We start from the raw sequence: 100,081 nt of genomic DNA, 5'->3' as shown, positions 1-100,081 counted from the left end.
GCAGCATATGGCGCTGCTCATCGAGGCCGGACAGATGACAGCATCCGACTACGTGCCAACATACCCCGATTTAGCGCTTGCATCCGAAGGGGCGTCCACAGATGCCACCAGATGACGGAGCTTGTCGGGATTACGAACTATATAAATCGCCGCGATGCGCCCATCGCGCACGTCGGGCGCGGTGGTCTGTAGGACGTCGTCACGATCGATACTGATATAGCCGGGCAGATCGTTGATTGTCGCGGTGCGCAGTAGCGTCGGTGCTGACGTGTACTTCCGACGCAGCCCGGCGCACAAGTGAAGCGCTCGCTCGACCCCGCTCCGATACAATCGCCTGTATGCATGACGAGATGGTCGCCACCGGTGTGACATCGGACGACAGCGGGAGCGAAAAATCGGCGCCATGATGTCACACTGCACCGGCTTACCTCGTCACGTCAGCGAGCGCCGATTCACGGCGCGGGTGATGAGGAAAGCAGCATGACTGAGAAGCGTTTGAACTGGTCGGAAATTGCCCCTGAAGGCGCCAAGGCCCTGTTCGGAGTCCATCATTATGTGACCAAGAAGACAGATTTTCCCGAAGAGTTGGTCCATCTGGTCTTCCTGCGTGTGTCGCAAATCAACGGCTGCGCCCATTGCATCGATATGCACACCCGTGACCTGCTCAAAACCATGGCGATCGACAAGGTCGCGCTGGTCCCCGTCTGGGCGGAGGTGCCGCATCTGTTTTCTGACCAGTATCGAGCAGCGCTGGCCTGGGCGGAGGAAGTGACCAACATCAGCACGACCCATGCTTCGGACGAAGCGTATGCGGCCGCTGCCGCCGCCTTTACTGAAAAGGACTTGGTCGATCTCACGCTAATTATCGCGGCAATGAATGCGTTCAATCGTCTGGGCGCGCCATTCCGCCTGTCAGTCGCCGCGAAGCCATAGGCTCATGAAGGAGGGAGCACCCTTTGCTCACCTATTCGACGGCACGCGACCAAGTCAGGTCGCTCGCTACCGCACGTCAGCTTGATGAATGAAGGGCAGGTTTCAGGGAGCCATTTTGAACGGTCGAACGTCCGCTAAGTTGGCGGAAGCGGACAGACGTTGCCACAGTCGAATGGCAGCTTCGCTCGCCCCGGTGACAAAGATCGGACAGTCCGAAACCGGCCCAATCCCAGCCGACAAGCCTCGCAAAACCAAATCTCGAATCGCTACGGATGCGGCGACGAAAAGGCTGATTGGCGCGGGTTCGGGTCCCGGCACGGGGACGGAATCCGGGGGTGGACCACGCGTGGACCACGGAAATGGGATGGGGTCCTAAGCGCAGCTTTTCTGCGGCTTAGAGAGGCCGGTTCGAGTCCTGTAAGCTCGTGTTTGACGAAGACTTGATTGAGACGGTGATCGTCGTCTTGGTCCCGGCGTAGCGGCCTGTTGGCAAGAGGAGCCCTCTGCACGCGCGTCGCACAGAGGATAACGAGGTCGGTCCGGAAACACCGGATTGAGCGCACGGGCAGACACGCATATCGGCGATTTCAGAGAGTTTAGAACTCAGGACGCCACCGATCATCGGAAATTATGTGCCGGCCCCGGTTCTATTCAACGGCCCGAGACGATATTCGTCGAAGCGGAGGCGTCCCGAGGTCAAGCGGAGGCGTCCCGAGGTCAAGTTGCCACCGTCAGCACGTCGATCGCAATCGCGACGGTGCCACCGTGCCGCGTGACGCGCGCCACCGTGAGATCGGCGACCAGATGGCCGGGGATCACCAGATCCGCCTCGGACAGGGATTCGATCCACTCATCTGCCTCGTCGACGTCGGGCAGGGTGAGCGCGATCCGATGCCGCGCTCCATTGAAGGTAACGCTCGCCCATGGCGCCGATTCGCGTCGAACGACGATCACCCCGGGGCGCGATTGTTCGAGTGCGCGGGCGAGCCGGGTGCCGGCGTCGGGACCACGGCTCATTGCGCCTGCTCCTGGCTGGCGATGAAGGCTTCGACCCGCGCGACCGTGGCAGCCCGCAGCTGGCGGCCGTTGCGCAGGTCATCGACTAGTCGCGGATCATTGAGCGCCAGGCGCCCGAATCTGGTCGGCGCAATCTCGGTAGCACGCAGGAAACGCTCGATTTTCCAGATCAGTGACATGGCGACTCCCTTCATCACGACTCGTCTTGTTCTTGATTTGTTCCGGCATTTCCAACTTGTCTAGGAAAAATCCTACGGCTATCGATCGGGCATGGCACCAAGCGATCCCCGCGCTGCACTGGCCGCCCTGATCACACGATCGGGGACGAGCCGGGCCGCCTTGTCGCGATTGCTCGGACGCAATCCGGCCTATGTGCAGCAATTCATCGCGCGCGGCTCACCGCGTCGCCTGGAGGAACGCGACCGCAAACTGCTCGCCGCCTATTTCGGTGTCTCCGAGACCGAGCTGGGCGCCGAGGCCGATGCGTCCCCGGCCGCGATCCGGGTGCCACGGCTCGACATCGCCGCATCGGCCGGGCCGGGGGCGCTGGTCGATGCCGAACCGCGCCTCGCCACTTTGGGGCTCGATCCGGCGTTGCTCGGGCGGCTGTCGGCGCGCCCACGCGATCTCTCGCTGATCCGTGCGGCGGGCGATTCGATGGCGCCGACCATCCTCGACGGCGACGAATTGCTGGTCGACCGCGGTGATCGCCGTGTCGGCAGCAGCGGCGCGATCTTCGTGCTGCGGTACGACGGCACCTTGCTGGTCAAGCGCGTATCGCGCCACACCGGCGGCTATCGCATCGCCAGCGACAATCCCGCGCACGCTCCCTTCACCACCAATGCAATCGAGCTGATCGGCCGCGTCGTCTGGCTATCGCGTGCGTTCTGAAGCCTTTATTTCCGATCGATCAGCCAGATCGCGACTGCCGCGGCAACCCCGGCGGCAAGCCCGGCGAGGAAACCGACCGTCGGCTGGTGCGCCACGGCGCCGGCAGCGACGCCGACCAGCACGGCCAGCGCGATCAGGCAACCGCCGGCGGCGGGAGAACGGTCGGGATCGGCCATGCCGGCTGCCTTGCCACGTCGCGCGGCGCAGCACCAGCGCGATTGGCCATCGCTGTCGTTGGATTTCGGCGACGCTGAAATCGGTTCGCGGTCAGCCGCTTCCGCGCAGCCGGTTCAAAGGCTAAACGCCGGTTTACCACCCTCGTTTGCGGTCCGTAGCGAGCTCGGCGCTATCATCGTCCGCACATTCAATCCACGGGTCGCACCGATGCTCAATCCCTACGTCGCTAGCCGCGACGACGTTACCGACGCGCTTGCGCTAATGGCTGTATTCGGCATGGACGCCGGATTCGAGGCACAAGCGCGCGCCGCGCGCAGTCGCGATCTCGGCAACCACATCCATTTCTGCCGCTGGCGGCAGATCGAGCGGCTGATCCTGCTGCTTTCCGCCGAAAACGCTATCGGCGCGGTGCATTGACGCCACAGCACGCCGCGATGAGTCCCGGCTTGCGGTAAATCGCTGTCGTTCGGCGGAAGACGTCGCTAGACGAAAAGGCATGTACCGGGTTGCGCGGGGCGGCGCTGCGATGGCCGTGGCGATGATGGCGTTGGCCAGCGCTTCCGCGCGCGCGCAGCAGGGCGCACCGCCGACGCCCGCGCCGTCACCGTCGCCGTCGCCGTCGAGCGCGCTCGACCCCGGGTCGCCGCTGGCGCCGCTCCCGGATATCGGCGTCGACTGGCCCGATCTCGCCACCGCGCCGGGCGCCGAGCAGGCCGCGCAGGGCGAACGCGCGGAGATCGCAGCGGACATCCATTATTCCTATACGGTCAAGGGGCTGGAGGACGCGCGCAACGACCTGCTTCGCCAGCGGTTCGACGATCTCTCGACGCTGAAAGCGCATGAGCATGATCCCGCCAACGCCGCGCAGCTCGATCGCCGCGCGCGTGAGGACGCCGATCTGCTGACCGCGCTGCTCAAGGCGCAGGGCTATTACGATGCGCGGGTCGATACCGACGTTTCGGTGGCGGAAGGCAAGGCGCTGGTCACGCTGACCGCCGCACCGGGAGCGCTCTATCATTTCGAGCGCGTGACGCTGGCCGGCGTGGACCAGGCCGGCGCAAAATCGGCGGACGTGACGCGGGCATTCGGCGTCAAGCCGGGCGACGCGGTCAATTCGGATGCGATCGCCGGCGGCACCGCGGCGGTCAAGACGACGATCGGCGAGGAAGGCTTTCCCTTCGCCCATGTCGGCGACCCCCAGATCGTCATCGACCACGCGACGCACAGCGCAACGCTCGACATGGCGGTCAAGCCCAATGGCGCCAAGACGTTCGGCAAGATCATCGCCTCCACCGGCAAGGTGTTCGGCGCGCATCACATCCAGGAGATCGCGCGGTTCAAACCCGGCGATCCCTATGACGCGACCCAGCTCGCCGATCTCGATCGCGCGCTGATCCAGACCAGCCTGGTGTCCTCGGTCACCGCCAAACCGGTTCCCGGCGCCACGCCCGACACGGTCGATATCGACGTCGCACTGCAACCCGCCCCGCCGCGCACTATCGCCGGCGAGCTCGGCTATGGCACCGGCGAAGGCGTGCGGGCGGAGATCGACTGGACGCATCGCAACCTGTTCCCGCCCGAAGGCGGACTCACCTTGCGCGGCGTGCTCGGCACGCAGGAGCAGCTCGGCAGCATCATCTATCGCCGCAACAATTTCCACCAGCGCGACCATATCCTCACCGCGCAGGTCGCCGCCGCGCACACCAAGCGCACCGCCTATGAGGCCAAGACCTTTTCGCTGTCGGGCAGCCTGGAGCAGCAGACCAACATCTTCTTCCAGAAGACCTGGACCTGGTCGCTGGGCGCCGAACTGGTCGCCTCGGACGAGCGCGACGTGATCGCCTCGACCGGCGAGCCGCGCCGCCAGACCTATTTCATCGGCGCGCTGCCCACCGCGCTCACCTATGACGGGTCGGACGACCTGCTCAACCCGACCCGCGGCTTCCGCCTCGGCGCCCGCGTTTCGCCCGAGCTGTCGCTCGAGGGCAAGGCGTTCGGCTATGCCCGCGTCCAGCTCGACGCCAGCGCCTATCAGCCGGTCAAGCCCGGCCTGGTCGTCGCCGAGCGGGTGCGCTTCGGCTCGATCCCCGGGGCCCCGCGCGACGCGATCGCGCCGTCGCGGCGCTTCTATGCCGGCGGCGGCGGCTCAGTACGCGGCTATGGCTATCAGGAGATCGGCCCGCGCGATCCCAACAACGATCCGGTCGGCGGCCGCAGCCTCAACGAATTCTCGATCGAGGCGCGCGTTCACGCGTTCGGCAATTTCGGCGTGGTGCCGTTCTTCGATGCCGGCAACATCTACACCTCGGGACTGCCCAAGCTCACCGGGTTGCGCTACGGCACCGGTATCGGCGTGCGTTATTATTCCTCGTTCGGCCCGATCCGCCTCGACGTCGGCACGCCGATAAACCCGCAAAAGGGCGACAGCCGGATCGCCGTCTATGTCTCGCTAGGGCAAGCGTTTTGAACGACGCCCCCGACCTCGAGCATGACGAGCTCGCCGAGCTCGAGGCCGCGCGGCCGCCGAAACGCTGGTGGCTGCGCCTGCTCGGCGCGCTGATCGCGCTGGTGCTGCTGATCGCCGCGGCCGGCGCGCTACTCGATACCGGCATCGGCCACCGCTTCGTCGCCGATCGCATCGCCGCGCTCCGGCCCGCCAACGGGCTGCGCTTCTCGGTCGGCCGGATCGAGGGATCGCTCTACGACAAGGCGGTGCTGGTCGATGTCCGCATCAGCGATTCCCATGGCCTGATATTGGCCGCCCCGCGTGCCGAACTGGCCTGGCGGCCATTGGCATGGCTCGACAATCGCCTGTCGATCCAGAGCCTGCACCTGCCCCGGGCGCGCCTCGCCAAGCTGCCGCAGCTGACCCCGACCGGGCGCCACGGGCCGGTTCTGCCCGGCTTCGATATCCGTGTCGGGCGGCTCGACGTCGATCATCTGCGCGTGGCCAAGGCCGTGACTGGCGTCGCGCGGAACGGCAGTTTGCACGGCCGCGCCGACGTTCGGTCGGGCCGCGCGATCATCGATCTCGCCGCGATCGTCGAAGGCAGCGACCATCTCGCGATCCATCTCGACGCCGAACCCGATCGCGATCGCTTCGACGTCGATGTTCATGCCAGGGGTGCCGCCAAGGGCATCCTTACCAAGCTGACCGGGCTACCCGGACCGCTGACCTTCGATGTCACCGGCGACGGCCGCTGGACGGCGTGGCAGGGCCGCGCGCAAGCAACGGCCGGCGGCGCGCCGCTGATCGACCTCGCACTCGCCAACCGCAGCGGCCACTACACCCTGTCGGGCACGGTGACGCCGTCCTCGATCACGCACGGCAAGCTCTATCGGCTGACCACGCCGCGCGTGCTGGTCAATGGCGCCGCGACGCTTGCCCGACGCATGCTCGACGGCAGCCTGTCGCTGCGCTCGCCGGCGCTCGACGTCTCGGCGAACGGCAGGCTCGACCTCGCCGCGAATGCCTATCGCGACGTCCGCATCAAGGCGCGGCTGAACCGCCCGCCGGCGCTGTTCCCCAACATGACCGGCCACAATATCGAGCTCCGCGCGATCCTCGACGGCGCTTTCGCGACCGCGCGCTTCGACTACCGCCTCGCCGGCGATCGCGTCGCCTTCGACAATACCGGGTTCGAGCAGGTCCGCGCCGCGGGCCGCGGGCATTTCTCGAAGGCGCCGGTCGTCGTGCCCGTCACGCTGACCGCCGCGCGTGTGACCGGCGTCGGCGATGTCGCCGGCGGCATCCTGCGCAACCTGAAGGTCAATGGGCGGCTGCTGGTCACCGCCCGGCAGTTGACCGGCAAAGCGCTCGACCTCAGCTCGGACCAGTTGAGCGGCAAGCTCGACCTGATCGTCGATCTCAAGACCGGCCATTATCAGGTCGGCCTGTCGGGCGGGTTGCGGCGCTATCTGATCCCGGGGCTCGGCATCGTCGAGGTGGTGACGAAATTGCAGGCGGTGCCCGGCGCGAACGGCCATGGCACGCGCGTGATCGGCACCGGCACGGCGCGGATGATCCGGCTCGACAATGCGTTCTTCCGCAGCCTCGCGGGCGGCTTGCCGCAGATCGTCACCGGGCTCGAGCGCACGCCGGACGGGGTGCTGCACCTCAACCACCTTGTCCTCACCGCGCCCGATATCCGCATCACCGGCAACGGCATTCGCCGCCGCGACGGCAGCTTCCATTTCGAGGGCACAGGCGAGCAGCGCACCTATGGCCCGCTGACGCTCAAGCTCGATGGCAAGATCGATCACCCGACGCTCGATCTCGTCTTCACCCGGCCCAACGACACGCTCGGCCTGCGCGACGTGCGCGCGCATCTCGATCCGACGCCGCAAGGCTTCGACTTCCGCGCGGCCGGGCAATCCCGGCTGGGGCCGTTCACCGGCCACGGCGCGATCCTGCTGCCGCCGGGCGGACAGGGCCGCATCGCGATCGCCGGCCTAGAGGTCACCGGCACGCGCGCATCGGGCAGCCTGGCGATCGTTACCGGCGGCTTCGACGGCACACTGTCGGTCGCGAGCGGCGGCATTACCGGGCAAGTGCTGTTCCGGCCGGTCGGCGATGTCCAACGCATCGAAGCGCATCTCGATTTCGACCATGCGCATCTCGGCGATGCCACCACGCTGGCGCGCGGCCATCTCGATCTGGCGACGATGCTCGATCCCGCCGGGGCCACCGTCGAGGCCAGCGCGCGCGGCTTCGGCCTGCGGCGCGGCGCGCTGTCGCTGGCACGGTTCGACGGCAGCGCCGCGCTCAAGGGCGGCACCGGCGAGGTGAAAGCGGCGATCGCGGGATCGCGCGGCCGCGCATTCGATATCCAGACCGTGACCGAGATCACCGAGTCGACATACCGGGTTTCCGCCGAGGGCACGGTCGATCGCCGCGCCCTCAAGCTGGAAACCCCAGCGGTCCTCAGCCGCGACGGGGAAAGCTGGCGGCTGGCGCCGACGAGGCTCAATTTCGCCGGGGGCGAAGCGACGGTCGGCGGCCGCTTCGGCGCAAGCGGCAATGCGATCGACGCGACGGTGGCCAAGATGCCGCTGTCGATCCTCGACATCGGCTTCCCCGGCCTCGGCCTCGGCGGCACCGCTTATGGCAAGCTCAGCTACGCGTCGTCCGACAACGCCCCGCCGACGGGCCGGATCGACATGACGATCCGTGGCCTTACCCGATCCGGGCTGGTATTGTCGTCGCGGCCGGTCGACGTCGGGCTGGCAGGCGTGTTGCAACCCGGCAAGGCGGGGATCCGCGCGGTGGTGGCCAGCGGCGGCCAGACGATCGGCCGCGCGCAGGCCCTGCTGTCGCCGCTCCACGGCGGCGATTTGGCCACCCGATTGCAGCACGCCCCGATGATCGCCCAGATCCGCTATAATGGCCCCGCCGACACACTGTGGCGGCTGACCGGCATCGAGATGTTCGATCTTTCCGGGCCGGCGCGGATCGCCGCCGATGCGCGCGGCACGCTCGCCGATCCACGGATCAGCGGGACCGTCTCGACCAACGACGCGCGGCTCGAAAGTCCGGTCACAGGCACCGTTCTCACCAATGTCCGCGCCAGCGGATCGTTCAACGGATCGAAACTGGTGATCGGCGATTTCGCCGCCGACGCCGGCAAGGGCGGCACGGTGACCGGCCAGGGGTCGTTCGATTTCGCCACGCGGCGCGGGATCGGGATCGATCTCACGATGAAGGCCGACCATGCCGTCATGATCAACCGCGACGATATCGGCGCGACCGTCTCCGGCGCGCTGACCTTCGCGTCGAACGGCGACGGCGGGCTGATCTCCGGCGACGTCACGCTCGACAAGAGCCGCTATCGCCTCGGCCAGGCCACCGCCGCGACCGCGGTGCCGCAGCTCGACATCAAGGAGATCAACCTACCCGACGGCGGCGAGGAGGATGAGGCGCCGACGCGGCCCTGGCGGCTCAAGGTGCATGCGCATGCGCCCAATTCGCTGATGGTCTCGGGGCTGGGGCTCGACAGCGAATGGTCGGCCAATCTCGATATCGCCGGCCAGCCGGACAATCCCGCGATCACCGGCCAGGCGCGGCTGATCCGCGGCAATTACGAATTTGCCGGCCGCGAGTTCGAGCTCGATCGCGGCGTGATCCGCTTCGCCGGCGAGGTGCCGGCCAACCCCGCGCTCGACATTTCCGCCAATGCCGACGAGACTGGCCTGTCGGCGACGATCCACGTCACCGGCGCCGCACAGAAACCCGAGATCAGCTTCACCAGCACGCCCGCCTTGCCCGAGGACGAGCTGCTGTCGCGCCTGTTGTTCGGCACCTCGATCACCAACCTGTCGGCTCCCGAGGCACTGCAGCTCGCCGCCGCGGTCGCCGCGCTGCAGAACGGCGGCACGGGATTGAATCCGATCAACGCGGTGCGCCAGGCGGTCGGGCTCGATCGCCTGCGCATCGTGCCGGCCGATCCGCAAACCGGCCAGGGCACCTCGGTCGCCGCCGGCAAATATATCACGCGGCGCTTCTACGCCGAGATCATCACCGACGGCGCCGGCTATTCGGCGACGCAGGTCGAGTTCCAGGTGACACGCTGGCTGTCGCTCCTGTCGAGCATCTCGACGATCGGCCGCGAGAGCGTGAACGTGCGCGTGTCGAAGGATTATTGATCGCGCCGCGGCACGGTTTCGGCGCGCGATCGTTTCGCCTGCGATGTCTTCCAATCGCGAGGCTCCATGACATTACCCCAGATCCTGTCGGTTGCCACGCTCATCGGCATGATGGCGCTGTTCGTCTGGGGCAGGTTCCGGTACGACGTGGTGGCGATCATCGCATTGCTGGTCAGCCTCGCGCTCGGCATCGTCACCCCAGAAAAGGCGTTCACCGGCTTTTCGGACGATCTCGTCATCATCGTCGGTTCGGCATTGGTCATGTCGGCGGCGGTCCAGCGCTCCGGCGTCATCGAAACCGCGCTCGTCTTCGTCTCGCAACGCGTGAAGCGCGTACGCTCGCAGCTCGTCGTGCTCACCGCCTCGGTCGGCTTCGCCTCGGCGCTGGTCAAGAATGTCGGCGCGCTCGCGATGCTGATGCCCGCGGCGTTCCAGATGGCGAAGAAGAACGAGACGAGCCCGTCGGTCTTCCTGATGCCGATGTCGTTCGCCTCGCTGCTCGGCGGCCTGATGACCCTGGTCGGCACCTCGCCCAACATCATCGTCAGCCGCGTCCGCGCCGAAATGATCGGCGAGCCCTTCCACATGTTCGATTACACGCCCGTGGGCCTGGGGCTACTGCTGGTCGGGCTGGTGTTCCTGCGCTTCGGCTACCGCCTGCTGCCGCGGGACCGACGCGGCGCCGCCTCGCTCGGCGAGGCGATCGACACCAAGGGCTATATCACCGAAGCGACGATCACCGAGGAGTCGCCGGCGATCGACGAGACGGTCGCCGATTTCATCGAACGCCACGATCATGAAATCACCGTCACCTCGGTGCTCCGCGCCGGCATGCGCAGCTCGCCATACGACCATACGCTGCTGCGCGAACGCGACACGCTGATCCTCGGCGGCGAGCCCGACGTGCTCGATCAGGTGATCGCCGCCGACAAGCTCGAACTCGCCGGCCACGATCGCGAAATGCCCGAGAACGAGAAAGGCGAGGAAGTCGGCGTCATCGAGGCGGTGCTCAACAGCGACTCGCCGCTGGTCGGCCAAACCGCCGGCAGGCTGCGGCTGCAGGAACGCTATGGCGTCAATCTGATCGCGGTCTCGCGGCGCGGCGAACGGCTGATCAAGAGCCTCGGCAAGACCGTGCTTCAGGGCGGCGATGTCGTGGTGTTGCAGGGCGCGCTCAAGCAACTGCCCGATAAATTGCGCGATCTCGGCTGCCTGCCGCTCGCCCAGCGCCAGATCAAGCTCGGCGCGAGCCGCCGCACCTTGTTGCCGATCGCGATTCTCGCGGTGGCGATGGCGGCGACTGCTACCGGGCTGATCCCCGTGGCGGTGGCGTTTTTCGCGGCCGCGGGGCTGGTCGTCATCACCGGCGCGCTGCCGGTCCGCGAGGCCTATGACAATATCGAATGGCCGATCCTCGTGATGCTCGGCGCGCTGATCCCGGTCAGCGACACGCTGCGCACGACCGGGGCCTCGCAACTGATCGCCGACTGGCTGTCGCATACCGCCGCGACGCTGCCGCCGTGGGGCGCGGTCGCGCTGATCCTGGTCGCGGCGATGGCGGTGACGCCGTTCCTCAACAACGCCGCGACCGTGCTGGTGATGGCGCCGATCGCGGCGGTGTTCGCCAAGGATCTGGGCTATCGTCCCGATGCTTTCCTGATGGCGACCGCGGTTGGCGCCGGGTGCGATTTCCTCACCCCGATCGGGCATCAGTGCAACACGCTGGTATTCGGCCCCGGTGGCTACAAGTTCAGCGACTATGCCCGGCTCGGCGCCCCGCTCTCACTGCTGGTGGTATTGGTCGGCACGCCGCTGATCATGTTCTTCTGGCCGGTGCGATAAGCGTTCATCGCGCAAATCGGGCGCTCGGGCGCAGTGTCGCCGATTGCCCTGCTATCGGCCCGTTCAAGGCCGTACCGATCAGCAGATCTCGCGCCCGTCAAACACAAAGACTTAGCGAATACCAATTGTCGCTTTTGTCCAATGCTTCAAGATTGTATTCCGAAGAGGTAAGTATAATATACTATCTATTGTAAAGCATCCGAAACAAAAGATTCGCTTGATGGACGTTACTTAAAGTTTTATTTCTTTGCGTGGATGAGACGTGGTCCGCAGAAACACGCGTCGTCCGGCAAATCGACCATGGAGCTGTCGGCAAGTCCGCAGAATGCCGCATCGTGCTTTCGAGCATGGCCGATCATTCTCGACGGAAAGGATGGTCATCATGAAAATGTTGGTATCGGCGGCCGTCGCGGCTGCCTCGCTCTCCGTGCCCGCGGTGGCACAGCAGCAACAGGAACGCCCCCCGGTCGTCGTGACAGCGCCCGATGTAAGCAGCGTACCGCATTGGGTGGATCGCGTCTCCCGGCAGATCAGCGCGACCATAGATGTGCCGGCGGCCATACGGCCGGGCGATCTGGCCAGCGGACGCGCGGCGGTGGTGTTTCGCTGCGACGGCGATGGACGGCCTGTCGCAGTGACCCTGGCGCGCCGGAGCGGCTATCCGACGCTCGACCGCATCGCGATGCAGACGATCCGGCGCCTGCCGTCGCTGTCCCCGATGCCGCCAAGCTTTTCGCCGAATCAACGATTCCGCGCCAATATCGTGTTCGCCTATACGCAGGGCGAATATGACGGCCAGATGCGCGCGCTGCGGCGAGAAGCAGCGGCGACGCAGATGGCGGCTTCATCGGCGCCCTCCGATGGGGTGATCGCGCTCAACGCCAGCCCCCTGACGCAATCGACCGCTCACTGAACACGGTGGCGCGCGCCGCGCAGCCACCCGCTGTCTGCGGGCGGGTGGCTGCGTTGGTGCACGGATCAGGCGGCCGCCACGCCGCCGCGTTGAGGCATCGCCAGCGCGTCAGCGAAATCGAGCCCGGTCGGCTGCTGGAACAGCCGTAGCCCGAATTCGCGGAGCACCGCGAGCAGATGATCGAAGATGTCGGCCTGGATCGCTTCGTAATCCGCCCAAGCGGTGGTCGTCGTGAAGCAATAGACTTCGAGCGGCAGTCCGTCCGCGCCGGGATCGAGCTGCCGGACCAATTGCGTCATGCCCTCGGCAATTTTCGGATGCTGGGTGAGATAGGCAGCGACATAGGCGCGAAACACGCCGATATTGGTCATCCGCCGCCGGTCTGGCTCGGCGCGGTCCGCATTCCACGCGGCGATCTCGTCCGCGCGGGCATCGAGATAGGGGCGCAGGATCGAGAATCGCCGCGTGGCGTCGATCTCGTCATCGGACAGGAAGCGGATACTGTTCTGATCGATCATCAGCGCGCGCTTGATGCGGCGCCCGCCCGACTCGGCCATGCCCCGCCAGTTCTGGAAGGAATCGCTGATCAGCTTGTAGGTCGGCACCGTGGTGATCGTTTTGTCGAAATTCTGCACTTTCACCGTGTGCAGCGCGATGTCGACGACATTGCCATCGGCATTGGCGGCCGGCACGGTGATCCAATCGCCGACGCGGATCATGTCGTTCGAGCCGAGCTGAACCGAGGCGACCAGCGACAGGATCGTATCCTTGAACACCAGCAGCAGCACCGCGGCCATCGCGCCGAGCCCCGACAGCAGCAGCAGCGGCGACTGCCCGATCAGGATCGAGATGATCCATACCGCGGCGGCGCAATAGAGGACGATCTTGCCGACCTGAAGATAGCCCTTGATCGGCCGCTGCGCCGCGCCCGGGCGGCGGACATAGGCCTGATCGACGCAATCGAGCACCGCGCTCAGCGTCCGGGCGACGATCAGCACGACCAGCGCGTCGGCGATGGCCCCGATCGTCGCGCGCGCGGCGGCGGAGATATGGGGCACGATCCAGATGCCGTGGCCGATAATCACCGCCGGCACCGCATTGGCGCCGCGCCGCGCGACCTGGATGATCGCCGGCATGCCGTCATCGACGCTGAGATGATCGAGCACGCGATCGATCGAACGCAGCACGACATGCTTGGCGATCCAGTTGCCGAGCGCGGCCAGCGCCAGCAGGCCGGCGAGCCAGGCAAGCGATTCGAGAACGGGTCTGAAGTCGAGGGCGGTCGGGATCAGGTCGGTGATGATGGCCTCCGGGCGGTCTCCGGCGCGGTCGGGCGGCGGTTCACGCGCGCCCGACTAACGCCCCGGCGGCGGCGGGGGCAACCCCGCGATCAGCCGAGCGCGCCGATCACCGACTTGACCTCCATGAACTCGGCCAGACCGTATTTCCCGTACTCGCGGCCATTGCCCGATTGCTTGTAGCCGCCGAACGGCATGCCCGGATCGGGATTGCCGGCGTTGACATAGACCATCCCGGCGCGCAGCCGCGGCACGAACGCCTTCGCCTTCGCCGGATCGCCGGAGACGACGGCCGACAGCCCGTAATTGGTGTCGTTGGCGATGCGGATCGCGTCTTCGTCATCATCGTAGGGAATGATCGTTACGACCGGGCCGAAGATTTCCTCGCGCGCGATCGTCATGTCGTTCGACACGTTCGAAAACAGCGTCGGCCTGACGTAATAGCCCGTCTCCACCCCGTCCGGACGCCCCGGCCCGCCGGCTTCCAGCGACGCGCCTTCCTCCATACCTTTTCGTATGAGGCCTTGCACTTTGTCGAACTGCGCCTTGTTGACCAGCGGGCCGATATGGCGCCCCTCGGCCATCGGATCGCCGGTCTCGGTCGCCTGCATCACCTGTTTGGCGATCGCCACTGCCTGATCGTGCTGGCTCTTGTGCACCAGCATCCGGGTTGGCGCGATGCAGCTCTGCCCCGAATTGATCAGCACGCCCATCAGCCCGGCGGGCACGGCCTGCTCGAGCGGCGCGCCCTCGAGGATGATGTTGGGCGACTTGCCGCCGAGTTCCTGGTGCACGCGCTTGACCGTCGCGGCGGCATTCCTGGCGACCATGATTCCGGCGCGGGTCGAGCCGGTGAAGCTGATCATGTCGATGCCGGGATGCTCGGCGAGCGCGGTGCCGACCCCCGGACCATCACCCTGGACGAGATTGAACACGCCTGCCGGCACGCCCGCCTTGTCGATCACCTCGGCGAAAATCGCCGCCGATCCCGGCGCCTCCTCGGACGGTTTCAGGATCATGGTGTTGCCCGCAGCCAGCGCCGGCGCGACCTTGGCGACGATCTGGTTCATCGGCCAGTTCCACGGCGTGATCAGCGCGACGACACCGATCGGTTCGTGCATCACGCGGTTGGCGCCGATCTGCTCCTCGAATGCGAAATTCTTGAGCGCATCGATCGCCGCCGCCAGATGGCCGATCCCGGTGCCGACCTGCGCCGTCTTCGCCATCGAGATGGGGCAGCCCATTTCCATCGCGATCGCTTCGGCGATATCGCCGGCGCGGTTCTTGTATTCCGCCAGGATCGCTTCCAGCAGCGCGACACGCTGTTCGACCGTCGTGCGCGAGAAATCCTCGAACGCGCGCCGAGCGGCGGCAACCGCCTTGTCGACATCGGCGGCGGTGCCCAGCGTGATCTCGGTACAGGGCTGCTCGGTCGCCGGGTTGATCACCTCGTGGCGGATGCCGCCCTCGCTGGCCACCCACGCGCCGTCGATATAGTGCTTGAGATAGCTCTTCATCCTCGCCTCCGGACTCGTTTTTGAAATTGCGGTATGTACCCGTCGAAGATGGCGCGTGCGGTGATCGGTTGCAAGGCGAAACGCAAGTCGCGGGATCACCCGCCGCAGCGATGCGTTAACGCCGCGACTTCGCCGCAAAATTGACATCTGCCACCGCCACGCAAGGCCGTTTCCAGCAACGATCGAGACGATTCTGCCGATGATCGGACGCCCTTTCCTCTCCGTTTCGCTCGCCGCCATGGTCGCCGCGATGCCGGCCAGCGCCGCGCAAGCGCCGTTCGATCTGCAAGGCCCGGCGGTGCGCGTATCGGTGACGCACGACGGCACTACCTTGCCGATCAGCGAGGTGCCCAATCTCGCGACCGGCGACACGCTGTCGCTCGTGCCGGACCTGCCGAGCAAGCAGGGCGCGCGTTACGTGCTGATCGGGGCTTTCCTGCGCGGCGCGACCAATCCGCCACCGAAGGACTGGTTCTTCGAAGCCAAGACATGGAAGGACAAAAAGAAGGACAACAGCCTGTCGCTCACCGTGCCCGAAGGCGCGCGCCAGTTCGTGCTGTTGCTGATGCCCCAGGACAACGGCGATTTCGACGCCGTGGTATCGGCGGTGCGCAAGCAGCCGGGCACCTTCGTCCGCGCCTCGCAGGAGCTCAACCAGGCCTCGCTCGACCGTGCCCGGCTCGATGCCTTCCTCGGCCATATCCACGATCTCGAGCGCGACGCGCCCGATCGGATCGCCGATGTCTCGCCGGTGTTGACGCGCAGCCTGTCGATCAAGCTCAACGCGGACTGTCTGCAGAAGCCGGTCGAATCGCAGGCGGCGTGCCTGACGCAGGATCGCGAGTCGCTGCTGCTCGCCGACACGCACAGTTCCGAACTCGCCGAGACATTGTCCGGCGCGCCGACCGATCTCGCCTTCCAGATCAGCTCGACCGCCAAGGCCGGCTATGGCTATTACAGCCCCTATATCGGCGTCGTCCGCGATCTCGCGCGCATCTTCGGTGCGTTCCAGACCACCCAGTTGCAATATATCCCGGCGATCACCCGCGAGGCCGGCGACCGTATGAGCCTGTTGCTCAACGCCGCGCCTTCGTTCGGCAAACCGGCGTCGGTGATGGTGATCGGTATGCCGGCGATCGAGCCGGTGCAGCCGCCGCCATTGCGCCGCGCCGGCGATCAGACCGCGTTTTGCGCGCGCGGCGACGATCTGCTGCTGCCGGTCGAGGGGGCGCCGCTGGTCTATGCCACCGGCTATGCCCACGACATGGTGCTGCGCGTGCCCCGAAAGGGGGCGACGAGCGTCGACCTGCCGGCGACGGCCGATCCGGCGAGGGGCGGCTATGTCATTACCGGCAAGGCGATCGAAGCCGCCGGCATCGATGCCGACGCCGAAGCGCGGCTGCACGGCCGATGGGGCTTCGCGCCGTTCGACGGCCCTTCCTTCACGCTGCAAGTGCCGCCGGCGAACGGCTGGAAGCCTGCGGACGATCCCGCCAGCGTGGTGGTCGGCCGCGACAATCAGCTGGTGCTCGCGGGCGGCGCCCCCGCCTGCATCAGCGGCGTATCGCTTGACGATGGCAACGGTCCGCCACGGCAGGCCAAATGGCAAGCGGCGGGCGACGGGCGAATCAGCGTCGCGCTGCCGCTCGACAAGGCCGATCCCGGCCCGATGACGCTGCTGATCGATCAGCGCGGCGGCACGACCGATCGCATCGCGCTGACTGCGCTGGCCCAGGCCGGCCATTTCGACGCGCTGACGCTCCATGCCGGCGATGCCGATGCAATGCTGACCGGCACGCGGCTCGATACCGTCGCCTCGGTGTCGATCGGATCGGCCACGTTCAAGCCGGGCGCGCTCAAGCGCGTCGGCGACAAGGATACGCTCGATCTCGACGCGACGGATATGGCTACGGCGCAGGCGCTTGCCGCCGGCAGCCGCCAAACCGCGACGATCGCGCTGACCGACGGCCGCACTCGCCGCCTGTCGCTGACGGTTTTGCCGCCGCGCCCGCAAATCGAATTGATTCAACGCAGCGTCGCTCATGACGCCGCGGCTGCGGGCTTGCCGATCTCGGTCGGCGGCGACGTCGTCACACCCGGCGATCGGCTGACCTTCTCGCTGCGCGCGACCGGCAACGAGCGGCTCACCGGCGCCGAAAAGGTCGAGCTGGCAACCGCCGATGGTCGCGCCAGCGCGACTATCGATGCAAGCGATGGCTACACGCTGCAGAGCGACACGGTAGCCATCGTTACAATCGATCCGGCCAAGGCACTCGGCCCGGCGGCATTCGGCCCGATCCGGTTCCGCCTATGGATCGACGGTGTCGCAACCGGCTGGACCCCGCTCGCCAGCCTCGTCCGGCTGCCCGCGATCGACGCCGTGTCATGCACCGGCAGCGGACGATGCACGCTGGCCGGCAACCGCCTGTTTCTGATCGATCGCGTCGCCCCGGCCGCCGATATGGCCGGCGCCATGACGATTCCGGACGGCTTCACCGACACCACGCTCACCGTGCCACGGCCGCGCGACGGCAAGCTCTATCTCACCTTGCGCGACGATCCGGCGCTTAAGGCCAGCGTCGCGGTCCGACGATAATCATCGCGCCCGCGCGGCGATGCGGGCGATCGTCGTGAAGGCGTCGTCGGCGAGCACCTGGCCGGCGCTGTCGCTCGCCATCTGTCCGCGCTCGGCGCGGCGCGCGCGATCGATCGCATTGTCGAGCGCGGCCGCAGTCCACAGCCGCAACGCGCGCCTGGTCGACCCCTCTTCCTTGAAAAACACGCGGTGCCGCTTGACCGTCTCGTCGATCGAGCTGCCCGCCTCGACGTCGGCGCGCATCTCGGCGAGCGCCATCAGTCGGCGGACAAGGCCGCGCAGGATGGGAATCGACGATGTGCCCGCGCTTTCAAGCCGGGCAAGCTCGACGCCGAGATCAGCGACGCGGCCGTCGATCGCCGCATCGATCGCCGCGTTCATTCCGGCATCGCCGAGATCGGCGCCGACCGCATCGAGCGCGGCGTCGTCGAGTTCGGCGGGGCGATCGGGCGCGGAATCGAGATAGAGCGCGAGCTTCTCGATCTCTCGCGCCATGATCGCGCGATCGCCGCCGGACGCTTCGGCGATACGCCGGGCAACGCCGGCGGCCGGGCGCAACCCGTGCTCGCGCGCGATTCCCACCGCGATCCGCTCGGCATCGGCGCCGTCTGGAACATAGCAGGCAAGCGCCATCGCACGCGGCGATCCTTGCGCCAGCTTGACGATCTTCGCGCTCGTCTTGACCGACGGGGCGATCGCCACCACCGGATTGCCGGCGGTTTCGGTTTCAAGCAGCGTGGTCAGCGCCGCCAAACTCTCCTCGCCGACGCCGGCTATGCGGATATAACGCCTGCCGCCGAACAGTGAGATCGACGCGGCCTCGTCGGCAAGCCGAGCGGGATCGCCGCGCAAGGCCGCGCCGTCGAGATCGACACGTTCTGCGTCGGGGCCCATCGCACGAGCAAGACGCATCGCGAGATCGGCGGCGCCGGCCTCATCGGGGCCGTGGAGCAGATAGAGGCGGATGTCGGGATTGACGGCGTCGAGCGCGGCGCGGACCTGGTTGAGGTTCGCCTTCACGGCTGCGGCGCACGATGCGCGTAAAGCGCCAGCCTGGCGACGATCTGGTCGGCGACGATGCCCGACAGATTCTCGAGCGCGGTGTTTTCGGCCGCGATCGTGGCATATTCGGAGCCGACTACGTCGATGCCCGCATCCGAACCGGCGGTATCGTCCAGCAGCACGGTGCCTTTCGACAGGTCGACCAGCTGGAAGCGCGCGCGCAACGTCCGGCGTTCGCGCGTCGTCACGTCCTGGCGATTGACGCCGAGCCCGCTGATCTCGTCGTCAAGCTTGACGTCGAGGCGGTAGCGCGGCTGGACACTGCCCATCGCCGACAATTTGTCGCGCAGGGCATTGCCGACCAGCCAGCCGGCCTTGCCCTCGATCGGCGCGACCTCGACACCCGCGAGCGTCTGCGCGACCGGCCCCCTGGTCCCGCCGGCATACATCGGGTGCAGCCCGCAGCCGGCGAGCAGCAGCGCCAGCGGCGCGAGGGCCGCAAGCTGCCTCATGCGACGAGGTTGACCAGCCGGTCGGGCACGACGATCACCTTCTTCGGCGCCTTGCCGTCGAGCAGGCGGACGACCTTGTCGCTGGCCAGCGCGGCGGCCTCGGTCGCGGCGCGATCGGTGCCCTTGGGCAGCGTCAGCGTATCACGCAGCTTGCCGTTGACCTGGATCGCGATCGTCACCTCGTCCTCGACGAGCAACGCGGGATCGACCGCGGGCCAGGGCGCATTGGCGACGAGGCCGTCGTGGCCGGCGGCGGCCCAGGCTTCCTCGGCGACGTGCGGCACCATCGGGGAGACGAGGCGCATCAGCGCCCGCGTCGCGTTGGTGCGCGACGCGGACGGCGCCGCCTTCTCGATCGCCGCGACGAGTTCGTAAAGCTTGGCGACCGCCTTGTTGAACGACAGCGCCTCGATATCCTCGGCGACGCCGGCGATCGTCTGGTGGAGCTTGCGGTCGAGTGCCTTGTCCTCGCCCTCGGCGTCTTCGAGGCCGTCGAACAACCGCCACAACCGCTGGACGAAGCGCCACGATCCCTCGATCCCCGCCTCGCTCCACGGCAGGTCGCGCTCGGGCGGCGAGTCAGACAGCATGAACCAGCGCACCGCGTCGGCACCATATTGATCGACGATCGGTTCGGGATCGACGGTGTTCTTCTTCGATTTCGACATCTTCTCGACGCGGCCGATTTCGACCGGCTGACCCGTCGCGATCTCGACGCCGTTCTCGACCTCCGCCGGGCCGAGCCAACGGCCATCGGCGGCCTTGTACGTCTCGTGGGTCACCATGCCCTGGGTGAACAGGCCGGCAAACGGCTCGTCGATGTCGAGCATGCCGATGTGCTTGAGCGCTCTGGTCCAGAAGCGGGCGTAGAGCAGGTGCAGGATCGCATGTTCGACGCCGCCGATATACTGGCCGACCGGCAGCCATTTCTCGGCGGCTTCGCGATCGAACGGCTTGTCGTCGGGCTGGCTGGCGAAGCGTATGAAATACCAGGACGAATCGACGAAGGTGTCGAGCGTGTCGGTCTCGCGCCGGGCGGGCTTGCCGCAGCTCGGGCAATCGACATGCTTCCACGTCGGATGGCGATCGAGCGGGTTACCCGGAACATCGAAGGTAACATCGTGCGGCAGTTCGACCGGAAGCTCGCTTTTGGGCACCGGCACCGGCCCGCAGGCGTCGCAATGAACGATCGGGATCGGCGTGCCCCAGTAGCGCTGGCGGCTGACGCCCCAATCGCGCAGGCGATAGACGGTCGAGCCATGGCCCCAGCCTTCGGCCTCGGCGCGGGCGATCACCGCGCGCTTGGCTTCCTCGACCGGCATCCCGTCGAGGAACGCGGAATTCACCAGCGCGCCGGACCCGGTATAGGCCTCGTCGCCGTCGAACACCGGATCGGTCTTGTCGCCCTCGGCGACGACGCGGCGGACATCGAGGCCGTATTTGCGCGCGAAATCGAGATCGCGCTGGTCGTGCGCGGGGACGCCCATCACCGCCCCCGAGCCATAATCCATCAGCACGAAATTGGCGATGTAGACGGGCAGCTCGATCGAGGCATCGAGCGGGTGGATCGCCTTCAGCCCGGTGTCGTAGCCGAGCTTTTCCTGCGTCTCGATCTCGGCGGCCGTGGTGCCGCCCTGCTTGCAGCGCTCGATGAACGCCAGCGCCTCGACATTATCCGCCGCATGAGCCTGCGCGATCGGGTGATCGGCGGCGACCGCGACGAAGCTGGCGCCGAAGATCGTGTCGGGCCGTGTCGAGAACACCTCGATCTCGTCGCTGCCATTGGTCAGCGCGAACCGGAAAGTGAGGCCGGAGCTCTTGCCGATCCAGTTTTCCTGCATCAGCTTGACCTTGTCGGGCCAGTGATCGAGGCTCTTCAAGCCCTCCAGCAGCTCATCGGCGAACTGGGTGATCTTGAGGAACCATTGGCTGAGCTTGCGCTTCTCGACCAGCGCGCCCGAGCGCCAGCCGCGGCCGTCGATCACCTGCTCATTGGCCAGCACGGTCATGTCGACCGGGTCCCAATTGACCGCCGATTCCTTGCGATAGACCAGGCCCGCCGCGTAAAGATCGAGGAACAATGCCTGTTCGTGCCCGTAATAATCGGGTTCGCAGGTCGCCAGCTCGCGGGTCCAATCGAGCGCGAAGCCGAGGCGCTTCAATTGCGCCTTCATCGTCGCGATGTTGTCGCGGGTCCAGCCGCCCGGCGCGACGCCCTTTTCCATCGCCGCGTTCTCGGCGGGCATGCCGAACGCGTCCCAGCCCATCGGATGCAGCACCTCGTGCCCGGTCATCCTTTTGTAGCGCGCGAGCACGTCGCCCATCGTGTAGTTGCGGACATGCCCCATGTGGATGCGCCCCGAGGGGTAGGGGAACATCTCAAGCACATAGGCGCGGGGCAGGCTCGAATCGTTACGCGCGGCGAAGGTGCGGTTTTCCTCCCACACCTTCTGCCAGGCCGCGTCGGCTTTCAGCGCGTTGAAGCGCGACGCCATATGGCTACTCCGTTTCCGTTATTTGGCGGCGATCGACTGCCGCCGCAGATCGCGGGCGCGCGACAGGATGATGTCCTCGAGCTTCTGCACCGTCGCTGCCTGGACCGGGGCATCGACCCATTGGCCGTTCTGGCGAATCTGCCGCGAAGCGGCGACACGCAGCGCATCGGCGCGCAGATCCTGATCGAGGATCGTGACGGTGAGCTTCATCCGCTCGGCCGGCGCGTTCGGATTGACGTACCAATCGCTGACGATCACCCCGCCCGCGGAATCGGCCTGCACCAGCGGCATGAACGACAAGGTATCGAGGCTCGCCCGCCACAGGTAGGAATTGACGCCGATCTGGGTGATTTTCGACGCGGCCATATCCGCGCTGGGGCGGTGATGGCCGGCGCAGGCGGCGATCGGCAGAGCAAGCGAAACCATGATCGCGGTGCGCAACGGGCGGTTCATTGGCTATTCCCTGGAAGGTCAGCAAGAGTGCAAGGGCTTCTATAGATAGTCGGGGGGGGACCGCAAGCACGCTTCGGCTGTGGGTATCGCGCAACACCCGGTGTCAAATCGACTCTGACAGGTGGAAAAATGCGGCAGAATCATGATATCCGCAAAGCAAGGAGCGGAAAGCGAATCGATGAAGCGCTTTGGGGTCATAGCTGGTGGAGCAACGGGGGCGCTTGTCGCCGCCGCCATGGCCGTGTCTCCGGCACTCGGCTTTTCCGGCTTTCAGCATGATTCCAAAGCGCCGCGACCGGCCACGTTCGGGCTCGATGGCGGGATCGGGTCCTTCACGCCTGCCGCGGCCGATCCGCGGCTCGCCGCGGCGCTGGCGGCAAGCGGCCTCGATACGACGAGTGGTTTCCGCTTCACGCCATCCGAATCGCATGACGGGGATCGCCACGACGTCACCGTCGCGGTGCGCGCACGCTCGACCCAGACCGCGAGCAACGACACCCGGAACCTGACCGATAATGATCGGCAGCTCGGCATCCAGCCGATCGCCTATGATCTTGGCGTATCGGTGGGATGGAAGCGGTTCGCGGTATCGGGCGACATGACGCGGGTCGATCTCGGCGCGATGCCGGGCAGCCGCGAGACCAAGGGCGTCAGCTTGAGCTATACCGGCCGCCGCGCCTCGGCGCGCGTCAAGGTCGGCACCGACGAGCCGATCGGCAACGCGCCGGCGCTGGTGCAGGAAGCCCCCACCCAGATGATCGATGTCGGCGGCTCCTATTCGCTGACTCGCCGCCTCGATGTGACCGCCGGCGTCCGCTACAAGAGCGAGGAAGCGCGCGATCGGCTGCAGCGGCTCGACGACAACCGCCACGACAGCCAGGCGGTCTATATCGGCACCTCGTTCCGCTTCTGATCCCGCGCGGGCGGGATCGAAGTTCCGCGCCTATGGATGACCACCTTTAGCGCGTTTCGTGATTCATCGCGCTTCGTCACCGTCGGCTGCTGCGGCTGCGTTGCTCCATGGATGCTGAAACGAGTTCAGCATGACGGCGCTTTTCAGCCTAACGACAGATTCAGAAGTCGGGATCAGTCCGGCTGAATCGGTTCAACTCCAGGCGTCGATCGCCGCCCACCCCCAGAAACCGCAGCGCATCGCGATCCTGCCCCGCGCGGGCGTGACGCCACCGAGCACGATGGCGCGCACCGAAAGACCAGCGACGATCCGCCGCGCCGCAGCCAGCCCGAGCGGCGCCGCCCCGGGATGGGAGCGCGTTGCGTAAACCGGCGAGACGAACAGCAGGTCGGCGCCCGCCCGTGCGCCACGCACCGCTTCGCCGCGATCGTGCGCCGGCCATGTTACGAGCCCCCGCCCCCGGCACGCATGCGTGCCCGCTTCGCCGCCACCGAGTGGCACGGCCCCGGCGCGGACCAGCACCAGCCCGCGCTGCCGCGCGATCCGTGCGACCCGGCCGAACAATCGCCGGCGCTCGGCCGGCGGTGTCGCGTAGTGACGGAAGACGATCCCGCTACCGCGCGGCAGCCGCCGCAGCGCGTGCCACAGGCCGTCGCCCATCCGCTCATCGGTCATCAGCCAGGTTTTCGGCAGTCGGGCGGGGTGGCGGCGGGTCACGCGGCTCCCTATAGCAGCGCGCATGATCGCCGACGACAGTTCGACACGGCTCGCCGCCGTCCAGGATCGCATCGCCCGGGCCGCGCGCCTTGCCGGGCGGCAACCGGACACGGTGACGCTGATCGCCATATCCAAGACCCACCCCACCGCCGCAATCCGCCCGCTGATTGCCGCCGGGCAGCGCGCGTTCGGCGAGAATCGCGTGCAGGAGGCCGAAGCGAAATGGCCCGCGCTGCGCGAGGAAACGCCCGGCATCGCGCTTCACCTCGTCGGCCAGTTGCAATCGAACAAGGCCGAGGCCGCGGTCGGCCTGTTCGACGCGATCCACTCGGTCGACCGCCCGTCGCTGATCGCCGCGCTGGCCAAGGCGATCGACAAGACCGGACGGCGGCCCGATTGTTTCGTCCAGGTCAATATCGGCGACGAGCCGCAGAAGGGCGGCGTGGCGATCGGCGATCTGCCGGCGTTGCTCGCCGAAGCGCGCACGGCGGCGCTGCCGATCGTCGGACTGATGGCGGTGCCGCCCGCCGACATCGAGGCGGCGCCGTATTTCGCCCTGCTCGCCAAGCTGGCGCGCGAGGAAGGGATCGATCGCCTCAGCATGGGCATGTCGGCTGATTACGAGACCGCGGTGACGCTCGGCGCCACCCACGTCCGCGTCGGCTCCGCGCTGTTCGGAAGCCGGGCATGATGGCTGCGGCACTACGCTGCGATGCGCTGATCTTCGATTTCGACGGCGTGCTGCTGGAAAGCGAATATGCCGGCAACGCCCAGATCGCCGATTACCTGACCCGGATCGGCCATCCCACCAGCCCCGCCGACTCGATGGCGCGATTCATGGGGCTGGCCGGCGGCGACTTCATCGCCGCGCTGGAAAGCTATATCGGCCGCCCGCTGCCGCAGGATTTCCACGCGATTCGCGCAGAGGAAGACGCGCGCGTGCTCGCCGAGGGCCTTGATCCCGTCGCCGGGGCGATCGCCTTCGTCCAGAGCCTGCCGGAAACGCTGCCGCGCGCGATCGCCTCGTCGAGCTCGACGCACTGGATCACCACGCACCTGCGCCATCTGGGAATTGCCGACGCATTCGGCGACCGGATCTTTTCCGGCCGCGAACATGTCTCGCGCGGCAAGCCCGAGCCCGACGTCTATCTCCATGCCGCAGCGGCCCTGGGGATACCGATCGAGCGCTGCGCGATTCTCGAGGATTCGCCGGTCGGCGCGACCGGCGCGGTCGCGTCGGGCGGCTTCGTCATCGGCCTGGCGGCGGGGCGGCATTGCCCGCCGGATCACGAGCGAACGCTGCGCGAGATCGGCGTGAATGTGGTCGCGCACAATTTCGCCGACGTCGCTGCGATCCTTACCGAAACCAGTGGCGCTGCATGAAATAGATCGTGATCGCCGCCGCGAGCACCGCGCACACGCCCATCACGCCATCGAACGCCCAGGGCTGATCGGCATAGGGAATTCCCTTGACGTTCATGCCGAGCAGGCCGGTGATGAAGGTCAGCGGCAGGAACACCATCGCCACCACCGCGATCACCAGCGAACGCTGATCGATCTGTTCGGATCTGAGGTCGGTGAGCGCTTCGTGGGTCAACGCCGCGCGCTCGCGGATCGCTTCGAGCTCCTCGGCCATGCGTGCGGCGCGATCCGCGGCGCTGGCGAGATGGAGCCGGTCATCATCCTCGAGCCAATCGCACGGCAGCGCGGCGAGCTTTTCGAGCGCGGCGCGCTGCGGCGTCAGGAAGCGGCGATACTGGATCGCGATCACCCGGACGCGCGTGACCTTGCGACGCAGCTGGAAGACGCGATCGGCATCGAGATCGGCCTCGCAATCGTCGAGATCGTCGCCAAGATCGGCGACATCGGGATCGAGCTCCTCGGTGATCGCCGTGGCGAATTCGGTGATCAGGTCGCCCGGGTCGTCCGCCGCGGCGGATTCGACCGCGCCGATCACCTGTTCGAGCGCGGTGAGGCGCCGGCGCGTCACCGAGATCACTCGCCCCGCCGTCGCCCAGATGCGGACCGAGCCGAGCGCGTCGTCATCCTCGTCATCCTCGGCGATGCGGCCGCGCAGATTGAGGAAGGCGCCATCGCCCAGCGCATCGCAGCGCGGGCGCGTTTCGGTCGCTGTCAGCGCATCGACGAGATAATCGTCGAGGCCGGCTTCCTCGGCCAGCCATTTCTGCGCTTCGGCATTATTGGTGGCGAGGTGGATCCAGATCAGGCCACCGGACGTCTGCAACGCCCGTTCGGCGGGCAGGCGCTCCGCTTTGCCGCCGATGACATGGTAGGCGAAATGGCTCATCCCGGCATCTCCAGATCGATCGACAGCCCCGGCCCCGGATCGTCGGGCGGCGCGGCGCAGGGAAACCGCTCGGCATCGCCCCGCGCGCGGTCGAGGATTGCCGCCGGCACGGCGGGGCGATGGAAGACCCGGTCGGCGCGCCCGAGCAAGCGGGCCTCGCGCAAGGTGAGATCGTCGGGATCGGGCGTCCGCAAGCGGATAGCGACAAGTTCCGCGATGTCCGACGCGTGATCCTGCAACCAGATGTCGAGCGCCTCGGGCTGGGCGGTGAGCGGATCGAGCGGCCCGCCCGCCGCCAGCGCCGCCCCGAGCGCGCGGCGACGGGCGTCGCCATCGGGATAGCGCGCACGAATCGCCGCCCGTACCTGGCCGAGCCGGGCCGCCAGCGCGCCGAGGCCGGCGGGCAGAAGCGCCTCGAGCCGCTGGCGCAGCGCCGCCGCAAGCCCGGCCGAAGCGCCGCCGGTGCCGATCGCGACGATCACCGGGGCGCGGTCGACGATCGCGGGCAAAGTGAAATCGCACAACGCCGGGCGATCGACCGCATTGACGAGGATGCGCCGCGCCTTGAGCCGGGCGACCGCCGCGGCCGCCGGCGCTTCTTCTTCGATGGCGACGATCGCGAGCGCCGCATCGGCTTCTTCGCCCACGATCCGGGCACCGGCGCGTTCGAGCAGGCGCCGCTTGGCCGCCGCCGCGGCGCCATCGCCGAGCAGGATCACCGGCCGGCCCGCCACCGCAAAGAACAGCGGCAGGCTGGGCAATGTCACCGCGCCAGCCACTCGGGCACGCGCTCGGCGGCGAGGATCGTCGCCGGCTCGATACGATCGGCGACGACGGCATAGCGATCGCCGTCGACCAGCACTTCGGGAACGAGGCCGCGGCTGTTGTAGGTCGAGGCCATCGTCGCGCCATAGGCGCCGGCGGTGCGGAACACCGCGAGGTCGCCCGAGCGCACGGCATCGATTTCGCGATTCATCGCGAAGGTGTCGCCGGTTTCGCAGACGGGGCCGGCGATGTTCGCCATCATCGTCTCGCCGGTAGGACGGACCGCAGCGAAATCGTGCCACGCGTCGTAAAGCGCGGGCCGGGCGAGATCGTTCATCGCGGCATCGACGATGACATAGGGATTGAGCACGCCGGGCTTGACCCAGATCACGCGCGTCATCAGCACGCCGGCATTGCCGGCGATGACGCGGCCAGGCTCGAACATCAGTTCAACGTCCCAATCGGCGGTAACGCGCGCGACCATGGCGCCGTAATCGGCCGGGCTCGGCAACACGTCGCCGGCGCGATACGGCACGCCGAGCCCGCCGCCGAGATCGACGCGCGTGATGGCATGGCCGGCGGCGCGCAGTTCCTCGACCAGCGCGCCGATCCGGCGATAGGCAGCCTCGAGCGGAGCGAGATCGGCGAGCTGGCTGCCGATATGGATCGCCACGCCCTCGAGCGACAGGCCGGGCAGGCCGGCAAGCGCATCGAACATGCTGCGCGCCTCGCTGATCGGCACGCCGAACTTGTTTTCCTTGCGCCCGGTCGAGATCTTGGCGTGGGTGCCGGCGTCGACATCGGGATTGACGCGCAGCACGGCGTGCGCCGTCATGCCCTTGGACGCGGCGATCTCGGCGAGGACATGACCTTCCTCCTCGAGCTCCAAGTTGATCTGGCCGATCCCAGCATCGAGCGCGGCGGCGAGTTCCTCGCGCGTCTTGCCGACACCGGAAAAGACGATGTCTCCCGCCTTCATGCCAGCCGCCAGCGCGCGGCGCATCTCGCCGGCGGAAACGACATCGGCGCCATAGCCTTCGTCGGCCAGCACGCGCAGCACGGCGAGGTTCGGATTGGCCTTGATGGCATAAGCGATATGCTTGCGCGGCACGCCGGCCAGGCCCTCGCGGAATACGCGCGCATGGCGGCGCAGCGTCGCGGTGGAATAGACATAGACCGGCGTCCCCACCGCTTCGGCAATGACCGGAAGGGGCACTTGCTCGGCGTGCATCACGCCCTGGATGATCTGAAAATGGTCCATGTCAGCTCTGCGGCGGGAGATCGAAGGGGTCGGGCGTGCGCTTCTTCGATTCCTTCAGCAATTCCTCGTCGCGGGTCGGGCGCGCCTGGGTCGGCGGGGTGATCAGATCCTTGGCGGTCGGCGTCGCGGTGGCGCCATAAGGCGCGGGCGGCAGCGCCTTGCCTTCGGCGGGCTTGATCTGGTTCGCCGAACCGCAGGCCGTGAGTGGCAGCGCAAGAAGAACGCCGAGCCAGATCCTCATCGTCTCTCTCCCTCGCGCACGGCGCGCGCGGCGGCAATCGCCTCGCGGACGCGAGCCGGCGCGGTGCCGCCGAAGCTGGTGCGACTGGCGACCGACGCATCGACCGAGAGAACGCTGTAGACGCGCTCGTCGATCCGCGCGTCGATCTGCTTCAAGTCATCGAGCGGCAGCGCATCGAGGGCGATGCCGCGCTCCTCGGCAAGCTTGACCGCGCGGCCAGTGACGTGATGCGCCTCGCGGAACGGCACCCCCGCCTCGCGCACCAGCCAGTCGGCGAGATCGGTCGCGGTCGAGAATCCCGCTTCTGCCGCGGCGCGCATCCACGGCGCGCGGAACGTCGCGGTCTCGACCATGCCGGTCATCGCCGCGATCGACAGGCCGATCAGTCCATGCGCCTCGAACACCGGCGGCTTGTCGTCCTGCATGTCCTTCGAATAAGCGAGCGGCAGGCCCTTCATCGTCATCGTGAGCGCGGTCATGCAGCCGGCGATCCGCCCGGCATGGCCGCGGACCAGCTCGGCGGCGTCGGGGTTGCGCTTCTGCGGCATGATCGACGAGCCGGTCGACCATTGGTCGCTCAGGGCGACGAAGCCGAACGGCTGCGACGCCCAGATGATGAACTCCTCGGCCAATCGCGAGAGGTGCAGCGCGCATTGCGTCGCCGCCATCAAATAATCGAGCGCGAAATCGCGATCGGAAACCGCATCGAGCGAATTGCGCGTCGGCCGGTCGAAGCCGAGCGCCGCGGCGGTCGCCTCGCGATCGATCGGGAACCCCGTGCCGGCGAGCGCGGCCGAGCCGAGCGGGCATTCGTTGAGCCGCGCGCGGGCATCGGCGAAGCGGCTGCGATCACGCGCGATCATCTCGTGATAGGCCATCAGATGGTGGCCCAGCGTCACCGGCTGTGCCGATTGCAGATGGGTGAAGCCCGGCATCACGCTGTCGGCATGTTCCTCGGCACGATCGATCAGCGCGTCCTGCAGTGCGCCCAGCGCGGCATCGATCTCGCTGAGCGCATCGCGCACCCACAAGCGGAAATCGGTCGCCACCTGATCGTTACGCGAGCGCGCGGTGTGCAGCCGCCCCGCCGCCGCGCCGATCTTCTCGGCGAGCCGCGCCTCGGTCTGCATGTGGATATCCTCGAGCGCGAGATCCTCGGCCACGCCGTCGCGTTCGTAATCGGCGGCGACGGCATCGAGGCCCGCGTCGATCGTCGCGACATCCTCGGCCGAGAGGATCCCCTGCGCGCCGAGCATCGCGACATGCGCCTTCGATCCGGCCACGTCCTGCCGCCACAACGCCTTGTCGAACGGGATCGAGGCGTTTATCTCGCGCATCACCGCGGCCGGGCCTTCGGCGAAGCGCCCGCCCCACATCGCATTGGAGCCCTGATTGCGCGCGTTGATCGCCTGTCTCCTTGGTCTGCCGCTGGTGATCGGCGGCTGCGATAGGCAATCGCCGCCGACGGAGCAAGCCGCAGACAATGCCGCCGCGCCGTCAGCCGACGAAGCGGTGTCGCCCGACGAAGTGACGGCGGACGCGGCGACGCCGGCACCCGGCGCAATCGACCGCAGCCACAAAGGCGAAGCCGCACCGGCGGCGCGCTTCCTCGATCCGGCGGGCAAGTCCGTCTCACTCGCCGCCTTCCGCGGCCATCCGGTGCTCGTCAACCTGTGGGCGACATGGTGTGCGCCGTGCGTCAAGGAAATGCCGACGCTCGACGCGCTCGCCGGATCGGGGACGGTCCGCGTGGTCGCGGTGAGCCAGGATCTCGGCGGCGCGGCCAAGGTGGCGCCATTCTTCAAGGCGCATGGCTTCACCGCGCTCAAACCCTATCTCGATCCCAAGCTCGCGTTGAGCACCGCGCTCGGCGCCAATCTGCCGACGACGATCCTCTATGACGCGCAAGGCCATGAAGTGTGGCGCGAAACCGGCGGATACGACTGGTCGGGGAAAGCCGCGAACGAGTTGATCGCCGAAGCGGGCTGATCGCGGCCAAGGCGAAAGAGAATCGCGCAAATCGCATCGCATTACAAGACTTGTATGTGCGAATCGGATGACTCACATTCGAGTCGCGGCTGGCGATCAGCCGCACAGTGCTTCAACTAGCGAAAGGAGGTGATCCGATGTCTCATGGTTCAGCAATGGGGTCGGTTCAGTTCGTTCGGGAGACGCACCGCTGATTTCCGCCGGTCGTGCGCGGGAGGTATTCTCCTCCAATCAACGCGGATGATCACAGGAACAGCGGTTCGCATGGTCTCCCGGGCTGGAGCTTCCGGCCGCTGACCATGCGAGAGGCTGTCGGGCCCTTGGAGGGCTCGGCAGCCTCTTTCATTTGACATGCTTCACGACGCAACGAGATCGGCAACCGGCCGATCGGCCTCGGCGCACGGGCGCGACAGGTAGAATTCGGCGACCAGATCGCCTTCAGTCTCCACGCCCGCCGGATCGACGCCCTGGGCCTCGAGCTTTTCGACCACGCCGGCCTGCTCTTCTTCCGACATGAAGCGGCGCTGGACGAAGCGCGCGCCATCCAGTTTTTCGGTGACATAGCCGTGCGCCTCCAGCGTCTCGGCGATCGGATCGAACGGGAACATGCGCAGCACGAAATTGGCCAGCCACGGCGCGTCCCCCTCGCCCACCGCGGGCATCAGCCGATCGAAGCTGGTCGCGCCGACATAGCCGACGCAGCCGGTCGACATGACGAGATCGACCGGCGCCATCGCCGCCGCCGCGGCATCGGGCAGCGGCTCTTCTTCGAGATTGAGCGCAAGCCCCTGCTCGATCAGCCCGGCCTGCTCGGCATAGGCGACCGCGGGCTCGGCGGGATCGAGACCGATCACCTCGGCCGGCGCGGCATCGGGCAAGCCATCGAAATAGGCGCGATCGGCGGCGATCATCTCTTCGGAAGACGCATCATCCAGCGCAGGATCGGTGTAGCGCCGGTAAAGATCGGCCATCGACAGATCGTGCTTCAGGATCGCGGCGTTGATGCCATAGGAGCAGCCGAGATCGAGCGCGTGAACCGGCGTGCCGCGAGATTCGGCGAGATGGCCGATCAACGCCCGAAATACCGGCTTGGCGCGATCGGGAATGGCATAATCGACCGTTTCGAGCTCGCGGAAATAGGCACGCGGATCGGCCTCGGCATAGATGTGGTTCATGTTGGCCTTGGCGCGGTTGATCGCCTGGTTGCTGAGGGCGTGGGGCATCGATCCTCCTGGTTCGGGTGTCGATCCGGCGCGGCGCAGGCACGCGATGCGCCAAAATGCGCGCGCGGATCGATCTTTTCAGCGTGGCGCCATCGTAACAGGTCGAACCGCCCAACCCAACCGAAGCGTGGATTCCGCCGGTCACACCTGGATCGCCTGGCGGATGAACGCGACGCGCTCGGCAACGGGGACGCGGGGAAGCTCGACGAGGCGGTAGCCGTAATCACGATAGGTTGCGACCATCACCGCGAAGGTGGCGCGCGCTTCTGCCGGCGTCTGTTTGCGCTCGGCATCGGTGGTGAAGATTTCCGGCCACCACGGCGCGATGAACACGCGGTGGTTGTAGCGACAGGCGCGCGCGGCGGCATCGATAGGCGGCGGCACTGCCAGGCCCGAGACGCGCAGGAAACCGATCACATCGGGCACCCCGCGATCGAGCACCACCGTGAGCCCGCTGGCCAGCGCATCGGCATGGGCGGCGACCTCGCGCTCGATCATCCGTTCGGCGAAGGCATAGTGATCGGCCCACGGCAACGCGCTGCCGCCGGCCGCCAGCTCCTCCCTGATGATCGCCCGGCCGACCTCTGCGCTGGTGGCGACGCCAGCAGCGGCGAGCGCCTCGATCAGCGTCGACTTGCCCGATCCCGGGCCGCCGGTGACGACGTGGAGACGATCGACATCGTTCAACCGCATGGTTTCCTGTTTAATCGTTGCTGGTGAAAGACTTGGCTCCGCAAAGTTGACGAAACTGCCACCTGTGAGGGTGTCGCCCGAGGATGGCAGCATCCGTCGGCCATGTAACGAGCCTCACCGCGAACCGGGACAATGCGCATCGCCCGAGCGTGACAGCGATTTTCCAACATTGATAGGGGCGAGTTTCGCCCCAAGTTGCTGCCTTTCGGTACTTCCGAAGGGACGCGCGAAACCAGACGTTCATTTGATGGGCTTATGCGAAAACTATCAATGTCAGCGGGACGATCCATCGATGATACTGGGACTTCTAGCTCTTATTTCCGGCCAGCTCGCGAGCCCTCCTGCGCTGCAAATTGAGCATGTCGTAGCTGCGTTTAAGAGCGAGTGCATATCAGACGCTGGCATTGCTATCGGCGTTCAAATCGAGATGGAGCGAATGAGGTTTGTCGAAGCTCACAGAGCGAGGACTTTGGCAATTCAGAAAGAGCTGTCCTCAGCAAGAAAGGCAGTCCCTTTTGACGTCGACCGGTATGCGAAAGCGCTCAAATCATACAACGACGATCAGTATTTGCGTCTCAGCACAGACGCCGATTACGAAATTAAGTTGCTGCGGAACTTTTCGCCGGTGGACCGTGCCCGATGGGCCATCAGGCTCGCTCGCGGGTACACGCCACCGGCCAATTACTGCGCAGCGAAGTAAGGCAGTTGGAACGATGCTCGCCAACGGCCGCTCTGCCTCCTTTCACGCCATAAGCCGACTGTCGCCGAACCACCCCATCGGGAACACCTCGCCACGCGAAATCATGCTGGCCAATTCCGCCCGTGCCGCGCTTCGCTCTTGCATCCCCCCGTCTCTCTCCGCCATTCGCTGACGCGATGACCTTTCAAGTGGACATGGGGCTGACCGACGGCGGGCGGGCGGCGGCGATCGATCTGGAGGAATTGCTGGCGACGCGGTTGCTCGTGCAGGGCAATTCGGGATCGGGCAAATCGCATCTGTTGCGGCGGTTGCTGGAGGGCAGCGCGCGGCACGTGCAGCAAGTGGTGATCGATCCCGAGGGCGATTTCGTCACGCTTTCCGGGCCTTACGGGCATGTCGCGATCGAGGCGGTGGATTATTCGGTGGGCGAGATCGAGCGCTTCGCCGGGCGCTGCCGCGAGCATCGCAGCTCGGTGGTGCTGAGCCTCGAGGGGCTGGAGATCGAGGGGCAGATGCGCTGCGCCGCCGCGTTCCTCCACGGGCTGTTCGAGGCGCCGCGCGAGCATTGGTATCCGGCGCTGGTGGTGGTCGACGAGGCGCAGCTGTTCGCGCCGTCGGGCGCCGCCGAGGTGAGCGAGGACGTGCGGCGCGCGTCGCTCTCGGCGATGGCGAATCTGATGTCGCGCGGGCGGAAACGCGGGCTCGCCGGGATCATCGCGACGCAGCGGCTGGCGAAGCTCAGCAAGAACGTCGCGGCGGAAGCGTCCAACTTCCTGATGGGGCGGACCTTCCTCGACATCGACATGGCGCGCGCGGCCGACCTGCTCGGCATGGAGCGGCGGCAGGCGGAGACGATCCGCGATTTGCAGCGCGGCACCTTCCTGGGGCTGGGGCCGGCGATCGCGCGGCGCCCGGTGACGATCCGGATCGGTGACGTCGAGACGGCGGCGCGCAGTTCGAGCCCGAAACTGGTGCCGCTGCCGGATGCGCCCGCCGAGGACATGCGCGAATTGCTGTTGGCCGAGGTCGACGATCCGCAGCCGAGCTTCGTGATGGCGCCGCCGCCCCCACCACCGCCACCACCGGCGCGCGCGGTGCTGGAGGAGCTGGCGCAGTACGAGCCGGCCGAGGAGGCCCAGGAGGAGGCTCCGGAGAATCTCGACGCGATCCTGGCCGATGTGCTGCGCGCGATCGCCGAGGATGCCGAGTCGGCGAGCCGGCCGACCGCGGTGCTGTATCAGGATTTTCAGGTGCGGTGCCGGATGGCCGGAGTGCGCAGGCCGCCGCTGGAGCCATCGGCCTTCGCACGGCGGCTGGCGGCGGCGCGCGCGGGGATCGTCGAGGGGATCGACGACGAATGGGCCGAGGCGATCGCGGTCGGCGCGGCGCTGCCCGACGAGATGCTGGGGCCGTTCCTGCTGATCGCGCGCGCGGCACGCGAGGGCGCGGCGTGCCCCGACGACGAGACGGTGGCGCAGATCTACGGCACCAGCTCGCTGGGGCGCGCGCGGCGAATGCTGGCTTACATGGAGCGCAGCGATCTGATCGTGACGCGGGTAGACCTGTCGGGGCGGCGGTCGATCACCATTCCCAAGCTGGGATGGACGACGGCGGCAGCGGAGGTTGGCTGAGGCGCCGCGGGGAGCACGCGACGTCCCCAGCCGTCACCGCGATCAGGGCAGCGCTTGCTGCAACTGCGCGGCATTCGGATTGGTCACTTGCCCAGTCAGCACCTGCTGCGGCTGGACCTGCTTGCCGTAATAAGCCTGGTTGTTGTCATCATCCCAGTTGAGATCGCTGACGCCGATCGTCGCGCCGGCATAGGCGCCGGCCGTATCCGACCACAGGATGATATCGCCCTTGCCCCAGGAGGCTTCGGCATTGGCCGAATAATTGACGATCGACAGGCCCGAATCGGCATCGAGGCTGATCTTGTTGCCGCTCATGAAGGCGTTGACCGCCTTGTCGGTCATCAACAGGAAGGCGATGCGGCCGCCCGACCCGCCGGCCTGTGCGCCGACGCTCAGGCTGCCGAAATCATAGAAAGCGGGTGATGACGTCCAGGCGCCGTTCGACTTCGCCATGACGACGCCGGCGCCGCCCTTGCCGCCGACGATCAGCGCCCCGCGGCCGAATTCGGGGACGATATACACGCCCTTGGCCTTTTGCAGCAGCTTGGCGACCTGCGGATCGGCCTTCATCTGCTGCACCTCCGCGGTTGCCTCCGCGACGAGATTCTGCGTGTCCGCCTGATCGTCGCCCGCCGCCATCGCGTTGCCGGCCATGCCATTGTCGGCCATCGCCATATTGTCGCCGGCCTGATTGTTATTGCCGCTGCACGCCGCCAGCGTCGCCGCGGCGGCCGCGACCAGCAGCCCAGTTCTATAGCGCATCAGGGTCCTCCTCTTTTTGTTGCGACTGGAACCCCAACGATGGCGCTGTACTTTGTGTCCGAAAAATACCCTTTTCATCTCAATGACTAACCTGGGTTAGCCAATTACCGGGCCGCCCGCCCTCGCCGTCGACCAGCGATCCGACCACTATTTCAGACTGTTGGGCGCTTGACGAATCCTTCGAGGCGATCCGCCGGCGCGTCGTCGCTGACGGTGACATCGGCGACGCGCGACGCCGGCGAACCCTGCCGGGCGCGATCGACGATCGCCTCGACCATCTCGGACGCGCCTTCGGCCACCGCCTCGACGCTGCCATCGGCGCGATTGCGCACCCAGCCGTCGATCCCGAGCGCCGCCGCCTGCTCGACCAGCCAGTCGCGGTAGAAGACGTTCTGCACCTTGCCGGTGATGGTGAGGCGGCGGCGGATCATGCGGTGGCTCCGTTGACGGTGCGGGATAGCGCGCCGCTATCCCGCTCGTATCATCAGAGTTTCTCGGTGAGTTCGGGGACGATCTTGAACAGATCGCCGACCAGGCCGATGTCGGCGACCTGGAAGATCGGGGCGTCCTCGTCCTTGTTGATGGCGATGATGGTCTTGGAATCCTTCATCCCGGCGAGGTGCTGGATCGCGCCGGAAATGCCGATCGCGATATAGACTTCGGGGGCGACGATCTTGCCGGTCTGGCCGACCTGATAGTCGTTGGGGGCGTAACCGGCATCGACTGCGGCGCGGCTCGCGCCGACGCCGGCGCCGAGCTTGTCGGCGAGCGGATCGAGCAGGCTGTGGAACTGCTCCGACGAACCGAACGCGCGGCCGCCCGAGACGATCACCTTGGCCGAGGTCAGCTCGGGGCGTTCGGACTTGGCGATTTCCTCGCCGGCGAAGGTCGAGAGGCCCTTGTCGCCGGTGCTCGCCACCTTTTCGATCTCGGCCGAACCGCCTTCCGCCGCCGCCTTCTCGAACGCGGTGGTGCGGACGGTGACGACGAGCTTCGTGTCGCTGGTCTTAACCGTGGCGATCGCGTTCCCCGCATAGATCGGGCGGGTGAAGGTATCGGCGCCCTCGACCGAGAGGATGTCCGAAATCTGCATGACGTCGAGCATCGCGGCGACGCGCGGGGCGATGTTCTTGCCGGTCGTCGTAGCGGGCGCGACGAAGGCGTCGTGATGACCCATCAATTCCACAACCAGCGGCGCGACATTCTCGGCCAGCGCATGAGCATAGGCCGCGTCGTCGGCGACATGGACCTTGCCCACCCCGGCGATTGTGGCGGCGGCTTGCGCGACGCTATCGATGCCCTGGCCAGCGACCAGCAGGTGGGCCTCGCCGAGTTTCGATGCGGCGGTGACCGCCGAGAGCGTTGCGTCCTTGACGGCCTTGCCGTCGTGTTCGACCCAGACGAGCGTCTTCATTTGGCAACTCCCATCGCCTTCAGCTTGGCAACCAGTTCGTCGACATCGGCGACCTTGACGCCGGCGGTGCGCTTGGGTGGTTCGGCGACGTTGGTGACGGTGATGCGCGGGGTGACGTCGACGCCGTAATCGGCCGGCGACTTGGTCGCCATCGGCTTCGACTTGGCCTTCATGATGTTGGGGAGCGACGCGTAGCGCGGCTCGTTCAAGCGCAGATCGGTGGTGATGATCGCGGGGAGCTTGAGATCGTCGGTTTCGAGGCCGCCATCGACTTCGCGCGTCACCTTGGCATGGCCGTCGGCGATCTCGACCTTCGAGGCGAAGGTGCCCTGGCCCCAGTTGAGCAGGCCGGCGAGCATCTGGCCGGTCTGGTTATTGTCGTCGTCGATCGCCTGCTTGCCGAGGATGACGAGCTCGGGGCTCTCCTCCTCGACGATCTTGGCGAGGATCTTGGCGACGCCGAGCGGTTCGACCCGCTCGTCGGTCTGGACCAGGATCGCGCGGTCGGCGCCCATCGCCAGCGCCGTGCGCAGCGTTTCCTGGCACTTGGCCTCCCCGATCGACACCGCGACGATCTCGGTCACGGCGCCTTTTTCCTTGAGGCGAATCGCCTCTTCGACGGCGATCTCGTCGAACGGGTTCATGCTCATCTTGACGTTGGCGAGGTCGACCCCCGACCCGTCGGCCTTCACCCGGGGTTTGACGTTGTAGTCAAGCACGCGCTTGACCGGCACCAACACTTTCATGTGCGTCCTCCGCTAGATCGTTCGTTCGCCATTTTCAGGCGCGGTATGGCGCCTCCATGGCGGTTTCAGGCCGTTTTCGCAAGTCGGGTATGGCAATCCGCCGCTGCCGTAGCGGCAATCACGCCCCGCGATATGCTGTCCCAACGAAAAGGGCCCGGACGAATATCCGTCCGAGCCCCATTTCAGTGTTCCGATCGCGACAATCAAGCCGCCTTGCGGACCTCCGCGACGATCTTCCTGGCGGCGTCGCCGAGATCGTTGGCCGGGACGATCGCCAGGCCGGAGTTGGCGAGGATTTCCTTGCCCTGATCGACGTTGGTGCCTTCGAGGCGGACGACCAGCGGGACGGAGAGGTTCACTTCCTTCGCGGCGGCGACGATGCCCTCGGCGATGATGTCGCAACGCATGATGCCGCCGAAGATATTGACCAGGATGCCCTTCACCGCGGGATCGGAGAGGATGATCTTGAACGCCGCGGTCACCTTCTCCTTGTTGGCGCCGCCGCCGACATCGAGGAAGTTGGCGGGGAATTCGCCGTTCAGCTTGATGATGTCCATCGTCGCCATGGCGAGCCCGGCGCCGTTGACCATGCAGCCGATATTGCCGTCGAGCTTGATGTAAGCGAGATCATACTTGCTCGCCTCTAGCTCCTGCGGGTCTTCCTCGGTCTCGTCGCGCAGCTCGGCCAGATCCTTGTGGCGGAAGCCGGCGTTCGAATCGAAGCCGACCTTGGCATCGAGCACCATCAGCTTGTCGTCTTCAGTGACGGCGAGCGGGTTGATTTCGATCTGCGCGGCGTCCGTGCCGATGAACGCGTCATAGACCTTGGCGGCGACTTTCTGCGCCTGTTTGGCGAGATCGCCCTTGAGGCCCAGCGCATTGGCGACGGCGCGGCCATGGTGCGGCATGAAGCCGGTCGCGGGATCGACGTCGAAGGTGTGGATCTTTTCCGGCGTGTCGTGGGCGACGGTCTCGATGTCCATGCCGCCTTCGGTGGAGACGACGAAGGCCGGGCGGCCCGAGGCGCGATCGACCAGCACCGCGAGGTAGAATTCCTTCGCGATATCGACGCCGTCGGTGACGTAGAGGCGGTTGACCTGCTTGCCATGCTCGCCGGTCTGGACGGTGACGAGCGTGTTGCCGAGCATGTCCTGGGCCGCCGCGCGGACCTCTTCCTCGGTCTTGGCGAGGCGGACGCCGCCCTTGGCGTCAGGCCCCAATTCCTTGAACTTGCCCTTGCCGCGGCCACCGGCGTGGATCTGCGCCTTCACCACATAAAGCGGCCCAGGGAGCTTCTTCGAGGCCTCGACGGCCTCCTCGACGCTCATCGCCGGATAGCCGGCGGGCACCGGCACGCCGAACTTCGCGAGCAATTCCTTGGCCTGATATTCGTGGATGTTCATGAGGGACTCGCCTTTATACCGGGGAGAGGTTTGGGCGCGCGTAAAGCACAGACGGCTACGCGAATCCACCCTAAATCCCGATTATTGCTATTGAGAACAAATCTCAATCAAGCGCGTGGTCGATCTCGCATTTGAGCGCCGCCTTGCTGGTAACGTGGACGATATCGGGATCGTCGAGCGCGCGCAGGCGATAAAGCAATTCATCGAACGACCGCGCGCGCGGCGCTTTGGGCAGGCTGGCCAGCTGCCGCAGCTGATCGTGCGACAAGCGATCGGCGAGGCGCGGCGCCATGCAGCGCGCGAGATGCGGCTTGAGGCCGGCGCGTTCCAATCCCGCCTCGACGCGCGCGGTCGGCGTCACGCAGGCGGCGAGCGCGAGCGGCAGCAGCACGGCGACTCTCGTTTTCATCATCGGCGATCGCTATATCGTTGCCATGGCGCTGGCAATCGGCATCGCGTTGTTCCTGCTCACCGTGCTCGGCATGGAGGGCTTCGCCTACGTCATGCACCGCTGGGTGATGCACGGGCCGGGCTGGTTCCTGCACGCCAGCCATCACCGCCCGCGCACCGGGCGCTGGGAGTGGAACGACCTCTACGCGGCGCTCTTCGCGATCCCGTCGATCGTCCTGCTGCTCGGCGGGGTGCAGCTCGGCTGGTGGCCGGGCGCGACCTGGATCGGCGCGGGAATCGCGGCCTATGGCGCGATCTATTTCGGGTTCCACGACGTGATCGTGCACGAACGGCTCGGCCGCCATGTCCTGCCGCGATCATCCTATATGAAACGGATCGTCCAGGCGCACCGGCTGCACCATGCGATTGGCACGCGGCGCGGCGCGGTGAGCTTCGGCTTCCTATGGGCGCCGCCGCCAGCGCGCCTGAAGGCCGAACTGCAGCGCCGCGGCCGGGAAAATCGGTCCGCGCGGCCTGAAAATACCGATGTGGCCCAGTGAGTTGAATCCTGCCAGTCGCAGGGAGTGCGTGTAATGAATGACGAGCATATCAGCCCCGATGATGGCGACCAACGCCGCGCCCTGCGCAAGCCGGTTCGGCTGACCGGGCAGCTGCGCGATCGCGGCGCGGCGAAATTCGCGGTCGATATCCTCGATCTGTCGACGACCGGCTTTCGCGCGGAGACGACGACGCGGCTTTACGAGGGCACGATCGTCTGGCTGACCTTTCCGGGCATGGCCGGGCTGGAGGCGCGCGTAGCATGGATCGATCGCCACCTTTGCGGATGCGCGTTCAGCCAACCGCTGCACCCGGCGGTATTCGATCGGATCGTCGCGATTTCCGAGGGCTGAGCGCCGCGCAACGTCGCGATCAGATGCCTTCGCCGCTCAATCGCTGGCAGATCATGTCGAGCTGATCGAGCGTGGTATAGGCCACGCTGAGCGTACCGCCCTTGGGCCCATGGCTGATCCGCACGTTGAGCCCGAGCAGGTCGCCGAGCTGATGTTCGAGCGCGACGATATCGGCATCCCCCCCCGCACCGCGGCGATCGCCGGCGCCTTTGGCACGCGGCTTGGCCGCGCGGGCGAGCTTTTCGATATCGCGGACCGACAATCCTTCGTCGATCACGCGCCGCGCCAGCGCCGCCGGATCGGGCGCGCCGATCAGCGCGCGGGCATGCCCCATCGACAGCGCGCCGTCGATCACATGGCGCTGAATCGACTGAGGAAGTTCCAGCAACCTCAATAGGTTAGCAACATGACTGCGCGACTTGTGGACGAGCTTGCCGAGCGCGTCCTGGGTATGGCCGAATTCATCGATCAGCCGTTGATAAGCCTGCGCCTCCTCGATCGCGTTGAGATCCTGGCGCTGGATATTCTCGACCAGCGCGATTTCGAGCGTCTCGGCATCGCTGAAATCGCGGACGATCACCGGCACTTCATGGAGGCGCGCGCGCTGCGCCGCGCGCCAGCGACGTTCGCCGGCAACGATCTGATAATCATGGCCGTGCGGACGGACCACGATCGGCTGGATCAACCCGCGCGCGGCAATCGAGGTCGCCAGCTCATCGAGTGCATCGTCGTCGAAATGGCGACGCGGCTGGCCGGGATGCGGCTTGAGCGACCCGACCGGCAGCGACCGGACGCCACTCGACGCCGCGCGCCCTTCGGCGACGGGTTCCTCGCGGGCCATGTCACCCATCAAGGCGCTCAAGCCGCGGCCGAGGCCGGGCCGGGGTTTGCGGGAAGCGGAAGTCTCGGTCATGCGGCCTCGGCGGCTTTGGGCAGGCGGGCGATCAGCTCGCGAGCGAGCGCGATATAGGCTTCGGAGCCGGGGCAGCGGTGATCGTAGATCAGCGCCGGCACGCCATGGCTCGGCGCTTCGGACAGGCGGACGTTGCGCGGAATCACCGTTTCGAACACGACGCGGCCAAGCACCGCGCGGACATCATCCGACACCTGCTCGGTCAGCCGGTTGCGGCGATCGTACATCGTCAGCACCACGCCCAGGATCGAGAGCCCCGGATTGAACCGCGAGCGAATCCGCTCGACCGTGTTGAGCAACTGGCTCAACCCTTCGAGCGCGAAGAATTCGCATTGCAGCGGGACCAGCAGCGAATGCGCGGCGACCATCGCGTTGAGCGTCAGCAGGCCGAGCGACGGCGGGCAATCGATGATCGTCACGTCCCACGGGCCGTCGCTGGCCGCGATGACATGATCGAGCCGATGGGTGCGATCGTCATAATCGACCAGCTCGATCTCGGCGCCCGACAGATCGACCGTCGCCGGCACGATATCGAGCCGCGGCACCTTGGTCGGCACGAACGCCTCCTCCAGCCGGATGCCGTCGATCAGCAGATCATAGGTCGAGCGGCGGCGATCGGCATGCGGGATGCCGAGGCCGGTCGAGGCATTGCCCTGCGGGTCGAGATCGATCAGCAGCACGCGCATGCCGATCGCCGCCAGCGCGGTGGCGACGTTGATCGCGCTGGTGGTCTTGCCGACCCCGCCCTTCTGATTGGCGACCGCGATACAGGTCATCGCCGCCGCCTCACGCCGGTCGCCACCACGATATACGATTCAGGATCGGTGATGCTGTGTTCCACGTGGAACGAACCATGCCACGTCTTGCGCGCGGCTTCCACCTCTTCGAGCGCACCGCGTCCCTTTGGCAGCAGCCATGTCGTCGTGCGGCCCGAAACGCCGGCGGCCGCGGCGAACAGCGCATCCAGCGTGGCCACCGCGCGCGCGGAAATTACAGGATAATCGCCCGACAGCCGCTCGACTTTGCAGGCTTCGACCGCGACGCGATCGGCGAGACCGAGGCGGCTCGCCGTGCGTTCGAGAAAATCGGCGCGGCGGCGGCGGGGTTCGCACAGGGTCACGGGCCGCTCGGTGAGGCAAGCGATGACGAGGCCGGGAAAGCCGGCACCGGTGCCGATATCGAGCCAGGCGCGATTATCGTCCCCCGCCAGCGCGAGCAATTGGGCGGAGTCGACGACATGGCGAGCCCAGATCGCGCTCATCGTGCTGGGCGAGATCAGGTTCTGTTGTCCGGCTTCAGCGATCACCTCGTCGACCAGCGTACCGAGCAGCGTTTCACGTGAAACACCGAATCGGTCGCTTATCCAGCGGCGCGCCTCCTCCTCGGTCATGCCGCCCGCTTGCGCGCGTGGAGCAGGATCGCCGAAAGCGCCGCCGGCGAAATGCCCCGAATCCGCGAGGCCGCGCCCAGCGTGGCCGGACGCGCCGCGCTCAGCCGCTCGACCATTTCGAGCGAGAGGCCCGGCACCGCGCGATAATCGAAATCGGGCGGCAGCATGATTGCGTCATTGCGGCGAAGCAGCTCGATCTCCGCTGCCTGACGCTCGAGATAAGGCGCATAGCGCGCGTCCTCGATCATCTCGGCGAGCAGCGCCGCGTCGGGCACGGTCCAATCGTCGGGAGCGACATGGTGAACCGAAACACCGGCGAACCGCAGCCATTCCCAGCCGCTCCGCTTGGCGCCATCCTGCCCCACCGCAGCGCCGCTGGCGGCGAGCGCCGAGGCGGTTCGTTCCTCGGCGAGGGCATGGCCGATCGCCGCGCGGTCGCGGGCGCGTTGGCCGAGTCGCGCTCGGCGCTCGGCGCCCAGGCAACCAAGCCGGTCGGCGATCGGCGACAGCCGCGTCTCGGCATTGTCGGCGCGCAGCCGAAGGCGATATTCGGCGCGCGCGGTGAGCATGCGATAGGGCTCGGTGATCCCCTGCAGCGCGAGGTCGTCGATCATCACGCCGAGATACGATTCGGCGCGATCGAGAATCAGCGACTCGATTTCAAGTGCGCGCGCCGCGGCATTGATCCCGGCGACGAGCCCCTGCCCCGCCGCTTCCTCATAGCCAGTGGTGCCGTTGATCTGACCAGCGCAGAACAGGCCGGGCACGTCGCGCAGCTCAAGGGTCGGTTGCAGCGCGCGGGGATCGATATGGTCATATTCGACGGCATAGCCCGGCGTCACGATCGTCGCCCGGGCGAGACCGGGAATCGAGGCGATCATCGCGGTCTGCACCTCGACCGGCAGCGACGTGGAAATGCCGTTGGGATAGACGAGATGATCGTCGAGGCCCTCGGGTTCGAGGAAGATCTGGTGGCCGTCGCGATCGCCGAAGCGATGGACCTTGTCCTCGATCGACGGGCAATAGCGCGGCCCGGCGGCAGCGATCGCCCCGGTGAACAACGGCGAGCGATCGAGGCCGGCGCGAATCACGTCATGCGTTTCGGCGGTCGTGCGGGTGATGCCGCAGACCAGTTGCGGGAGCAGCCGCGCGGGTGTCATCGGCGACATCGTCCAGGGCTCGGCATCGGACGGCTGCTCGTCGAGCGCCGCCCAGTCGATCGTGCGGCCGTCGAGTCGCGGAGGCGTGCCGGTCTTGAGTCGCGCGACGGGCAAACCGAGCGCGCGGAGGTGGACGCCGAGCGCGGTTGCGGCGCGCTCGCCGACGCGGCCGCCGGTCGAACGCTCGTCGCCGCAGAACAGCCGGCCGCCGAGGAAGGTGCCGCTGGCGAGGACGACCGCCGGCGCGGCGATCGTGTTGCCGCCGGCGAGCTCGATTCCGGCAATGCGACCGTGCTCGACGAGCAGGCCGACCGCCTCGCCCTCGATGATCGACACCAAAGGCTCCGCGGCTAGCATCGCCTGGATCGCGCTTGTGTATCGCCGCCGGTCGGCCTGGACGCGGGGGCCCTGGACCGCCGTGCCCTTGCTGCGATTGAGCATCCGATAGTGGATCGCGGCGGCATCGGCGGCGCGGGCGATCAAGCCGTCGAAGGCGTCGACCTCGCGCACCAGATGCCCCTTGCCGAGCCCGCCGATCGCCGGGTTGCACGACATCGCGCCGACCTTGGTCCTGTCGAAGGTGACCAAGGCGGTACGCGCGCCGCGTCGCGCGGCCGCAGCCGCGGCCTCGGTGCCGGCATGGCCCCCGCCGATGACGATGACGTCGAACGCGCTCATGCCGCGACCGCTAGGCGGCGGGCCGCGCCAAGTCAAAACGTTCCACGTGAAACGTGCCTATTTGCCGATGCAGAACCGCCCGAACAGCGTATCGAGCATCGCCTCGGTATCGCTGGCGCCGGTGACGCGATCGAGCGCGGCGCGAGCGGCGCGATAGTGTTCGGCGATCAGCAGCAGATCCTGCTCGATAGCAGCAGCGGCGATGGCACGCTGCGCGGCGGCGACATGCTCGCGCTGACGCTGGTTGAGCACGAGCTGGTCGAGGCGCGGCAACAATGTGGCGGCGGCATCCGCGATCGCTTGCCAAAGCGCGGCGATCCCCTGCCCCGTCCGCGCGGAGACCGGCAACCGTCCTTGCGGCGCGACCGCGCGATCCGGCTCGTCGGCGCGCGGATGAAGCGCGATGACCGCCGGGCCGGACGGAATCGGCGTGTCGTCGAGCAGCAGCACGATGTCCGCCGACCCCATCGCTTCGCGCGCGCGATCGATCCCGATGCGCTCGATCGGATCGTCGGTTTGCGCGGCAAGGCCGGCGGTGTCGGTCAGGACATAGGCGACTCCGCCGCGGACCACGCCGGCCTCGATCCGGTCCCGCGTCGTCCCGGCGATCGGCGAGACGATCGCGGCGTCGCGTTCGGCCAGCGCGTTGAGCAAGGTCGACTTGCCCGCATTCGGCGCGCCGGCAAGGACGACGCGAATGCCGTCACGCAACCGCTCGACGGGCGGATTGTCGAGCACGGCTCCGATCTCTTCGGCGAGGTGCCCGGCTGCCGAGGACAGAGTCGCGACGGCGCCATCGTCCTCGCCCACGTCATCCTCGTCGGAAAAATCGAGCAGCGCCTCCACCTTGGCGGCAAGCGCGAGCAGCCGATCGTTCCAGGCCGCGATCCGGCGGCTCACCGCGCCTTCCGCCGAAGCAAGCGCGGCGCGGCGTTGCCCTTCGGTCTCGGCCATCAACAGATCGCCCAGCCCCTCCGCTTCGGCGAGATCGATCCGCCCGGCCTCGAGCGCCCGCCGGGTGAACTCGCCCGGCGCCGCGCGCCGCAGACCGGGCCGCGCCGCGAGCACCGCCTCGACCGCGGCAACCACGGCGCGGCCGCCGTGGAGGTGAAACTCGACGAGATCCTCGCCCGTCGCCGTCGCCGGCGCGGGAAAGACCAGGACCAGAGCGTGGTCGAGCGTGGCGCCGCTCGCCGGATCGCGCAGCCGCCGCAACCCCGCGCGGCGCGGCTCGGGAAGCCGCCCCGCCAACGCCTCGCCAACCGCGAGCGCGCCCGCCCCGCTCACCCGGAGCACCGCGATCGCCGCCGGGGGCGCCCCGCTCGACACCGCGAAGATCGTGTCGACCATGCCGGAGCTCAGCCTTGCTTGGCGCCTTCGAACAAGCGGCGCCAGAACGCCATGGCGCTGTCGCCCATCGGCCCCCAGTTCTTCATCATCGTGTCGATCATTTCGGGATGCGCCTTGGGATCCATCATCTCGCTCATCGCGCTGAGATATTTGTCGTGGAGCGGCGTGAGGTCCGGCAGGCCCATCACCCGGCGCGCCTCCTCCGGCGTGCAATCGATCTCGACATTGATCTTCATCATCGTCTCCGCTTGAGCGCCGATTGCGCAAGATGATAGCATCGCCTATGCCCTCGCCGCGCCCCTCGCGGCAACGGCGAACATAATGCCGGCTCGATCGTTTCACGTGAAACGCCGTTCCCCCGACTGCACCAACCCACGCAGTTAGAACAAATATTACGTGAGGATGAAACATAATGACCGACATGATCCGCATCACAGCGCTCGACGGCCAGGGCGATTTCGGATGCTACGTTGCCGAGCCGGCGGCAAAGCCGAAAGGCGCGATCATCGTCATCCAGGAGATTTTCGGGATCAATGCCGGGATCAGGCGGAAGTGCGACCGGTTGGCCGAGGATGGCTATCTCGCGCTCGCCCCCGATCTGTTCTGGCGGCTCGAGCCGGGGATCGAACTCGATCCCGATATCGAGCCCGAATTCCAGCGCGCGCTCGCGCTGATGGGCAAGTTCAACCAGGACGCGGGCGTGCGTGACATCGAGGCGACGATCCGCGCGGCGCGGGCGATGCTGGGTGCCGGCGGCAAGGTCGGCGTGGTCGGCTATTGCCTGGGCGGCCGCCTCGCCTTCATGACCGCGACGCGCACCGATAGCGACGCCAGCGTCGGCTATTACGGCGTCGGCATCGATAATCTGCTGGGCGAGAAACACGCCATCGCCAAGCCGGTGCTCCTCCACGTGCCGCAGGAGGACCATTTCGTCGACAAGGACGCGCAAGCGCGGATGCACGCCGGGCTCGATGACCACCCCAAGGTCACGATCTACGATTATCCGGGCGAAGACCATGGATTCGCGACAGAATTCGGCAAGCGGCGGTCAGCGAAATCGGCCGATCTCGCCGACCAGCGAACCGCGGCGTTCTTTGCCGAGCACCTCAGCTGATCAGCGTCTTCACTCCCACCTCGGGATCGACCACGCCGTGATAGATCATCGATCCCGCAACATAGAGGATGACCGCGAGGCCGATGAAGGCGATCCAGCGGTGGCGCTCGATCACGCGCGCGATCAGATTGGCGGCAACCGCCATCAGCGTCACCGATAGCGCCAGGCCGAAGAACAAGACGGTGGGATGATTGCGCGCGGCGCCGGCCACCGCGAGGACATTGTCGAGGCTCATCGACAGATCGGCCAGCGCGACCTGGACGGCGGCGCGCGCGAAGCTCTTGGTCGGCTTGCCGCCCTCGATCTCGGGCGTATCGGGATCATCGACCGGCGCGGCGGGCCCGGCGGGATGAAGTTCGCGGAACAGCTTCCAGCCGACCCACAACAGCAGCAAGCCGCCGGCAAACAACAACCCGACGACATGGAGCAGTTGCGTCGCCATGAAAGCGAAGGCGACCAAACAGATGAGCGCTATGCCGACACCGATCGCGAGCACCCGCTTGCGATCGCGTGGCGGCAGACCCGCAGCAAGCGTGCCGAGCACCACGACATTGTCACCGGCCAGCATCAGATCGATCATGATGACCTGCGCGAGCGTCGCTAGACCCGCGGTGGTAAAGACGTCGGCGATGCTGAAATCGGGCATAATGCAGGCCTAGCAGGGGCGGTGATGGCGGCCTAGGCTTCGGGAACCGAAATTCGCCGCATGAGCATCACGTCAGCCCGAACTTGGTCCAGCAACCATTAGCAACCATTGCTCGCGCGTCCCCCGCCGCCGTCGGTCCATGGACCCTGAAACGAGTTCAGGGTGACGGCTGGGGGCATTCAGTATTCAAGCAACGAAAAGCGTTGCTTTGCGGGAGCGCCGGCGCGGAGTGAATCCGCGCCGTCGGCCGGGCCTGACGGCCCGCCGGCCGTGCGTTCGCGAGTCCTGATTTAGCGAGCCGCTAAATCAGGCCGCTCACTGGTTCATACTGTCGAAGAAATCTTCGTTGGTCTTGGAATCCTTCATCTTGTCGAGGAGGAATTCCATCGCGTCGATCGTGCCCATCTGCATCAGGATACGACGCAGCACCCACATCTTGGAGAGCTTGGCCTTGTCGACCAGCAGCTCTTCCTTGCGGGTACCCGACTTGCCGACGTCGAGCGCCGGGAAGATGCGTTTGTCGGCGACCTTGCGGTCGAGCACGATTTCCGAGTTACCGGTGCCCTTGAACTCTTCGAAGATCACTTCGTCCATGCGGCTGCCGGTATCGATGAGGGCAGTGGCGATGATCGAGAGCGAGCCGCCTTCCTCGATGTTGCGCGCCGCACCGAAGAAGCGCTTCGGGCGCTGCAGTGCGTTGGCGTCGACACCGCCGGTCAGCACCTTGCCCGACGACGGGACGACGGTGTTGTAGGCGCGGCCGAGGCGGGTGATCGAATCGAGCAGGATCACCACGTCCTTCTTATGCTCGACCAGGCGCTTGGCCTTTTCGATCACCATCTCGGCGACCTGGACGTGGCGGTTCGCCGGCTCGTCGAAGGTCGAGGAGACGACCTCGCCCTTCACGCTGCGCTGCATGTCGGTGACTTCCTCGGGCCGCTCGTCGATCAAGAGCACGATCAGGAAGACTTCGGGGTGATTGTCGGTGATCGCCTTGGCGATGTTCTGCAGCATCACCGTCTTGCCGACGCGCGGCGGCGCGACGATCAGCGTGCGCTGGCCCTTGCCCTGCGGGCTGACGATGTCGATGACCCGCGCCGACTTGTCCTTGACGGTCGGGTCCTGCGGGTCGAGCGTCAGCTTCTGCTCCGGATAGAGCGGCGTCAGATTGTCGAAATTGACGCGGTGACGGACAACCTCGGGATCGTCGAAATTGATGCTGGTGAGCTTGGTCAGCGCGAAATAGCGCTCGCCATCCTTGGGCGCGCGGATCTCGCCTTCGACGGTATCGCCGGTACGCAGGCCGAACTTACGGACCTGATTGGGCGAGACATAGATGTCGTCGGGGCCGGCGAGATAATTCGCCTCGGGGCTGCGCAGGAAGCCGAAGCCATCCTGCAGCACCTCGATCGTGCCCAGCCCCATGATCTGGTCGCCCTGCTCGGCCTGCTCCTTGAGGATGCCGAACAACAGATCCTGCTTGCGCAGCGTCGACGCGCCCTCGACGCCGAGCGCCTCGGCCATTTCGACCAGCTCGGCCGGGGTTTTCTTCTTTAAATCCTTGAGATGCATTGGTTTTCCGCGGGGCGTTTGGGCTGTACTGGGAAGCGTCGGCTCGGCGAGGAATACGCTGGCGAAGCTGGAGGGAGGGAAACGCAGAGGTGCCGAACGGCACGCCATGCGTTACCGACAAGAATTAGGAGTCGGCCGGGGCTAAGTCAAGCCGATCAGAACGGCCGGACGATGACCAGGATCACGATCAGGATCACGGCCAACGCGGGCACTTCGTTAAACATGCGAAGCTGCTTGCCGGTGAGGCGTGCGTCGCCGCGCGCGAGCTTCTTCGAATAGCCCACCGCCCAGCCGTGATAGCCCGACAGCAGCACGACGATGGCGATCTTGGCGTGGAGCCAGCCGAGGCCCGGCTGGCCCTCGAACAGGCCGATATTGACCGCCAGCAGGATGCCGAGCAGCCAGACGAGGATCATCGACGGGGTGAGGATCATCTTGCGCAGCATGCGCTCGCGATCGATCCAGCGATCGGCCTCTGGCGTGCCGACACCGGCCTCCTGATGATAGACGAGATAACGCGGCAGCATGAACATGCCCGCCATCCAGAAAATCACGAACACGACATGCGCCGCCTTGACCCAGGGATAGGCGCTACCGAGGAAACCCATCGTCATTCTCCCCTGACGCGTGCGAGCAACCGCTCGACATGCGCGATCGGCGTATCGGGCAGGATGCCATGGCCGAGATTGAAGATATGCGGACGCTCCACGAAGGCGTCGAGGATGCGATCCACCGCGCGGTCAAGCGCATCGCCGCCGGCGATCAGCGCCAGCGGATCGAGATTGCCTTGCACCGGCAGGCCGGCGGGCAATACGGCGTGCGCCCAGGCGGGATCGACCGTCTCGTCGAGCCCGATCGCGTCGATGCCGGTCTGGCGCGCATAAGCGGAAAGCTTGCCGCCGGCACCTTTCGGAAAACCGATCACTGGGACGTGGGGATGGCGCGCCTTGAGATCGGCGACGATGCGCGCGGTGGGGGCGATCACCCAGCGATCGAATTGCCCAGGCGACAGGCTGCCCGCCCAGCTATCGAACAATTGCACCGCCTCGACCCCGGCCTCGATCTGGCGCGACAGATACGCGACCGTGGTGGCGGCGATCGCCTCGATGATCGCGCCGAACGCCGCGGGATCGCGATAGGCCAGGCGGCGCGTCTCGCCCTGGTCGCGACTGCCCTGCCCCGCGACCATATAGGTTGCCACCGTCCACGGGCTGCCCGCGAAGCCGAGGAAGGTCGTCTCGCGCGGGAGCTGCGGCTTCACGCGGCGAACGGTTTCGTAAACCGCATCGAGCCGCGCTGGCGCTGCTTCGAGCGCATCCAACGCGTGATCGACCAGCGCCGGCGATAGGCGAGGCCCCTCGCCCGTTTCGAAACGCAGATCCTGGCCGAGCGCCCAGGGCACCATCAGGATATCGGAGAACAGGATCGCGCCGTCCATGGCGAAGCGGCGGATCGGCTGCAGCGTGATCTCGGCTGCTGCTTGCGGATCGGTAGCGAGCTCAAGGAAGCCGCCCTTGGTCTCCCGAAGCGCGCGATATTCGGGGAGATAGCGTCCGGCCTGGCGCATTAGCCAGATCGGCGGCACCGGCAGCTTCGCGCCGTTCAGCGTATCGAGCAACGGCTTGGCGGAACGCAGATCGGTCAGGGTATCGGCTCCCATCTTCTATCTAATAAGAAGATTCAAAGAGGATGTTGAAGCTGTAGGCACGTGGGTAACGGGGCTTAGGCGGCGATCCATAAAATGCCAACAGCTTGACCGCCGGGCGCTCGCGGAATCCGATCGATTCGATTCCGTCGTCCCCGTTATCCACAGCCTGTCGATGGAACCGGCGCCTGTGAACGGGATTGTGGATTGTCATGCGATGATCCACCGCGGCGCGCTCGCTTGGCGGCTGCGGCCGGTTGCGCTACCGCTTGCGCCCATGTTTTCCACACTTTCGTCCAGCTGATGCGCCTGCACCTTCATCTGCTGTCGGATTCGACCGGTGAGACGCTGGAGAACATCGCCAAGGCGGCGCTGGCGCAATATGACGATGTCGAGACGATCCGCCATTTCTGGCCGATGGTCCGCACCGAGGCGCATCTCGAACGCATCCTCGAGGAGATCGCGCAGAATCCCGGGCTGGTGGTGTTCACTTTGGTCAACAGCGCGACGCGGGCGATGCTCGAGCAACGCTGCCGCGCGCTGGGCTTGCCTGCCGTGGCGCCGCTCGATCCAGTCAACGACGCGCTCTCCGCGCTGCTCGGGCAGGAAGCGAAGGCGCGTCCGGGGCGCCAGCACATGCTCGACGCCGCCTATTTCGCGCGGGTCGATGCGATCCAGTTCACCATCGCGCATGACGACGGCATCGGCTGGGAGGATTGGGAAGAGGCCGATATCGTGCTCGCCGGCGTATCGCGCACGTCGAAGACGCCGACCTCGATCTATCTCGCCAATCGCGGGTTCAAGACCGCCAATATCCCGATCGTCGTCGAATCGCCGCCGCCGCCGGTGCTGTTCGGGCTCGAGCGCCCGATGGTGGTCGGGCTGACGACCAGCGCCGACCGACTGATCCAGGTGCGCCGCAATCGCCTGCTGTCGCTCAACCAGGCGGCGGAGACCGATTATGTCGATCCGCAGGCGGTGGCGCGCGAGGTCGCCTATGCGCGGCGGATGTTCGCCGACAACGGCTGGCCGGTGATCGACGTCACGCGCCGCTCGATCGAGGAAACCGCCGCGGCGATCATCGCGCTCGCCCAGCAAAACAAGGCCGATTCATGACCCTGATCCTCGCATCGCAAAGCGCCTCTCGCCGGGCGATGCTCGATGCCGCCGGCGTGCCTCATGACGCCATTCCTGCTCATGTCGATGAAGAGGCGACCAAGATCGCGCTGCGCGACGAAGGCGCCCCGCCCCGCGCCTTGGCCGATGCGCTGGCCGAACTGAAGGCGGTGAAGGTGTCGCAGGCGCGGCCCGGCGCGCTGGTGCTGGGATCGGATTCGCTCGTCGCGTTCGAGGACGGGACGACGCTCGACAAGCCGGAAAGCCGCGAGGCGGCAGCGGCGCACTTACGGATGATGTCGGGCCGCCGCCACGATCTGGTCAGCGCCGCAGTGATCGCCGAGAACGGGCGGCCGGTATGGCGCGTGGTCGATCGCGCGAAGATGTTCGTCAGGCCGCTGAGCGACGGCTTCATCGAACAGTATCTCGATATGGAATGGCCGGCGATCGCGGGATGCGTCGGCTGCTATCGGATCGAGGGGCCGGGGGCGCAATTGTTCAGCCGGATCGAGGGCAGCCAGTTCACCGTGCTGGGCATGCCGCTGCTGCCGGTGCTTGACTATCTGCGCACGCGCGGCGTCTTGGCGTCATGACCAGGCCTTATGCAGAGGTGATCGGCGATCCGATCGCTCATTCCAAATCGCCGTTGATTCACGGATTCTGGCTCGACCGACTGGGGATCGACGCGCGGTACGAGCAATGCCACGTCACGCCCGACGCGCTGGCGGGCTATTTCGACGCGCGGCGCGCCGATCCCGCCTGGCGCGGCTGCAACATCACCATCCCGCACAAGGAGGCCGCGCTGGCGCTGGTCGCCGACAAGGGCGGCATTCGCGACACGATCGGTGCGATCAACACCGTGTTCCGCGACGCTGATGGAGAACTGACCGGGACCAACACCGATGCCGGCGGTTTCATCGCGCCGATCGCCGACGTGGATCTTGCCGGGCGCCCCGTGGTGGTGATCGGCAGCGGCGGCGCGGCGCGCGCGATCCTGTTCGCGCTCGCGCGGATCGGCGCAGGGCCGGTGACGCTGCTCGCGCGCAATGCGTTGAAGGGCGCGGCGCTGCTCTCGCATTTCGGGTTGCAGGGGGCAGTCAAGCCGCTCGACGCGCCGCTGCCGCCGGCCGCGCTGCTGGTCAACGCCAGCCCGCTCGGCATGACGGGGCAGCCGGCGCTCGATATCGATCTGTCGCCGCTGCCCGACGACGCGGTGGTCTACGACATCGTCTATGCGCCGCTCGAGACGCCGCTGCTCCAGGCTGCCGAAGCGCAGGGGCTGGAGACGGTCGACGGGCTCGACATGCTGGTCGGCCAGGCGGCGCTGGCGTTCGAGATCTTCTTCGGCAGCGCGCCGCCGCGCGACGACGATGACGACCTCCGCCGCCTGCTGATGTCATGATTCTGCTCGGCCTTACCGGCTCGATCGGCATGGGGAAATCGACCGTCGCGGCGATGTTCGCCAACCGCGGCGTGCCGGTGTTCGACGCCGATGCCGCGGTTCACCGCCTGCAGGGGCCGGGCGGCCGGATCGTCGCCGCGATCGAGGCACAGTTTCCCGACACGACCGGCCCCGAAGGCGTCGAGCGGACGGCGCTGGCCGAAGCGGTGCTCGGCGATCCAGCGGCGTTGAAGAGACTCGAGTCGATCGTCCACCCGGCGGTCGCCGAGGAGCGGCGGCGGTTCCTCGAAGCGAATCGCGCGGCGCCGCTGGTGCTGCTCGACATTCCGTTGCTGTTCGAGACCGGCGGCGCGGCCCAAGTCGACAAGGTCGCGGTGGTTTCGGCGCCCGCCGAGGTGCAGCGCGCGCGGGTGCTGGCGCGACCGGGCATGACGGCGGCGCGGTTCGAGGCGATCCTAGCCCGGCAGATGCCCGATACCGAAAAGCGCCGCCGCGCCGACTTCGTCATCGATACCGGCGTGGCGATTTCGGATACGCAGGCGCAAGTCGATGCGGTGATCGCTTGCCTCCGGCGGTGAGCAGGTAGATACTCGCCCGATGCGCGAAATCGTGTTCGATACCGAAACCACCGGTCTGAGCTTCTCCGGTGGCGACCGGCTGGTCGAGATCGGCTGCGTCGAGCTGGTCAACCGCGTCGAGACCGGACGCACCTTTCATTGCTATTTCAATCCCGAGCGCGCGATGGCCGCCGAGGCGCAAGCGGTGCACGGACTTTCCGATACTTTCCTGTCGGACAAGCCGCTGTTCGCCGAGAAAGTCGAGGAGCTGATCGACTTCCTCGAAGACGCGCCGCTGGTCGCGCACAATGCCGGGTTCGATTTCGGTTTCCTCAACGGCGAGCTCGGCCAATGCGGCCGGCCGCTCGTCGCGATGGAACGAATGGTCGATACGCTGCAGATCGCGCGGCAGCGGCATCCCGGCGCCAAGCACACGCTCGATGCCTTGTGCACGCGCTTCGGCGTCGATCGCAGCCATCGCGTGCTGCACGGCGCGCTGCTCGACGCGCAACTGCTCGCGCAGGTCTATGTCGAATTGACCGGGGGACGCCAGATCGGCCTCACCCTCGTCAGCGACGAGCCGGAACCGATCGTCACCCAGACGGTGGCGTCGGTCGTCCGGCCGCCGCGTCCGTTCGCCGCCAATGCGGCGGAACTTGCGGCACATGCCGCGTTTTTGAAGGAGATCGCCGATCCGCTTTGGCTTGCCGAGGCGTGACGGCGTCTCGCCGGCGCATGTCGCGCCGTGCCTGTTCTGATTGTGGAGAAGAACATATGGATATCCGGGTTTCTGGTCATCAGGTCGATGTCGGTGGCGCGCTCAAGGGGCACGTTCAGGACCGTCTCCAGGGTATCGCGGACAAATATTTCTCACGCTCGATTTCCGCCCAGGCGACCTTCGGCAAGGGGCCGCACGACGCCGGATTCACCTGCGATATCGTGATGCACGTAATGCAGGGGCTGGTGCTCAAGGGCACCAACAACGGGCAGGACGCGCACGGCGCGTTCGACGGCACGGCCGACAAGATCGAAAAGCAATTGCGCCGCTACACGCGGCGGCTGAAGGATCGCAACGCCGGCCAGGCCGCCGCTGCCGCGCAGAATGGCGCCTATGACGGCGGGCTCGACGAAGCCGGCTACACCGTGTTCCAGGGCGACGAAAGCGACGAGGCGAGCGACGCGCCGCTGATCATTGCCGAGACGCGGGTCGACATTCCCGATGCCAGCGTGTCGGACGCGGTGATGATGCTCGATCTCAGGAACACCGGCGCGCTGATGTTCCGCAATTCGGGCACCGGCGCCTACAACATGGTCTATCGCCGCGGCGACGGCACGATCGGATGGGTCGAGCCGAACCGGGCCGGCTGAACCTTCCGATTTCATCCGAAAGGGTCTATGGCCCGCGTCATGATTTGGCGCGAGGCCATGGGCTTTGGCGCTTCCAGGACAGATGATGACCGACTTTTCCGACCTGCTTAATCCCGATACGATTCTCGCCAACCTGACCGCCCCGACCAAGAAAGCGCTGTTCCAGGCCCTGGGCGCCGCGGTGGCCGACCGCCATGGGCTCGACCCGCGCGATGTTGCCGAGCGGCTCGCCGAACGCGAGAAGCTGGGCTCGACCGGCTATGGCGGTGGCATCGCGATTCCCCACGCCCGGGTGGCCGGGCTCGACGGGATCGTCGGTGCCGTCGCGCGACTGGCGCAACCGATCGATTTCGACGCGGTCGATGCGATGCCGGTCGATATCGTTTTCATGCTGCTGTCGCCGCCCGATGCCGGTGCCGACCATCTGAAGACGCTGGCGCGGGTTTCGCGGGCACTGCGCGATCCCGGGTTCGTCGCCAAGCTGCGCGGCGCGGGATCGCCCGACGCACTCTATGCGCTGTTGACCGAGTCCGAAACACGCGATGCCGCCTGAGGCGCCGTCGGGCGAGGCGGCGCATCACCGCGCGCTCGAATCGCTCTATGCGGCAGCACCGATCAACCGGCTGTTCGATTCCACGCTCGAGATCACCGGGGCGGGCTTGTCGCGAATCCGCTTCGAGCTCGACGAACGCTATTTCCATGCCGCCGGCGCGGTCCACGGCACCGCCTATTTCAAGATGCTCGACGATGCCGCTTTCTATGCCGCCAACAGCCTCGTCACCGACCGTTTCCTGCTGACCACCGCGTTCAACCTGCTGTTTACCCGGCCGTTGCGCGCGGGACCGGTGATCGCGGAAGGGCGCTGGCTGAGCGGCCGGCGCCGCGTGTACGTCGCCGAAGCGCGGCTGATCGACGCGGCGGGCGAGGAGGCGGCGCGGGGCACCGGCACCTTCATGCGCTCGCGGATTCCGCTTGCGGGGCTGCCCGGCTATCGCGCCCAGCCATGAGCGATCGGCTGCCCAGCGGCGTGGTGGTCTCGGCGCTGCTGCGGCGAGTCAACGATGCCGGCGGGATCGGGATGGTGCTCGCCAGGGGCGATTCGCAAGCGGGCGGCATCCTGGTCATTGTCCAGGAACGGGGCGGCAATGCGCGCTTTCTCGAACGCGGACTCGGCCCCGACGGCGCCAGCGCGCTAATCGAGACGGGGCCGCGCGACCCGGCCGATGCGCTGGAATTCAACGATTACTGGCGCCGCCGCCGATCGCGCGACCCCGATCTATGGGTCGTCGAACTGGATATCGCAGAGGCCGAACGGTTCGCCGCTGAAACGATTTTGGGGCGTTGACTCTTCCGCGTCGCACAAAATAAGGCGATCGCTAGAGCAAAGCGTTGTGCCGCCATCGAGGTCAGAGATCGGGACGGTGACGCAGTCGGGGGATAGTCCGACCGGAATTGCGCAGTGCAAGCCGGATCGCACGTCAACCGCATAGTCAGCAGTTGGAATGTCGTTTCGTCAGCACGCCGCGGTAGTCGCGGCGATGTCTCTTTGTGTTGCAAGCCTGGTCGGCCTGAGCAGCCCGGGCTTCGCCTCGGAAATGAGCAAGACGCCCATTTCCACGCCGTCATTGGCGGCACTTATCCCGGTCAACGGCGATGTATCGGTAAAGGTTCCGATGAAGCCGACGCCGGAAATTCCCGGCGTGACGGTGCAGAAGCTGCCCGGCGACGACTCGATCGATGCGGCCGCCCGTGAAGCCGATACCGACGAGCAGGCGGAATTCGCCAGCCTCGACGCCGCGGTCGCCGCGCAGCAGGTGCCGGCGGCGGTCGACGGCGATCTCGCCTGCCTGGCGGGCGCGATCTATTTCGAATCGAAGGGCGAGCCGCTCGACGGCCAGCTCGCGGTGGCCGATGTCATCATCAACCGCACCAAATCGAGCCGTTTTCCGGCGACGATCTGCGGCGTGGTGACCCAGCCCGGCCAGTTCTCGTTCGTGCGCGGCGGCCGGATCCCGCATATCGACCTCAATCGCAAATCGTATCGCACCGCGCTTGCGGTCGCGCAGGTCGCGCTCGCCAAGGCGTGGGATAATCCGGCGCCCGAAGCGCTGTTCTTCCATGCCAAGCGGGTCAAGCCCGGCTGGGGAAAGACGCGGATCGCCTCGATCGGCCATCATATCTTCTTCCGTTGAAACAGCCGCACGCGATTCCGGGGTTTTCTTCGTTCGCGTAATGTTCTAGCGTTCGCGGCATGGCCAGCCTTGCCCCGCCCGCCTCCTGCGTCGACGATCCCGCGTCGCCCTTGTGCGCAGCGGACGTCGCGCGCGGGGTGACGCGGATGCTGCTGCGCCACGATCTCGTCGCGATGGGCGAGGTGCCGCTCGATGGCGGCCGCCGCGCCGACCTGATGGCGCTCGACGCGCGCGGGCGGATCGTCATCGTCGAGATCAAGGTGGCGCGCGGCGATCTGCTCGGCGACGGCAAGTGGACCGATTATCTCGATCATTGCGATCGTTATTTCTGGGCGGTGCCGGCGGGATTCGACGCCAGCCCGCTCGATCGCGAGGGATTCCTGCCCGAACGGACCGGGGTGATCGTCGCCGATCGCTATGACGCGGCGATCGTCCGCGAGGCCACGACGCACGCGATGACCGCGGCGGCCCGCAAGCGCTGCACGCTGGCCCTGGCGCGCCGCGCCGGGCGGCGGCTGATCGGGCTCACCGACCCCGAAGCCGGGCTGATCGCCTGATTCGGGCTTGGCCGGATCAGGCGCCGGGTGTGCATCGAGCGGGATCGAAGGTTACGGCAGGAACGAACCGTTACCGGCAGCCGAAACACGTTCAGCATGACGGCGCTTATGCGACGAGCTTCGGGTCCGGGCCTAGAGCGATGGGCCGATCTGCGGGGCCTTGTGAACCTTGGGGGCGTCGGCGAGCAGCTTGGCGATGATCGGCGACCGCGAATCGCGCTTGGCATAATCGCGCGCCGACAGACCGGCCATGTGATCGGTCTGATCGGGATCGGCGCCGCCCTTGAGCAGATCCTGCACCATTGCCGCGTTGCGCATCTGCACGGCGCGGATCAGCGGCGTCTCGCCGCGATCGTTGCCGACGTTGAGATCGGCCTTGCCCGCGATCAGCGCTTGCAGGCAGGGCTCCTCATTCTCGTCGACCGCGAGCATCGCCGGGGTCTGACCCTGCTTGTTGCGGACGTTCGGATCGGCACCGTGCTGGAGCAGGAAGCGCGTGTAGGTGACGTCGCCGCGCTTGACGACCATGTGCAGCGCGGTGTCGCCGGTGCCGGGATCCTGCGTGTTGATCAACGTATTGCCCGGCGTGGCGAGCATGTCGGTGACGTCCTGGGCCTTCTCGTTCTTGATCGCGTCGAGGAATTTGTGCGCGTCGCTGCGGCTGAGCTGCGCGGCGGCGGGGGACGTGGCGAGCAACAGCGGGACGAGGAGGAATGAAACGCGGCGCGAGGACATGGGCGACCCCTTCGAAGACGGATGACTTGCGTGGCGCCGCTTAACAGATCATGGCTGGCCTTGTCATGAACGCTGCGCGCTTTTTCCCGGTTTTGCTGGCGCTCGCGGCCTGTTCGCAAGCGAAAACGCCGCCGCCTCTGGCCGGGGCGACGATCGGCGGGCCGTTCGCCTTGACCGATCAGGACGGCCGCCGCGTCACCGATCGCGATTTCGCGGGGCGTTACCGGATCATGTATTTCGGCTACACCTCGTGCCCTGACGTTTGCCCTACCGACATGCAGACGTTGGGGGCGGCGATGCGGATGCTCGACAAGAGCGATCCGGCGCTGTCACGGCGGATCGTGCCGATTTTCGTCACCGTCGATCCGGCGCGGGACACGCCGAAGGTGCTGAAGGCGTTCGTCTCGGCTTTCTATCCCCGGATGATCGGGCTGACCGGCAGCGCCGCCGATATCGCCGGGACCGCCAAGGAGTATCGCGTGTTCTACAAGGCCGAGCCGGCCGGCGCGAACGGCAGCTATATCGTCCAGCACAGCGATCAGGCGATCCTGTTCGGCCCCCAGGGCAAGCCGATCGTCATCGTACCGGTGCAGGAAACGCCGCAGGCGGTTACCGCGACGCTTGAGAAATGGGCCCGATGAGCGCGCGATTCTGGGAGGACCGGCCGCTTGCCGAGCTCGATCGCGGGCAGTGGGAGGCGCTGTGCGACGGCTGCGGCAAATGCTGCCTGCACAAGCTGGAGGATGAGGAAACCGGCGAATTGTTTGCGACCAATGTCGCGTGCCGGCTGCTCGACCGGGCCACCGCGCAATGTTCGGATTACCGCCACCGCCGCGCCTATGTGCCCGATTGCGTGCGGCTGACCTCGGGCAATGTCGACACGATCGACTGGCTGCCCTCGACCTGCGCCTATCGCCTGCGCGCCGAGGGCAAGCCGCTCCCCGACTGGCATTATCTGGTGTGCGGCGATCGCGACGCGGTGCGCCGCGCCGGCCATTCGGTCGCCGGCTGGACGATTTCGGAGACCGACGCGGGCGCGCTCGAACACCATATCGTCGATCGCGAGCTGTGACGGCGGAGATCGACATCGTCCGCCATGCGCGCGCGCGGCGCGTGCGGCTGACGGTCGATCCGACCAGCGGGCGGGCGCGGCTGACACTGCCCAAGCGCGCGGCGCTCAAGCCCGCGCTCAAATGGGCGGAGCAGCAGGCGGCATGGCTGGCGATGCAGCGCGCGCGGCTACCCGAGGGGCGGCCGTTCGCGCCCGGCGCGACGCTGCCCTATCGCGGTGAGACGGTGACGATCGATTGGTCGGCCGATCGGCCGCGCCGGGTAGCGCTGGACGGCGACCGGCTGGTGGTTGGCGGCCCGGCCGAGGGCCTGTCGCGCCGGATCGAGAGCTGGCTGCGGCGCGGCGCGCTGGCGCTGCTGCGCGAGGAAACCGCCTTCTTCGCCGACCGAGCCGGCGTCACGGTGGCGGCGGTTTCGATCGGCGATCCGCGCGGGCGCTGGGGCAGTTGCAGCAGTTCGGGCGCGATTCGCTATAGCTGGCGGTTGATCCTTGCGCCCGATTTCGTCCGCCGCGCGACTGTGGCGCACGAGGTCGCGCATCGCATCCACATGCACCACGGCCCCGCGTTTCACGCCGCTGCGGCCGAAATCCTCGGCGACGATCCGGCCCCGGCGCGCGCCTGGCTCAAGCGTAACGGCGCCGCGCTCCATTGGGTGGGGCGATCTGTTTGATTGGTTCGGCCCCAGCCCGCTCCCCCATCCCACCTCCCATTATGCTGAGTGGAGGTGGGGGAGCGGGCTGGGGCGGCATCCGCGGAAGCGGATCAAATCAAGCAGGCTTGCGGAACTTGTAGATGAACTGATCGGTGTGGCCGCGCACCTTGGGATCGAATACCTTGAGCGTGTGATCGTCGGCCGGGTTGGCGAGCAAGTCGCTTGATCCGACGAACTCGAAGCCCGCTGCCGTCACCTGCTGCTTGACGATCGCCGGATCGATGCGGTGCAGCGTATCGGTATCCGCCATGCCCGATCCCGCAGGCGCTGCATGATCGACGACCAGGAAGGTCCCGCCGGGCTTGAGCGCGTCGAACACCGCCTTGTTGAACACGGCGGGATCGATCGAGCCCATGAATTTGTCCGGATAATCGTGGTAATTCTGCGAGGTGAAGACCAGATCGACTTTCTCCGGCGCGGTAATCTCGGTCGCCGGTTCGATCGACATGCTGACATTGGGGAAATCGGCCGAGCCGGCGAGCTTCTGGTAATCGACGACGTTGCCGCGCGCCTCATTGGCATAGGGCGTCGGCCAGATACCGTAGACATGGCCGCTGTCGCCGACCGTCTTGGCGAACAGCTTGGTCCAATAAGCCGCGCCGGGGATCAGATCGATCACCTTGTCGCCCGGCTTGACCCCGGCGAAGGCGAGGATTTCGGGGCCGTGGCGGCGTGCGTCGACCGTCGCGGCGTCAGGGCCGCGCGCGGGATCGGCGGCGGCCTTGGCGATCGCCGGCGGCAGCGTCGAGTCGGCCGTCGGCGTCGCAGCCGGAGCGGCGCTGTTGGTATCGGCGTCCTGCCCGGCGGTCGCCTGCCCGCATGCCGCCAGCGCGGCCGCGCTCGCCAACACCATCCATCGTGCCTTGATCATGCCTGTCCTCCCTATGTGTAGGCGGGAGGATAGCAGCTTTGCCGCCAGCCGTCGCTCGGCAAAAGATCAGGCGGCGGGTTCGAGCTTGTCCTGCGTGCGCAGCTCGAAGTCGCTTGCGTCGTGACGTTCGCGCAATTGCTCGGCGGGATCGCCTGTGGCGCGGTTGACAATGCGGCCGCGCTGCACCGCCGGGCGCGCGGCGATCTCATCGGTCCAGCGGCGGAGGTTCTTATAGTCGGCGACCTGCAGGAATTCGGCCGAGTCGCCGTAGATCTTGCCCTGCACAAGGCCGCCATACCAGGGCCACACTGCCATGTCGGCGATCGTATAATCGTCGCCGACGAGGAAGCGATGGTCCGCGAGGCGCTTGTCGAGCACGTCGAGCTGACGCTTCACCTCCATTGCATAGCGATCGATGGCATATTCGATCTTGGTCGGGGCATAAGCGTAGAAATGGCCGAAGCCGCCGCCGAGGAACGGCCCGGCGCTCATCTGCCAGAACAGCCAGGATAGCGTTTCGGCGCGTTTTGCGGGGTCGGTGGGCAGGAACGCGCCGAACTTCTCGGCAAGATAGACCAGGATCGCGCCCGATTCGAACACGCGGATCGGCGCCGGGCCCGAGCGATCGACGAGCGCGGGAATCTTCGAATTGGGATTGATCGCGACGAAGCCGCTGCCGAACTGATCGCCTTCGTTGATGCGGATCAGCCAAGCGTCATATTCGGCGCCCGGATGGCCGGCGGCGAGCAGCTCCTCGAGCAGGATCGTCACCTTCTGCCCGTTGGGCGTCGCCAGCGAATAGAGCTGCAACGGATGCTCGCCGACCGGGAGCTCCTTTTCATGTGTCGCGCCCGAGGTCGGGCGATTGATATTGGCGAACTGGCCGCCGTTGCCGGGATTCCAGGCCCACACCTTGGGCGGCACGTAATCGGTCTGGTCGGTCACAATCGGCTCCTTCGCTCGCGGCAAGTAATGCCTAGCTAGGGAGCCGACCGGCGATGAAGAACCCCGCGCTTCGCTTGGGAGCCGCGAAGGCGGACTTTACACGTCGAGATTGGCGACGCTCAGCGCATTGTCCTGGATAAACTCGCGGCGCGGCTCGACCACGTCGCCCATCAGGCGGGTGAAGATCTCGTCCGCCATGTCGGCCTGCTGCACCTCGACGCGCAGCATCGAGCGGACCTGCGGGTCGAGCGTGGTTTCCCACAATTGCTCGGCGTTCATTTCGCCCAGACCCTTGTAGCGCTGGATCGACAGGCCCTTGCGGCCCGCTGCCAGGATCGCGTCGAGCAACTGGCTCGGCCGCGCGACGAGCGCCTCGCCCTTGCCCACCGTAACCGTCTCGCCTTCGTCCTCATCATCGATTTCGGACGCCGAGGCGTCGCTGGCGCGGACCAGCTTGCCGGCGGTGGCGTAGCTGTCGGCCTGTTCGGCGGCGAGCGCGTGGAGCTTGCGTGCCTCGGCGGAGACGAGGAAGCTCGCCTCGACGATGTGGTGATCGGTCACGCCGCGCCACAGCCGCTCGAAATGATAGCCGCCTTCCTCGCTGAGGCTGACCGTCCAGCGCGCCTCGGCATCGCCGCGATCGAGCCGCTGCGCGACTTGCGAGGCGCGCGCGATGCGATCGTCGCGCGAGGCCATCGGATCAAGCGCGCCGGCCATCGCCAGCGCCTCGATGATGACCGAATCGTAACGGCGCGGCACATAGCGCATCAGCGTGCGCATCCGCCGGGCGTGATCGACCAGCAGCCGCAGGTCAGCGCCCGAGCGCGCGCCGGCGGCGCTTTCGAGGATCGTCGCCGCGACACCGTTCTCGACCAGATATTGGTCGAGCGCGGCATCGTCCTTGAGATAGACTTCGCTGCGGCCGCGCGTCGCCTTGTAGAGCGGCGGCTGGGCGATGAAGAGGTGACCGCGCTCGATGATCTCGGGCATCTGGCGGTAGAAGAACGTCAGCAGCAGCGTGCGGATGTGCGCGCCGTCCACGTCCGCGTCGGTCATGATGACGATCTTGTGGTAGCGCAGCTTCTCGATGTTGAAATCGTCGCGGCCGATGCCGGTGCCCATCGCCTGGATCAGTGTGCCGATCTCCTTCGACGACAGCATGCGATCGAACCGCGCGCGCTCGACGTTGAGGATCTTGCCGCGCAAGGGGAGGATCGCCTGGAAATGGCGGTCGCGGCCCTGCTTGGCCGAGCCGCCGGCGGAGTCGCCCTCGACCAGGAACAGCTCGGACTTGGCGGGATCGCGCTCCTGGCAATCGGCGAGCTTGCCGGGGAGCGAGGCGATGTCCATTACGCCCTTGCGCCGCGTCAGGTCGCGCGCCTTGCGGGCGGCTTCGCGCGCGGCGGCGGCGTCGATGATCTTCTGGACGACCATCCGCGCGTGCTGCGGGTTCTCCTCGAGCCATTCGGCGAGCTTGTCGGCCATCAGGCTTTCCATCGGCTGACGCACCTCGGACGAGACCAATTTGTCCTTGGTCTGCGACGAGAACTTGGGATCGGGCAGCTTGACCGAGACGATCGCCGACAGCCCTTCGCGCATGTCGTCGCCGGTCAAGCTCACCTTTTCCTTCTTCAGCATCCCCGATTTGTCGGCATAGGCGTTGAGCGTGCGCGTCAGCGCGGCGCGGAATGCGGCGATATGGGTGCCGCCGTCGCGCTGCGGGATGTTGTTGGTGAAGGCGAGGACGTTTTCGTAGTACGAATCATTCCATTCGAGCGCGACCTCGATGCCGATATCGTCGCGCTGGCCGGTGATCGCGATCGGATCGGGGAACAGCGGCGACTTGTTGCGATCGAGCCACTTCACGAACGCGGCAATGCCGCCCTCATAGAACAGCTCGATTTCCTTGCGGTCCTCGTGCCGCTCGTCGGCGAGGATGATGCGCACGCCCGAATTGAGGAAGGCGAGCTCGCGATAGCGATGCTCGAGCTTCTCGAAATCGAATTCGGTGATCTTGAACGTCTCGGCCGAGGGCAGGAAGGTGACGCGGGTGCCTTTGCGGTCCGAGGGGCCGACGACCTTCAAGGGCGCCACGGCATCGCCGCGCTCGAAGCGCATGTAATGCTCCTCGCCGTCGCGCCAGATGGTGAGATCGAGATAGTCGCTGAGCGCGTTGACCACCGACACGCCGACGCCGTGCAAGCCGCCCGAGACCTTATAGGCGTTGTCGTTCGATGTGTTGTCGAACTTACCGCCGGCGTGGAGCTGGGTCATGATGACCTCGGCGGCCGAGACGCCTTCTTCCTTGTGGATGCCGGTCGGGATGCCGCGGCCGTTGTCGTCGACCGACACCGAACCGTCAGGGTTGAGGGTGATGAGGATGCGGTCGCAATGCCCGGCGAGCGCCTCGTCGATCGCATTGTCGGAAACCTCGAACACCATGTGGTGAAGGCCCGATCCATCGTCGGTGTCGCCGATATACATGCCCGGCCGCTTGCGCACGGCGTCGAGGCCCTTCAGCACCTTGATCGATTCGGCGCCGTAGTCGTTCTGCTTGGGGGTGTCGGTCATATCGAGCATATAGGGATTCGCCCCCCAAAACGGAAGCGAAATGGGCGAGTCGTGGCTTTGCCTTCCCCCCTTGCAAAGCAAGCGCGGTAATGGTCCGATCGCTTATGGCGCAACCGCCCGACCCGCATGAGCTCTATCTGCACGTTCGCGTGCTGATCGGCGTGGTGCTGGGGCTCGGCCTCACCCGCATTCTCTCGGGATGGGCGCGGCTGATCGAGCACCCGCGCCGCGCCGAGGTGTTCGCCACCCACCTCATGTGGACGGCGGTGATCCTGCTGTCGATGATCCATTTCTGGTGGTGGGAATTCGGGCTGATCGCGCTCCATGCCTGGCATTTCGAGCTGTTCGTCTTCCTGCTCGGCTATGCCTTCCTGTGGTATGTGCTGGCCTGCCTGCTGTTTCCCGCCGATCTTGCCGAATACGGCAGTTACGAAGCCTATTTCGTGTCGCGGCGGCGGTGGTTCTTCGGGTTGTTCGCCCTCACCTTCGTCGCCGATTTCGTCGACACGATCGTCAAGGGCTGGGATCGCCTTCACCTGCTTGGGCCCGAATATCCCGTGCGGCTGGTGGTCGGCATCGCGCTGTGCCTGGTCGCGGCGTGGACGAGCAGCCGGCGCTTCCACTTTGCCTTCGCGCTGCTCTGGCTGGTCTATGACCTGAGCTGGATCCTGCGCATTTACGACACGCTCGGATAACAAGGAGGAGAGGGGAGATGGTGGTTATGTTCGCGGCGCTGGCGCTGCAATCGGCGGCGATGCCGCGCTATCCGCACCTGCCGCCCGATCTCGCCGCGGCGGCACGCGCTTTCGACAAGGCGCAGGTCGATGGCGACGGCGCGGCGCTGCAGCGGTTGCTCGCCGACGATTACCTGCTGGTCAATTCGCAAGGGCAGACCGAGACCAAGGCCGATTTCATCCGCGATTATACCGCGACAGGCTTCAGCTTCGCGCCGTTCACGATCGACAAGCCGGTCGAGCAGGTGTGGGCGACCGGCGCGGTGCTCGGCGGCGTGGTCGACGCGCATGGGACGAGCGGCGGGAAGCCGTTCGCGATCCGCATGCGCTTCGCCGACGTGTGGGTGAAGCGCCACGGCAGGTGGCAGGTGATCTACACCCAGGCCCGCCACGCACTGCCCGGGGAATGATCGACCCGACCGAGCCGGTCAGGACTTCGGCGCTTCGTCTTCTGGCGTCTCGCCGGGCTTGACGATCGCAACGATGCCGTCGCCATCACCCTCGGTGGCTGCCGGCGCGGCCGCGGCGGTGCCGCCGTCCTGCTCGCGCGCGTTCTGCAGGGCGGCGTTGGCGCGCTGACCGATCTGCTTGGTCGCCGCCGACACGCCCTGCCCGAGCCGCGCGAACTGCGCCTTGAGCAATTCGCCGTCATCGGTGCGAAACTGCTGGGATTGATCGAGCCCGGCCTCGTCGGTGGAGAAATAGGCGGCTTCCGGAAAACCGAGCTGCTGCGCGATCAGCACCGTCGGAAAGGCCGAGCGCACCTTGTTATATTCCTCGACCTCGCGGTTCATCAGCTCGCGCTTGGCCTGGAGATTGTCCTCGATCTCCTTCAACTGGCGCATCAGCGTGTTGTAAGTCTCATTGGCCTTGAGATCGGGAAAGCGATTGGCCATCGAGCCGACGCTGGCCAGCACGGTAGAGGTCGCCGCGGCGAGCTCGGTGGGGTTCTGCGCATCGCTGGAGGCGACCGACAGATGCGTCAGCTTCTCGTGATCGCCATAGCCCTTGCAGACGTCGATCAGCTGATTGACCAGCGTCGCGCGCTTGCGCAGCTCGCCGACCAGATTGGATTGCGATCGCTTGACGGCCTCGGAAAGGCCGCGGAGTCGATTGTAGGAGCGAATGAGAAGGCCGATCGCGGCGATGACGATCAGCAGCAGAATAATGAACATCGCGAGGATCCCTGTTGGATGCCGTCCCCCCAAGATCGACGGCCGGGCTACTCGGATACCGGGGCCTTTCCGGCCCAGCGCGATATTGCCGCAATCGCTGGCGAGGTCAAATCATCGGTGTTCAAATACTTGCCGGTTGCGCCGCGGGCGCCCGTGTCAAGCCTGCACGATGCCATCGACGAGATGATACCAGCTCGCCGTTCCGATCGCGGCGAATGGCGCGCGCTCGGTGCCGGTGAGCCAGACCTGGCCGCGCCCGGTCAGCCGCTCGAACAGCGCGGCGCGGCGGACTGGATCGAGATGCGCGGCGACTTCGTCGAGCAGGAGGATCGGCGCGCGGCCGGTGCGCGCGGCGACGAGCTCGGCATGGGCGAGGACAAGACCGAGCAGCAGCGCCTTCTGCTCGCCGGTGGAGCATAAGGCGGCGGGTTGATCCTTGGCATCGTGCATGACCATCAGGTCGGCGCGATGCGGGCCGGTAAGCGTGCGCCCGGCGGCGGCGTCGCGGCGGCGGCCGGCGGCGAGCGCGGCAGCGAGGTTGCGCGCCTCGCCCTCGGGATTTTGCAGCGCGATGCGGGCGCGGGCGAACGGCCCTTCGGGAGCTGCGGCGATCGCCTCGCCGAGCGCCTCGACGGTGGTTCGACGCGCGGCATCGAGCGCGGTACCATGCTCGGCCATCTGCATTTCGAGCGCGGCGAGCCATTGCCCGTCGGCCGCGACACCCGAATCGCGCGCTTCGACGAGCAGGCGGTTGCGGGCGCGCATCGCCGCTTCGTAACGGCTAGTATGGGTGGCATGCGCGGGGCTGAGCGCCAGCGTCAGCCGATCGAGGAAGCGGCGGCGCTCGCTCGCGGGCTCGACGAACAGACGATCCATCGCCGGCGTCAGCCACAGGATCGTCAGCCAGTCGGCCAGCGCATTGGCCGCCGCCGGCGCGCCATTGATGCGGACGATGCGGCGACTCGGCGCGTTCGGTTCGATGCCGGTGGCGAGGCGGACGTCGCCGGCGAGCGTCGCCGCTACCCCGAACCCGCCGCTCCCACCCTGCCGCGCCATCTCGGCCAGCGGCGCGCGGCGCAATCCGCGGCCGGGCGCGAGCAGCGATACCGCCTCGAGTACGTTGGTCTTGCCCGCGCCGTTCTCGCCGGTGAGCACGACGAAGCCCGGGCCGGGCGACAAAGCGGCGTCTCGATGGTTGCGGAAATCGGTGAGGACGAGGCTCGACAGCATGGACGGGGGGACTTAGCGCAGATCGCGCGGCGAGGCGATTGCATCCGTCGAGTCGCCCGTCCGGCCGCCCCGCGCCGCCCCACAGTTTCGGAGATCGCTTATGCGCCTGCCCCTGATCGACCCCGCCGATCTGACCGCCGAGCAACGCCCGCTATACGAGGACATGAAGGCCGGAATCGCGCAGAAGTTCAATGCCTTCGAGACGGTTGGCGAGGATGGCGCGCTGATCGGCCCGTGGAATCCGTGGTTGCACGAGCCGGTGATCGGCAAGGCGATCTGGGATCTGACCAAGGCGATGTCGATGCAGGCAAGCCTGCCCGATCGGGCGCGGCAGATCGCGATCCTCGTCACCGGCGCGCATTTCGACGCCGCTTACGAGATCTACGCGCATATCGCGATTGCCGAGCAGGAGAAGATGAGCGACCGGCGGCTGTCGCAGCTCGTCGCCAATGTGAAGCCCGACGATCTCGATGACGAGGAAAGCACTGCCTACGACGTCGCCTTCGCGCTGGTGAACGGCGGCGTGCTGCCCGAGCCGTGCTATCGGTTGGCGGTCAAAACCTTCGGCCAGCATGGCGCCAACGAACTGATCTACCTCGTCGGCCTCTATTGCCTGGTATCGATGACGCTGAACGGCTTCAACGTGCCCGTGCCCGAGCGCGAATGAGGGTCAGGCGGCAGCCGGCATCGCCGCCGGCTTCTTCGCCGCGCTGAGATACGACGCGAGCTCGGGGCCGAGTTCGCGCTGCGCCTTCTTGTAGGCGACCGGCTCTGCGATGCCGAGCCGCGCGCGTGCCTGGTCGATCGGTTCGGCCATCAACGCCTCATAATCCTCGCCGATCAGCCATTTGGCCTTGCGGCCGTGGCGATAGCCTTCCCACACCGCCTTGGAGAACAGGCGATTGCCGGTGACCTTCAGGCTCTTGAGCGACGCGGCACCGGCGATCCACGCCCAACCGAGCCCGCCGACCTGCGCATAGCTGAACGCAACCAGGCACGCCTCGCCCAAGCTTTCGTCGGCCTGATAGCCGGTCAGCACGTGCCAGATATCGTGGACGTCGCGGGTGCGGCGGCCGAACCAGGCATAGGGATGCGCCATCTCGTCCTCGCGGATCACCTTGGAAACTTCGGCTAGGCCGTCGGCCGAATAGCCGGTGGTTTCGAGAAAATCGCGATAGGCGGCGCCGACCGTGCCGGGAGCGAATTGCGCGACCCAGACCTTGTCGGTGAAACGCTCGGTAAGCTCGACGCGCTGATAGGCAATCCGGCCGCCCTGTTCGGTAGCGAGCAGGCGCGCGTAATTCTGTTCCGCATTGCCGGCGTTCAGCGCCTTCATGATGCGGAACACCTGCGTGGTATCGTCACCATTGGCGAGCAGCTTACGGATGGCACCGAATGCGGTCCGCCAGTCGCGGCGGCCGGTGGTGCCGGGAAACGGGGGAAGCGTAGCCATCGAGTCGATCCTTACTTACATTGCTGTAAGTAAACAATGCGCCGCGCGCCGTCAAGTTCCCCGCTGGCGGCGGGCGAGGCGATGGGATAGCGCGGGCGCACGCCGAACGGGAGAGCAGCGAAATGGCAGGCACGCGAACGGGCTTCGTGAGGATCGCTGCGCTGGCGGTGGCGGCGACCGCATGGGCGGGGCTCGTCTTCCAATTGGATGCCAGCATGGCGCTGGCCGGCGCGCCGGCCAAGGCATTATGGGCGATGGCGCGCTATTTCACCGTGCTCGCAAACCTCACGGTGGCGCTGGTCTTTACCGGCGTCGCGGTGCGGCCGGGCTGGTGCCCGCCGCGATTGATCGGCGGGGTGACGATCGCCATCGTGCTGGTCGGCGTGGTCTACGCGACCCTGCTCGCCGGTCTGCTAGAATTGAGCGGCGGGGCGCGTCTCGCCGACCTGCTGCTGCATCGCGTGACGCCGGTGCTGGTGCCCTTGTTCTGGCTGTTCGCGACACGCCACGGTCGCCTGACGCACCGCGATCCGGTTATCTGGGCGGTGCCGCCGCTGGCCTATTGGGCCTATGCACTGCTGCGCGGACGGCACGAGGGCGTCTATGCCTATCCGTTCCTCAACGTCGCGAAACAGGGCTGGCCGACGACGATCGTCATCGCGCTGATCATCGCGGCGGCTTTCTTCGCCGCAGGACATGCGATGGTGTGGCTCGATCAGCGGCTCAAGCGCCGCCGCTGAGTCACACCCGCATCGGCATCAGCACGTAAAGCGCCGGTGCCTTGTCGTTCTCGCGGATCAGCGTCGGCGCGGCGGCGTCGGCGAGATGGACCTCGACCGAATCGCCCTCAATCTGGCCCAAGATGTCGAGCAGGTAGCGCGAATTGAAGCCGATCTCGAACGGCAACGACGTATAGTCGCCCGGCACGTCCTCGGCCGCGGTGCCGTTCTCGGGGCTGGTCACCGACAGCGTGATCCTGTCCTTGTCGAGCGCCATCTTGACCGCGCGGGTCTTTTCGGTGGCGATCGTCGAGACACGGTCGACGCCTTCCTCGAAGCTCCTCGGATCGATCTTGAGGATCTTGTCGTTGCCGGTCGGGATGACGCGCGAATAATCGGGGAAGGTGCCGTCGATCAGCTTCGAGGTGAGCAGCGCCTGGCCGAGATCGAAACGGATCTTGGTGTTCGACAGCGATACGCCGACTGAGCCGTCGATCTCGTCGAGCAGCTTCCTGAGCTCGGCCACGCATTTGCGGGGCACGATGACGTCGGGCATCCCCTCGGCGCCGTCGGGGCGCGGCACGGTGACGCGCGCGAGGCGATGGCCATCGGTCGCTGCGGCCTTCAGGACCGGCTGGCTGCCTTCATCGCTGACGTGCCAGAAGATGCCGTTGAGATAATAACGCGTCTCCTCGGTCGAGATCGCGAAGCGCGTCTTGTCGATGATCTGCTTCAGCGTCTCGGCGGGCAGCTCGAAGCTGATCGGCAGCTCGCCCTCGGCGATCACCGGGAAATCGTCGCGCGGCAGCGTCGCCAGCGTGAAGCGCGCGCGCCCGGCGACGATCGTCATCCGGCCCTCGGCCACCGACAGCTCCACCTGGGCACCTTCAGGCAGCTTGCGCGCGATATCGAACAGGGTGTGCGCCGGCACCGTCGTCGCACCGGGTTGATCGATCGCGGCGGGGACGGTTTCGTTGATCTGCAGATCAAGATCGGTCGCCATCAGCTTCAGCGCGCCGTCGCCGGCCTCGATCAGCACGTTCGACAGGATCGGGATCGTATTGCGCCGCTCGACCACGGACTGGACGTGGCTGAGGCCCTTCAACAGGGTCGCGCGTTCGATCGTCGCCTTCATCTCGTTCCCCCGGGGCCGAGCCCGAATTAGTCATCGTCGTCACCGCAAAACGCAGCGACAAGGTCTTCCTTTCCTTAACGCAAAAAAGGGCCGGAGCAAGCGCCCCGGCCCTTTCTGTTACGCTACTCTTTTACACGTACCGGTCACGAGATGGGGTTCAGAAACGGAAGCCCACGCCCGCGACAACCTGGTGACGATCGGTGTCGACGTCGAAATTGTTGGTGTTGCTGCCGTCCGGATATTCCAGGCGCGCATTGCCATAGTTCGAATAACGGTATTCGAGCTTGGCATAAGCGTTGCGGCCGAACGACTGCTCGACGCCGACGCCGAGGCGGTAGCCATCGAGATTATAGTGATCGGCATAGGTATCGGTGCCGTTGTTGGCAGCGAGATCGAGCCGGGCGTTGGTATAGCCGGCCTTGGCGTAGAGCATCGTCGTCGGCGCGACCGTGTAACCGATACGGCCGCCGATATAGAGGTCGCGGCCGGTCTTCACACGGCCATAGCCGAGCGCGGCGCTATCGACCGGATCGTTGGTCGTCTTGGCGGTCGAGCCGTCGATCTCGCCCTCGGCGCCGAGGACGAGCTTGCCCATCTGGTGGTCATAACCGAGCTCCGCGCCATACAGGAAACCATCGGCGCCGCGACCATCCGAGATGCTCGAATCATGCCCGCTGCCGGGGCGCAGACCATCCCAGCCGGCGAGCGCGCCGACGCGGAAACCGTCGAACGGGCCGTTCGCCGTTTGCGCCATCGCCGGAGCGGCGAAGGCCACGGCACTGGTGGCGACGAGGGCGGTCAGAACAAGCTTACGCATAACTAACTCCATTCACATCACGCTCCCCATGGCGGGGGCGGACGGGGTAAATGGGTAAGCCGCGCTGACGTTGCATGAACCTCAGATAAACGCGGATTTCCGTTGCTTTTCGGCCACAGGGGGTTGAAACCGCGGCGATGGTTTCCAATCGCAAAGGCCGCGATTTCATCGCCCGCCACGGTGAGACGGTGTTCAATGCGGCGGGGCGTATGCAGGGCGATCATGTTCACACGCCATTGACCCGCGCCGGCTTCGCCCAGGCCGACGAGATGGGGCGTGCGCTGCATCAGCTGCTCGGCGACCGGCCGGCGCTCTCGCTCTGGGCGTCGCCGGCCGGACGTGCCTTGCAGACGCTGGCGATCATCACCGATCATCTCGGGCTGGATTGGCATGCCGCGCGGACCGATCCCCGGCTGGTGGAGATCGGCACCGGTAGCTGGAGCGGCCGTGGTTATCGCGAGATCATGGACGAGCGCGGCGGCACGATCGTTTTGCCCGGCGGCTTGCTGATGTGTGCGCCCGACGGCGAAACCTATCCCGAGATCGCCGAGCGCGTGTCCGGCTGGCTGGCGGATACCGACGACGACGAGAGTGACCGGCTGATCATCATGCACGGCATTTCGAGCCGGGTGCTGCGCGGCGTCTTGACCGGCGCGGCGGTTCATCCAGAGCTTGGCGCGCCGACCGCATCGGGATTGCCGCAAGGATCGCTGGTGGTGATCGAAGCGGGGCGCGAGACTATCGTTCATCGCGGCACAGGGCACGCGCCGGCATGATCGTCGTCGCGTTGCTGGTTGCCCTGTTCGCCGGCGCGCCCGACCGTCAGGCGATCGGCGTCTGGCACGGCTGGGGCGCGTTTCGCGAATCATCACCGGCGCGCTGCTTCGCGCTGGCCACGCCGGTCCGTCGCGGCACCGGCGCATTCGCCAGCGTCGCCACCCGGCCCGATCGCGGCATCCGCAACCAGGTGGCGCTGCATCTCAGCCGGCCGGTTCGCGATGGTCTGGCGCCGACGCTGTCGATCGACGAACGCCGCTTCACGCTGACCGCGCAGGGCGACAATGCCTGGGCCCCCGATGCGCGCACCGACGCGGCGATCGTCGCGGCGATGCGATCGGCCCGATCGATGAGCGTCAGTGGCGTCAGCACCACCGGCCGCCCCTTTGCCGACACCTATGCGCTGCCCGGCGCCGCTTCCGCGATCGACGCGGCGGCGCTCGCCTGCCTGCCGAGATAAGCGCCGAGCCCCGCGGCGACGGCGTCGAACACCACGCGCACGCGGGCGATCCGGCGCAAATCCTCGTGCATCACCAGCCAGGTTTCGAGGTCGAAGCGGAAGGCTTCGGGCAGCACATGGACGAGGGCCGGATCGCGCATGGCCAGCGGTATCTGGCAGACGCCGATGCCGATTCCGGCGCGGATCGCCGCCATATGCGCGAGATCGTCGTCGCTGCGAAAACCGAAGTCGGCGACGTCGAGCGGATAGCCCCGCGCGCGTAGCTCGCGGAGCATCGCCGTATCGTGCTCGGTGCCGATCAGGCAATGGCGGGCAAGATCGGCGAGCGACGCCGGCGTTCCCGCTTCGGCGAGATAGTCGCGATGGGCATGCAGCGCGAGCGGCACGGCCCCGATCCGGCGGGCGACCAGCGCATCCTGCGCCGGCGGCACCATCCGGACCGCGATGTCCGATTCGCGGCGCAGCACGTCTTCGACGCGGTTGCTCGGCGACAGGGTGATGACGAGCCCGGGATGGCGCCGCTTCAGCGCAGCGAGGATCGGCGGCAGCACCTCGATCGCGATAATGTCGCTCGCCGAGACACGGACGACGCCGGCCAGCGCGTCGGCCGGCGCCGAGGCGATGCGGACGAATGCTTCGGCAGCGTGCGCCATTGCGCGCGCCGGCTCAGCCATCATCAGCGCCGATTCGGTCGGCAGCAGGCCGGTCGGCGCGCGCGTGAACAAGACGGTGCCGAGGCGTTGCTCCAGTGTCTCGATGCGGCGCCGGACGGTCGGCTGGGTCAGGCCTAGCGCCCGCGCGGCACCCGACAGGCTGCCGCTATCAAGCACCGCCAGAAAGGCGCGCTGGTGATCCCAATCAAGCTCCCGGCTCATTTATTTCTTCTAGGCTGACCGTCGAAGATTGACAATTTTCGATGATCCAGAGCGGGCCGATATGTCGTCGACAGGCAATGGAGGTAACGATGACGAAAACGGCTCTGGTTCTGGGCGCCACCGGCGGCATCGGCGGTGAGACGGCGCGCGCGCTGCATGCGCGGGGCTGGCGGGTGCGCGGGCTGACGCGCAAGCCGCAGCCGCAATCGAGCGCGATCGACTGGTCGATCGGCGACGCCATGGATCGCGAAACGGTCGCCGCAGCCGCGGTAGGCGCGACCGCCATCGTTCACGCGGTCAACCCGCCGGGCTATCGCGACTGGGCGAAACTGGTGCTGCCGATGCTCGACAACAGCCTGGCGGCGGCGCGGCAGACCGGCGCGCGCCTCGCGCTGCCCGGTACCATCTACAATTATGATCCCGCCGCGACGCCGGTGGCCCAGGAGGATTCGCCGCAACATCCGGCGACGCGCAAGGGCGCGATCCGCGTCGAGATGGAGCGCCGCATCGAAGCATCGGGGCAGCCCGCGCTGATCCTGCGCGCCGGCGATTTCTTCGGCCCGCGCGCCGGCAACAACTGGCTGTCGCAAGGCATGGTGACGCCGGGCCGGCCGGTGCGCAGCGTGACGATGCCGGGCGAGCCGGGCGTCGGCCATGCCTGGGCCTATCTGCCCGACGTCGGCGAGGCGTTCGCGCGGCTGCTCGACGCGGCGGATCGGCTGCCTGTTTTCGCCCGCTTCCACTTTGGCGGCTATTGGGACGGCGATGGCGACGGCTTCGTCCGCGCGATCGGCGAGGCGACGGGCAATCGCGACCTTTCGGTCCGGCGCCTGCCATGGGCGCTGCTACCCCTGATCGCGCCGTTCAACGCGACGATGCGCGAGTTGATCGAGATGCGCCCGTTTTGGCGGCACCCGGTGCGGCTCGACAATCGCGCGCTGGTTTCGTTCCTCGGCGACGAGCCGCATACGCCGCTGGTGACTGCGCTGCGGGCCACGCTGGAAGCGCTGGGCTGCCTTGCCCCGGTCGGCGCCTAGCAAAGATCGCGCAAATCGCTTATGTGCGCAGCCATGCCGACCGCCGAGCCGCTCACCATGCCCATTCCGGGGCATATCGACCCCGTGCCCGTGCCGCGCGCCCAGACGGCGCGGGCCGACGGCCGCGTCGAGCTGATCGGGCTGTCGCGGGACGGCATTCGCGAGGCGCTCGCCGCGGCGGGAATGGAGCCGAAGCAGGCCAAGCTGCGCGCCAAGCAGATCTGGCACTGGATCTACAATCGTGGCGCCACCGATTTCGCCGCGATGACCGATATCGCCAAGGCGCAGCATCCGTGGCTCGCGGAGCGGTTCGCGGTTGGTCGCCCGCAGGTGGTCGAGGCGCAGGTCTCGACCGACGGCACGCGCAAGTGGCTGCTCCGATCGGATGACGGGCAGGATTACGAGATGGTGTTCATCCCCGATGCCGATCGGGGAACCTTGTGCGTGTCGAGCCAGGTCGGCTGCACGCTCAACTGCCGGTTCTGCCACACCGGCACGATGCGGCTGGTGCGCAACCTGACGCCGGGCGAGATCGTCGGCCAGGTGATGCTGGCGCGCGACGCGCTGGGCGAATGGCCGTCGACCCCCGAAGGCCGGATGCTGACCAACATCGTGATGATGGGCATGGGCGAGCCGCTGTATAATTTCGATTCGGTGCGCGACGCGCTGAAGATCGTGATGGACGGCGACGGGCTGGCGCTGAGCAAGCGGCGCATCACGCTTTCCACCTCGGGCGTGGTGCCGATGATGGCGCGCGCCGGCGAGGAGATCGGCGTCAATCTCGCCGTCTCGCTTCACGCGGTGACCAAGGACGTGCGCGACGAGATCGTGCCCTTGAACCGCAAATACGGGATCGAGGAATTGCTGCAGGCCTGTGCCGACTATCCCGGCGCCAACAACGCGCGGCGGATCACCTTCGAGTACGTGATGCTCAAGGACAAGAACGATTCGGATGAGGACGCGCGCGAGCTCGTCCGGCTGATCCGCAAGTATCGTCTGCCCGCCAAGGTCAATCTGATCCCGTTCAATCCGTGGCCGGGCGCGCCGTACGAATGCTCGACGCCCGAGCGGATTCGCGCCTTCTCCAACATCGTGTTCGAGGGCGGCATCTCGGCGCCGACGCGCACCCCGCGCGGCCGCGACATCGATGCCGCCTGCGGTCAGCTGAAGACCGCCGCCGAGAAGAAGAGCCGCGCCGAGCTCGATCGGCTGGCCGAAGAGAAACTGGCCGCGCTTGGCTGACCCGACGGTCGGCGGAATCGCGCTCGTCGCCGGCGCCGGACTGATCGGCGGGACGATGAACGCGCTCGCCGGTGGCGGCACTTTTGCGACCTTGCCGTCGCTGATCGCTGTCGGCCTGCCCTCGACCGCCGCCAACGCGACCTCGAACGCCGCACTGCTGCCGGGTGCTGCGACCAGCGCTTGGGCGTTTCGCGACGAACTGGCTCCGGTCGCCGGCGTCTCGCCGAAACCGCTCGGCGGCGTCACTTTCGCGGCAGCGCTGATCGGCAGCGCGCTATTGGTCGTGACGCCGACCAGCACGTTCGACATCATTATCCCGTGGCTGCTGCTGTTCGCCTCGCTGGTGCTGGCGTTCGGCAAGCGGGCGGCGCGCTGGCTGCACGATCGCGTGACGATCGGCACGCGGACGCTGGTTGCCGCGCAGGCGGTGCTCGGCGTCTATGGCGGCTATTTCGGCGGCGGTGTGGGGCTGATGACCACCGCGCTCTACGGCTTGCTGGTCGGCGCGTCACCGCGCGGCATGTTCGCGCTGCGCACGCTGATGCTGGCGATCGCCAACACCGCCGCGGCATGCGTGTTCGTCGCCACCGGATTGATCCAGTGGTGGGCCTGCGTGCCGATGCTGATCGGCGCGGTGATCGGCGGCTGGGGCGGCGCGCATATCGGCAGGCGCCTGCCTGAGGCCGCGGTGCGGGCGTGGACGCTGCTGGTCGCGATCGGCACGACGATCGTGTTCTTCGCGCGTGCTTATGGCTGACGGCTGTAGCGCGCAAAGAACGCCCACATCACGTCGTCGTCGGCGATCCAATGGTGGGTTTCGCCAACCGTAATGCGGCCGATCACCGTGCTGCCATCGGCGCAGCCGGTATAGCTTTCCTCGTAGATGCCGGGCTTCACCCACTGCGTCGTCGGCGCCGCGGTGCAATGATCGAGCGCGGCCCAGCGCTGCTCGGCGGCGTGCATCGAATACCGCCAATAGCCCGCGCCGCCGCCGTCGATCGGGTTGGTGGTATCGTGATCGCCGGCGAAGGCGAGGATCGGCATCGGGCGCGACGGACGGCAGGTGGCGGGATCGGGGCGCCGCTCGTCATCGCGTGAAGGGTTGCCGGCACGCAGCCCGACGACCGGCGCGATCGCGGCGATGCGATCGGCGGCGACGCAGCCGAGCCACGAGGCCATGCGGCCACCGCCGGAAAGGCCGGTGACATAAACGCGCGCCGGATCGACGCAGCCCGCCGCGACCAGGCGGTCGATCGCGGTCTCGATATAGGCGGTATCGTTGGCGGCGTGCGGCCCGGGGACCGTTCCGCGCGTCGTCGGCACGCCGGGAATATTCCACACGAAACCCTTGCCGGCGGGAATCCCGGCATCGGGCGCGGCGACGATGAAGCCGTGTCGGTCCGCGGCCGCGGCGAGGCGCGATTCGGCCAGGATGCCGGCGCCGGTGCCGCCGCTGCCATGGAGCAGGAAGACGATCGGCGCGGGCGACTGGGCGTCGAAGCCGCGCGGCAGGTGCAGCAGCATCGGCCGCCCGGTACCGTCGACCGCGATGCGCTGCGTCTGACCGGGCGGCGCAAGCATGCAGCGCGGTGCGGCCAGCGCGCCGCCGGCGGTCAAGAGGGCGACCAAGGCGGCGGCGAGCGGCATCGCCAGGCGAAGGAGCGTATGGGGCATGGCGGCGATCCTGATGCGTCGGTCCGGCCGCTCCGATAGGCGGCGATCAGCGTCGCGGGCAAGGCGCGCGTGCGGCACTGGCGCCCCGGCGGCGCGATGGCTACATGGCTGGCGCATGGCCGACACGTTGAAAATCGTCTCCTGGAACATCAATTCCGTCCGCTTCCGGATCGAGATCGTCGAACGCTTCCTCAAGGAAGCGCAGCCGGACATTCTGTGCCTGCAGGAAACCAAGGTGATCGATGGCGATTTCCCCAAGGCGCCGTTCCGCAAGCTCGGCTATGACCATATCGTGCTGCACGGGCAGCGCATGCACCACGGCGTCGCGATCCTGAGCCGCGTGCCGCTGGCCGAGGACGACCGGCTCGACTGGCAGGCCAATCGCGAGGCGCGGCACGTCGGCGTGCGGCTGGAAAACGGCGTGCGGCTGGAGAATGTGTATGTTCCGGCGGGCGGCGACGTGCCCGATCGCGAGATCAATCCGAAATTCGGGCAGAAGCTCGATTTCGTCGACCGGATGACGCGCTGGTCCGAAACGCTCTACGTGCCGACCATCCTGGTCGGCGATTTCAACATCGCGCCGCTTGAGGCGGACGTGTGGAACCACAAGCAGTTGCTCAAGGTGGTCAGCCATACGCCGATCGAGGTCGAGGCGCTCGGCGGGCTCAAGGCAAGCAATTCGTGGGTCGACCTCGGCCGGCATTTCTATCCGGCGCCGGCGCGGCTGCACACCTGGTGGAGCTATCGCTCGCCCGACTGGACCAAGAATGATCGCGGCCGCCGGCTCGATCACATGTGGGCGACCGGGGACGTCGCCGCCACGGCGACCGCGCATACCGTGTTCGAGGAGTGCCGCAGCTGGCTCAAACCCTCCGACCATGTGCCGATCATGACCGAGTTTGCGCTATGAAGGAGGGCGCCAGCGATCCGCGCGCCGCGGCCCGCGCGATCGATGCGCTGCGCCGCGGCTGGCCGGTCGCGATCGCCGATGGCGACGTCCGGCTCGCGCTGCTGGCGATCGAGACGGCCGATGCCGAGCGGCTGGCGGCATTCGATCCGGCCGGCGAGGCGGCGGTGCTGCTGTCGGCGGGGCGGGCCGAGACGCTGAAGCTCGCCAATCAGCGCGAGGCGGCAACGCCCGATGCGCCGGTGACGATCGCGCGCGCGCCATGGCTCGACATGGCGGCGGCGACCGCGCTCGCCGATCCGCAGCTCGATCTGGCGACCCCGCTCAAGGGGCCATATCGCGCGGTTGCGACGCCGGCGCCGGACCTCGCCGCGACGGCGCTGCGGTTTGCGCGGATCGCCGGGATATTGCCCGCTTTCTTCGTGCTCCCCGGTCGCGATGCGGACATCCGCGTGACGCCGGACGATATCGCCGCGCATGAGGATGCCGCGCGCCTCACTATCGCGGCGCGGGCGCGATTGCCGGTGGCGGGCGCCGAGGACAGCGAGATCGTCGCGTTCCGCACCCCCGAGATGCCGGGCGAGCATGTCGCGCTCCTCATCGGCCAGCCCAACGGCGGCCCGCCGCTCGTCCGCTTGCATAGCGAGTGCCTGACCGGAGACGTGCTCGGCAGCCTCAAATGCGATTGCGGGCCGCAGCTCCACGCCGCGATCCACGAGATCGAGGAGAGCGGCTGGGGCATCTTGCTCTATCTTCGCCAGGAAGGGCGCGGCATCGGCCTGATCAACAAGCTGCGCGCTTATGCGTTGCAGGACCAGGGGTTCGACACGGTCGACGCCAACACGCGGCTCGGTTTCGCGATCGATGCGCGCGATTTCGCGGTGGCAGCGCGGATGCTCCAGCTCCTCGGGCAGGATCGTATCCGGTTGCTGACCAACAATCCGGCGAAGGTCGCGGGGCTGGAGGCGGCGGGCATCACGGTCGTCGAGCGCGTGGCGCACAAGCTGCCGCCCAATCCGCATAACGAACGCTATCTCGCCACCAAACGCGATCGTACCGGCCACCAGCTCTGATCATGGCGCATGTGCTCGACAGGCCGGTGTGGCATGCGCTGACGACGCGGCAGCGGCCATTCGCGATCGGCGATGCTCGCGCGGTGCGGCTCGATCCGGCGATCGGTTTGTTCGCGGCAGCCGCCGATGAGGCGCCCGGCAATCTGGCCGCGCTGGCCGATCTCGTCCCCGATGGCGGCATGATCGGGTTGGTCGAGAGCCGCTTGCCGCCGCTGCCGTCCGGCTTGCGGATTCACAAGCAGGCGGCGTGCGTGCAGATGGTTGCCGACGCGCCGGCGGCCGCGCCTGAAATCGCCTTCATGGCGCTCGACGAGCGCGATGCCGCCGACATGCTCGATCTGGCGACACTGACCGAGCCGGGGCCGTTCTTCGCGCGAACGCACGAACTGGGCGATTTTATCGGCATTCGTGATGACGAGCGATTGGTCGCAATGGCCGGCGAGCGGCTGCGGCTGCCCGGCTTTACCGAGGTGAGCGGGGTGTGCACGCGCCCCGGCTTTCGCGGGCGGGGCTATGCCGCGGCCCTGCTGGCGACGGTCGCCGCGCGGATTGCCGCGCGTGGCGAGACGCCCTTCCTGCATGCCTATGCCGATCACGCGGCAACCATCGCGCTTTACGAGCGGCTCGGTTTCCGGGCGCGCGCGACGCTGACCTATGCACTGATCGTGCGCGGCTGACCGGCCTCAACCGGCGCGCAGGCTGCGCCAGGCCGCGGCGATCTCCTCGAGATTGGCAGCGACGTCGAGGAACGGTTTGGGGTCGCGCCCGACGCTCGCCTCGATCACCGCCTTGCGCGCGCCCTGATAGAGCTGCGCCAGGGTGACGGCGACGGCGCCGCCCTTTTCGAAATCGAGGCCGGCCTCCAGCGCGAACAGGATCGCGGTGGCGCGCGTCGCCTTCTCGCTCTTGACCTTGAAGCGGCGATGCTCGGTCGCCCAGGCGACGGTGCGCAGCGCGTGGATCAGCTCGTCATAGAGCAGTTCGACGAGCTGGTGCGGATCGGCTTCGGCGGTGCGCCCGGCGACGTCGATCTGGCGATAGGTCGCCGCCGGGTCGCGGCCCAGCCTGGTCGCATAACGGCCCATGATCAGTTGCCGCTCTTGCCGTTCCAGGCGTCGATCTGCTGTTGCAGGAAGGTCTGGGTCGATTTGTACGACGCGACCATCGAATCCATCGTCGCGAACTGCTGCGTCAGGCGGGCGCGGGTATCGGTTTCCTGCTTGGTCAGCTTGTCCTTCGCGTCCGACAGATCGGATTGCGCCTTGGTATATTTGGTCGCGCTGGCGGTGAGGCCATAGACCGTGCTCGACGCGCTCGCCGAAATCGAACTGAGCGCCCCCAAAAGGCCGCGGCCGCTGTCGATGACATTGGCGCCGAGCGAGACGCTGGTGCCCTTGAGATCCGCGAACATCGCCTCGATCTGATCGGGCCATTTGGCAAGCGCCGTCGACAGCTGATCGGCGTCGACCGAGAGCGTGCCGTCACGATTGGTGCCGACGCCGATCTCGGCCAGCGTGGTCGGGGCGCCGTCGACGCCGCTCGGGATCAGCTTGGTCAGCGTGAGTTGGCGGAGCATCGTTTTCAGGTTCTTGGCCGCGGTGTCCTGGCTCAGCGTGCCGCCCTGCGGATCGGTATCGGTGTTCACCTCGGCGATCACCTGGTTGAAGGTGTCGACGAAATCGGTGACCGCCTGGCTCAACGCCGCAGTCGGCCGGCTTGAGCCGATCGACACGATCGTGCCGGGCTGCGCCGAGGCGAGATCGACCTGCACGCCCGCGATGAGATCGGTGAACGAATTGCTCGATCTGCTGAACTGGACGCCATCGAGCGTCACTTCGGCATCCTGCGCGGCGGTGCCGATCGTCGTGCCGGTGGCGCCGACGCCGACATTGAGCGAGGAGAGCGCGGCATCGCCGCTGGTCGCGGTCAGGGTGAAGGCCTGCGCCTCGCCGGTCGCGCCCTTGAGCATGAGGCGCGCGCCACTGCCGTCGGTGATGACCGATGCGGTAACCCCGGCATGAGCATTGGCGATCGCCTTGGCGATGTCGTTGAGATTGGCATTTGCCGGAATCGTGATGTCGATGGGCGTGTCCGCGCCTGCGGTGAAGCCGGTCATCTGACCATTGCTGACGGTCGCGGTGCCGAACGTCAGCGTCATCGTGCCACCGCCGATCGTGGCAAGCGGATCGGCAATGACCCCGCTCGAGGCGGATTGCGCGGTGGCGAGCTGATCGACTTCGAGCTGCGCCGATAGGCCGGCAAGCGAGGCGCCGGCCAGCGCCGACACGCCCACGATGCTGCTGTTGGAGGTAGTCGGTGCGGTTTGCAGCGTGCCGCCCTTGATCAGCGTCGACAGCGCCGACGTGAATCCGGTGATGTCGCTCTTGAGCTGGCCGACCGCGCTGATCTCCGCGGTCAGTGTGTCGCCCTTGGTCGAGAGCTGGTCTTCCTGCGTGGCGAATTGCGCGGCGACGAGCTGATCGACCAAAGCGCCGGTATCGATGCCCGAGCCGGCGTTGAGCTGGCTGATGATCGACGCAGTCGCACTGGTCGAGCTGCTGCTGGTCGAACTCGTGCCGCTGGTGGTCGTCATCGCCCCGTTCCCCTTTCCCAGGAGAAGCGACCGCTTGCGGCGAAACTTTAGCGAAAATCGTGGGTGGGCGCGGGGTCAGGCCGGCGGGTAGCGCAAACGGCCGATGAAGCGCGACAGGCTGGGCAGGTGATCGCGCCGCCCGGCGAATTGTGCCTTGGCCTTCTCGAACCGCAGGATGCCGTCGATCCGGCGTGACAGGAAGGCGCGGGTATCGGCCAGGCCCTCGCTCTCGTCATCGAGGAACACGGCGATCGTCGCGGTGTAGACCCCGGCGAGAATCGTGCGCTTGGTGTAGTGATTGTAATCGGTCGCGGTGTCGCCGGCGCGGCGCCACATCAGGTCGGCGGCGTGCCAGCCGAGCTTCGCCGCAGCAAGCGCGTTGCGCGGGCGCGCGAGGATGGCGAGCGCGCGACGCAGCGCCTCGCGATCGGGGGCCAGCGCATCGAGCCGCGCCTCGACCTGGGCCGAGATGCGCTCGCGAATCTTCATCCCGGCCAGCGCGGCATCGGGCACCGCGGCGATCATCGCGCGGTCGATCGCCTCGAACCAGGCGGCAATCATGTCGATCGCGCCGTTCGGAAAAGCGAGACGGGCGACATCGGGATCAACGCCATGGCCAGCCGCCGCAGCGGTGATCGCAGCCTCCGTCCAGCCGTCGAAAGCGGCATTGACCGCGAGATCGGGGGCGATCGCGGCACGGATCTCGTCGAGCGTGGCGTCTGGCGGCAGCATGTCCATCACACCCCCGATCTAGGCTCAATCGCCTCGATCGGCAACGCCGCAGGCTCGCGCCGACGAACGAGCACAAGCGCGACCGCAACCAGCGCGGCGCCGGTAAGGTCCGCCACGCCCAGCGTTTCGCCATAGACCAGCCAGCCGACCGTGCCGGCGATGATCGGCTGGGTAAGCAGCGCGATGCCGACGACCAGCGGCGGCAGCTTGCCGAGCGCGTAGATCATCATCCCCTGCCCGAGCACCTGGCTCGCCAGCGCGACGCCGATCAGCGGCGCCCAATGGTGCGGCCAGATGTGCTCGCCGAGGAGCGTCGCGAACACCAAAAGCGGCACGACGCTGGCGATCGACGACAGCGTCAGCGCCGGCAGCGGCGCCATCACCGCGCGAGCGCGCGCCATCAGGATGAAATAGCCGGTGTAGAGAATGCCCGCCGCGAGGCACAGCAGGTCCCCGGCGAGATTGCGCGTCGACAGTTCGTAAGACCGGCCCATCAGCAGTCCGGCGCCGATCGCGGCGAGCAGCAGGGCGAGCCCCTGGCCGCGGCTCGGCAAGGTGCGGGCGATCACGAAGCCGTAGATCGGGTAGAACAGGATCGCCGAGTTGCCGATCAGGGTCGCGTTGGCGAGCGTGGTGCGCAGGATGCCGATATGCCAGCTGGCAAGATCGGCGGCGAAGCACAGGCCGCCTGCAGCAAGCACGCCCCATAGGGCCGGCGCGAGGCGCCGCGGTCGCGCGCCGCTGGCCAGCGCCATCACAGCGAGCAGCGGCACCGCCAGTGCGACTCGCCAGAAGCCGACGGCGACCGGCCCGACGTCGGCAAGCCGCACGAACCATGGCCCAAAGGCCAGTGCCGCATTGGCGAGAAACAGCGCGGCGAGGGCCAGCGCGGGCGATTCGCTTTGCGGCATACGAGAAAATCTTTGGTCCGTTCGCCGGTGCATTGCCGCGCCCCGCCCTCCTATATGGCGACAGCCCGGTAGCAAAAGGAAACCTTATGCCAAGCCTTTTCGACCCCATTCAGCTCGGCGCCGTGGAAGCGCCGAATCGCGTCCTGATGGCGCCGCTGACGCGCGGTCGCGCGACTCGCGAACATGTGCCGACCCCGATCATGGCCGATTATTATGCGCAGCGCGCCTCGGCCGGGCTGATCATCTCCGAAGCGACCGGAATCAGCCGCGAGGGGCTGGGCTGGCCCTATGCGCCGGGGCTGTGGACCGATGAGCAGACCGAGGCGTGGAAGCCGGTGACGCAGGCGGTGCAAGGCGCCGGCGGGCGGATCTTCGCGCAACTGTGGCACATGGGCCGGATCGTTCATCCCGACTTCCTCGACGGCGCGCGCCCCGTCTCGTCATCGGCGACCACCGCGCCGGGCAAGGCGCACACCTATGACGGCAAGCAGCCTTACGCCGAGGCGCGCCCGCTCGACGTCGCGGAAATCCCGCGGTTGCTCGATGATTATGAGCGCGCGACTCGCAACGCCATCGCGGCGGGGTTCGACGGCGTGCAGCTTCACGCCGCCAATGGCTATCTGATCGACCAGTTTCTGCGCGATGGCGCCAACCAGCGCACCGACGATTATGGCGGCGGCGTGGAGAATCGCATCCGCCTGCTGCGCGAGGTGGTCGAACGGATCGCTTCGGTGGCAGGGGCCGACCGCACCGCGGTGCGTTTTTCGCCCAATGGCGATACCCAGGGCGTGATCGACAGCGATCCCGAATCGGTGTTCGTGCCCGCCGCCAGGGCGCTGGACGAGATCGGCATCGCTTTCCTCGAGCTCCGCGAGCCAGGCCCCGACGGCACATTCGGCAGCACCACTCAGCCCAAGGTCTCGCCGGCGATTCGCGAGGTGTTCGGCCGGCCGCTGGTGCTCAATCAGGATTTCCGCGCCGCCGACGCGCAGGCAGTGCTCGGTGCCGGGATTGCCGACGCTGTCGCCTTCGGCCGCACCTTCCTTGCCAATCCCGATCTGCCCGAACGCTTCCGCCGTGGCGCCGAGCTCAATCCCGACGACATGCCGACCTGGTATGCGCGCGGACCCGAAGGCTATGTCGATTATCCGACGCTGGAAGGCGCCGCCGCATAGGACGGCGATCGAGCCCGACGCACAAAAACCCCGGCGGCCGTGCGGTCGCCGGGGTTTCGTTAGCATCCCTGCCCTGCGGGCGGGCGCTGTTGGGCGGCCCCGACACCCTTAAGGGGGGCGGCGCCGGAGCCGTGTACCTGATTACTGGAGCAGTTTCAGGACGTTCTGCTGGCTCTGGTTGGCCTGGGCGAGCATCGCGGTCGAGGCCTGGCCGAGGATCTGGGCCTTGGCGAGATTGGTCGTCTCGGCCGAGAAGTCGGCATCCTGAATGCGGCTGCGGGCGTCCGTCAGATTGGCCGCATCGGTCGTCATGTTGTTGACCGCCGACTGCAGCTGGCTCTCCGACGCACCGAGGCTTGCTCGGGTGTCGTTGATCGTCTTCAGGTTGTCGTCGATGTCCGACAGCGCGCTGCTGGCGGCGGAAGCGCTCGACACGTCGACCGACAGCGAACCGAAGTCGCCGGTGAGGTCGTCGAGCGAGAGATCGACGGTATCGCTGGCGTTGGCGCCGGTCTGGATCGTCACGGTGCCGCCCGAGCCGGCGCTGCCGTCGAACAGGGTGACCCCGTTGAACTGCGTGTTGTTGACGATCGAACCGATCTGGGTCGACAGCTGATCGACTTCGGTCTGCATGTTGGCACGGTCATCATCCGAATAGGTGCCCGAGGAAGATTGCACCGCGAGCTCGCGGATGCGCTGCAGCATGTTGGTGACTTCGTCGAGCGCGCCATCAGCGGTCTGGGCCATCGCGATGCCGTCGTTGGCGTTGCGAATGCCCTGGTTCATGCCGTTGATCTGCGCGGTCATCGAGTTCGAGATCGCCAGGCCGGCGGCATCGTCCGAAGCCGAATTGATGCGCTTGCCGGTCGACAGGCGCTGCATCGCCTGCGAGAGGCCCATCTGCGCCGAGGTCGACGCATTCGACGCACGCAGCGCGCTGATGTTGGTTCCGATAACAGTCATTGTCCGTGTCTCCGTTCGTAGCTGGCGATCCCCGCCGCCCCCATAGCGAAGGGCCGAGCCGCCAGACCGGGTAACGACCGGCTGCGGGGTGGCTTTAGCGGAATCGAATTTTTTCTGCGGTTGACGCTACGGCGGGCGGTTTTGTTGCAGCAAGGCAACGGCAAAGCTGGCAAAATTTTGCCGCCACCCGGCAAATCTTCACGCTTCATTTACCACGTAAGCTGCATTTGAAGGCTGTGCAGCGGGGAATCGCTACCCTGCTCACTATTGGGGGGCTTCATGCCAGTAATCTATCCGTCCGCAGCGGTGCTGCGCCAGAAATACGCGCTCATCTCGTCGCTGCGATCGCAGGGTTTCGCAATTGGGTCGTTCGAGGACGACAAGCCGCAGGCGGGGGACATGTTCCTCGTTGCCGAGGGTGAAACGCCGCCGGCCGCTGCCCGCACGATCGTGATCGGCGATGAGGGCCGCACCGCGCAGCCATCACGCGACGGCAATCCGGCGCGGGTATCGTTCGACGGTGACGCGTGCGCCATCGGCAATGGCTTCATCCGCGCGATGCTCGCCGGACCGGAAGTGCCTACCGCAGCCGATCCGGAGAGCCTGGCGCTCCACGCGCTTGCCGAGCGCGTCGCCGCCGCCGACATCACCGTGCTGATCAACGGCCCTACGGGCACCGGCAAGGAAGTGCTGGCGCGATCGATTCATCTCAATTCGGAGCGGGCGCAGGGGCCGTTCATCGCGGTCAATTGTGCGGCGCTGCCCGAGACGATGCTCGAAGCCCTGCTGTTCGGCCACCAGAAAGGTGCCTTCACCGGCGCGTCATCGGGGGGCGAGGGCTTCTTCCGCGCGGCCAATGGCGGCACGCTGCTGCTCGACGAGATCGCCGAGATGCCGCTGACGCTGCAGGCCAAGCTGCTGCGCGCGCTGCAGGAGCGCGAGGTGATCCCGATCGGTGCCACCCAGGCCGAGCCGATCGACGTGCGCGTCATCGCCTGCGCCAACCGCGACCTGCAGGGCGAAGTCGCCGCCGGCCGGTTCCGCGCCGACCTTTATTATCGCCTGAGTGTGTTCCCGCTCGAGACCAAGACGCTGGCCGATCGCCCGCAGGACATTCCGGCGCTCGCCGCGACGCTGATCCTGCGCCACGCCGGCAGCCGCAAGGCGGTGCCGTGGCCGAGCGACGGCGCGGTCGCCAAGCTGATGGGGCATAGCTGGCCCGGCAACGTCCGCGAGCTCGAGAACGTGATCCAGCGCGCGCTGCTATTCGCCGCCGGCGATACGATCGAGCCGAGCCATATCGTGTTCGACCGCATGCCCGAGGCGCCGCGCGAGACCGTCGCGATCACCGAGGACTCGCCGCAGACGCTGGGCAAGGTGGTCCAGATGTCCGAATTCCAGGCGATCCGGGAGACGCTCGCCGCCTGCAACGGCAGCCGGATCGAGACCGCGAAGCGGCTCGGCATCTCCGAGCGGACGTTGCGCTATCGCCTCGCCAAGGCGCGCGAGCAGGGTGAAGATATCCTGCGGGCGGCATCGGCATGAGCGGGGTCGGTGGCGTCGGCGGGATGAGCCCCGTCGATCGGGTGATGGCGCTGCGCGCGCAGATCCTCGAACAGAACCAGGCGCTGCAGCGCGCGCAATCGGCGCCGGTCGGCGGCGCCAATGCCGCGACGGGTGCGGCGTCGGCCAAGCCGGCGAGCTTCGCCGACACGATGGAACAGGCGCTGAAAAGCGTCAACGACGGCCAGCAACAGGCGGGGGCGCTCTCCGACGCTTATGAGCGCGGCGAGACGATCGACATCGCCAAGGTGATGCTGGCGCGCCAGCAGGCGCAGGTCGGCTTCGAAGCCACCCTGCAGGTCAGAAACAAGCTGTTGTCCGCCTACAAGGACATCATGAGCATGCCGGTGTAATCAGATGAGCAACCAACTTGCCCCTGCCGGCGCCGGTGCGCCGAACCTCGTTCCTGAACGCTTCGCCAACCCGCTGAAGCAGATCGGCACGATCCTGCAGCAGCCCGCGGTGCGCCGCGCGCTGCCGATGACGCTGATGATCGGCCTGATCGCCGCCGCCGCGCTCGCCTGGGTGATGCTGTCCACTCCGCCGCAGCGGACGCTGTTCGCGGGGCTCGGCGATGCCGACAAGGCTGCCGTCACGCAGGCACTGACCACCGGCGGGATCGCCAACCGGATCGATCCGGATACTGGCGCCGTCACCGTGGGCCGCGACGATTACGCCAAGGCGCGGATGCTGCTGGCAAGCCAGAACCTGCCGAAATCGGCGCCGACCGGCTATGCGATCCTCGACGACATGCCGATGGGCACCAGCCGCGCGGTCGAGGGCGAGCGGTTGCGCCAGGCGCGCGAGAGCGATCTCGCGCAATCGATCCAGGAGATCGACACGGTGGACAGCGCGCGCGTCCACCTGGCGATGCCCGAGGATTCGGTGTTCGTTCGCGACAATCCCGCGCCCTCGGCCTCGGTCGTGCTCAAGCTCGTCGCCGGGCGCAGCCTCGGCGACGCGCAGGTCGCCTCGATCGTCAACCTCGTCGCGTCGTCGGTGCCGGGAATGAAGCCCGACGCGGTCACCGTCGTCGATCAGATGGGCAATCTGCTGAGCAAGCCCGGCGGCACCGATTCCGCGACGCAGGCGAGCGACGATCGCATCGAATTCCAGCGCAAGGTGGAGGAAAAGTACCGCACGCAGCTGATCCAGCTGCTGACGCCGCTGGTCGGCGCGGGCAATTTCTCGGCCGAGGTGCAGGCCGATGTCGACCTCGACCAGACCCAGGCGACGCGCGAAAGCTATGACAAGGACGGCGCACTGCGCGCCGAACAGGGCAATTGGACGACCGACGCCGGTGCTTCGGCGCCGCCGAGCGGCATTCCCGGCGCGCTTTCCAACACGCCGCCCCCGGCGAGCCAGATCACCACGCCCGCCGCCAAGGCCGCCGCTCAGGCGCCCGCCAACGGCCAGCCGGCTGCCGGCGCCGCCAACGCGGCCACGCCCGCCGGGCCGATGCCCGACTCGCAGAAGGCCAGCGACAGTTACACCCGCGCTTATGATCTCGGTCGCGAGGTCTCGGTGACGCAAGGTGCGCCGGGGGCGATCAAGCGCCTGTCGGTCGCGGTGGTGCTGCGCGATCCCGGTACGGGCAAGCCGCGCAGCCAGGCGGAGGTCAACAACATCACGCAGGCAGTCCGCGCCGCGGTCGGATACGATCAGAGCCGCAACGATCAGGTGACGGTAATCCAGGCCAAGTTCGCCGGTGCCGACGCCGATGCCGCCTCGACGCCCTGGTATCAGGCGAGCTGGCTGCCGATGGTGCTGCGCAACGTCACCGCGATCGTGGTCGCGCTGCTGGTGCTGCTGTTCGGGGTGCGGCCGCTGGCCAAGACGCTGCTCAAGAAGCGCGAGGAAGCGGCGCAGCCGCGGCTCGCGCTGGGCAACGGCTCGGGCGGCGAAGGTGGTGAAGGCGGAGAGGCGCATCACGCACCGGTCAGCATCGACATGCTCGAAGGCGGGCGGGGCTATGACGATCGCGTCGGCTTGGTCCGTGGCTTCACCCGCGACAACCCCGCCCGCGCCGCGCTCGCCGTGCGCGACATGATCAAATCGGACGCCCAGTGATGAACATGCAGCCGAAAACCTTCACCGGCGTCGAACGCGCCGCGGTGCTGATGATGCTGGTCGGTGAGGAGGAAGCCGCGGCGATCCTCCAGAAGCTCGATCCCGAGGAAGTGCGCCAGCTCGGCGCCGCGATGTTCGCGGTCGCCGATGTCGGCGAGCCCGAGGTCGAAAGCGTGCTCGACGATTTCGTCGGCAAGGCGCGCGAACGGACGGCGATCGGCTTCGACCCCGCGCCCAGGATCGCCGCGGTGATGAACCGTGCGCTCGGCCCGGAGAAAGCGTCGAGCGTGCTGGCGCGGATCACCCCGCCCGAGGAATGCTGCGCGATCGACCTGCTCGATTGGCTCGAGGCGCCCGATATCGCGGCGATGGTCGAAAAGGAGCACCCGCAGGTCGCGGCGCTGCTGCTCGCCAATTGCGATCCCGCGGTCGCCGCCAAGGTGCTCGAGCTGCTGCCCGATGCGTTGCAGCCCGAACTGATGCATCGCATCGCCCGGCTCGGCCCGATCAGTCCGGAAGCGATCGAAACGCTCAAGACCGTCGTCGCCACCCGCACCGGCACCGCCAAGCAGGCCGGCGGGCTGTCGCTCGGCGGTACCAAGGAAGCGGCCAAGATCATGTCGAGCGCGCGCAAGGCGACCGAGCAGCGCGTCATGCCCAAGCTCGCCAAGATCGATCGCGCCACCGCCAAGGAGATCGAGGAGGCGATGTTCGTGTTCGACAACCTGCTCGACATGGACGACAAGAATTTGGGCACGCTGATCCGCAATGTCGACGGCGATCTGCTCAGCCGCGCCCTCAAGGGTGTCGACGAGATGGCGCGCGAGCGGTTCCTCGGCTGCATGTCGGCGCGCGCCGCCGACGGCATCCGCGACGAGATGGAAGCGCGCGGGCCGATGCGGCTTTCCGAGGTGCTCGAAGCGCAGAAGGCGATCATCCAGATCGCCCGCACGCTGGCCAAGGACGGCACGATCATGATGGGCGGCGGGGAAGACGATTATGTCTGATTTCACTGCCGGATTCACGGCGCGCCACAATGCCGCCGCCGAAGCGCTGCACCGGGCGTTCAATCTCGGCGGCGAGCTGTTCGCGCCCGCCGATATCAAGGAGCGCGCCGGCGGGCGGCAGCGCCGGGCCGAGGGCGGGCCGGCCGAGCCGCGCCACTTCAGCCCCGCCGATCGCGGCAGCAATCCCACCGAAGGATGGGATCCGCTCGCCGCAGCCGAGGAGGACAGCAAGCCGGCCGGCGCGAGCAGCTTCATCGATCCGATCAAGGCGGCGCACGAAATGGGCTATGCCGAGGGCAAGGCCGCCGGCCTTACCGAGGCAGCGGCCAACGGCGCGCGCGACCGCGCGTTGATCGAGGAGATCACGGCCGAATTGCGCGCCGCCGGGCAGATCGATCGCGAACGGGTGGCGGGGCAGTTGCGCCAGACGGTGATGTTGCTGGTCAGCCGGTTGATCGGCGAAACCGGGGTCGATGGCGATCTGCTTGCCAAGCGCGTCACCGCGGCGACCGAGATGCTGGCCGACACCACCGAATCGGCGCTGCTCCGGGTCAATCCCGACGATCTCGCCCTGATCGAAGGGCGGCTGCCCAAGACGGTGTTCGCCGCCGGCGACGCCACCATCGAGCGCGGCAGCTTCGTGCTCGAATCGGCCTCGACGATCATCGAGGACGGCCCCGATCTGTGGCTCGAGCAATTGAGCCAGGCGATCGACCGCGTCGCCCTGCCGCGGGACTGACATGTTGAACCGCTTTACCGCCGATTATCTCGAATCGCTGGGCCATGCCGATTTCGCGCCGCGGCCGAAAGTGTGCGGGCGGCTCGCCTCGTTCGACGGGCTGCTGATGGAGGCGGTCGGGCTGACGTTACCGGTCGGTACTGTCTGTGCGGTCGGCGGCGACAACGGCTCGAACCGCGTCGAGGCGGAGGTGATCGGCTTTCGCAACGGCCGCACGCTGCTGATGAATCTGGGCGGCCCCGCGCCGCTGCTGCCGCAATCGCCGGTGCGCCCGATCGGCCCGCCGGGGGAGGCAGAGGTCGGCGCCGCACTGCTCGGCCGCGTGGTCGATGGCGCGGGCAAGCCGATCGACGGGCTCGGCCCCGTGCGCGGTGCGCAAAAATGGCCGCTCGCCGGCAAATTGCAAAACCCGCTCGACCGCGGACGCGTGCTCGAACCGCTCGATGTCGGGGTGCGCGCGATCAACGGCCTGCTGACGATCGGCCAGGGCCAGCGCGTCGGCATCATGGCCGGATCGGGCGTCGGCAAGTCGGTGTTGCTGGGCATGATCGTCCGTGCCGCCAAGGCCGACGTAATCGTCATCGGCCTGATCGGCGAGCGTAGCCGCGAGGTCGCCGACTTCCTCGAAACCAAGGTCGCCGGCGAGGCGCGCGCGCGATCTGTGGTTGTCGCGGTGCCCGCCAACCATTCGCCGGTGCTGCGCATCCGCGGCGCGCTGAGGGCGACGGCGATCGCCGAACAATTCCGCGCCGAGGGCAAGAAAGTCCTGCTCATCATGGATTCGCTGACCCGCGTTGCCCATGCCGGGCGCGAGATCGGGCTGGCGCTGGGCGAGCCGCCATCGGCGCGCGGCTATCCGCCGTCGGCGATCGCCATGCTGCCCAATCTGATCGAGCGCGCGGGCACCTGCGTCTCGTCGGGCGGCTCGATCACCGCGATTTACACGGTGCTTGCCGATGGCGACGACGGCAACGATCCCGTGGTCGATTCGGCGCGTTCGATCCTCGACGGGCATATCGTGCTGTCGCGGGCGCTTGCCGAGCGCGGCGTCTATCCCGCGATCAACGTCGGCCCGTCGGTCAGCCGCGTGATGACCGACATCGTCAGCGCCGACCATGCCAAGGCGGCGCGGGTGCTGCGCCGCCATCTCGCGACCTATGAGGAAAATCGCGATCTCGTGTTGATGGGCGCCTATCGCGCTGGGGCCGACCCGGCGATCGACCGCGCGATCGCCTGCCACGGCGCGGTGATGGAATATATCCGCCAGGACGCGAACGAGGTCGTCCCGCTCGATGTCGCGGTCGCCGAACTGGTCGGCGTGTTCGGCGATGGCTGACCGCAAGACGCTCGACCGGCTGCTACGCGTGCGCGAGTTGCAGCTCAACATGGTCCGCGCCGACGAAGTGCGCGCGCAGGCCAAGCTCGACAGCGAGCAGCATCTGCGCAACCGCATCGCCGCGCTTGCCGACAATGTCGCGCCGGCGCCCGAGCCGAGCGGCGCGCTGGCGCTGATGGCGGCGGCACATTTTCGCGATCGTCTGCAGCGTTCTGCCGAAGCGGCCGACGCGCGGCTCCATGCCGCGAACGAGACTCTCGAACGCGCCGCCGCGGCGACGCGCGAGGCGAAGCGCGATCACAGTGCGATCGAAAAGCTGATCGAGCGCGAAACCGCCGATCAGGCGCTCAAGGCGATGCGCGCTCTGGAGGAATTGCCGCCGGTACGAAAGATTCGGCACGATCCTTGCTGAATAGCCAGCGGTACCACCGCCGGAGGCGCTGACGCGCATGCTCGACCTGACACTCTCGACCAGTCTGACCTCGCCGCTTGCGATCGGCGCGCCCGGCCTTGCGCCGGTAGCGGGCGATTTCGCGGCGGCGCTGGCCGATCTGGCGGTGCCGGGGGCGAGCGGATCGATGACGACACCCGTGCTGCAGGCCGCGCGGCAACCGCTTGCCGAAACCGGCAACGTCTTGCCGGGAATCGGCGGCATCGCGATGCCTGCGGTCGTTCCGGTCAAAGCCCAGCTTTCGCTCTCCTCATCCGACGGTGCCGGGAAATCATCTGCCGATTCGGCGCCCGTAGTTGCCGATGCCGGTGATGCGCAGCCCGACGCGACCGATACGGCGCTGGTGGCGCTGCTCGAAGCGAGCGGTGATGCCTCGCCGGCGATTGAGCAGACCCGGACGTCCAATGACCACAAGAAAAAGCACGAGACGGCGGCAGCGTCGATCGATTCGGCTTCGGCGGTAATTCCGCCCATCGCCGGGCCCGCGCCTGCCGAGGCGATCTTGATCCGCGTATCGGACGCGGCCTCCAGCGCCGACGCCGCGACAACCGACCCGGGCGCGACCAATGCGATCGAGGTAAACCGGGCGGGCGCTTCCGCCGTGGCTGCAGCACCGGCGATCGATGCCGATACATTGGCCAATTTGACCAAGCCGGCGCCAACCGGACAGGCCGATGTAACAACCGATCCGACAACCCCCGCCAAGCCGCTCGGCGCCGAAAAGCAGGCGTTGTCCGTGCCGCAGCCTATCAGCGCGGGCGTCGCGTCGGATGCCAGTGTTCTCGCTGCGCAAGCAGCATCTTCGCGGCCCGACACGTCTGTACAGCCGTCGCCGGCTCGGTCGCCGATGGCTTCGCTCGTCACCGCGACTGATACCACCCGGGTCTCGGGTCCAGGCTCTCCGATCGGGACGCAGCTGTCTATCGGTGTTGCGTCTGTCGCCGAGGGCAAATCGACGATGGGGGGCGTAGTCTCGCCCCACCTGCCCACCACTTCGGTCGCTCCGCCGACCACTATGCCGGACGCGCAAGCGGCGGGCAGGGCGACGCAGGCGCCGCTACCGCATATCGTCGACGCGACGAGCGCCGCTCCCGCGCCGCCCGCCGCGACGTCGCCGCAGGCCGCGGGCATGGTGTTCGGTTTCGCGCTCTCGGGCAGCATGCTGCCGAGCCGGCGCGCCGACGCCACCGAGCCGTCGCCGCGCGAGATCGCGTTGCAGGCGCTTTCCGCGGCGGCCGGTTCGGCGCAGGTCGCCGGGACGGTAGTCGCCACCGGCCATGCGCAACAGATCGCGCTCGACATGCGGCGCGACGATTGGCCGCAGACGATGATCGATCATATCGAGGCGCTGCGCGACGCCGCCGATGCGACCAGCACGCGAATCACGCTGATGCCCGACGCGCTCGGCAAGGTCGATGTGTCGATCAGACACGATGGCGACGCTGTTCATGTCCGTTTCGCCGCCGACGTACCGCAGACCCGCACGATGCTCGCCGATGCGCAGCCCAGGCTGGCCGAGGCTGCGCAGGTGCGCGGCGTCAAGCTCGGCCAGGCCACCGTCGATGCCGGCGGCGGCGAGGCCGGCCGCCAGCAGCCGCAGCAACAGCAAAACAGCGCCAATCCACCGCTTCCGCCGCGTCCCGCCTCCGCCATGGCGATCGAGGACGACGCGGCGGCACCCGTTTCAACCCGACTCGCCTGATTGACGAAGGAAACACACCATGGCTGACAAGAAGGAAGACACCCCCAAGAAGAAGGGCAAGCTGGTCAAGCTGCTCGGCATCGGTGCCGTGCTGCTCGTCCTGGTCGGCGCTGGCGCTGCCGGCGGCATGTTCTTCGCCCAGAAAATGGGCGGCTCGAGCGCCGAGGCGAAGCCCGCGCAGGACGTGCCGCAGCTCGTGCCGAAAAGCGAGGAGGTGCGCGTCAGCGCCGCCGAGGGATCGGGCAGCGAGACGAGCGGCGGCGGTTCCAAGGAAGCGACGCCGGCTGGCACCGGCGGCGCCAAATACGCCTCGACCTATTACGAGCTCGACAAGGACTTCACCTCGAACCTGCAGGACAGCGTCCATTACATCCAGGTCGGGATCGCGGTGTCGACGCCCTACGATCAGCGCGTGATCGATAACCTCAAGACGCACGAGATCGCGGTTCGCTCGGCAGTGCTGATGGCGCTGGGTGACACCACCGAGGACGAGGTGTTCACCTCCGACGGCAAGAAGCAGCTGCAGAAGCACATTGCCGACGCGATCAACCAGGTTTTGATCCAAAAGGAAGGATTCGGCGGTATTAGTAACGTCTACTTTACCAATTTCGTTGTTCAGTGATGACATGGTTAACAGCCCGTCATCCACGGTGAAGGCCGATCGACGCGAACGCCCGCGCGCCAGCGTGGAAAGCGCGTTCGCGTTCGGCGCGCCCAAGCTCAACCCGTTCGGGGATCTGCACAGCGTGCAGCATCTCTCGGCGCGGCTGGCGCGCAGCTTGCGCGGGGTGTTCGAGCCGGTGCTGCGGCGCGAGCTGCGCATTTGGGCCGAACCGCTCGTCGTGCAGCGCTTCGCCGATTATCGCGCCGAGCGGCCCGAAGGGTTGACCGCGTGGATGCCGCTCGCCGTCACGCCGTCGCCGGCTTCGTCGCCCGGCGTCGCGCTGGCAGTGTTTGACGGGCGCTTCGTGCTCGAGATGCTCGATCTGTTCTTCGGCGGCATTGGCGATACGCCCAAGGCGCTGCCCAGCGAATTTTCGCCCGCCGCCGAGGCGATGGTTGGCCGCGTCGCCGCGATGCTCACCGCGCCGCTGAAATCGGCCTGGGAACCGCTCGCCAAGCTCGACTTCGCGCCGGGCCATGTCGAGGCCAACGCCGCGATGCTCGCCGATCTCGACGGCGATGACGCCATGGTGGTGACGCGCTTCGGCATGGCCTCGGACGAGGAAGAGCCGCGCTTCATCGATCTGGTCTATCCGGTCGCCGTGCTGAAACCGCACACGCCGCAGCTCACCGGCAAGGTGGTCGGCAAGACCGCCGAACCCGATCCGACCTGGTCGGGCGGGCTGACCCGCGCCGCGATGGCGATCACCTTTCCAGTCCGCTCGGTGCTCGCCGAGCCGACCATCTCGCTTGCCCAGTTGATGGAGCTGAAAGTCGGCGACGTCATCCCGATCGCGTTCGGAAACGACGTACCGGTGATGGTCGGCGGGGATCGATTCGGCACCGGCACGGTCGGCACGTCGAACGGCAAGGCGGCGATCAAGCTTACCAAGATCAAGCGCATTCAGAACGAGGACTGACGATGAACGACATGACGGGGGGAAACGGGGGCATCCCGGCCGACGGCGCGGTGGCAGCGAACTTTCGCTTGCTGCAGGACGTCGACGTCAAGCTGACGGTCGAGATCGGCTCGACCCAGCTTTCGCTGCGTGAATTGCTCGCGCTCGGCGAATCGAGCGTGATCGAGCTCGATCGCCAGGCCAACGAGCTGCTCGACGTGTTCGTCAACGGCACGCTGATCGGCCGCGGCGAAGTGGTTACGGTCGGCGAGCGCTTCGGCGTGCGCATGACCGAGCTGGTGAGCCCCGACAAGCGCGCCAAGCCGCTATGATGTGGGCCTATGTGCTGAAGCTGGTGATCCTGCTGCCGCTCGTCTGCGGCCTGATGATCGGCTGTCTGTGGCTGTGGCGGAAGCTGGAAAGCCGGATGCCGGGGCAGCCCGCCAATCGCATGCTCAAGGTGACCGAGACGATGATGGTGTCGACCGGCACCAAGCTCGCGGTGCTCGAATTCGAGGGGCGCAAGCTGCTCGTCTCGGTCAGCCGTAACGGCGTCAGCCTGATCGACCGGGGCGACAAGTGAGCCAGAACGTGACCGTGCGGCGCCTGCGAGGCCAGGCGGGGCCCTCGCTGTTCGTCCAGCCCGCGCGGCGGACGGGGGGCGGGGCCGGCGCCCGGCTGGTGCTGGCGATCCTCGCCATCCTGCTTTGCCTCGCGATAGCCGCGCCGTCGTTCGCGCAAGAGCTGCCGGCGCCATCCGCGCCCGCGCAAGTGACCGCGCCTGCGACACCGGGCGTCGGCGACGCGATCGATCGCGCGCTGGGCGATCTCGGCAAGTCGAGCGCGCAGAATCAGGCGAACGGCAACGCCCCGATGGCGCTCAGCCTGCAGATCCTCATCATCATGGGGCTGCTGACGATCCTGCCCGGCATCCTGCTGATGATGACCAGCTTCACGCGGATCATCATCGTGTTGTCGATCTTGCGCCAGGCGATGGGTTTGCAGCAAACCCCGCCCAACCAGGTGCTGATCGGCCTGTCGCTGTTCCTGAGCTTCTTCATCATGTCGCCGGTGATCAGCCGCATCAATACGACCGCGATCCAGCCTTATTCGGCCGGCCAGATCGGCGCGACGCAGATGATCAAGACCGCCGGCGCGCCGCTGCACGATTTCATGATCAAGCAGACGCGCAAGAAGGACATCACGATGTTCGCCGAGATGGCGCACGCCGGCCCGTTCCAGAATGCCGCGCAAGTGCCCTATTCGATCCTGCTGCCGTCGTTCGTCACCAGCGAATTGAAGACCGCGTTCCAGATCGGCTTCCTGATCTTCCTGCCGTTCATCGTCATCGATCTCGTCGTCGCCACCGTGCTGATGAGCCTCGGCATGATGATGCTCTCGCCGACGATCATCTCGTTGCCGTTCAAATTGCTGCTGTTCGTCCTCGTCGACGGCTGGGCGCTCACCATGGGCAGCCTTGCCAACAGTTTCATGACCTGAGGGCGGGACGATGGACGCGGATTATTTCCTGTCGGTTGCGCACGAGGCGCTGTGGGTGCTTGCGCTCGCCGCCGCGCCGATCCTGATTCCGGCGCTGCTCGCGGGCCTCATCCTCGGCATGATCCAGGCAGCGACCTCGATCAACGAACAGACCCTGTCGTTCGTGCCGAAGCTGATCGTCGTCGCGATCAGCCTGGTGATCTTCGGCAGCATGATCATGGGGCTGCTGACCGACTTCACCACGAGCATCTTCGAGCGCATTCCGGATCTGGTGCAGTGACTAACCCGGGAGACGTGCCCTCGTTCGTCACCCTGAACTTGTTTCAGGGTCCATGGCGCATCATCGGCGGCATGCGCGACGTGGGCGTGGTGCCATGGATGCTGAACCAAGTTCAGCATGACGGCTTCGGAGCCGGGGGCGACCAATAGAATGTTGGGCTTCGGCCTCTCGATCGAGCCGCAGCTGTGGGCGCTGATCTTCGTCATGGTCCGCGTCGGATCGGCGCTGATCGCGGCTCCGGTGTTCGGCGCGGTGCAAGTGCCGCTGCCGGTCAGGATCACGCTTTCCGGCGCGATCGGCATCCTGGTGCTCGGCATCCACCCGATCACGCCGCCGCATCAGGTGTTCGCGCTGACGACCTTCCTGTCGGTCGCCGCCGAGGCGCTGGTTGGCCTCGCGATGGGGTTCATCCTCCAAATCGCGTTCGCCGCGCCGCTGATCGCCGGAGAGATGATCGGCAATTCGATGGGCATCGGCTTCGCATCGATGGTCGATCCGCAATCGGGCGGCTCGAGCCAGGCGGTCGGCCAGTTTATGTCGATCCTGCTGACCCTCCTGTTCCTGTCGCTCGACGGACACCTGATCCTCGTCGACATGGTGGTGAAGAGCTATCAGGCGCTGCCGCCGGGTGCGGCGTGGCTGACCCCCGACCAACTCAAGCACATCGCCTTTTTCGGCGGCTATGCCTTTTCGGCCGGATTCCTGCTCGCGCTCCCGGTCGGCTTCCTGCTGTTATGCCTTAACCTCATCGTCGGCATGCTGTCGCGCTCGGCACCCGCGCTCAATCTGTTCGCGGTCGGCTTGCCGGCGAGCCTCGCGGTCGGCGTGATCGCGCTCGCCATCGCCTTCCCGGCGATGGGCGATTACATGCAGGTCATCATCCGTGAAGGCCTGGCCGCCTCGCAGACATTGGTGTTCGGCTGATGGCGGAGGAATTCGGCGAAAAGACAGAAGCGCCGACACCCAAGCGCAAGCAGAAGGCTGCCGACGAAGGCCAGCTGCTCAAGTCGCGCGAACTCGCCACCGCGCTTGCGGTGCTCGCCGGGTGCGGGTGGATGGCGCTGTTCGGGCCCGGGCTGATGCGCGGGTGCCAGGCGGTGATGGCGGCGAGCTTCCAATTCAACCGCGGCGATGTCGCCGATTTCGAGCCGTTCCGTCCGCTCGCCGAAGCCGGCTGGAAGCTGGCGCCGTCGCTCGCCAGCTTGTTCGCGATCGTCGTCGTCGCCGCGATCGCCAGCCAAGCGGGGCTTTCCGGGCTGCGCTTCAA

108 protein-coding genes (1 of these 108 running past the window's edge) are annotated in these 100,081 nt (G+C 67.0%); 59 read left to right on the top strand and 49 right to left on the bottom strand.

Annotated elements, in window-relative coordinates:
- Positions 1-480 precede the first annotated feature (480 nt).
- Positions 481-933 (top strand): carboxymuconolactone decarboxylase family protein, encoded by a 453-nt coding sequence (locus K7G81_RS13580; RefSeq protein WP_223031334.1) that lies wholly within the window; start codon positions 481-483, stop codon positions 931-933.
- 717 nt (positions 934-1,650) lie between these two features.
- Here K7G81_RS13580 and K7G81_RS13575 read toward each other — a convergent pair.
- Positions 1,651-1,950 carry a hypothetical protein gene (locus K7G81_RS13575; protein ID WP_223031333.1) on the bottom strand — a complete coding sequence of 100 codons (300 nt, stop codon included), beginning with the start codon at positions 1,948-1,950 and terminating at the stop codon, positions 1,651-1,653.
- A complete protein-coding gene (locus tag K7G81_RS13570) occupies positions 1,947-2,144 on the bottom strand; it encodes a hypothetical protein (RefSeq protein WP_255587030.1) in 198 nt (65 codons plus the stop codon). The genes K7G81_RS13575 and K7G81_RS13570 overlap by 4 nt, the downstream gene beginning before the upstream one ends.
- A gap of 76 nt (positions 2,145-2,220) precedes the next feature.
- On the opposite strand from K7G81_RS13570, the gene K7G81_RS13565 reads away from it, so the two are divergent.
- The gene (locus K7G81_RS13565; RefSeq protein ID WP_223031332.1) at positions 2,221-2,841 is read left to right on the top strand and encodes a S24 family peptidase; all 621 of its coding nucleotides are present in this window, start codon (positions 2,221-2,223) and stop codon (positions 2,839-2,841) included.
- A gap of 5 nt (positions 2,842-2,846) precedes the next feature.
- Here K7G81_RS13565 and K7G81_RS13560 read toward each other — a convergent pair whose 3' ends face one another.
- Complete coding sequence (locus tag K7G81_RS13560; protein ID WP_223031331.1) at positions 2,847-3,017, bottom strand: hypothetical protein; 171 nt, start codon at positions 3,015-3,017, stop codon at positions 2,847-2,849.
- 208 nt (positions 3,018-3,225) lie between these two features.
- On the opposite strand from K7G81_RS13560, the gene K7G81_RS13555 reads away from it, so the two are divergent.
- The 5 genes from K7G81_RS13555 (at position 3,226) to K7G81_RS13535 (ending at position 12,415) form a co-directional block, all read left to right on the top strand.
- Entirely contained in the window at positions 3,226-3,435 is a 210-nt protein-coding gene (locus K7G81_RS13555) for a hypothetical protein (protein WP_223031358.1), read from the top strand.
- A 79-nt stretch (positions 3,436-3,514) separates the two neighbouring features.
- The gene (locus tag K7G81_RS13550; protein WP_223031330.1) at positions 3,515-5,485 is read left to right on the top strand and encodes an autotransporter assembly complex protein TamA; all 1,971 of its coding nucleotides are present in this window, start codon (positions 3,515-3,517) and stop codon (positions 5,483-5,485) included.
- A complete protein-coding gene (locus K7G81_RS13545) occupies positions 5,482-9,660 on the top strand; it encodes a translocation/assembly module TamB domain-containing protein (RefSeq protein ID WP_255587029.1) in 4,179 nt (1,392 codons plus the stop codon). Before K7G81_RS13550 ends, K7G81_RS13545 begins: the two co-directional genes overlap by 4 nt.
- A 66-nt stretch (positions 9,661-9,726) precedes the next feature.
- Complete coding sequence (locus tag K7G81_RS13540) at positions 9,727-11,502, top strand: SLC13 family permease (RefSeq protein ID WP_223031329.1); 1,776 nt, start codon at positions 9,727-9,729, stop codon at positions 11,500-11,502.
- 382 nt (positions 11,503-11,884) lie between these two features.
- Positions 11,885-12,415, top strand: a complete 531-nt coding sequence (locus K7G81_RS13535) for an energy transducer TonB family protein (RefSeq protein WP_223031328.1) — start codon at positions 11,885-11,887, stop codon at positions 12,413-12,415.
- 65 nt (positions 12,416-12,480) lie between these two features.
- Here K7G81_RS13535 and K7G81_RS13530 read toward each other — a convergent pair whose 3' ends face one another.
- Positions 12,481-13,602, bottom strand: coding sequence for a mechanosensitive ion channel family protein (locus K7G81_RS13530; RefSeq protein WP_369412111.1), 1,122 nt, complete (start codon positions 13,600-13,602; stop codon positions 12,481-12,483).
- A 203-nt stretch (positions 13,603-13,805) separates the two neighbouring features.
- Positions 13,806-15,230 (bottom strand): aldehyde dehydrogenase family protein, encoded by a 1,425-nt coding sequence (locus K7G81_RS13525; protein ID WP_223031327.1) that lies wholly within the window; start codon positions 15,228-15,230, stop codon positions 13,806-13,808.
- Between the two features lie 199 nt (positions 15,231-15,429).
- Between K7G81_RS13525 and K7G81_RS13520 the strand changes: the two genes are divergently transcribed.
- A complete protein-coding gene (locus tag K7G81_RS13520) occupies positions 15,430-17,826 on the top strand; it encodes a hypothetical protein (protein WP_223031326.1) in 2,397 nt (798 codons plus the stop codon).
- Here K7G81_RS13520 and holA read toward each other — a convergent pair whose 3' ends face one another.
- The 4 genes from holA to K7G81_RS13500 are packed head-to-tail and all read right to left on the bottom strand — an operon-like array spanning position 17,827 to position 22,288.
- Positions 17,827-18,846 (bottom strand): DNA polymerase III subunit delta, encoded by a 1,020-nt coding sequence (gene holA, locus K7G81_RS13515; protein ID WP_223031325.1) that lies wholly within the window; start codon positions 18,844-18,846, stop codon positions 17,827-17,829. It lies immediately after the preceding gene.
- Entirely contained in the window at positions 18,843-19,340 is a 498-nt protein-coding gene (gene lptE / locus K7G81_RS13510; protein ID WP_223031324.1) for an LPS assembly lipoprotein LptE, read from the bottom strand. The genes holA and lptE overlap by 4 nt, the downstream gene beginning before the upstream one ends.
- Positions 19,337-21,835, bottom strand: a complete 2,499-nt coding sequence (gene leuS / locus K7G81_RS13505) for a leucine--tRNA ligase (protein ID WP_223031323.1) — start codon at positions 21,833-21,835, stop codon at positions 19,337-19,339. Before leuS ends, lptE begins: the two co-directional genes overlap by 4 nt.
- A gap of 18 nt (positions 21,836-21,853) precedes the next feature.
- Positions 21,854-22,288, bottom strand: coding sequence for a DUF3576 domain-containing protein (locus K7G81_RS13500; RefSeq protein WP_223031322.1), 435 nt, complete (start codon positions 22,286-22,288; stop codon positions 21,854-21,856).
- Between the two features lie 178 nt (positions 22,289-22,466).
- Between K7G81_RS13500 and K7G81_RS13495 the strand changes: the two genes are divergently transcribed.
- Positions 22,467-23,201, top strand: coding sequence for a porin (locus K7G81_RS13495; protein ID WP_223031321.1), 735 nt, complete (start codon positions 22,467-22,469; stop codon positions 23,199-23,201).
- A 192-nt stretch (positions 23,202-23,393) separates the two neighbouring features.
- Here K7G81_RS13495 and K7G81_RS13490 read toward each other — a convergent pair whose 3' ends face one another.
- On the bottom strand, positions 23,394-23,918 hold the full coding sequence (locus tag K7G81_RS13490; protein ID WP_369412110.1) for a thiamine phosphate synthase: 525 nt from the start codon (positions 23,916-23,918) through the stop codon (positions 23,394-23,396).
- Between the two features lie 22 nt (positions 23,919-23,940).
- Here K7G81_RS13490 and K7G81_RS13485 point away from each other — a divergent pair, with 22 nt between their 5' ends.
- The gene (locus K7G81_RS13485; RefSeq protein ID WP_223031319.1) at positions 23,941-24,609 is read left to right on the top strand and encodes a YggS family pyridoxal phosphate-dependent enzyme; all 669 of its coding nucleotides are present in this window, start codon (positions 23,941-23,943) and stop codon (positions 24,607-24,609) included.
- A complete protein-coding gene (locus tag K7G81_RS13480) occupies positions 24,606-25,301 on the top strand; it encodes an HAD family hydrolase (protein WP_255587027.1) in 696 nt (231 codons plus the stop codon). Before K7G81_RS13485 ends, K7G81_RS13480 begins: the two co-directional genes overlap by 4 nt.
- Here K7G81_RS13480 and K7G81_RS13475 read toward each other — a convergent pair.
- The 5 genes from K7G81_RS13475 to argH are packed head-to-tail and all read right to left on the bottom strand — an operon-like array spanning position 25,276 to position 29,869.
- Complete coding sequence (locus K7G81_RS13475) at positions 25,276-26,226, bottom strand: zinc transporter ZntB (protein WP_223031318.1); 951 nt, start codon at positions 26,224-26,226, stop codon at positions 25,276-25,278. The two genes, K7G81_RS13480 and K7G81_RS13475, sit on opposite strands and share 26 nt — an antisense overlap.
- Positions 26,223-26,993: an NAD(P)-dependent oxidoreductase gene (locus K7G81_RS13470; RefSeq protein ID WP_223031317.1), complete on the bottom strand. Its 771-nt coding sequence runs from the start codon at positions 26,991-26,993 to the stop codon at positions 26,223-26,225. Before K7G81_RS13470 ends, K7G81_RS13475 begins: the two co-directional genes overlap by 4 nt.
- On the bottom strand, positions 26,990-28,252 hold the full coding sequence (gene lysA, locus K7G81_RS13465) for a diaminopimelate decarboxylase (RefSeq protein WP_223031316.1): 1,263 nt from the start codon (positions 28,250-28,252) through the stop codon (positions 26,990-26,992). The genes K7G81_RS13470 and lysA overlap by 4 nt, the downstream gene beginning before the upstream one ends.
- Position 28,253: 1 nt before the next feature.
- A complete protein-coding gene (locus K7G81_RS13460; protein ID WP_223031315.1) occupies positions 28,254-28,493 on the bottom strand; it encodes a hypothetical protein in 240 nt (79 codons plus the stop codon).
- The gene (gene argH, locus K7G81_RS13455) at positions 28,490-29,869 is read right to left on the bottom strand and encodes an argininosuccinate lyase (RefSeq protein ID WP_223031314.1); all 1,380 of its coding nucleotides are present in this window, start codon (positions 29,867-29,869) and stop codon (positions 28,490-28,492) included. Before argH ends, K7G81_RS13460 begins: the two co-directional genes overlap by 4 nt.
- A gap of 16 nt (positions 29,870-29,885) precedes the next feature.
- Here argH and K7G81_RS13450 point away from each other — a divergent pair, with 16 nt between their 5' ends.
- Positions 29,886-30,482: a TlpA family protein disulfide reductase gene (locus tag K7G81_RS13450; protein WP_223031313.1), complete on the top strand. Its 597-nt coding sequence runs from the start codon at positions 29,886-29,888 to the stop codon at positions 30,480-30,482.
- A gap of 356 nt (positions 30,483-30,838) precedes the next feature.
- Here the strand turns inward: K7G81_RS13450 and K7G81_RS13445 are convergent, their stop codons facing one another.
- The gene (locus K7G81_RS13445; RefSeq protein WP_223031312.1) at positions 30,839-31,705 is read right to left on the bottom strand and encodes a hypothetical protein; all 867 of its coding nucleotides are present in this window, start codon (positions 31,703-31,705) and stop codon (positions 30,839-30,841) included.
- Between the two features lie 141 nt (positions 31,706-31,846).
- Complete coding sequence (locus tag K7G81_RS13440) at positions 31,847-32,398, bottom strand: AAA family ATPase (protein ID WP_223031311.1); 552 nt, start codon at positions 32,396-32,398, stop codon at positions 31,847-31,849.
- Positions 32,399-33,274: 876 nt separating this feature from the next.
- Between K7G81_RS13440 and K7G81_RS13435 the strand changes: the two genes are divergently transcribed.
- The gene (locus K7G81_RS13435; protein ID WP_223031310.1) at positions 33,275-34,729 is read left to right on the top strand and encodes a helicase HerA domain-containing protein; all 1,455 of its coding nucleotides are present in this window, start codon (positions 33,275-33,277) and stop codon (positions 34,727-34,729) included.
- 42 nt (positions 34,730-34,771) lie between these two features.
- Here the strand turns inward: K7G81_RS13435 and K7G81_RS13430 are convergent, their stop codons facing one another.
- The 6 genes from K7G81_RS13430 to K7G81_RS13405 form a co-directional block, all read right to left on the bottom strand.
- A complete protein-coding gene (locus tag K7G81_RS13430) occupies positions 34,772-35,491 on the bottom strand; it encodes a lipid-binding SYLF domain-containing protein (protein ID WP_223031309.1) in 720 nt (239 codons plus the stop codon).
- Positions 35,492-35,643: 152 nt separating this feature from the next.
- A complete protein-coding gene (locus K7G81_RS13425; RefSeq protein ID WP_223031308.1) occupies positions 35,644-35,922 on the bottom strand; it encodes an acylphosphatase in 279 nt (92 codons plus the stop codon).
- A gap of 53 nt (positions 35,923-35,975) precedes the next feature.
- Positions 35,976-36,905, bottom strand: a complete 930-nt coding sequence (locus K7G81_RS13420; protein WP_223031307.1) for an electron transfer flavoprotein subunit alpha/FixB family protein — start codon at positions 36,903-36,905, stop codon at positions 35,976-35,978.
- Positions 36,902-37,651, bottom strand: coding sequence for an electron transfer flavoprotein subunit beta/FixA family protein (locus K7G81_RS13415; protein ID WP_223031306.1), 750 nt, complete (start codon positions 37,649-37,651; stop codon positions 36,902-36,904). Before K7G81_RS13415 ends, K7G81_RS13420 begins: the two co-directional genes overlap by 4 nt.
- A gap of 203 nt (positions 37,652-37,854) precedes the next feature.
- Complete coding sequence (sucC, locus tag K7G81_RS13410; protein WP_223031305.1) at positions 37,855-39,054, bottom strand: ADP-forming succinate--CoA ligase subunit beta; 1,200 nt, start codon at positions 39,052-39,054, stop codon at positions 37,855-37,857.
- A gap of 103 nt (positions 39,055-39,157) precedes the next feature.
- Positions 39,158-39,466, bottom strand: a complete 309-nt coding sequence (locus K7G81_RS13405; RefSeq protein ID WP_223031304.1) for a hypothetical protein — start codon at positions 39,464-39,466, stop codon at positions 39,158-39,160.
- A 22-nt stretch (positions 39,467-39,488) separates the two neighbouring features.
- Here K7G81_RS13405 and K7G81_RS13400 point away from each other — a divergent pair, with 22 nt between their 5' ends.
- Both K7G81_RS13400 and K7G81_RS13395 read left to right on the top strand, forming a co-directional pair.
- Positions 39,489-40,004: a sterol desaturase family protein gene (locus K7G81_RS13400; protein ID WP_223031303.1), complete on the top strand. Its 516-nt coding sequence runs from the start codon at positions 39,489-39,491 to the stop codon at positions 40,002-40,004.
- Positions 40,005-40,037: 33 nt separating this feature from the next.
- Positions 40,038-40,355 (top strand): PilZ domain-containing protein, encoded by a 318-nt coding sequence (locus K7G81_RS13395; protein ID WP_223031302.1) that lies wholly within the window; start codon positions 40,038-40,040, stop codon positions 40,353-40,355.
- 19 nt (positions 40,356-40,374) lie between these two features.
- On the opposite strand, the gene K7G81_RS13390 is transcribed toward K7G81_RS13395, so the two are convergent.
- The 6 genes from K7G81_RS13390 to K7G81_RS13365 are packed head-to-tail and all read right to left on the bottom strand — an operon-like array spanning position 40,375 to position 46,082.
- Positions 40,375-41,205, bottom strand: a complete 831-nt coding sequence (locus K7G81_RS13390) for a ParB/RepB/Spo0J family partition protein (protein ID WP_439649550.1) — start codon at positions 41,203-41,205, stop codon at positions 40,375-40,377.
- A gap of 59 nt (positions 41,206-41,264) precedes the next feature.
- On the bottom strand, positions 41,265-42,044 hold the full coding sequence (locus tag K7G81_RS13385; protein ID WP_223031300.1) for a ParA family protein: 780 nt from the start codon (positions 42,042-42,044) through the stop codon (positions 41,265-41,267).
- On the bottom strand, positions 42,041-42,658 hold the full coding sequence (locus tag K7G81_RS13380; RefSeq protein WP_223031299.1) for a 16S rRNA (guanine(527)-N(7))-methyltransferase RsmG: 618 nt from the start codon (positions 42,656-42,658) through the stop codon (positions 42,041-42,043). The genes K7G81_RS13385 and K7G81_RS13380 overlap by 4 nt, the downstream gene beginning before the upstream one ends.
- Entirely contained in the window at positions 42,655-44,496 is a 1,842-nt protein-coding gene (mnmG, locus tag K7G81_RS13375; RefSeq protein ID WP_223031298.1) for a tRNA uridine-5-carboxymethylaminomethyl(34) synthesis enzyme MnmG, read from the bottom strand. Before mnmG ends, K7G81_RS13380 begins: the two co-directional genes overlap by 4 nt.
- Positions 44,497-44,553: 57 nt before the next feature.
- Positions 44,554-45,846 carry a tRNA uridine-5-carboxymethylaminomethyl(34) synthesis GTPase MnmE gene (gene mnmE, locus K7G81_RS13370; RefSeq protein WP_223031297.1) on the bottom strand — a complete coding sequence of 431 codons (1,293 nt, stop codon included), beginning with the start codon at positions 45,844-45,846 and terminating at the stop codon, positions 44,554-44,556.
- Positions 45,847-45,854: 8 nt separating this feature from the next.
- Positions 45,855-46,082: a DUF6489 family protein gene (locus K7G81_RS13365; protein WP_223031354.1), complete on the bottom strand. Its 228-nt coding sequence runs from the start codon at positions 46,080-46,082 to the stop codon at positions 45,855-45,857.
- 176 nt (positions 46,083-46,258) lie between these two features.
- Between K7G81_RS13365 and K7G81_RS13360 the strand changes: the two genes are divergently transcribed.
- Entirely contained in the window at positions 46,259-46,960 is a 702-nt protein-coding gene (locus tag K7G81_RS13360) for a dienelactone hydrolase family protein (protein WP_223031296.1), read from the top strand.
- Here the strand turns inward: K7G81_RS13360 and K7G81_RS13355 are convergent.
- The 4 genes from K7G81_RS13355 to hemE form a co-directional block, all read right to left on the bottom strand.
- Positions 46,953-47,606: a YjbE family putative metal transport protein gene (locus K7G81_RS13355; protein WP_223031295.1), complete on the bottom strand. Its 654-nt coding sequence runs from the start codon at positions 47,604-47,606 to the stop codon at positions 46,953-46,955. The genes K7G81_RS13360 and K7G81_RS13355 overlap by 8 nt on opposite strands.
- Positions 47,607-47,921: 315 nt before the next feature.
- Positions 47,922-49,178 carry a transcription termination factor Rho gene (gene rho / locus K7G81_RS13350; RefSeq protein WP_223031294.1) on the bottom strand — a complete coding sequence of 419 codons (1,257 nt, stop codon included), beginning with the start codon at positions 49,176-49,178 and terminating at the stop codon, positions 47,922-47,924.
- A gap of 155 nt (positions 49,179-49,333) precedes the next feature.
- Positions 49,334-49,792, bottom strand: a complete 459-nt coding sequence (locus K7G81_RS13345) for a CopD family protein (RefSeq protein ID WP_223031293.1) — start codon at positions 49,790-49,792, stop codon at positions 49,334-49,336.
- The gene (gene hemE / locus K7G81_RS13340) at positions 49,789-50,838 is read right to left on the bottom strand and encodes a uroporphyrinogen decarboxylase (protein ID WP_223031292.1); all 1,050 of its coding nucleotides are present in this window, start codon (positions 50,836-50,838) and stop codon (positions 49,789-49,791) included. The genes K7G81_RS13345 and hemE overlap by 4 nt, the downstream gene beginning before the upstream one ends.
- Positions 50,839-51,126: 288 nt before the next feature.
- On the opposite strand from hemE, the gene K7G81_RS13335 reads away from it, so the two are divergent.
- The 11 genes from K7G81_RS13335 (at position 51,127) to K7G81_RS13285 (ending at position 58,015) form a co-directional block, all read left to right on the top strand.
- Positions 51,127-51,939 carry a pyruvate, water dikinase regulatory protein gene (locus tag K7G81_RS13335; RefSeq protein ID WP_223031353.1) on the top strand — a complete coding sequence of 271 codons (813 nt, stop codon included), beginning with the start codon at positions 51,127-51,129 and terminating at the stop codon, positions 51,937-51,939.
- The gene (locus K7G81_RS13330; protein ID WP_223031291.1) at positions 51,936-52,532 is read left to right on the top strand and encodes a Maf family protein; all 597 of its coding nucleotides are present in this window, start codon (positions 51,936-51,938) and stop codon (positions 52,530-52,532) included. The genes K7G81_RS13335 and K7G81_RS13330 overlap by 4 nt, the downstream gene beginning before the upstream one ends.
- The gene (locus tag K7G81_RS13325) at positions 52,529-53,341 is read left to right on the top strand and encodes a shikimate dehydrogenase family protein (RefSeq protein ID WP_223031290.1); all 813 of its coding nucleotides are present in this window, start codon (positions 52,529-52,531) and stop codon (positions 53,339-53,341) included. The genes K7G81_RS13330 and K7G81_RS13325 overlap by 4 nt, the downstream gene beginning before the upstream one ends.
- Positions 53,338-53,919: a dephospho-CoA kinase gene (coaE, locus tag K7G81_RS13320; RefSeq protein ID WP_223031289.1), complete on the top strand. Its 582-nt coding sequence runs from the start codon at positions 53,338-53,340 to the stop codon at positions 53,917-53,919. The genes K7G81_RS13325 and coaE overlap by 4 nt, the downstream gene beginning before the upstream one ends.
- Before the next feature lie 19 nt (positions 53,920-53,938).
- A complete protein-coding gene (gene dnaQ, locus K7G81_RS13315; RefSeq protein ID WP_223031288.1) occupies positions 53,939-54,616 on the top strand; it encodes a DNA polymerase III subunit epsilon in 678 nt (225 codons plus the stop codon).
- Positions 54,617-54,672: 56 nt separating this feature from the next.
- The gene (gene hpf, locus K7G81_RS13310; protein ID WP_223031287.1) at positions 54,673-55,266 is read left to right on the top strand and encodes a ribosome hibernation-promoting factor, HPF/YfiA family; all 594 of its coding nucleotides are present in this window, start codon (positions 54,673-54,675) and stop codon (positions 55,264-55,266) included.
- Positions 55,267-55,351: 85 nt separating this feature from the next.
- Entirely contained in the window at positions 55,352-55,819 is a 468-nt protein-coding gene (locus K7G81_RS13305) for a PTS sugar transporter subunit IIA (protein WP_223031286.1), read from the top strand.
- Positions 55,809-56,273: a PaaI family thioesterase gene (locus K7G81_RS13300; protein WP_223031285.1), complete on the top strand. Its 465-nt coding sequence runs from the start codon at positions 55,809-55,811 to the stop codon at positions 56,271-56,273. The genes K7G81_RS13305 and K7G81_RS13300 overlap by 11 nt, the downstream gene beginning before the upstream one ends.
- Positions 56,270-56,611 (top strand): DUF1491 family protein, encoded by a 342-nt coding sequence (locus K7G81_RS13295; RefSeq protein ID WP_223031284.1) that lies wholly within the window; start codon positions 56,270-56,272, stop codon positions 56,609-56,611. Before K7G81_RS13300 ends, K7G81_RS13295 begins: the two co-directional genes overlap by 4 nt.
- A gap of 250 nt (positions 56,612-56,861) precedes the next feature.
- Complete coding sequence (locus K7G81_RS13290) at positions 56,862-57,458, top strand: cell wall hydrolase (protein WP_369412109.1); 597 nt, start codon at positions 56,862-56,864, stop codon at positions 57,456-57,458.
- Between the two features lie 59 nt (positions 57,459-57,517).
- Positions 57,518-58,015, top strand: coding sequence for an MmcB family DNA repair protein (locus K7G81_RS13285; RefSeq protein WP_223031282.1), 498 nt, complete (start codon positions 57,518-57,520; stop codon positions 58,013-58,015).
- A 132-nt stretch (positions 58,016-58,147) separates the two neighbouring features.
- On the opposite strand, the gene K7G81_RS13280 is transcribed toward K7G81_RS13285, so the two are convergent.
- On the bottom strand, positions 58,148-58,750 hold the full coding sequence (locus K7G81_RS13280) for an ankyrin repeat domain-containing protein (RefSeq protein WP_223031281.1): 603 nt from the start codon (positions 58,748-58,750) through the stop codon (positions 58,148-58,150).
- Positions 58,751-58,815: 65 nt separating this feature from the next.
- Between K7G81_RS13280 and K7G81_RS13275 the strand changes: the two genes are divergently transcribed.
- From K7G81_RS13275 to K7G81_RS13265, 3 genes are read left to right on the top strand one after another with little or no spacing between them, the layout of a single operon-like run.
- Complete coding sequence (locus K7G81_RS13275; RefSeq protein ID WP_223031280.1) at positions 58,816-59,391, top strand: SCO family protein; 576 nt, start codon at positions 58,816-58,818, stop codon at positions 59,389-59,391.
- On the top strand, positions 59,388-59,822 hold the full coding sequence (locus K7G81_RS13270; protein WP_439649549.1) for a YcgN family cysteine cluster protein: 435 nt from the start codon (positions 59,388-59,390) through the stop codon (positions 59,820-59,822). The genes K7G81_RS13275 and K7G81_RS13270 overlap by 4 nt, the downstream gene beginning before the upstream one ends.
- The gene (locus K7G81_RS13265) at positions 59,819-60,493 is read left to right on the top strand and encodes a M48 family metallopeptidase (RefSeq protein WP_223031278.1); all 675 of its coding nucleotides are present in this window, start codon (positions 59,819-59,821) and stop codon (positions 60,491-60,493) included. Before K7G81_RS13270 ends, K7G81_RS13265 begins: the two co-directional genes overlap by 4 nt.
- A gap of 97 nt (positions 60,494-60,590) precedes the next feature.
- Here the strand turns inward: K7G81_RS13265 and K7G81_RS13260 are convergent, their stop codons facing one another.
- The 3 genes from K7G81_RS13260 to gyrB form a co-directional block, all read right to left on the bottom strand.
- Entirely contained in the window at positions 60,591-61,406 is an 816-nt protein-coding gene (locus K7G81_RS13260; protein ID WP_223031277.1) for a class I SAM-dependent methyltransferase, read from the bottom strand.
- A gap of 66 nt (positions 61,407-61,472) precedes the next feature.
- Positions 61,473-62,351: a glutathione-dependent disulfide-bond oxidoreductase gene (yghU, locus tag K7G81_RS13255; RefSeq protein ID WP_223031276.1), complete on the bottom strand. Its 879-nt coding sequence runs from the start codon at positions 62,349-62,351 to the stop codon at positions 61,473-61,475.
- Between the two features lie 96 nt (positions 62,352-62,447).
- Positions 62,448-64,922 carry a DNA topoisomerase (ATP-hydrolyzing) subunit B gene (gene gyrB / locus K7G81_RS13250; protein ID WP_223031352.1) on the bottom strand — a complete coding sequence of 825 codons (2,475 nt, stop codon included), beginning with the start codon at positions 64,920-64,922 and terminating at the stop codon, positions 62,448-62,450.
- A gap of 89 nt (positions 64,923-65,011) precedes the next feature.
- Here gyrB and K7G81_RS13245 point away from each other — a divergent pair, with 89 nt between their 5' ends.
- Positions 65,012-65,617, top strand: coding sequence for a hypothetical protein (locus K7G81_RS13245; protein ID WP_255587017.1), 606 nt, complete (start codon positions 65,012-65,014; stop codon positions 65,615-65,617).
- 17 nt (positions 65,618-65,634) lie between these two features.
- On the top strand, positions 65,635-66,066 hold the full coding sequence (locus K7G81_RS13240) for a nuclear transport factor 2 family protein (protein ID WP_223031275.1): 432 nt from the start codon (positions 65,635-65,637) through the stop codon (positions 66,064-66,066).
- A gap of 18 nt (positions 66,067-66,084) precedes the next feature.
- Here the strand turns inward: K7G81_RS13240 and K7G81_RS13235 are convergent, their stop codons facing one another.
- Together K7G81_RS13235 and recF are read right to left on the bottom strand one after the other, a co-directional pair.
- Entirely contained in the window at positions 66,085-66,831 is a 747-nt protein-coding gene (locus K7G81_RS13235; RefSeq protein WP_223031274.1) for a LemA family protein, read from the bottom strand.
- Positions 66,832-66,987: 156 nt separating this feature from the next.
- Positions 66,988-68,061: a DNA replication/repair protein RecF gene (recF, locus tag K7G81_RS13230; RefSeq protein ID WP_223031273.1), complete on the bottom strand. Its 1,074-nt coding sequence runs from the start codon at positions 68,059-68,061 to the stop codon at positions 66,988-66,990.
- A gap of 100 nt (positions 68,062-68,161) precedes the next feature.
- Here recF and K7G81_RS13225 point away from each other — a divergent pair, with 100 nt between their 5' ends.
- Positions 68,162-68,728: a carboxymuconolactone decarboxylase family protein gene (locus K7G81_RS13225; protein ID WP_223031272.1), complete on the top strand. Its 567-nt coding sequence runs from the start codon at positions 68,162-68,164 to the stop codon at positions 68,726-68,728.
- A 3-nt stretch (positions 68,729-68,731) separates the two neighbouring features.
- On the opposite strand, the gene K7G81_RS13220 is transcribed toward K7G81_RS13225, so the two are convergent.
- Positions 68,732-69,514, bottom strand: coding sequence for a Coq4 family protein (locus K7G81_RS13220; RefSeq protein WP_223031271.1), 783 nt, complete (start codon positions 69,512-69,514; stop codon positions 68,732-68,734).
- 122 nt (positions 69,515-69,636) lie between these two features.
- Here K7G81_RS13220 and K7G81_RS13215 point away from each other — a divergent pair, with 122 nt between their 5' ends.
- Positions 69,637-70,254 (top strand): Pr6Pr family membrane protein, encoded by a 618-nt coding sequence (locus K7G81_RS13215; protein ID WP_223031270.1) that lies wholly within the window; start codon positions 69,637-69,639, stop codon positions 70,252-70,254.
- A 1-nt stretch (position 70,255) separates the two neighbouring features.
- On the opposite strand, the gene dnaN is transcribed toward K7G81_RS13215, so the two are convergent.
- Together dnaN and K7G81_RS13205 are read right to left on the bottom strand one after the other, a co-directional pair.
- Positions 70,256-71,368, bottom strand: a complete 1,113-nt coding sequence (dnaN, locus tag K7G81_RS13210) for a DNA polymerase III subunit beta (protein WP_223031269.1) — start codon at positions 71,366-71,368, stop codon at positions 70,256-70,258.
- Positions 71,369-71,525: 157 nt separating this feature from the next.
- On the bottom strand, positions 71,526-72,185 hold the full coding sequence (locus K7G81_RS13205; protein WP_223031268.1) for an outer membrane protein: 660 nt from the start codon (positions 72,183-72,185) through the stop codon (positions 71,526-71,528).
- Positions 72,186-72,322: 137 nt separating this feature from the next.
- Here K7G81_RS13205 and K7G81_RS13200 point away from each other — a divergent pair, with 137 nt between their 5' ends.
- A complete protein-coding gene (locus K7G81_RS13200) occupies positions 72,323-72,961 on the top strand; it encodes a histidine phosphatase family protein (protein ID WP_223031267.1) in 639 nt (212 codons plus the stop codon).
- Positions 72,958-73,422, top strand: coding sequence for an invasion associated locus B family protein (locus tag K7G81_RS13195; protein WP_223031266.1), 465 nt, complete (start codon positions 72,958-72,960; stop codon positions 73,420-73,422). Before K7G81_RS13200 ends, K7G81_RS13195 begins: the two co-directional genes overlap by 4 nt.
- Here the strand turns inward: K7G81_RS13195 and K7G81_RS13190 are convergent.
- Positions 73,359-74,297 (bottom strand): LysR family transcriptional regulator, encoded by a 939-nt coding sequence (locus K7G81_RS13190; RefSeq protein WP_223031265.1) that lies wholly within the window; start codon positions 74,295-74,297, stop codon positions 73,359-73,361. The two genes, K7G81_RS13195 and K7G81_RS13190, sit on opposite strands and share 64 nt — an antisense overlap.
- Positions 74,298-74,386: 89 nt before the next feature.
- Between K7G81_RS13190 and K7G81_RS13185 the strand changes: the two genes are divergently transcribed.
- Genes K7G81_RS13185 through K7G81_RS13175 form a run of 3 tightly spaced genes read left to right on the top strand, consistent with a single transcriptional unit; the run spans position 74,387 to position 77,333 of the window.
- A complete protein-coding gene (locus tag K7G81_RS13185; protein WP_223031264.1) occupies positions 74,387-75,334 on the top strand; it encodes an NAD-dependent epimerase/dehydratase family protein in 948 nt (315 codons plus the stop codon).
- A 33-nt stretch (positions 75,335-75,367) separates the two neighbouring features.
- Complete coding sequence (gene rlmN, locus K7G81_RS13180; RefSeq protein WP_223031263.1) at positions 75,368-76,576, top strand: dual-specificity RNA methyltransferase RlmN; 1,209 nt, start codon at positions 75,368-75,370, stop codon at positions 76,574-76,576.
- Positions 76,569-77,333 carry a sulfite exporter TauE/SafE family protein gene (locus tag K7G81_RS13175; protein WP_255587013.1) on the top strand — a complete coding sequence of 255 codons (765 nt, stop codon included), beginning with the start codon at positions 76,569-76,571 and terminating at the stop codon, positions 77,331-77,333. Before rlmN ends, K7G81_RS13175 begins: the two co-directional genes overlap by 8 nt.
- On the opposite strand, the gene K7G81_RS13170 is transcribed toward K7G81_RS13175, so the two are convergent.
- A complete protein-coding gene (locus tag K7G81_RS13170) occupies positions 77,324-78,250 on the bottom strand; it encodes a CE1 family esterase (RefSeq protein WP_255587012.1) in 927 nt (308 codons plus the stop codon). The genes K7G81_RS13175 and K7G81_RS13170 overlap by 10 nt on opposite strands.
- Positions 78,251-78,365: 115 nt before the next feature.
- Between K7G81_RS13170 and K7G81_RS13165 the strand changes: the two genes are divergently transcribed.
- The 3 genes from K7G81_RS13165 to K7G81_RS13155 are packed head-to-tail and all read left to right on the top strand — an operon-like array spanning position 78,366 to position 80,907.
- The gene (locus K7G81_RS13165; RefSeq protein WP_223031262.1) at positions 78,366-79,160 is read left to right on the top strand and encodes an exodeoxyribonuclease III; all 795 of its coding nucleotides are present in this window, start codon (positions 78,366-78,368) and stop codon (positions 79,158-79,160) included.
- Positions 79,157-80,230, top strand: a complete 1,074-nt coding sequence (gene ribA / locus K7G81_RS13160; protein ID WP_223031261.1) for a GTP cyclohydrolase II — start codon at positions 79,157-79,159, stop codon at positions 80,228-80,230. The genes K7G81_RS13165 and ribA overlap by 4 nt, the downstream gene beginning before the upstream one ends.
- Positions 80,231-80,232: 2 nt before the next feature.
- Positions 80,233-80,907, top strand: a complete 675-nt coding sequence (locus K7G81_RS13155; protein ID WP_223031260.1) for a GNAT family N-acetyltransferase — start codon at positions 80,233-80,235, stop codon at positions 80,905-80,907.
- 6 nt (positions 80,908-80,913) lie between these two features.
- Here the strand turns inward: K7G81_RS13155 and K7G81_RS13150 are convergent, their stop codons facing one another.
- From K7G81_RS13150 to K7G81_RS13135, 4 genes are all read right to left on the bottom strand, one after another.
- Positions 80,914-81,315 carry a flagellar export chaperone FliS gene (locus K7G81_RS13150; RefSeq protein WP_223031259.1) on the bottom strand — a complete coding sequence of 134 codons (402 nt, stop codon included), beginning with the start codon at positions 81,313-81,315 and terminating at the stop codon, positions 80,914-80,916.
- Between the two features lie 2 nt (positions 81,316-81,317).
- Entirely contained in the window at positions 81,318-82,823 is a 1,506-nt protein-coding gene (gene fliD, locus K7G81_RS13145; RefSeq protein ID WP_223031258.1) for a flagellar filament capping protein FliD, read from the bottom strand.
- Positions 82,824-82,898: 75 nt separating this feature from the next.
- On the bottom strand, positions 82,899-83,555 hold the full coding sequence (locus K7G81_RS13140; protein WP_439649553.1) for a COQ9 family protein: 657 nt from the start codon (positions 83,553-83,555) through the stop codon (positions 82,899-82,901).
- Between the two features lie 5 nt (positions 83,556-83,560).
- Positions 83,561-84,466 (bottom strand): DMT family transporter, encoded by a 906-nt coding sequence (locus K7G81_RS13135; RefSeq protein WP_255587011.1) that lies wholly within the window; start codon positions 84,464-84,466, stop codon positions 83,561-83,563.
- Between the two features lie 86 nt (positions 84,467-84,552).
- Between K7G81_RS13135 and K7G81_RS13130 the strand changes: the two genes are divergently transcribed.
- The gene (locus K7G81_RS13130; RefSeq protein WP_223031255.1) at positions 84,553-85,641 is read left to right on the top strand and encodes an alkene reductase; all 1,089 of its coding nucleotides are present in this window, start codon (positions 84,553-84,555) and stop codon (positions 85,639-85,641) included.
- 141 nt (positions 85,642-85,782) lie between these two features.
- Here K7G81_RS13130 and K7G81_RS13125 read toward each other — a convergent pair whose 3' ends face one another.
- Entirely contained in the window at positions 85,783-86,604 is an 822-nt protein-coding gene (locus tag K7G81_RS13125; protein WP_223031254.1) for a flagellin N-terminal helical domain-containing protein, read from the bottom strand.
- 279 nt (positions 86,605-86,883) lie between these two features.
- Here K7G81_RS13125 and K7G81_RS13120 point away from each other — a divergent pair, with 279 nt between their 5' ends.
- The 16 genes from K7G81_RS13120 to K7G81_RS13045 all read left to right on the top strand — a co-directional run.
- Positions 86,884-88,149: a sigma-54 interaction domain-containing protein gene (locus tag K7G81_RS13120; protein ID WP_223031253.1), complete on the top strand. Its 1,266-nt coding sequence runs from the start codon at positions 86,884-86,886 to the stop codon at positions 88,147-88,149.
- A complete protein-coding gene (fliE, locus tag K7G81_RS13115) occupies positions 88,146-88,520 on the top strand; it encodes a flagellar hook-basal body complex protein FliE (protein ID WP_223031252.1) in 375 nt (124 codons plus the stop codon). Before K7G81_RS13120 ends, fliE begins: the two co-directional genes overlap by 4 nt.
- A 4-nt stretch (positions 88,521-88,524) precedes the next feature.
- Positions 88,525-90,237, top strand: a complete 1,713-nt coding sequence (gene fliF / locus K7G81_RS13110; protein WP_223031251.1) for a flagellar basal-body MS-ring/collar protein FliF — start codon at positions 88,525-88,527, stop codon at positions 90,235-90,237.
- Positions 90,237-91,244 (top strand): flagellar motor switch protein FliG, encoded by a 1,008-nt coding sequence (fliG, locus tag K7G81_RS13105; RefSeq protein ID WP_223031250.1) that lies wholly within the window; start codon positions 90,237-90,239, stop codon positions 91,242-91,244. The genes fliF and fliG overlap by 1 nt, the downstream gene beginning before the upstream one ends.
- On the top strand, positions 91,237-91,983 hold the full coding sequence (locus tag K7G81_RS13100; RefSeq protein WP_223031249.1) for a FliH/SctL family protein: 747 nt from the start codon (positions 91,237-91,239) through the stop codon (positions 91,981-91,983). Before fliG ends, K7G81_RS13100 begins: the two co-directional genes overlap by 8 nt.
- A gap of 1 nt (position 91,984) precedes the next feature.
- Entirely contained in the window at positions 91,985-93,319 is a 1,335-nt protein-coding gene (locus tag K7G81_RS13095) for a FliI/YscN family ATPase (RefSeq protein WP_223031248.1), read from the top strand.
- Positions 93,312-93,731 carry a hypothetical protein gene (locus K7G81_RS13090; RefSeq protein WP_223031247.1) on the top strand — a complete coding sequence of 140 codons (420 nt, stop codon included), beginning with the start codon at positions 93,312-93,314 and terminating at the stop codon, positions 93,729-93,731. Before K7G81_RS13095 ends, K7G81_RS13090 begins: the two co-directional genes overlap by 8 nt.
- A 37-nt stretch (positions 93,732-93,768) precedes the next feature.
- Positions 93,769-95,472, top strand: coding sequence for a flagellar hook-length control protein FliK (locus tag K7G81_RS13085; protein WP_223031246.1), 1,704 nt, complete (start codon positions 93,769-93,771; stop codon positions 95,470-95,472).
- A gap of 19 nt (positions 95,473-95,491) precedes the next feature.
- The gene (locus K7G81_RS13080) at positions 95,492-96,094 is read left to right on the top strand and encodes a flagellar basal body-associated FliL family protein (RefSeq protein WP_223031245.1); all 603 of its coding nucleotides are present in this window, start codon (positions 95,492-95,494) and stop codon (positions 96,092-96,094) included.
- A 4-nt stretch (positions 96,095-96,098) separates the two neighbouring features.
- Entirely contained in the window at positions 96,099-97,055 is a 957-nt protein-coding gene (locus K7G81_RS13075) for a flagellar motor switch protein FliM (protein ID WP_223031244.1), read from the top strand.
- Between the two features lie 2 nt (positions 97,056-97,057).
- Complete coding sequence (fliN, locus tag K7G81_RS13070) at positions 97,058-97,366, top strand: flagellar motor switch protein FliN (RefSeq protein ID WP_223031243.1); 309 nt, start codon at positions 97,058-97,060, stop codon at positions 97,364-97,366.
- Positions 97,363-97,617 (top strand): flagellar biosynthetic protein FliO, encoded by a 255-nt coding sequence (locus K7G81_RS13065; RefSeq protein WP_223031242.1) that lies wholly within the window; start codon positions 97,363-97,365, stop codon positions 97,615-97,617. Before fliN ends, K7G81_RS13065 begins: the two co-directional genes overlap by 4 nt.
- Before the next feature lie 8 nt (positions 97,618-97,625).
- Positions 97,626-98,534, top strand: coding sequence for a flagellar type III secretion system pore protein FliP (gene fliP / locus K7G81_RS13060; protein WP_223031241.1), 909 nt, complete (start codon positions 97,626-97,628; stop codon positions 98,532-98,534).
- Positions 98,535-98,544: 10 nt separating this feature from the next.
- Positions 98,545-98,814, top strand: coding sequence for a flagellar biosynthesis protein FliQ (gene fliQ / locus K7G81_RS13055; protein WP_223031240.1), 270 nt, complete (start codon positions 98,545-98,547; stop codon positions 98,812-98,814).
- A 150-nt stretch (positions 98,815-98,964) separates the two neighbouring features.
- Positions 98,965-99,738 (top strand): flagellar biosynthetic protein FliR, encoded by a 774-nt coding sequence (gene fliR / locus K7G81_RS13050; protein ID WP_223031239.1) that lies wholly within the window; start codon positions 98,965-98,967, stop codon positions 99,736-99,738.
- Positions 99,738-100,081 carry the beginning of an EscU/YscU/HrcU family type III secretion system export apparatus switch protein gene (locus K7G81_RS13045; RefSeq protein WP_223031238.1) on the top strand. 790 nt of this gene lie beyond the right edge of the window, so only the first 344 of its 1,134 coding nucleotides appear in the window; it begins with the start codon at positions 99,738-99,740; its stop codon lies beyond the right edge, outside the window. Before fliR ends, K7G81_RS13045 begins: the two co-directional genes overlap by 1 nt.

This window comes from Hephaestia mangrovi (assembly GCF_019880555.1).
In the GTDB taxonomy this organism is placed as follows: Bacteria; Pseudomonadota; Alphaproteobacteria; order Sphingomonadales; family Sphingomonadaceae; genus Sphingomonas; species Sphingomonas mangrovi.
This window is presented reverse-complemented; position numbering and strand designations above follow the sequence as displayed.

Excerpts from the sequence above, each read along its gene's own strand:
- K7G81_RS13065 (WP_223031242.1), top strand. The coding sequence starts at position 97,363 with ATGATGTGGGCCTATGTGCTGAAGCTGGTGATCCTGCTGCCGCTCGTC.
- fliQ (WP_223031240.1), top strand. The coding sequence starts at position 98,545 with ATGGACGCGGATTATTTCCTGTCGGTTGCGCACGAGGCGCTGTGGGTG.
- K7G81_RS13415 (WP_223031306.1), bottom strand. The coding sequence starts at position 37,651 with ATGAAAGTGTTGGTGCCGGTCAAGCGCGTGCTTGACTACAACGTCAAA.
- K7G81_RS13155 (WP_223031260.1), top strand. The coding sequence starts at position 80,233 with ATGGCGCATGTGCTCGACAGGCCGGTGTGGCATGCGCTGACGACGCGG.
- K7G81_RS13440 (WP_223031311.1), bottom strand. The coding sequence starts at position 32,398 with ATGCGGTTGAACGATGTCGATCGTCTCCACGTCGTCACCGGCGGCCCG.
- K7G81_RS13275 (WP_223031280.1), top strand. The coding sequence starts at position 58,816 with ATGAACGCTGCGCGCTTTTTCCCGGTTTTGCTGGCGCTCGCGGCCTGT.
- hemE (WP_223031292.1), bottom strand. The coding sequence starts at position 50,838 with ATGGGAGCCGATACCCTGACCGATCTGCGTTCCGCCAAGCCGTTGCTC.
- rlmN (WP_223031263.1), top strand. The coding sequence starts at position 75,368 with ATGCCGACCGCCGAGCCGCTCACCATGCCCATTCCGGGGCATATCGAC.
- K7G81_RS13385 (WP_223031300.1), bottom strand. The coding sequence starts at position 42,044 with ATGACCTGTATCGCGGTCGCCAATCAGAAGGGCGGGGTCGGCAAGACC.
- rho (WP_223031294.1), bottom strand. The coding sequence starts at position 49,178 with ATGCATCTCAAGGATTTAAAGAAGAAAACCCCGGCCGAGCTGGTCGAA.
- leuS (WP_223031323.1), bottom strand. The coding sequence starts at position 21,835 with ATGGCGTCGCGCTTCAACGCGCTGAAAGCCGACGCGGCCTGGCAGAAG.
- K7G81_RS13575 (WP_223031333.1), bottom strand. The coding sequence starts at position 1,950 with ATGAGCCGTGGTCCCGACGCCGGCACCCGGCTCGCCCGCGCACTCGAA.
- K7G81_RS13335 (WP_223031353.1), top strand. The coding sequence starts at position 51,127 with ATGCGCCTGCACCTTCATCTGCTGTCGGATTCGACCGGTGAGACGCTG.
- K7G81_RS13305 (WP_223031286.1), top strand. The coding sequence starts at position 55,352 with ATGACCGACTTTTCCGACCTGCTTAATCCCGATACGATTCTCGCCAAC.
- gyrB (WP_223031352.1), bottom strand. The coding sequence starts at position 64,922 with ATGACCGACACCCCCAAGCAGAACGACTACGGCGCCGAATCGATCAAG.
- K7G81_RS13520 (WP_223031326.1), top strand. The coding sequence starts at position 15,430 with ATGATCGGACGCCCTTTCCTCTCCGTTTCGCTCGCCGCCATGGTCGCC.
- K7G81_RS13355 (WP_223031295.1), bottom strand. The coding sequence starts at position 47,606 with ATGCCCGATTTCAGCATCGCCGACGTCTTTACCACCGCGGGTCTAGCG.
- dnaN (WP_223031269.1), bottom strand. The coding sequence starts at position 71,368 with ATGAAGGCGACGATCGAACGCGCGACCCTGTTGAAGGGCCTCAGCCAC.
- K7G81_RS13090 (WP_223031247.1), top strand. The coding sequence starts at position 93,312 with ATGGCTGACCGCAAGACGCTCGACCGGCTGCTACGCGTGCGCGAGTTG.
- K7G81_RS13150 (WP_223031259.1), bottom strand. The coding sequence starts at position 81,315 with ATGGGCCGTTATGCGACCAGGCTGGGCCGCGACCCGGCGGCGACCTAT.
- K7G81_RS13330 (WP_223031291.1), top strand. The coding sequence starts at position 51,936 with ATGACCCTGATCCTCGCATCGCAAAGCGCCTCTCGCCGGGCGATGCTC.
- K7G81_RS13485 (WP_223031319.1), top strand. The coding sequence starts at position 23,941 with ATGATCGCCGACGACAGTTCGACACGGCTCGCCGCCGTCCAGGATCGC.
- K7G81_RS13300 (WP_223031285.1), top strand. The coding sequence starts at position 55,809 with ATGCCGCCTGAGGCGCCGTCGGGCGAGGCGGCGCATCACCGCGCGCTC.
- K7G81_RS13400 (WP_223031303.1), top strand. The coding sequence starts at position 39,489 with ATGGCGCTGGCAATCGGCATCGCGTTGTTCCTGCTCACCGTGCTCGGC.
- ribA (WP_223031261.1), top strand. The coding sequence starts at position 79,157 with ATGAAGGAGGGCGCCAGCGATCCGCGCGCCGCGGCCCGCGCGATCGAT.
- fliE (WP_223031252.1), top strand. The coding sequence starts at position 88,146 with ATGAGCGGGGTCGGTGGCGTCGGCGGGATGAGCCCCGTCGATCGGGTG.
- K7G81_RS13495 (WP_223031321.1), top strand. The coding sequence starts at position 22,467 with ATGAAGCGCTTTGGGGTCATAGCTGGTGGAGCAACGGGGGCGCTTGTC.
- K7G81_RS13270 (WP_439649549.1), top strand. The coding sequence starts at position 59,388 with ATGAGCGCGCGATTCTGGGAGGACCGGCCGCTTGCCGAGCTCGATCGC.
- K7G81_RS13130 (WP_223031255.1), top strand. The coding sequence starts at position 84,553 with ATGCCAAGCCTTTTCGACCCCATTCAGCTCGGCGCCGTGGAAGCGCCG.
- hpf (WP_223031287.1), top strand. The coding sequence starts at position 54,673 with ATGGATATCCGGGTTTCTGGTCATCAGGTCGATGTCGGTGGCGCGCTC.
- K7G81_RS13325 (WP_223031290.1), top strand. The coding sequence starts at position 52,529 with ATGACCAGGCCTTATGCAGAGGTGATCGGCGATCCGATCGCTCATTCC.
- K7G81_RS13215 (WP_223031270.1), top strand. The coding sequence starts at position 69,637 with ATGGCAGGCACGCGAACGGGCTTCGTGAGGATCGCTGCGCTGGCGGTG.
- coaE (WP_223031289.1), top strand. The coding sequence starts at position 53,338 with ATGATTCTGCTCGGCCTTACCGGCTCGATCGGCATGGGGAAATCGACC.
- K7G81_RS13235 (WP_223031274.1), bottom strand. The coding sequence starts at position 66,831 with ATGTTCATTATTCTGCTGCTGATCGTCATCGCCGCGATCGGCCTTCTC.
- K7G81_RS13240 (WP_223031275.1), top strand. The coding sequence starts at position 65,635 with ATGGTGGTTATGTTCGCGGCGCTGGCGCTGCAATCGGCGGCGATGCCG.
- K7G81_RS13345 (WP_223031293.1), bottom strand. The coding sequence starts at position 49,792 with ATGACGATGGGTTTCCTCGGTAGCGCCTATCCCTGGGTCAAGGCGGCG.
- fliD (WP_223031258.1), bottom strand. The coding sequence starts at position 82,823 with ATGACGACCACCAGCGGCACGAGTTCGACCAGCAGCAGCTCGACCAGT.
- K7G81_RS13260 (WP_223031277.1), bottom strand. The coding sequence starts at position 61,406 with ATGATCAAGGCACGATGGATGGTGTTGGCGAGCGCGGCCGCGCTGGCG.
- K7G81_RS13435 (WP_223031310.1), top strand. The coding sequence starts at position 33,275 with ATGACCTTTCAAGTGGACATGGGGCTGACCGACGGCGGGCGGGCGGCG.
- K7G81_RS13140 (WP_439649553.1), bottom strand. The coding sequence starts at position 83,555 with ATGCTGCCGCCAGACGCCACGCTCGACGAGATCCGTGCCGCGATCGCC.
- K7G81_RS13280 (WP_223031281.1), bottom strand. The coding sequence starts at position 58,750 with ATGTCCTCGCGCCGCGTTTCATTCCTCCTCGTCCCGCTGTTGCTCGCC.
- K7G81_RS13165 (WP_223031262.1), top strand. The coding sequence starts at position 78,366 with ATGGCCGACACGTTGAAAATCGTCTCCTGGAACATCAATTCCGTCCGC.
- K7G81_RS13380 (WP_223031299.1), bottom strand. The coding sequence starts at position 42,658 with ATGACCGAGGAGGAGGCGCGCCGCTGGATAAGCGACCGATTCGGTGTT.
- K7G81_RS13085 (WP_223031246.1), top strand. The coding sequence starts at position 93,769 with ATGCTCGACCTGACACTCTCGACCAGTCTGACCTCGCCGCTTGCGATC.
- K7G81_RS13225 (WP_223031272.1), top strand. The coding sequence starts at position 68,162 with ATGCGCCTGCCCCTGATCGACCCCGCCGATCTGACCGCCGAGCAACGC.
- K7G81_RS13125 (WP_223031254.1), bottom strand. The coding sequence starts at position 86,604 with ATGACTGTTATCGGAACCAACATCAGCGCGCTGCGTGCGTCGAATGCG.
- K7G81_RS13135 (WP_255587011.1), bottom strand. The coding sequence starts at position 84,466 with ATGCCGCAAAGCGAATCGCCCGCGCTGGCCCTCGCCGCGCTGTTTCTC.
- fliG (WP_223031250.1), top strand. The coding sequence starts at position 90,237 with ATGAACATGCAGCCGAAAACCTTCACCGGCGTCGAACGCGCCGCGGTG.
- K7G81_RS13555 (WP_223031358.1), top strand. The coding sequence starts at position 3,226 with ATGCTCAATCCCTACGTCGCTAGCCGCGACGACGTTACCGACGCGCTT.
- K7G81_RS13480 (WP_255587027.1), top strand. The coding sequence starts at position 24,606 with ATGATGGCTGCGGCACTACGCTGCGATGCGCTGATCTTCGATTTCGAC.
- K7G81_RS13550 (WP_223031330.1), top strand. The coding sequence starts at position 3,515 with ATGTACCGGGTTGCGCGGGGCGGCGCTGCGATGGCCGTGGCGATGATG.
- K7G81_RS13405 (WP_223031304.1), bottom strand. The coding sequence starts at position 39,466 with ATGATGAAAACGAGAGTCGCCGTGCTGCTGCCGCTCGCGCTCGCCGCC.
- K7G81_RS13570 (WP_255587030.1), bottom strand. The coding sequence starts at position 2,144 with ATGAAGGGAGTCGCCATGTCACTGATCTGGAAAATCGAGCGTTTCCTG.
- K7G81_RS13395 (WP_223031302.1), top strand. The coding sequence starts at position 40,038 with ATGAATGACGAGCATATCAGCCCCGATGATGGCGACCAACGCCGCGCC.
- mnmE (WP_223031297.1), bottom strand. The coding sequence starts at position 45,846 with ATGGTCGACACGATCTTCGCGGTGTCGAGCGGGGCGCCCCCGGCGGCG.
- K7G81_RS13080 (WP_223031245.1), top strand. The coding sequence starts at position 95,492 with ATGGCTGACAAGAAGGAAGACACCCCCAAGAAGAAGGGCAAGCTGGTC.
- K7G81_RS13445 (WP_223031312.1), bottom strand. The coding sequence starts at position 31,705 with ATGCCCCACGCCCTCAGCAACCAGGCGATCAACCGCGCCAAGGCCAAC.
- K7G81_RS13425 (WP_223031308.1), bottom strand. The coding sequence starts at position 35,922 with ATGATCCGCCGCCGCCTCACCATCACCGGCAAGGTGCAGAACGTCTTC.
- recF (WP_223031273.1), bottom strand. The coding sequence starts at position 68,061 with ATGCTGTCGAGCCTCGTCCTCACCGATTTCCGCAACCATCGAGACGCC.
- fliN (WP_223031243.1), top strand. The coding sequence starts at position 97,058 with ATGAACGACATGACGGGGGGAAACGGGGGCATCCCGGCCGACGGCGCG.
- K7G81_RS13500 (WP_223031322.1), bottom strand. The coding sequence starts at position 22,288 with ATGAACCGCCCGTTGCGCACCGCGATCATGGTTTCGCTTGCTCTGCCG.
- K7G81_RS13535 (WP_223031328.1), top strand. The coding sequence starts at position 11,885 with ATGAAAATGTTGGTATCGGCGGCCGTCGCGGCTGCCTCGCTCTCCGTG.
- K7G81_RS13220 (WP_223031271.1), bottom strand. The coding sequence starts at position 69,514 with ATGGCTACGCTTCCCCCGTTTCCCGGCACCACCGGCCGCCGCGACTGG.
- K7G81_RS13075 (WP_223031244.1), top strand. The coding sequence starts at position 96,099 with ATGGTTAACAGCCCGTCATCCACGGTGAAGGCCGATCGACGCGAACGC.
- dnaQ (WP_223031288.1), top strand. The coding sequence starts at position 53,939 with ATGCGCGAAATCGTGTTCGATACCGAAACCACCGGTCTGAGCTTCTCC.
- K7G81_RS13430 (WP_223031309.1), bottom strand. The coding sequence starts at position 35,491 with ATGCGCTATAGAACTGGGCTGCTGGTCGCGGCCGCCGCGGCGACGCTG.
- K7G81_RS13420 (WP_223031307.1), bottom strand. The coding sequence starts at position 36,905 with ATGAAGACGCTCGTCTGGGTCGAACACGACGGCAAGGCCGTCAAGGAC.
- K7G81_RS13190 (WP_223031265.1), bottom strand. The coding sequence starts at position 74,297 with ATGAGCCGGGAGCTTGATTGGGATCACCAGCGCGCCTTTCTGGCGGTG.
- K7G81_RS13200 (WP_223031267.1), top strand. The coding sequence starts at position 72,323 with ATGGTTTCCAATCGCAAAGGCCGCGATTTCATCGCCCGCCACGGTGAG.
- mnmG (WP_223031298.1), bottom strand. The coding sequence starts at position 44,496 with ATGAGCGCGTTCGACGTCATCGTCATCGGCGGGGGCCATGCCGGCACC.
- K7G81_RS13360 (WP_223031296.1), top strand. The coding sequence starts at position 46,259 with ATGACCGACATGATCCGCATCACAGCGCTCGACGGCCAGGGCGATTTC.
- K7G81_RS13390 (WP_439649550.1), bottom strand. The coding sequence starts at position 41,205 with ATGGGTGACATGGCCCGCGAGGAACCCGTCGCCGAAGGGCGCGCGGCG.
- K7G81_RS13170 (WP_255587012.1), bottom strand. The coding sequence starts at position 78,250 with ATGCCCCATACGCTCCTTCGCCTGGCGATGCCGCTCGCCGCCGCCTTG.
- lysA (WP_223031316.1), bottom strand. The coding sequence starts at position 28,252 with ATGGACCATTTTCAGATCATCCAGGGCGTGATGCACGCCGAGCAAGTG.
- sucC (WP_223031305.1), bottom strand. The coding sequence starts at position 39,054 with ATGAACATCCACGAATATCAGGCCAAGGAATTGCTCGCGAAGTTCGGC.
- K7G81_RS13285 (WP_223031282.1), top strand. The coding sequence starts at position 57,518 with ATGGCCAGCCTTGCCCCGCCCGCCTCCTGCGTCGACGATCCCGCGTCG.
- lptE (WP_223031324.1), bottom strand. The coding sequence starts at position 19,340 with ATGAGGCAGCTTGCGGCCCTCGCGCCGCTGGCGCTGCTGCTCGCCGGC.
- K7G81_RS13565 (WP_223031332.1), top strand. The coding sequence starts at position 2,221 with ATGGCACCAAGCGATCCCCGCGCTGCACTGGCCGCCCTGATCACACGA.
- argH (WP_223031314.1), bottom strand. The coding sequence starts at position 29,869 with ATGTGGGGCGGGCGCTTCGCCGAAGGCCCGGCCGCGGTGATGCGCGAG.
- K7G81_RS13185 (WP_223031264.1), top strand. The coding sequence starts at position 74,387 with ATGACGAAAACGGCTCTGGTTCTGGGCGCCACCGGCGGCATCGGCGGT.
- fliR (WP_223031239.1), top strand. The coding sequence starts at position 98,965 with ATGTTGGGCTTCGGCCTCTCGATCGAGCCGCAGCTGTGGGCGCTGATC.
- K7G81_RS13460 (WP_223031315.1), bottom strand. The coding sequence starts at position 28,493 with ATGAGGATCTGGCTCGGCGTTCTTCTTGCGCTGCCACTCACGGCCTGC.
- K7G81_RS13295 (WP_223031284.1), top strand. The coding sequence starts at position 56,270 with ATGAGCGATCGGCTGCCCAGCGGCGTGGTGGTCTCGGCGCTGCTGCGG.
- K7G81_RS13195 (WP_223031266.1), top strand. The coding sequence starts at position 72,958 with ATGATCGTCGTCGCGTTGCTGGTTGCCCTGTTCGCCGGCGCGCCCGAC.
- K7G81_RS13100 (WP_223031249.1), top strand. The coding sequence starts at position 91,237 with ATGTCTGATTTCACTGCCGGATTCACGGCGCGCCACAATGCCGCCGCC.
- K7G81_RS13290 (WP_369412109.1), top strand. The coding sequence starts at position 56,862 with ATGAGCAAGACGCCCATTTCCACGCCGTCATTGGCGGCACTTATCCCG.
- K7G81_RS13365 (WP_223031354.1), bottom strand. The coding sequence starts at position 46,082 with ATGAAGATCAATGTCGAGATCGATTGCACGCCGGAGGAGGCGCGCCGG.
- K7G81_RS13120 (WP_223031253.1), top strand. The coding sequence starts at position 86,884 with ATGCCAGTAATCTATCCGTCCGCAGCGGTGCTGCGCCAGAAATACGCG.
- K7G81_RS13475 (WP_223031318.1), bottom strand. The coding sequence starts at position 26,226 with ATGAGCCATTTCGCCTACCATGTCATCGGCGGCAAAGCGGAGCGCCTG.
- K7G81_RS13580 (WP_223031334.1), top strand. The coding sequence starts at position 481 with ATGACTGAGAAGCGTTTGAACTGGTCGGAAATTGCCCCTGAAGGCGCC.
- K7G81_RS13205 (WP_223031268.1), bottom strand. The coding sequence starts at position 72,185 with ATGCGTAAGCTTGTTCTGACCGCCCTCGTCGCCACCAGTGCCGTGGCC.
- K7G81_RS13560 (WP_223031331.1), bottom strand. The coding sequence starts at position 3,017 with ATGGCCGATCCCGACCGTTCTCCCGCCGCCGGCGGTTGCCTGATCGCG.
- fliF (WP_223031251.1), top strand. The coding sequence starts at position 88,525 with ATGAGCAACCAACTTGCCCCTGCCGGCGCCGGTGCGCCGAACCTCGTT.
- K7G81_RS13525 (WP_223031327.1), bottom strand. The coding sequence starts at position 15,230 with ATGAAGAGCTATCTCAAGCACTATATCGACGGCGCGTGGGTGGCCAGC.
- K7G81_RS13095 (WP_223031248.1), top strand. The coding sequence starts at position 91,985 with ATGTTGAACCGCTTTACCGCCGATTATCTCGAATCGCTGGGCCATGCC.
- K7G81_RS13245 (WP_255587017.1), top strand. The coding sequence starts at position 65,012 with ATGGTCCGATCGCTTATGGCGCAACCGCCCGACCCGCATGAGCTCTAT.
- K7G81_RS13540 (WP_223031329.1), top strand. The coding sequence starts at position 9,727 with ATGACATTACCCCAGATCCTGTCGGTTGCCACGCTCATCGGCATGATG.